This is a genomic window from Rhodococcus sp. 27YEA15, from assembly GCF_049739425.1.
Taxonomy (GTDB): domain Bacteria; phylum Actinomycetota; class Actinomycetes; order Mycobacteriales; family Mycobacteriaceae; genus Rhodococcus_F.
On record NZ_JBMHHW010000001.1, the window covers coordinates 3,070,004 to 3,184,147 of the forward strand.

At 63.7% G+C, this 114,144-nt stretch carries 118 protein-coding genes and 1 pseudogene (2 of these 119 only partly in view); 37 read left to right on the forward strand and 82 right to left on the reverse strand.

Translation table 11 applies throughout. The annotated features are described in order from the left end of the window. Positions 1–772, reverse strand: the 5' portion of a protein-coding gene (locus ABH922_RS14395) for a WS/DGAT/MGAT family O-acyltransferase (RefSeq protein ID WP_424807555.1). Its footprint begins 638 nt before the window's first position; the window shows 772 of its 1,410 coding nt (coding positions 1–772); the start codon lies at positions 770–772; its stop codon lies beyond the left edge, outside the window. Then, the gene (locus ABH922_RS14400; protein WP_424807556.1) at positions 766–1,218 is read right to left on the reverse strand and encodes an HAD-IA family hydrolase; all 453 of its coding nucleotides are present in this window, start codon (positions 1,216–1,218) and stop codon (positions 766–768) included. The genes ABH922_RS14395 and ABH922_RS14400 overlap by 7 nt, the downstream gene beginning before the upstream one ends. Positions 1,219–1,328: 110 nt before the next feature. Here ABH922_RS14400 and ABH922_RS14405 point away from each other — a divergent pair, with 110 nt between their 5' ends. Continuing rightward, a complete protein-coding gene (locus ABH922_RS14405) occupies positions 1,329–1,883 on the forward strand; it encodes an Rv3235 family protein (protein ID WP_424807557.1) in 555 nt (184 codons plus the stop codon). A gap of 49 nt (positions 1,884–1,932) precedes the next feature. Here ABH922_RS14405 and secA read toward each other — a convergent pair whose 3' ends face one another. From secA to ABH922_RS14465, 12 genes are all read right to left on the reverse strand, one after another. Further along, positions 1,933–4,773, reverse strand: coding sequence for a preprotein translocase subunit SecA (gene secA, locus ABH922_RS14410; RefSeq protein WP_424807558.1), 2,841 nt, complete (start codon positions 4,771–4,773; stop codon positions 1,933–1,935). Positions 4,774–4,917: 144 nt separating this feature from the next. Continuing rightward, the gene (hpf, locus tag ABH922_RS14415) at positions 4,918–5,598 is read right to left on the reverse strand and encodes a ribosome hibernation-promoting factor, HPF/YfiA family (RefSeq protein WP_424807559.1); all 681 of its coding nucleotides are present in this window, start codon (positions 5,596–5,598) and stop codon (positions 4,918–4,920) included. Positions 5,599–5,773: 175 nt separating this feature from the next. Then, positions 5,774–6,487 (reverse strand): ComF family protein, encoded by a 714-nt coding sequence (locus tag ABH922_RS14420; RefSeq protein WP_424807560.1) that lies wholly within the window; start codon positions 6,485–6,487, stop codon positions 5,774–5,776. Positions 6,488–6,509: 22 nt separating this feature from the next. After that, a complete protein-coding gene (gene lpqB, locus ABH922_RS14425; protein ID WP_424807561.1) occupies positions 6,510–8,285 on the reverse strand; it encodes an MtrAB system accessory lipoprotein LpqB in 1,776 nt (591 codons plus the stop codon). After that, the gene (mtrB, locus tag ABH922_RS14430) at positions 8,282–10,021 is read right to left on the reverse strand and encodes an MtrAB system histidine kinase MtrB (RefSeq protein WP_424807562.1); all 1,740 of its coding nucleotides are present in this window, start codon (positions 10,019–10,021) and stop codon (positions 8,282–8,284) included. The genes lpqB and mtrB overlap by 4 nt, the downstream gene beginning before the upstream one ends. Beyond that, entirely contained in the window at positions 10,018–10,695 is a 678-nt protein-coding gene (mtrA, locus tag ABH922_RS14435; RefSeq protein WP_424807563.1) for an MtrAB system response regulator MtrA, read from the reverse strand. Before mtrA ends, mtrB begins: the two co-directional genes overlap by 4 nt. A gap of 127 nt (positions 10,696–10,822) precedes the next feature. Then, positions 10,823–11,464 carry a dTMP kinase gene (locus ABH922_RS14440; protein ID WP_424807564.1) on the reverse strand — a complete coding sequence of 214 codons (642 nt, stop codon included), beginning with the start codon at positions 11,462–11,464 and terminating at the stop codon, positions 10,823–10,825. Between the two features lie 100 nt (positions 11,465–11,564). Beyond that, positions 11,565–13,043, reverse strand: coding sequence for an adenosylhomocysteinase (ahcY, locus tag ABH922_RS14445; protein ID WP_424807565.1), 1,479 nt, complete (start codon positions 13,041–13,043; stop codon positions 11,565–11,567). Between the two features lie 106 nt (positions 13,044–13,149). Beyond that, on the reverse strand, positions 13,150–13,770 hold the full coding sequence (locus ABH922_RS14450) for a TetR family transcriptional regulator (RefSeq protein WP_424807566.1): 621 nt from the start codon (positions 13,768–13,770) through the stop codon (positions 13,150–13,152). A 104-nt stretch (positions 13,771–13,874) separates the two neighbouring features. Further along, positions 13,875–14,057, reverse strand: a complete 183-nt coding sequence (locus ABH922_RS14455; RefSeq protein WP_424807567.1) for a rubredoxin — start codon at positions 14,055–14,057, stop codon at positions 13,875–13,877. Beyond that, positions 14,054–14,239, reverse strand: coding sequence for a rubredoxin (locus tag ABH922_RS14460; protein ID WP_424807568.1), 186 nt, complete (start codon positions 14,237–14,239; stop codon positions 14,054–14,056). Before ABH922_RS14460 ends, ABH922_RS14455 begins: the two co-directional genes overlap by 4 nt. Beyond that, positions 14,239–15,465 (reverse strand): alkane 1-monooxygenase, encoded by a 1,227-nt coding sequence (locus ABH922_RS14465; RefSeq protein ID WP_424807569.1) that lies wholly within the window; start codon positions 15,463–15,465, stop codon positions 14,239–14,241. Before ABH922_RS14465 ends, ABH922_RS14460 begins: the two co-directional genes overlap by 1 nt. Before the next feature lie 90 nt (positions 15,466–15,555). Here ABH922_RS14465 and ABH922_RS14470 point away from each other — a divergent pair, with 90 nt between their 5' ends. Then, positions 15,556–15,795, forward strand: coding sequence for a hypothetical protein (locus tag ABH922_RS14470; RefSeq protein ID WP_424807570.1), 240 nt, complete (start codon positions 15,556–15,558; stop codon positions 15,793–15,795). On the opposite strand, the gene ABH922_RS14475 is transcribed toward ABH922_RS14470, so the two are convergent. The 5 genes from ABH922_RS14475 to ABH922_RS14495 form a co-directional block, all read right to left on the reverse strand. Beyond that, the gene (locus ABH922_RS14475; protein WP_424807571.1) at positions 15,789–16,715 is read right to left on the reverse strand and encodes a cation diffusion facilitator family transporter; all 927 of its coding nucleotides are present in this window, start codon (positions 16,713–16,715) and stop codon (positions 15,789–15,791) included. The two genes, ABH922_RS14470 and ABH922_RS14475, sit on opposite strands and share 7 nt — an antisense overlap. Positions 16,716–16,805: 90 nt before the next feature. After that, positions 16,806–18,023 carry a mannose-6-phosphate isomerase, class I gene (gene manA, locus ABH922_RS14480; protein WP_424807572.1) on the reverse strand — a complete coding sequence of 406 codons (1,218 nt, stop codon included), beginning with the start codon at positions 18,021–18,023 and terminating at the stop codon, positions 16,806–16,808. Positions 18,024–18,026: 3 nt separating this feature from the next. After that, positions 18,027–19,118, reverse strand: coding sequence for a tobH protein (locus ABH922_RS14485; protein ID WP_424807573.1), 1,092 nt, complete (start codon positions 19,116–19,118; stop codon positions 18,027–18,029). A gap of 180 nt (positions 19,119–19,298) precedes the next feature. Further along, a complete protein-coding gene (locus tag ABH922_RS14490; RefSeq protein ID WP_424807574.1) occupies positions 19,299–20,672 on the reverse strand; it encodes a phosphomannomutase/phosphoglucomutase in 1,374 nt (457 codons plus the stop codon). 157 nt (positions 20,673–20,829) lie between these two features. Continuing rightward, positions 20,830–21,216, reverse strand: coding sequence for a DUF3499 domain-containing protein (locus tag ABH922_RS14495; protein WP_424807575.1), 387 nt, complete (start codon positions 21,214–21,216; stop codon positions 20,830–20,832). Positions 21,217–21,296: 80 nt separating this feature from the next. On the opposite strand from ABH922_RS14495, the gene ABH922_RS14500 reads away from it, so the two are divergent. Continuing rightward, entirely contained in the window at positions 21,297–21,785 is a 489-nt protein-coding gene (locus tag ABH922_RS14500; RefSeq protein ID WP_424807577.1) for a metallopeptidase family protein, read from the forward strand. A 262-nt stretch (positions 21,786–22,047) separates the two neighbouring features. Here the strand turns inward: ABH922_RS14500 and ABH922_RS14505 are convergent, their stop codons facing one another. Further along, the gene (locus ABH922_RS14505; RefSeq protein WP_202025972.1) at positions 22,048–22,308 is read right to left on the reverse strand and encodes a WhiB family transcriptional regulator; all 261 of its coding nucleotides are present in this window, start codon (positions 22,306–22,308) and stop codon (positions 22,048–22,050) included. 397 nt (positions 22,309–22,705) lie between these two features. Here ABH922_RS14505 and cofD point away from each other — a divergent pair, with 397 nt between their 5' ends. Genes cofD through ABH922_RS14520 form a run of 3 tightly spaced genes read left to right on the forward strand, consistent with a single transcriptional unit; the run spans position 22,706 to position 25,654 of the window. Next, positions 22,706–23,698 carry a 2-phospho-L-lactate transferase gene (cofD, locus tag ABH922_RS14510; RefSeq protein WP_424807578.1) on the forward strand — a complete coding sequence of 331 codons (993 nt, stop codon included), beginning with the start codon at positions 22,706–22,708 and terminating at the stop codon, positions 23,696–23,698. Beyond that, positions 23,695–25,086, forward strand: coding sequence for a coenzyme F420-0:L-glutamate ligase (locus tag ABH922_RS14515; RefSeq protein WP_424807579.1), 1,392 nt, complete (start codon positions 23,695–23,697; stop codon positions 25,084–25,086). Before cofD ends, ABH922_RS14515 begins: the two co-directional genes overlap by 4 nt. 4 nt (positions 25,087–25,090) lie before the next feature. Then, entirely contained in the window at positions 25,091–25,654 is a 564-nt protein-coding gene (locus ABH922_RS14520) for an NUDIX hydrolase (protein WP_424807580.1), read from the forward strand. A gap of 29 nt (positions 25,655–25,683) precedes the next feature. On the opposite strand, the gene ABH922_RS14525 is transcribed toward ABH922_RS14520, so the two are convergent. The 4 genes from ABH922_RS14525 to rfbD all read right to left on the reverse strand — a co-directional run bounded on the left by ABH922_RS14525 (position 25,684) and on the right by rfbD (position 29,412). Beyond that, positions 25,684–26,457: an SGNH/GDSL hydrolase family protein gene (locus ABH922_RS14525; protein ID WP_424807581.1), complete on the reverse strand. Its 774-nt coding sequence runs from the start codon at positions 26,455–26,457 to the stop codon at positions 25,684–25,686. Positions 26,458–26,488: 31 nt separating this feature from the next. Beyond that, positions 26,489–27,568 (reverse strand): sugar phosphate nucleotidyltransferase, encoded by a 1,080-nt coding sequence (locus ABH922_RS14530; RefSeq protein ID WP_424807582.1) that lies wholly within the window; start codon positions 27,566–27,568, stop codon positions 26,489–26,491. Next, positions 27,565–28,497: a glycosyltransferase family 2 protein gene (locus ABH922_RS14535; protein ID WP_424807583.1), complete on the reverse strand. Its 933-nt coding sequence runs from the start codon at positions 28,495–28,497 to the stop codon at positions 27,565–27,567. Before ABH922_RS14535 ends, ABH922_RS14530 begins: the two co-directional genes overlap by 4 nt. A 69-nt stretch (positions 28,498–28,566) precedes the next feature. Beyond that, complete coding sequence (gene rfbD, locus ABH922_RS14540) at positions 28,567–29,412, reverse strand: dTDP-4-dehydrorhamnose reductase (RefSeq protein ID WP_424807584.1); 846 nt, start codon at positions 29,410–29,412, stop codon at positions 28,567–28,569. 126 nt (positions 29,413–29,538) lie between these two features. Between rfbD and ABH922_RS14545 the strand changes: the two genes are divergently transcribed. Both ABH922_RS14545 and ABH922_RS14550 read left to right on the forward strand, forming a co-directional pair. Then, a complete protein-coding gene (locus ABH922_RS14545) occupies positions 29,539–30,999 on the forward strand; it encodes an LCP family protein (RefSeq protein WP_424809680.1) in 1,461 nt (486 codons plus the stop codon). Positions 31,000–31,117: 118 nt separating this feature from the next. Beyond that, entirely contained in the window at positions 31,118–31,831 is a 714-nt protein-coding gene (locus ABH922_RS14550; RefSeq protein WP_424807585.1) for a TIGR03089 family protein, read from the forward strand. On the opposite strand, the gene ABH922_RS14555 is transcribed toward ABH922_RS14550, so the two are convergent. From ABH922_RS14555 to ABH922_RS14585, 7 genes are all read right to left on the reverse strand, one after another. Next, positions 31,828–34,278, reverse strand: coding sequence for an FtsX-like permease family protein (locus ABH922_RS14555; protein WP_424807586.1), 2,451 nt, complete (start codon positions 34,276–34,278; stop codon positions 31,828–31,830). The genes ABH922_RS14550 and ABH922_RS14555 overlap by 4 nt on opposite strands. Beyond that, positions 34,275–35,069 carry an ABC transporter ATP-binding protein gene (locus tag ABH922_RS14560; protein ID WP_424807587.1) on the reverse strand — a complete coding sequence of 265 codons (795 nt, stop codon included), beginning with the start codon at positions 35,067–35,069 and terminating at the stop codon, positions 34,275–34,277. The genes ABH922_RS14555 and ABH922_RS14560 overlap by 4 nt, the downstream gene beginning before the upstream one ends. A 124-nt stretch (positions 35,070–35,193) precedes the next feature. Continuing rightward, positions 35,194–35,886, reverse strand: a complete 693-nt coding sequence (locus ABH922_RS14565) for a response regulator (RefSeq protein WP_424807588.1) — start codon at positions 35,884–35,886, stop codon at positions 35,194–35,196. Between the two features lie 20 nt (positions 35,887–35,906). Continuing rightward, positions 35,907–37,097 carry a sensor histidine kinase gene (locus ABH922_RS14570; protein WP_424807589.1) on the reverse strand — a complete coding sequence of 397 codons (1,191 nt, stop codon included), beginning with the start codon at positions 37,095–37,097 and terminating at the stop codon, positions 35,907–35,909. A gap of 22 nt (positions 37,098–37,119) precedes the next feature. Then, positions 37,120–37,497, reverse strand: coding sequence for a hypothetical protein (locus ABH922_RS14575; RefSeq protein WP_424807590.1), 378 nt, complete (start codon positions 37,495–37,497; stop codon positions 37,120–37,122). Between the two features lie 7 nt (positions 37,498–37,504). Continuing rightward, the gene (gene purE, locus ABH922_RS14580) at positions 37,505–38,023 is read right to left on the reverse strand and encodes a 5-(carboxyamino)imidazole ribonucleotide mutase (RefSeq protein WP_424807591.1); all 519 of its coding nucleotides are present in this window, start codon (positions 38,021–38,023) and stop codon (positions 37,505–37,507) included. After that, positions 38,007–39,275, reverse strand: coding sequence for a 5-(carboxyamino)imidazole ribonucleotide synthase (locus tag ABH922_RS14585; protein WP_424807592.1), 1,269 nt, complete (start codon positions 39,273–39,275; stop codon positions 38,007–38,009). Before ABH922_RS14585 ends, purE begins: the two co-directional genes overlap by 17 nt. A 67-nt stretch (positions 39,276–39,342) precedes the next feature. Here ABH922_RS14585 and ABH922_RS14590 point away from each other — a divergent pair, with 67 nt between their 5' ends. Continuing rightward, positions 39,343–39,945 carry a GtrA family protein gene (locus tag ABH922_RS14590; RefSeq protein WP_424809681.1) on the forward strand — a complete coding sequence of 201 codons (603 nt, stop codon included), beginning with the start codon at positions 39,343–39,345 and terminating at the stop codon, positions 39,943–39,945. A 67-nt stretch (positions 39,946–40,012) separates the two neighbouring features. On the opposite strand, the gene ABH922_RS14595 is transcribed toward ABH922_RS14590, so the two are convergent. From ABH922_RS14595 to ABH922_RS14615, 5 genes are all read right to left on the reverse strand, one after another. Continuing rightward, positions 40,013–41,323 (reverse strand): ATP-binding protein, encoded by a 1,311-nt coding sequence (locus ABH922_RS14595; RefSeq protein WP_424807593.1) that lies wholly within the window; start codon positions 41,321–41,323, stop codon positions 40,013–40,015. 8 nt (positions 41,324–41,331) lie between these two features. Next, on the reverse strand, positions 41,332–42,012 hold the full coding sequence (locus ABH922_RS14600) for a response regulator transcription factor (RefSeq protein WP_424807594.1): 681 nt from the start codon (positions 42,010–42,012) through the stop codon (positions 41,332–41,334). A gap of 37 nt (positions 42,013–42,049) precedes the next feature. Beyond that, positions 42,050–42,616, reverse strand: coding sequence for a PH domain-containing protein (locus ABH922_RS14605; RefSeq protein WP_424807595.1), 567 nt, complete (start codon positions 42,614–42,616; stop codon positions 42,050–42,052). 133 nt (positions 42,617–42,749) lie between these two features. Beyond that, positions 42,750–43,325 (reverse strand): HdeD family acid-resistance protein, encoded by a 576-nt coding sequence (locus ABH922_RS14610; RefSeq protein ID WP_424807596.1) that lies wholly within the window; start codon positions 43,323–43,325, stop codon positions 42,750–42,752. Between the two features lie 139 nt (positions 43,326–43,464). Further along, positions 43,465–44,319: a biotin--[acetyl-CoA-carboxylase] ligase gene (locus ABH922_RS14615; RefSeq protein ID WP_424807597.1), complete on the reverse strand. Its 855-nt coding sequence runs from the start codon at positions 44,317–44,319 to the stop codon at positions 43,465–43,467. Positions 44,320–44,436: 117 nt separating this feature from the next. Between ABH922_RS14615 and ABH922_RS14620 the strand changes: the two genes are divergently transcribed. Genes ABH922_RS14620 through ABH922_RS14630 form a run of 3 tightly spaced genes read left to right on the forward strand, consistent with a single transcriptional unit; the run spans position 44,437 to position 47,058 of the window. Further along, positions 44,437–46,077, forward strand: coding sequence for an acyl-CoA carboxylase subunit beta (locus ABH922_RS14620; RefSeq protein WP_424807598.1), 1,641 nt, complete (start codon positions 44,437–44,439; stop codon positions 46,075–46,077). Further along, positions 46,074–46,397, forward strand: coding sequence for an acyl-CoA carboxylase subunit epsilon (locus tag ABH922_RS14625; protein WP_424807599.1), 324 nt, complete (start codon positions 46,074–46,076; stop codon positions 46,395–46,397). Before ABH922_RS14620 ends, ABH922_RS14625 begins: the two co-directional genes overlap by 4 nt. 19 nt (positions 46,398–46,416) lie before the next feature. Then, positions 46,417–47,058 (forward strand): Maf family protein, encoded by a 642-nt coding sequence (locus tag ABH922_RS14630; RefSeq protein ID WP_424807600.1) that lies wholly within the window; start codon positions 46,417–46,419, stop codon positions 47,056–47,058. A gap of 9 nt (positions 47,059–47,067) precedes the next feature. On the opposite strand, the gene ABH922_RS14635 is transcribed toward ABH922_RS14630, so the two are convergent. Then, a complete protein-coding gene (locus tag ABH922_RS14635) occupies positions 47,068–48,768 on the reverse strand; it encodes a DHA2 family efflux MFS transporter permease subunit (protein ID WP_424807601.1) in 1,701 nt (566 codons plus the stop codon). Between the two features lie 152 nt (positions 48,769–48,920). Here ABH922_RS14635 and ABH922_RS14640 point away from each other — a divergent pair, with 152 nt between their 5' ends. The 9 genes from ABH922_RS14640 (at position 48,921) to ABH922_RS14680 (ending at position 57,882) form a co-directional block, all read left to right on the forward strand. Then, positions 48,921–50,411 (forward strand): condensation domain-containing protein, encoded by a 1,491-nt coding sequence (locus ABH922_RS14640; protein WP_424807602.1) that lies wholly within the window; start codon positions 48,921–48,923, stop codon positions 50,409–50,411. After that, positions 50,411–51,862, forward strand: coding sequence for a condensation domain-containing protein (locus tag ABH922_RS14645; protein ID WP_424807603.1), 1,452 nt, complete (start codon positions 50,411–50,413; stop codon positions 51,860–51,862). The genes ABH922_RS14640 and ABH922_RS14645 overlap by 1 nt, the downstream gene beginning before the upstream one ends. 117 nt (positions 51,863–51,979) lie before the next feature. After that, positions 51,980–52,921, forward strand: a complete 942-nt coding sequence (locus ABH922_RS14650) for a sulfurtransferase (RefSeq protein WP_424807604.1) — start codon at positions 51,980–51,982, stop codon at positions 52,919–52,921. Further along, positions 52,918–53,334: a SufE family protein gene (locus tag ABH922_RS14655; RefSeq protein WP_424807605.1), complete on the forward strand. Its 417-nt coding sequence runs from the start codon at positions 52,918–52,920 to the stop codon at positions 53,332–53,334. Before ABH922_RS14650 ends, ABH922_RS14655 begins: the two co-directional genes overlap by 4 nt. Positions 53,335–53,337: 3 nt before the next feature. Continuing rightward, positions 53,338–54,747 carry a condensation domain-containing protein gene (locus ABH922_RS14660; protein ID WP_424807606.1) on the forward strand — a complete coding sequence of 470 codons (1,410 nt, stop codon included), beginning with the start codon at positions 53,338–53,340 and terminating at the stop codon, positions 54,745–54,747. Positions 54,748–54,887: 140 nt separating this feature from the next. Continuing rightward, entirely contained in the window at positions 54,888–56,684 is a 1,797-nt protein-coding gene (locus ABH922_RS14665; protein ID WP_424807607.1) for an acetyl/propionyl/methylcrotonyl-CoA carboxylase subunit alpha, read from the forward strand. An 84-nt stretch (positions 56,685–56,768) separates the two neighbouring features. Continuing rightward, entirely contained in the window at positions 56,769–57,179 is a 411-nt protein-coding gene (locus tag ABH922_RS14670) for a DUF1707 SHOCT-like domain-containing protein (protein WP_424807608.1), read from the forward strand. Beyond that, the gene (locus ABH922_RS14675) at positions 57,179–57,529 is read left to right on the forward strand and encodes a hypothetical protein (protein WP_424807609.1); all 351 of its coding nucleotides are present in this window, start codon (positions 57,179–57,181) and stop codon (positions 57,527–57,529) included. Before ABH922_RS14670 ends, ABH922_RS14675 begins: the two co-directional genes overlap by 1 nt. Then, positions 57,526–57,882 (forward strand): VanZ family protein, encoded by a 357-nt coding sequence (locus ABH922_RS14680; RefSeq protein WP_424807610.1) that lies wholly within the window; start codon positions 57,526–57,528, stop codon positions 57,880–57,882. Before ABH922_RS14675 ends, ABH922_RS14680 begins: the two co-directional genes overlap by 4 nt. Here ABH922_RS14680 and ABH922_RS14685 read toward each other — a convergent pair. The 4 genes from ABH922_RS14685 to ABH922_RS14700 all read right to left on the reverse strand — a co-directional run bounded on the left by ABH922_RS14685 (position 57,871) and on the right by ABH922_RS14700 (position 60,970). Continuing rightward, the gene (locus tag ABH922_RS14685) at positions 57,871–58,671 is read right to left on the reverse strand and encodes a tyrosine-protein phosphatase (RefSeq protein WP_424807611.1); all 801 of its coding nucleotides are present in this window, start codon (positions 58,669–58,671) and stop codon (positions 57,871–57,873) included. The genes ABH922_RS14680 and ABH922_RS14685 overlap by 12 nt on opposite strands. Positions 58,672–58,838: 167 nt before the next feature. Next, entirely contained in the window at positions 58,839–59,009 is a 171-nt protein-coding gene (locus ABH922_RS14690) for a hypothetical protein (protein WP_424807612.1), read from the reverse strand. A gap of 97 nt (positions 59,010–59,106) precedes the next feature. Then, a complete protein-coding gene (gene lat, locus ABH922_RS14695) occupies positions 59,107–60,441 on the reverse strand; it encodes an L-lysine 6-transaminase (RefSeq protein WP_424807613.1) in 1,335 nt (444 codons plus the stop codon). Positions 60,442–60,505: 64 nt separating this feature from the next. Beyond that, a complete protein-coding gene (locus ABH922_RS14700; RefSeq protein WP_424807614.1) occupies positions 60,506–60,970 on the reverse strand; it encodes an Lrp/AsnC family transcriptional regulator in 465 nt (154 codons plus the stop codon). A gap of 30 nt (positions 60,971–61,000) precedes the next feature. On the opposite strand from ABH922_RS14700, the gene ABH922_RS14705 reads away from it, so the two are divergent. The 4 genes and pseudogenes from ABH922_RS14705 (at position 61,001) to ABH922_RS14720 (ending at position 69,273) form a co-directional block, all read left to right on the forward strand. Then, entirely contained in the window at positions 61,001–62,287 is a 1,287-nt protein-coding gene (locus tag ABH922_RS14705; RefSeq protein WP_424807615.1) for a 2-oxoadipate dioxygenase/decarboxylase family protein, read from the forward strand. Continuing rightward, positions 62,284–63,790: pseudogene (locus ABH922_RS14710) on the forward strand (aldehyde dehydrogenase family protein). The gene ABH922_RS14705 and the pseudogene ABH922_RS14710 overlap by 4 nt, the downstream one beginning before the upstream one ends. A gap of 50 nt (positions 63,791–63,840) precedes the next feature. Continuing rightward, positions 63,841–68,427, forward strand: a complete 4,587-nt coding sequence (locus ABH922_RS14715; RefSeq protein ID WP_424807616.1) for an ATP-dependent helicase — start codon at positions 63,841–63,843, stop codon at positions 68,425–68,427. A 48-nt stretch (positions 68,428–68,475) separates the two neighbouring features. Next, complete coding sequence (locus ABH922_RS14720; protein WP_424807617.1) at positions 68,476–69,273, forward strand: DNA-formamidopyrimidine glycosylase family protein; 798 nt, start codon at positions 68,476–68,478, stop codon at positions 69,271–69,273. Positions 69,274–69,286: 13 nt separating this feature from the next. Here the strand turns inward: ABH922_RS14720 and ABH922_RS14725 are convergent, their stop codons facing one another. Then, entirely contained in the window at positions 69,287–69,436 is a 150-nt protein-coding gene (locus ABH922_RS14725) for a PLDc N-terminal domain-containing protein (RefSeq protein ID WP_424807618.1), read from the reverse strand. Between the two features lie 211 nt (positions 69,437–69,647). Here ABH922_RS14725 and ABH922_RS14730 point away from each other — a divergent pair, with 211 nt between their 5' ends. Beyond that, positions 69,648–70,043 (forward strand): hypothetical protein, encoded by a 396-nt coding sequence (locus ABH922_RS14730; protein ID WP_424807619.1) that lies wholly within the window; start codon positions 69,648–69,650, stop codon positions 70,041–70,043. On the opposite strand, the gene ABH922_RS14735 is transcribed toward ABH922_RS14730, so the two are convergent. Continuing rightward, positions 70,034–70,603 (reverse strand): TetR/AcrR family transcriptional regulator, encoded by a 570-nt coding sequence (locus ABH922_RS14735; protein ID WP_424807620.1) that lies wholly within the window; start codon positions 70,601–70,603, stop codon positions 70,034–70,036. The two genes, ABH922_RS14730 and ABH922_RS14735, sit on opposite strands and share 10 nt — an antisense overlap. Positions 70,604–70,690: 87 nt before the next feature. On the opposite strand from ABH922_RS14735, the gene ABH922_RS14740 reads away from it, so the two are divergent. Next, a complete protein-coding gene (locus tag ABH922_RS14740) occupies positions 70,691–71,632 on the forward strand; it encodes an oxygenase MpaB family protein (protein WP_424807621.1) in 942 nt (313 codons plus the stop codon). Positions 71,633–71,635: 3 nt separating this feature from the next. On the opposite strand, the gene ABH922_RS14745 is transcribed toward ABH922_RS14740, so the two are convergent. Both ABH922_RS14745 and ABH922_RS14750 read right to left on the reverse strand, forming a co-directional pair. Next, on the reverse strand, positions 71,636–72,154 hold the full coding sequence (locus tag ABH922_RS14745) for a hypothetical protein (RefSeq protein WP_424807622.1): 519 nt from the start codon (positions 72,152–72,154) through the stop codon (positions 71,636–71,638). Continuing rightward, entirely contained in the window at positions 72,151–73,893 is a 1,743-nt protein-coding gene (locus tag ABH922_RS14750) for a glycerol-3-phosphate dehydrogenase/oxidase (protein WP_424807623.1), read from the reverse strand. Before ABH922_RS14750 ends, ABH922_RS14745 begins: the two co-directional genes overlap by 4 nt. 103 nt (positions 73,894–73,996) lie before the next feature. Between ABH922_RS14750 and glpK the strand changes: the two genes are divergently transcribed. Continuing rightward, positions 73,997–75,487 carry a glycerol kinase GlpK gene (gene glpK / locus ABH922_RS14755; protein ID WP_424807624.1) on the forward strand — a complete coding sequence of 497 codons (1,491 nt, stop codon included), beginning with the start codon at positions 73,997–73,999 and terminating at the stop codon, positions 75,485–75,487. Here the strand turns inward: glpK and ABH922_RS14760 are convergent. Together ABH922_RS14760 and ABH922_RS14765 are read right to left on the reverse strand one after the other, a co-directional pair. After that, positions 75,469–76,656, reverse strand: coding sequence for a PLP-dependent aminotransferase family protein (locus tag ABH922_RS14760; RefSeq protein ID WP_424807625.1), 1,188 nt, complete (start codon positions 76,654–76,656; stop codon positions 75,469–75,471). The genes glpK and ABH922_RS14760 overlap by 19 nt on opposite strands. A gap of 425 nt (positions 76,657–77,081) precedes the next feature. Beyond that, entirely contained in the window at positions 77,082–78,485 is a 1,404-nt protein-coding gene (locus ABH922_RS14765; protein ID WP_424807626.1) for an NAD(P)H-quinone dehydrogenase, read from the reverse strand. 154 nt (positions 78,486–78,639) lie between these two features. Between ABH922_RS14765 and ABH922_RS14770 the strand changes: the two genes are divergently transcribed. After that, positions 78,640–79,110: a gamma-glutamylcyclotransferase gene (locus ABH922_RS14770; protein WP_424807627.1), complete on the forward strand. Its 471-nt coding sequence runs from the start codon at positions 78,640–78,642 to the stop codon at positions 79,108–79,110. 14 nt (positions 79,111–79,124) lie between these two features. Here ABH922_RS14770 and ABH922_RS14775 read toward each other — a convergent pair whose 3' ends face one another. From ABH922_RS14775 to ABH922_RS14790, 4 genes are read right to left on the reverse strand one after another with little or no spacing between them, the layout of a single operon-like run. Next, positions 79,125–80,192, reverse strand: a complete 1,068-nt coding sequence (locus tag ABH922_RS14775; protein WP_424807628.1) for a hypothetical protein — start codon at positions 80,190–80,192, stop codon at positions 79,125–79,127. A gap of 55 nt (positions 80,193–80,247) precedes the next feature. Continuing rightward, a complete protein-coding gene (locus ABH922_RS14780) occupies positions 80,248–81,396 on the reverse strand; it encodes a M20 family metallopeptidase (RefSeq protein WP_424807629.1) in 1,149 nt (382 codons plus the stop codon). Beyond that, a complete protein-coding gene (locus ABH922_RS14785; protein ID WP_424807630.1) occupies positions 81,393–82,553 on the reverse strand; it encodes a M20 family metallopeptidase in 1,161 nt (386 codons plus the stop codon). Before ABH922_RS14785 ends, ABH922_RS14780 begins: the two co-directional genes overlap by 4 nt. Positions 82,554–82,566: 13 nt before the next feature. Then, positions 82,567–83,265, reverse strand: coding sequence for an enoyl-CoA hydratase/isomerase family protein (locus ABH922_RS14790; protein WP_424807631.1), 699 nt, complete (start codon positions 83,263–83,265; stop codon positions 82,567–82,569). A 67-nt stretch (positions 83,266–83,332) separates the two neighbouring features. On the opposite strand from ABH922_RS14790, the gene ABH922_RS14795 reads away from it, so the two are divergent. Together ABH922_RS14795 and ABH922_RS14800 are read left to right on the forward strand one after the other, a co-directional pair. Then, on the forward strand, positions 83,333–84,118 hold the full coding sequence (locus ABH922_RS14795) for a purine-nucleoside phosphorylase (protein WP_424807632.1): 786 nt from the start codon (positions 83,333–83,335) through the stop codon (positions 84,116–84,118). Further along, positions 84,115–85,713 (forward strand): phospho-sugar mutase, encoded by a 1,599-nt coding sequence (locus tag ABH922_RS14800; RefSeq protein WP_424807633.1) that lies wholly within the window; start codon positions 84,115–84,117, stop codon positions 85,711–85,713. Before ABH922_RS14795 ends, ABH922_RS14800 begins: the two co-directional genes overlap by 4 nt. Here ABH922_RS14800 and upp read toward each other — a convergent pair. Then, complete coding sequence (gene upp / locus ABH922_RS14805; RefSeq protein WP_424807634.1) at positions 85,710–86,333, reverse strand: uracil phosphoribosyltransferase; 624 nt, start codon at positions 86,331–86,333, stop codon at positions 85,710–85,712. The genes ABH922_RS14800 and upp overlap by 4 nt on opposite strands. An 82-nt stretch (positions 86,334–86,415) precedes the next feature. On the opposite strand from upp, the gene ABH922_RS14810 reads away from it, so the two are divergent. The 3 genes from ABH922_RS14810 (at position 86,416) to ABH922_RS14820 (ending at position 88,823) form a co-directional block, all read left to right on the forward strand. Then, positions 86,416–86,754: a hypothetical protein gene (locus tag ABH922_RS14810; RefSeq protein WP_424807635.1), complete on the forward strand. Its 339-nt coding sequence runs from the start codon at positions 86,416–86,418 to the stop codon at positions 86,752–86,754. Continuing rightward, on the forward strand, positions 86,751–87,710 hold the full coding sequence (locus ABH922_RS14815; RefSeq protein ID WP_424807636.1) for a C40 family peptidase: 960 nt from the start codon (positions 86,751–86,753) through the stop codon (positions 87,708–87,710). Before ABH922_RS14810 ends, ABH922_RS14815 begins: the two co-directional genes overlap by 4 nt. A gap of 465 nt (positions 87,711–88,175) precedes the next feature. After that, positions 88,176–88,823, forward strand: a complete 648-nt coding sequence (locus ABH922_RS14820) for a DUF732 domain-containing protein (protein WP_424807637.1) — start codon at positions 88,176–88,178, stop codon at positions 88,821–88,823. 311 nt (positions 88,824–89,134) lie between these two features. Here ABH922_RS14820 and ABH922_RS14825 read toward each other — a convergent pair whose 3' ends face one another. Beyond that, positions 89,135–89,272, reverse strand: coding sequence for a hypothetical protein (locus ABH922_RS14825; protein ID WP_424807638.1), 138 nt, complete (start codon positions 89,270–89,272; stop codon positions 89,135–89,137). A gap of 19 nt (positions 89,273–89,291) precedes the next feature. On the opposite strand from ABH922_RS14825, the gene ABH922_RS14830 reads away from it, so the two are divergent. Next, entirely contained in the window at positions 89,292–89,447 is a 156-nt protein-coding gene (locus ABH922_RS14830; protein WP_424807639.1) for a hypothetical protein, read from the forward strand. A gap of 280 nt (positions 89,448–89,727) precedes the next feature. Beyond that, positions 89,728–89,955: a hypothetical protein gene (locus ABH922_RS14835; protein ID WP_424807640.1), complete on the forward strand. Its 228-nt coding sequence runs from the start codon at positions 89,728–89,730 to the stop codon at positions 89,953–89,955. A gap of 317 nt (positions 89,956–90,272) precedes the next feature. Here ABH922_RS14835 and ABH922_RS14840 read toward each other — a convergent pair whose 3' ends face one another. Genes ABH922_RS14840 through ABH922_RS14860 form a run of 5 tightly spaced genes read right to left on the reverse strand, consistent with a single transcriptional unit; the run spans position 90,273 to position 92,753 of the window. Continuing rightward, on the reverse strand, positions 90,273–91,244 hold the full coding sequence (locus ABH922_RS14840) for a hypothetical protein (protein WP_424807641.1): 972 nt from the start codon (positions 91,242–91,244) through the stop codon (positions 90,273–90,275). 2 nt (positions 91,245–91,246) lie between these two features. After that, positions 91,247–91,600 carry a phage tail fiber protein gene (locus tag ABH922_RS14845; RefSeq protein ID WP_424807642.1) on the reverse strand — a complete coding sequence of 118 codons (354 nt, stop codon included), beginning with the start codon at positions 91,598–91,600 and terminating at the stop codon, positions 91,247–91,249. Positions 91,601–91,609: 9 nt separating this feature from the next. Continuing rightward, positions 91,610–91,924 carry a DUF7264 domain-containing protein gene (locus tag ABH922_RS14850; RefSeq protein ID WP_424807643.1) on the reverse strand — a complete coding sequence of 105 codons (315 nt, stop codon included), beginning with the start codon at positions 91,922–91,924 and terminating at the stop codon, positions 91,610–91,612. Beyond that, a complete protein-coding gene (locus ABH922_RS14855) occupies positions 91,924–92,451 on the reverse strand; it encodes a translation initiation factor IF-2 N-terminal domain-containing protein (protein ID WP_424807644.1) in 528 nt (175 codons plus the stop codon). The genes ABH922_RS14850 and ABH922_RS14855 overlap by 1 nt, the downstream gene beginning before the upstream one ends. Positions 92,452–92,483: 32 nt before the next feature. Next, positions 92,484–92,753, reverse strand: a complete 270-nt coding sequence (locus ABH922_RS14860; protein ID WP_424807645.1) for a hypothetical protein — start codon at positions 92,751–92,753, stop codon at positions 92,484–92,486. Between ABH922_RS14860 and ABH922_RS14865 the strand changes: the two genes are divergently transcribed. Then, complete coding sequence (locus ABH922_RS14865) at positions 92,752–92,931, forward strand: hypothetical protein (protein ID WP_424807646.1); 180 nt, start codon at positions 92,752–92,754, stop codon at positions 92,929–92,931. The genes ABH922_RS14860 and ABH922_RS14865 overlap by 2 nt on opposite strands. Positions 92,932–93,119: 188 nt before the next feature. Here ABH922_RS14865 and ABH922_RS14870 read toward each other — a convergent pair whose 3' ends face one another. The 24 genes from ABH922_RS14870 to ABH922_RS14985 form a co-directional block, all read right to left on the reverse strand. Next, positions 93,120–94,127 (reverse strand): hypothetical protein, encoded by a 1,008-nt coding sequence (locus ABH922_RS14870; protein ID WP_424807647.1) that lies wholly within the window; start codon positions 94,125–94,127, stop codon positions 93,120–93,122. 62 nt (positions 94,128–94,189) lie between these two features. Then, on the reverse strand, positions 94,190–94,564 hold the full coding sequence (locus tag ABH922_RS14875) for a hypothetical protein (RefSeq protein WP_424807648.1): 375 nt from the start codon (positions 94,562–94,564) through the stop codon (positions 94,190–94,192). Between the two features lie 4 nt (positions 94,565–94,568). Next, on the reverse strand, positions 94,569–94,796 hold the full coding sequence (locus ABH922_RS14880; protein ID WP_424807649.1) for a holin: 228 nt from the start codon (positions 94,794–94,796) through the stop codon (positions 94,569–94,571). Between the two features lie 130 nt (positions 94,797–94,926). Further along, positions 94,927–95,640 (reverse strand): peptidoglycan-binding protein, encoded by a 714-nt coding sequence (locus tag ABH922_RS14885; protein ID WP_424807650.1) that lies wholly within the window; start codon positions 95,638–95,640, stop codon positions 94,927–94,929. Positions 95,641–95,664: 24 nt separating this feature from the next. After that, positions 95,665–96,258, reverse strand: a complete 594-nt coding sequence (locus tag ABH922_RS14890) for a phage gene 29 protein family protein (RefSeq protein WP_424807651.1) — start codon at positions 96,256–96,258, stop codon at positions 95,665–95,667. A 2-nt stretch (positions 96,259–96,260) separates the two neighbouring features. Next, the gene (locus tag ABH922_RS14895; RefSeq protein WP_424807652.1) at positions 96,261–97,934 is read right to left on the reverse strand and encodes a phage tail protein; all 1,674 of its coding nucleotides are present in this window, start codon (positions 97,932–97,934) and stop codon (positions 96,261–96,263) included. A gap of 16 nt (positions 97,935–97,950) precedes the next feature. Beyond that, complete coding sequence (locus tag ABH922_RS14900; RefSeq protein WP_424807653.1) at positions 97,951–98,892, reverse strand: hypothetical protein; 942 nt, start codon at positions 98,890–98,892, stop codon at positions 97,951–97,953. Between the two features lie 25 nt (positions 98,893–98,917). Next, positions 98,918–104,023, reverse strand: a complete 5,106-nt coding sequence (locus ABH922_RS14905; RefSeq protein ID WP_424807654.1) for a tape measure protein — start codon at positions 104,021–104,023, stop codon at positions 98,918–98,920. A 16-nt stretch (positions 104,024–104,039) separates the two neighbouring features. Next, the gene (locus tag ABH922_RS14910) at positions 104,040–104,585 is read right to left on the reverse strand and encodes a hypothetical protein (RefSeq protein ID WP_424807655.1); all 546 of its coding nucleotides are present in this window, start codon (positions 104,583–104,585) and stop codon (positions 104,040–104,042) included. 44 nt (positions 104,586–104,629) lie between these two features. Beyond that, the gene (locus ABH922_RS14915; protein WP_424807656.1) at positions 104,630–105,001 is read right to left on the reverse strand and encodes a hypothetical protein; all 372 of its coding nucleotides are present in this window, start codon (positions 104,999–105,001) and stop codon (positions 104,630–104,632) included. 123 nt (positions 105,002–105,124) lie between these two features. After that, positions 105,125–105,946, reverse strand: a complete 822-nt coding sequence (locus ABH922_RS14920) for a hypothetical protein (RefSeq protein WP_424807657.1) — start codon at positions 105,944–105,946, stop codon at positions 105,125–105,127. Positions 105,947–106,000: 54 nt separating this feature from the next. Beyond that, positions 106,001–106,396 (reverse strand): hypothetical protein, encoded by a 396-nt coding sequence (locus tag ABH922_RS14925; protein ID WP_424807658.1) that lies wholly within the window; start codon positions 106,394–106,396, stop codon positions 106,001–106,003. Beyond that, positions 106,389–106,658, reverse strand: coding sequence for a hypothetical protein (locus tag ABH922_RS14930; protein ID WP_424807659.1), 270 nt, complete (start codon positions 106,656–106,658; stop codon positions 106,389–106,391). The genes ABH922_RS14925 and ABH922_RS14930 overlap by 8 nt, the downstream gene beginning before the upstream one ends. Next, positions 106,658–107,017: a hypothetical protein gene (locus tag ABH922_RS14935; protein ID WP_424807660.1), complete on the reverse strand. Its 360-nt coding sequence runs from the start codon at positions 107,015–107,017 to the stop codon at positions 106,658–106,660. Before ABH922_RS14935 ends, ABH922_RS14930 begins: the two co-directional genes overlap by 1 nt. Then, positions 107,014–107,436 (reverse strand): Gp19/Gp15/Gp42 family protein, encoded by a 423-nt coding sequence (locus tag ABH922_RS14940; RefSeq protein ID WP_424807661.1) that lies wholly within the window; start codon positions 107,434–107,436, stop codon positions 107,014–107,016. The genes ABH922_RS14935 and ABH922_RS14940 overlap by 4 nt, the downstream gene beginning before the upstream one ends. Positions 107,437–107,457: 21 nt before the next feature. Beyond that, positions 107,458–107,661, reverse strand: coding sequence for a hypothetical protein (locus ABH922_RS14945; protein ID WP_424807662.1), 204 nt, complete (start codon positions 107,659–107,661; stop codon positions 107,458–107,460). Continuing rightward, the gene (locus ABH922_RS14950) at positions 107,661–108,698 is read right to left on the reverse strand and encodes a major capsid protein (RefSeq protein ID WP_424807663.1); all 1,038 of its coding nucleotides are present in this window, start codon (positions 108,696–108,698) and stop codon (positions 107,661–107,663) included. Before ABH922_RS14950 ends, ABH922_RS14945 begins: the two co-directional genes overlap by 1 nt. A gap of 14 nt (positions 108,699–108,712) precedes the next feature. Continuing rightward, entirely contained in the window at positions 108,713–109,111 is a 399-nt protein-coding gene (locus ABH922_RS14955; protein WP_424807664.1) for a head decoration protein, read from the reverse strand. Between the two features lie 13 nt (positions 109,112–109,124). Beyond that, entirely contained in the window at positions 109,125–109,841 is a 717-nt protein-coding gene (locus ABH922_RS14960; RefSeq protein ID WP_424807665.1) for a hypothetical protein, read from the reverse strand. Further along, entirely contained in the window at positions 109,834–110,052 is a 219-nt protein-coding gene (locus tag ABH922_RS14965) for a hypothetical protein (RefSeq protein WP_424807666.1), read from the reverse strand. Before ABH922_RS14965 ends, ABH922_RS14960 begins: the two co-directional genes overlap by 8 nt. A gap of 49 nt (positions 110,053–110,101) precedes the next feature. Beyond that, complete coding sequence (locus tag ABH922_RS14970) at positions 110,102–110,761, reverse strand: hypothetical protein (RefSeq protein WP_424807667.1); 660 nt, start codon at positions 110,759–110,761, stop codon at positions 110,102–110,104. Then, complete coding sequence (locus tag ABH922_RS14975; protein ID WP_424807668.1) at positions 110,742–112,193, reverse strand: phage portal protein; 1,452 nt, start codon at positions 112,191–112,193, stop codon at positions 110,742–110,744. The genes ABH922_RS14970 and ABH922_RS14975 overlap by 20 nt, the downstream gene beginning before the upstream one ends. 35 nt (positions 112,194–112,228) lie before the next feature. Continuing rightward, the gene (locus ABH922_RS14980) at positions 112,229–113,929 is read right to left on the reverse strand and encodes a hypothetical protein (RefSeq protein WP_424807669.1); all 1,701 of its coding nucleotides are present in this window, start codon (positions 113,927–113,929) and stop codon (positions 112,229–112,231) included. Further along, on the reverse strand, positions 113,929–114,144 hold the final stretch of the coding sequence (locus tag ABH922_RS14985) for a hypothetical protein (RefSeq protein ID WP_424807670.1). It continues 249 nt past the right edge of the window; 216 of the gene's 465 nt are visible here — the last part of the coding sequence; its start codon lies off the right edge, out of view — the gene reads right to left on this strand; the stop codon is at positions 113,929–113,931. Before ABH922_RS14985 ends, ABH922_RS14980 begins: the two co-directional genes overlap by 1 nt.

Genomic DNA, 114,144 nt, shown 5'->3' on the forward strand with positions numbered 1-114,144 from the left:
TCGCCCGGTAATCCTCGAGCGAGGTCTCTACGACGGCCAACCGTCGATTTCGGGAGATCGGCGCGTTCAACGGGCTCGACGGCGCCACCTGAGCTGCGGTACGGACCACAGCTGCCACTTTTCCGACCGCTCGGATCGCCCCGGATGCGGCAGCGGCCAGATCGTCGAACGTGGACTTGACCCCGGAAACGATGTCACCAGGTCTGGTCACCAGATCTGCCAACGCACCGAGTAACAGCCCGACGTCGCCGGGCGAGCGGGCGGGCATCCACAATTCCTCCGCACCCGGCGGGCGGTCTCGATCCGGATCGAAGAGAACCTGGCTGATCTCGAGGGCTGATTCACCGTCCACGAGCGAGGAATGGGACTTGGTGAAAATCGCGAATCGATTGTCGGACAAACCTTCGACCAGGTACATCTCCCACAGCGGCCGGGTGCGATCGAGAGGTCTCGACGTCAATCGGCCGATCAGATCGTTCAACTGCTCGTCCGTGCCGGGCTTGGGCAACGCCGAGCGTCGAACGTGATAGGTGATATCGAAGTCGGTGTCGTCCACCCACACCGGACGAGCAACACCGAACACCACCTCGCGCACCTTTTGCCGGTAACGCGGAACCGCGCTCAGACGTTCCTCGACGAGCCGGAACAGATCCGCGACGTCGACGCCGTCCTCGGTCTGCTGAAAGATCCCCAACGATCCGACATGCATCGGGGTGGTGCTGTCCTCGAGGAAGTAAAACGCAGCGTCCTGCGTGGTCAGACGATTCACCATGACGGTCCGCCGCTGTTCCCGGCGGTCCCGGCTGTCGACGGGCCTTCGTCGAGATCCAACAGGATCGACACCTCGTCGATCGTCGTCTCGGTGTCCTCGTGAAGAACACCGATCATTCCGACTGCAACCGCGCCCGCGACATTGCCGATCAGATCGTCGACGAACACGCAGTCTTGGGGACGTACACCCAGTCGAGTGGCCGCCAGCAAGTAGATGTCGGGATCAGGTTTTGCCATGCCGACGTCACCCGAGAGCACGACGTCGTCGACCAGGACCCCGTCGCCGAGATCTCGCACGAGGCCGGCATCCCGGCCGCCGGGATCGTTGCTGACGATTCCCGTGGCGACGCCTGCGCACCGCGCTCGGCGAACGAGAGAACTCATCGCCTCGAAGTCCGTTCCCGGACCGAGCAACACTCCACCGACATCCAACAGCAGTCCACGCACGCACCAACCCTAAAGCGCAGTCGTGATCCAGGCGACATCTCGCCGGTTTCATGACATGCTTCTCACCATCGCTCGGGGGAGCGATGGCCCTCGATCCGCAGAATCGCACTGTGCGAGAGCCGATAAACATCCGGGGGGATGCCATGATCAGCCAGCACGCACCGACCCAGCACGCACCGACAGGCGTGCCACAGTTCCTCGAGCCCGCCCCACGCTGCGAGCCGCAGGCGCACAGCGTGGCAGTCCACCGACCTCGAACGAGCAGAACCACGCTCCGAAGTCCACGCACCTCACCCCACAACGGTACGTCCGGACGTACTGCGGTCACCGCTGCAGCACCGACCGCCGACGGCGCAGATCAGTTCTGGACCCGGTCACTGCGACTGATGCTCGAAGCCCTCGATCGCCGACGTCCACCTCGGCAACTCGCCGGCGTACTCGCACCGACCGTGCTGGACCTGATCACCCGACTCGCCGTGGCAGAAAATCCCGGACGCCGACTCGGTGGCGCACGCCTGTACCGATCACACACACAAGCCTCGTCCCACGACGCGGCAGAGGTGTGCGCAACCTATCGGCGCGGTGACCGCACGTTCGCGATCGCCGGGAAGGTCGAGCGAAACGCCGCCGGAAACTGGGCGATCACCGCGCTTCATCTCGCCTGAGACCACCGCCGTACGCGAGTCTCACTTCACGTACGGCGGCGATCGACGATCAGCGTCGGCGCTTGGACTTGGGCGCTCGATTCGACTTGCCCTGAGACCGTGCCGCCTCCCGGCGCTCACGCCGCGTGCCGGTATCGGCCGGCTCGCCCGCGGTGTCGCGCGTCGCCTTGGCCTTGCCGTCTTCGTCCGGGCCGGTATAAGTCAGGCGCGACGGCCCTTCGTCGTCAAGCCCCTTGGCGCGCAACGCACTCGGAGCGGCGGTACCACTCGCGCGGAGCGGGGCCTCTTGAGTCGGCAGCGGCCTGGGCGCAGTGGCCGACGCCGCGGCAGCCGAACCTGCCGTCACCTGGATCCCCGGCGCCGGCTGCGGCGTCGCGGCCTCGACCTGCAGGTTGAACAGGAACCCGACCGACTCTTCCTTCAGGCCGTCCAGCATGCCGATGAACATGTCGTATCCCTCGCGCTGGTACTCGACCAACGGGTCACGCTGAGCCATCGCGCGCAGACCGATTCCCTCCTTGAGGTAGTCCATCTCGTAGAGGTGCTCACGCCACTTCCGGTCGAGCACCGACAGGAATACCCGGCGCTCGAGCTCGCGCATTCCGTTCTCACCGGCGATCTCGTCGATCTCCGCCTCACGCTTCTTGTAGGCGGCATGTGCGTCGTCGAGGAGCGCGGTGAGCAGTTCGTCGCGGCTCAGATCACTGGTGATCCCGGCGCCGTCCTCCCCCGCCAATGCCTTGTGATCGATACCGACCGGGTACAGCGTCTTGAGCGCCGTCCACAACTGTTCGAGATCCCAGTCCTCGACGTAGCCCTCGGCGGTCGCGCCGTCGACATAGGCGGTGACGACGTCGGTGATCATCTGTTCGACCTGACCCTCCATGTCCTCGCCTTCGAGGATCTGGCGGCGTTCCTTGTAGATGACCGTTCGCTGCTGGTTCATGACCTCGTCGTACTTGAGGACGTTCTTACGGATTTCGAAGTTCTGCTGCTCGACCTGGGTCTGTGCACTCTTGATGGCCTTGGAGACCATCTTCGCCTCGATCGGGACGTCGTCCGGCAGGTTCAATCGGGTCATGATCGACTCGAGCGCCGAACCGTTGAAGCGTCGCATCAACTCGTCACCGAGCGAGAGGTAGAAGCGAGACTCACCGGGGTCGCCCTGACGACCGGAACGACCACGCAACTGGTTGTCGATACGACGAGACTCGTGACGCTCGGTACCGAGCACGTAGAGACCACCCGCGTCGCGGACTCGCTCCGCGTCTTCTTTCGATTCGGCTTTCACCTGTTCGAGAACACCGGCCCAGGCAGCCTCGTACTCGTCCGGCGTGGTGACCGGGTCCAGTCCCTGGTTGCGCAGAACGAGGTCCGCGATGATGTCCGGGTTGCCGCCGAGCACGACGTCGGTACCACGACCGGCCATGTTGGTGGCGACAGTGACTGCGCCGGTGCGCCCGGCCTGCGCGATGATCGTCGCTTCCTTCTCGTGGAACTTCGCGTTGAGAACGTTGTGCGCCACACCACGCTTGGTGAACTGCTTGGACAAGTACTCCGAGCGTTCGACGCTGGTGGTACCGATCAGCACGGGTTGGCCGTTCTCGTGGCGCTCGACGACATCGTCGACCACGGCGTCGAACTTCGCTTCCTCGGTCTTGTAGATGAGGTCGCCACTGTCGACGCGCACCATGGGCCGGTTGGTCGGGATCGGGATGACACCCAACGTGTACGTCTGATGCAGCTCGGCGGCTTCGGTCTCGGCCGTACCCGTCATGCCGGACAGCTTGTCGTAGAGGCGGAAGTAGTTCTGCAGGGTGATCGTGGCGAGAGTCTGGTTCTCGGCCTTGATCTCCACCTTCTCCTTGGCCTCGATGGCCTGGTGCATGCCCTCGTTGTATCGACGCCCTACCAGGACGCGACCGGTGAACTCGTCGACGATGATGACCTCGCCGTCGCGAACGATGTAGTCCTTGTCCTTGGTGTAGAGCTCTTTGGCCTTGATCGCGTTGTTCAGATAGCTCACCAGAGGTGAGTTGGCCGCCTCGTAGAGGTTGTCGATACCGAGCTGATCCTCGACCAGTTCCACGCCGGCCTCGTGCACGCCGATGGTGCGCTTGCGGATGTCGACCTCGTAATGGACTTCCTTCTTGAGCAGCGGCGCAATGCGGGCGAACTCGCTGTACCACTTACTGGAGCCGTCGGCCGGCCCGGAGATGATCAGCGGCGTGCGAGCCTCGTCGATCAGGATCGAGTCGACCTCGTCGACGATGGCGAACGCGTGACCACGCTGGACCAGATCGTCGAGCGAGTGGGTCATGTTGTCGCGGAGGTAGTCGAACCCGAACTCGTTGTTGGTTCCGTACGTGATGTCGGCGGCGTAGGCGACACGTCGCTCGGCCGGCGTCATACCGGACAGGATCACGCTGGTTTCGAGGCCGAGGGCGCGGTGGACGCGGCCCATCCACTCGGAGTCACGCTTGGCCAGGTAGTCGTTGACTGTCACGACGTGGACGCCGTCGCCGGCGATGGCGTTGAGGTAGGCAGGCAGTACACAGGTGAGGGTCTTGCCCTCGCCGGTCTTCATCTCGGCGACATTGCCGAAGTGCAGGGCCGCTCCACCCATGAGTTGAACATGGAAATGCTTCTGGCCGATCACTCGCCAGGAGGTTTCACGGGCCACCGCGAAGGCCTCCGGCAGCAACCCGTCGAGGGTTTCACCGGCGGCGTACCGCTCCCGGAACTCGACGGTCTTGGCTTTGAGCTGATCGTCGGTCAGGGCCTCTACGTCCGGCGACAGTGATTCGACATGCTCGGCGATGTGCTTGAGCCGCTTGACCATGCGACCTTCACCAACACGGAGCAGCTTCGATAGCGACAACGACGGCACAGTCTTGTTCGTCCTCAATCTTCGGCGACATATGGGATGACAACGGGGTGACACAGTGAAAATCCGGCCGGGGTCCGAAAACCCCGGCCGGATTCCATGGTAGGCGTTAACGGCGGCGGACGAGTAAACCCACCACCTGTTCGGTCACGTCAGACGGATCAACCCGTAGTCGAACGCGTGCCGACGGTAGACCACCGACGGTTTGTCGGACTCCTTGTCGTAGAACAAGAAGAAATCGTGCCCTACGAGTTCCATCTCGTAGAGAGCGTCGTCGATGGTCATCGGTTCGGCCTTGTGGTCCTTGGTCCGGACGACGCGACCGGGGCCGTCGTAGTCCTCCAACTCGTGCGAGTTGTGAGCGGTGTCGGGTTCGACCCCGAGACTGTCCGCGTCCACCAGCGACGCGGTGGCTTCGGCGACCGACACCGGTCGTTTGTCGCCGTAGTGGACCTTCTTGCGGTCCTTGATTCTGCGCAGTCGGCTTTCCAGTTTGTCGATGACCGACTCGAAAGCCGCATAGAAACTGTCGGCGGAGGCTTCCGCCCGAGCAACAGGGCCCTTGCCCCTGGCTGTGATCTCTACTCGCTGGCAACTCTTTGCCTGGCGTCGATTGCGTTCGTGTTGCAACTCCACGTCGAAGTGGAATATGGAGGGATCGAAGTGTTCGAGTTTCGCCAACTTGTCCGAGACGTACACCCGGAAGTGGTCCGGTATCTCGACATTGCGTCCCTTGACGACGACGTCGGATCTCGGAGCGGCAGAATTCTCGGAACGCGTCGTGGTGGCGTCCTCGATGAAAAACGAGGCTTGCGAAGGGGTCGTCACTCGTACCTCCCGTATACGGCCCCGCCCCAGAGTGGGCGGCGGCTAGTCATTCGAGTACCGAGGGGGTTCCGCCCGGTACCAGGTTCGCGGTATCACCTCCCACCGAGTGCTTTCTTCTGTGCCGCCGACGCTAGTACGTAACGTGCGCGCGTGCCACCGTTCCGACGAAATTCATTTACGCCCCGGCGATCACGAGCGCAAGCGCGGCGTGGACCCCGACACCGGAGAGCGCCCGAACAGACTCTGCGACAGTCGATCCCGTCGTCATGACGTCATCGAGAACAACCACGTCGGCACGTCGAGGAATCGTCCGAACCACCGTGGGGTCGCATCCGACCCTCCCGGCGACGTTGGTCATCCGCTCGGCGGCCGACAATCCCACCGAGTCGCGTACACCACGCGAGAGGGACAACGGTTGCCGCACCCCGGCGACGCCCGGACCGAGAGCGTGCGCTGCCGCCCGCGCGATCTTGACGACCGGATCCCCGCCCCGCGCCCGAGCGGCGCGAGACCTCGACGGTGCCGGGACCAGAATCAACGGACCGATCCCATCGCGTGGCAGTTCTCCCCACCGGTACAGCGACGCCACCGCACCCGCTACCGCGTCCCCCAGCGGCTCCACCAGATCCGTCCGACCACGTTCCTTGAGCGCGATCACGCTTCGACGCCTCGGACCCTGGTAGCGTCCGAGGGACCATACCGGCACGCCGGGATCAACCCGAGGCGCCAACCGAATCGGAGTGTCGCTCAACTCCGCCTTGCAGTCCTCGCACCAGAGCCGGCCCGGGCGAGTGCACCCGCCGCATTCGCGTGGCAACACGAGATCGAGCAGTCCGCTGCCGAGATTCCGGATCGACGACCGATCCCACACACCCATACCCCTGAGCATGCGTCAGGGCTCCGACACGAAGTCAGCCGGGAAGGACCGGAATCGCCTTCTGCCCCGTCAGACCCGGCACTTCCCGCCACAGTCGATCACCGGCGGGATCGTTGTTGTTGAGTTGGAACACCGCCCGCGCGTCGGCGACGTACTCGGTGGTCGGTGACGCGTCCACCGACACCACGGGCGCGGTCAGGTTTCGGCTGGGCAGAGAGTCCATCCGCGAGCCGTCGATCGCTACCTGAACGAGTGGGATGTCCGCCGCACTCCGGGCGATCACCACGGTGTCGCTGTTACTCCAATCCAGCGAGATCGCCGTCGAACCCAGTGACGCGGCGACCGCGCGTGGACTCGTCAACGAGTAGACGCCGCTGGGTGTGCGCACCACGATCGCCAGATACACCTTGCCGTCCACGATCATCGCCGCGCGGACGCCGTCCCTCGACAGCCTCAACTCGGTGATGGTCGAACCCAACGGCGCCAGCGCACCGACGTCGACGTTGGTCACCGACACCTTCCCGGTGCCCGGCTCGCGGACGGCGCGGACGACGGTGTTCCCGTTGACGGCCACCCATACCGTGTTGTTGTCCAACTCCCACGTCGGACGGGTGATGGCACTGCCTTCGAGTGCCCGGACCGACCCGTCCCCGTACCCGCCGAGTGCGAGATCGAAGCGAGTCGCCGGATCGGGCCCACGGGTGTCGGCCACGGCCGCCACCGACTTGCCGTCCCGAGACAGAGCCGCCGCCACCAGATTGTCGGAGGTACCGGCGAAACCCGGAACCGGTGCCACGTTCTGCTCGGTCACACTGACCAGGGATCCGGCGCGCAACGCATGCAGCCCCACCGTGGCGCTGGTGGTGGCAAGAGGATTGGTCGACGCCACGTCGGCGCTCGTCCAGCCGTCGGCGTGTGCCGGATCGAGAGGTTCGCCGTTCACCAACAGCACGTAAGGTCCGGCGATGTCGGCGTTGACGAGTGTCCAGATGATCTGAGCCGCGAACAGCCCGCGTGCCACCGGACTCATGTCCGTGTCGACGCGGAAGTTGATCCGTACCCCACCCAGGCCGATACCAACCTGGCCGGGATTTCCGTCGGCTTTGGTGATCGGTCCGATGACGGCGACTCCGTCACCCAGCTGATTGCGCACCGCGGTCGCCAGAGCCTCTTTCGGCCCGTCGACGAGCAGACCGATCAGTTGCGCCGCCATCTGGTCCTGGGTCCCCGATATCCATCGCAGGTCCGGAACTACCGTGGTGCCGCTCGGATCGAGGAAGAACAACGACTTACGCTGATACGCACCGAGGAACTGCGCCCGATCCATGATGACGCCGGACGGCAGATCACTGATGCGCCATTCACCGTCCGTGAGAGTGAGCGTCATCTTGGCCTCGTAGTTGCCCTCCTCGGCCACATAGATGCCTCCGGGTTCGAGGCGGCCGACCTTGTTGACGCGAATCGTGTAGACGGCTTCGGTACTGGTCCGAGATTCGGACAACGTGTCGATCTTGTCCACGATGATCGCACTGGACGCGTCGTCCCATCTCGCGGACATGTCCGCCGTCAGGTACTGGCGCGCGGCAAGATGGCGGCTCGACGGGTCGGTACTCGCCTTGACGAAATCTCGGACCAACAGATCGGGTTCGCGGCCGGGTGCAGGCGGCGCGGCCGACGTACCGGGGGCCACTGTCTCGAGCGTGCCGATCGCCTGCGGCGACGAGGATGCGGGCAGGCTCGCGCACGCTCCGGTGAACAGCACCGTCACCAACGCGAGCGCACACGCGCAGCGCCTTCCGATACGCGTCACTGACGATCACCTCCGGGGACGGAACTACCGCGCGGTTCGGTGTCACGGGGCACCGGTATCGACGACGTGTCCTCCCCCACCGGCTCCGCGACGACGTCGGCGGCACTGGGCGTTCGGACGAATTTGGCGGTTGCCGGCTTGAGCGGCAACGGACTCGACACGACCTTCTTGCCCCGAGCCCGCGGCAAGGTGAGTCGAAAGCACGCGCCGACGCCCGGCTCACCCCACGCCTCGAGCTTGCCGTCGTGCAGATTGGCGTCTTCGACGCTGATGGCAAGGCCGAGGCCGGTGCCGCCGCTACGTCGCACTCGGGACGGGTCGGATCGCCAGAATCGGTTGAACACCAGTTTTTCCTCGCCCGGCCGCAACCCCACTCCGTTGTCGCGGACGATGAACGCCAAGGCGTTGTCGTCGGCCCGCAGCCGAAGCAGGATCGGTTGCCCGTCACCGTGATCGATGGCGTTGGCGAGAAGATTGCGGAGCACACGCTCCACTCGGCGCGGATCGACATCGGCGGTGACCGGCTCGTCCGGCATGTCGACGATCAGCTCGGTACCGGATTCGCGGGCGAGATGGCGAACGGTTGTCACAGCGGCCCGCGCACACATTCGTACGTCCAACTGCTCGGACGCGAGTTCGGCGACACCGGCGTCGTGCCGGGAGATCTCGAGCAGGTCCGCCAGAAGTCCTTCGAACCGATCCAGTTCCGCAACGAGCAGCTCCGACGATCGCCGCAGCATGGGATCGAGATTCTCACTGCCGTCGTAGATGAGATCTGCTGCCATCCGCACCGTCGTCAACGGCGTCCGCAGTTCGTGGCTGACGTCAGAGGTGAAGCGTTTCTGAAGATTCCCGAACTCTTCGAGTTGAGTGATCTGTTTCGACAGGCTCTCGGCCATCTCGTTGAACGACATGGCCAGTCGCGCCATGTCGTCCTCGCCGCGAACGGGCATCCGCTCCTTGAGCCTCCCGTCGGCGAACCGCACCGCGATCCGGGACGCCGATCGGATGGGGAGTACCACTTGCCTGGCCACGAGAAGTGAGATGGCGGCGAGGAGAACGAGGAGAACCGCACCGCCGATCAGAAGCGTGCTGCGCACCAACGACAGGCTTCGGTCCTCGCTGCCCAAGGGGAACACGAGATAGAGCTCGAGGCTGGAGATCGACGACGCGGTGGGGCTGCCGATGATCAAGGCCGGGCCGGAATAGCCGTCCGGGTTGTCGACTGTGGAGAACTGATAACTGATCAGGCCGCGCTGGACGAACTCGCGCAGGTTCTGCGGGATCTGATCGGTCTCGCCGAATGTGGTGGGCTCGCGTGGTCCGTCTCCCGGCACGATCAGCACCGGGTCGAATGTTCCCGCGGATCCCGACGCCTGCCCGGATGTCTGGTTCCGGCTGGTGAGCATCGATGCGAACGACGCGAGTTGAGCAGCCAAGGCCGTGGAATCGTCGGCCCCGGCGGACTGCGTTTCCACGACCGAGCGAGCCCGATCCATCTCTTCTCGCGCCGCCGTGATCTTCGCCTCGACGAGGCGATCGGTGATCTGGCTGGTGAGCACGACACCGAGGATGCCGATGACGATCAACGACAGCGTCAACGTCGAGACCACCACCCGCAACTGCAACGATCGACGCCACGTGTGCGCGAGGGTGTTACTCGTCGTACGACACCATCGCAGAAGCGGCGTCAGCCATCTGCTCAGACGGCGACGCCACCGGGACACTCTGGTCACGGCGGGCCGGCCTTGTAGCCGACCCCCCTGACCGTCAGAACCACTTCGGGATTCTCCGGATCAGTTTCGACTTTCGCACGCAGGCGCTGGACATGGACGTTGACCAGTCGCGTGTCAGCCGCGTGCCGGTATCCCCAGACCTGTTCGAGCAGTACCTCGCGGGTGAAGACCTGACGCGGCTTACGGGCGAGGGCAACCAGGAGGTCGAATTCGAGTGGGGTGAGAGAGATGTGCTCGCTGCCGCGGCTGACCTTGTGTGCGGGAACGTCGATGACGACGTCGGCGATACTGAGCAGCTCCGCCGGCTCCTCTTCGGTGCGGCGCAGGCGCGCCCGGACTCGCGCGACCAGTTCCTTGGGTTTGAAGGGCTTCATGATGTAGTCGTCCGCACCGGACTCCAACCCGAGGACGACATCGACCGTGTCCGTCTTCGCGGTCAGCATGACGATGGGGACTCCGGAGTCGGCCCGCAGGACGCGGCACACGTCGATTCCGTTCATACCCGGCAGCATCAGATCGAGCAGAACCAGATCGGGACGCGTCTCCCGGACCGCCGCGAGTGCCAGAGTTCCGTCGCCTACGACGTAGGGATCGAATCCCTCACCACGCAGCACGATCGTGAGCATCTCGGCGAGAGCCGTGTCGTCGTCGACAACCAGAATCCTTGGTTTCATGTCCCTATCGTTGCATCTTCGAGAGTCGATTCCGACCGAACGTCACTGTGCGGCGTGCCGTGCACCCGTCGGCCCGACGCCATCCACTGTGCCGCAATTCCCCGGTTTTCGCCGTTCCGAGCCGGCGTCATCCGAACTCGGTGAGCCGTTGCGCGAGTTCCACGGCTCCGGTTTCCGGACCGATCAGCCACCACGGTGACACCCAGTCGGTTGCGGCAAGTTCCGCGTAGAGCGCGCCGGTGCGACTTTGCAGGTCCCCGTCCCGCTCGTAGGCGTCCAGGTCACGACTCGCGTCCTGCGCCTCCCGGCCACGGGCACGCTGCTCCGCCAACTCCACGGGAACCTGCAGGTATATCTGCAGGTCCGGTGCGGGCATTGCGAGGCGTACCAATTCGAGTTCACGAACCCACGCCACCATCTCACCGTCGACGCCTTGCCGCATCCGGGCCGCGTTGTACGCGGCGTTGGAGGCGACGTAGCGGTCGAGCAGGACGATGTCGTGGCTCGCGGACAACTCCGTGATCTGTTCGCAGGCACCCGCCCGGTCGAGCGCGAACAGGACCGCCATCGCGTTGACGGAGTGGGCGAGGTCACCGTGCGCACCTCTGAGCGCTTCGGCCGCGAGGTCGGCGGGAACGGAGCGTCCGTACCGCGGGAAGTCGAGAGTGGCCACCGATCGACCCGATCGCCCGAGTTCGTCGACCACTTTGCCGATCAGCGTCCGCTTGCCGGCGCCGTCGAGACCTTCCACTGCCACGAGTATTCCCACGAGTCGTCACCTTATGCGGCCGGCCACCGGCACCTCGCCCCGGCCCGCAACTGCGAACCGGGGCGAGATCGTCGTATCCGACGGGGCGGGCCGAGTCCGCTCAGTAGCGGTAGTGCTCGGGCTTGTACGGGCCTTCGACGTCGACGCCGATGTACTCCGCCTGCTCCTTGCTGAGCTTGGTCAGCGTGCCGCCGAGCGCCTCGACGTGAATCTTGGCGACCTTCTCGTCCAGGTGCTTCGGCAGACGGTAGACCTCGTTGTCGTACTCCTCCGGCTTGGTCCACAGCTCGATTTGAGCGATGACCTGGTTGGAGAAGCTGTTGCTCATCACGAACGAGGGGTGGCCGGTTGCGTTGCCGAGGTTGAGCAGACGCCCCTCCGACAGCACGATGATCGACTTTCCGTCCTCGAAGATCCACTGGTCGACCTGCGGCTTGATGTTGAGCCGCGTGACACCCTCGGCGCGCTCGAGACCGGCCATGTCGATCTCGTTGTCGAAGTGACCGATGTTGCCCAGGATCGCCTGGTTCTTCATCGCCTTCATGTGCTCGAAGGTGATGATGTCCTTGTTACCGGTGGACGTGATGACGATGTCCGCGTTGGAGATGGCCTGCTCGACAGTGACGACGTCGTAACCGTCCATCAGGGCCTGCAGCGCGTTGATGGGGTCGACTTCGGTGACCTGGACGCGGGCGCCCTGGCCGGCGAGCGACTCCGCACAACCCTTGCCGACGTCACCGTAGCCACAGATCAGCACCTTCTTGCCGCCGATGAGGACGTCGGTGCCACGGTTGATGCCGTCGATCAGCGAGTGGCGGGTGCCGTACTTGTTGTCGAACTTGCTCTTGGTGACCGAGTCGTTGACGTTGATGGCCGGGAAGACGAGCTCGCCGGCTGCGGCCACCTGGTACAGGCGCAGAACGCCCGTGGTGGTCTCTTCGGTGACACCCTGGACGGACTCGGCGACAGCGGTCCACTTGCCCTTGTCGGCTTCGAGCGACTGACGCAGGAGAGCAAGGAAGACCTTGTACTCGTCGGAGTCCTGATCGTCGTCCGTCGGCGGCACGACGCCGGCCTTCTCGAATTGCGCACCCTTGAGCACGAGCATGGTGGCGTCGCCGCCGTCGTCGAGAATCATGTTTGCCGGCTCACCGGGCCAGGTCAGCATCTGCTCGGCGGCCCACCAGTACTCTTCGAGCGTTTCGCCCTTCCACGCGAAGACGGGAACACCCTTGGGCTCTTCCTCGGTGCCGTGCGGGCCGACGACGATGGCCGCAGCCGCATGATCCTGGGTGGAGAAGATGTTGCACGAGGCCCAACGCACCTCGGCGCCGAGCGCCGTCAGGGTCTCGATCAGAACTGCGGTTTGGATGGTCATGTGGAGCGATCCGGAAACGCGAGCGCCCTTGAGCGGCAATACCTCTGCGTATTCGCGGCGCAGCGCCATGAGGCCGGGCATCTCGTGCTCGGCCAGACGGATTTCCTTGCGACCGAACTCCGCGAGCGAGAGATCGGCAACTTTGAAGTCGATGCCGTTACGGCTCTCGGCCACGGGCGTAGTTGAAACTGAGGTCGTCATCTGCCTCTCCTGGTTGACGTGCATACTCCGCTCAAGGCTATCCGCTCGCGGCCCCGATGAGCACACCACCGGCACGGTCAATGGTCACACGTTCGACGACGACAGGTCAGAGCGCGTCCAGTTCGACGCGTACCGCGTCGACATAGGGTCCCAGAAGAGCGCCGAGATCTTCCGACACCGATGCCACCGACTGCGGCGGCATCGAGATGTAACTGAGCCCCAGTCTCGCGATTGCCCGACCGAGAATACCGGCATCGGCCGCCGACGCCTGTATCCAGCCTCGCTGAAAACTTTCCGCCAACCGAGTCGATGCGCGGTCGATGATGACTGCGCTGTCGGTGGTGATCAGTCGCAAGAGGTCCGGTTTCGCCTCACCGGTCAGGAGCGAGCGCACCAGGGGATCGGTAGCGCTGGCCGCGAAGAACGCCCCGAACCCCGAGGTAAGTGCGGCAACACTGCGCCCGACGTTCGCGATCATCGCGGCGTCCACAGCGTCGACGAAGGCGTCGGCCAGCCTCAGGGCGTATGCCTCGGCGAGCCCCTGCCGGGAGCCGAATTCGTTGTACAGAGTTTGCCGACTCACGCCCGCCCGACGGGCCAGGGCCGTCAGTGTCACCTCCGACCAGCCCTTCTCCTGCAACAGATCACGCATCGAGTCGAGGACGGACGCTCGAAGCAGCAGGCGGGACGCCTCTTTCGGGGCGGGCCTGGTGCGAGTCGAAGTCATGATGCGACTTTACCGCTGCCGGGCCGGCACCCGTGTGAGAGCCGGGCCGGCACCCGCGTGAGAGCCGGGGCGGCACCCGTGTGAGAGCCGGGCCGGCAAGCGCGCTACTGCCGTTCGACCTCGACCATGAAAAAGTCGGATTTCGCCGCGCCGCAGTCGGGACAACTCCAGTCGTCCGGAATGTCGTCCCAGCGGGTTCCGGGTTCGATGCCGTCGTCCGGCCAGCCCACTTCTTCGTCGTATTCGAATCCGCACTGCGCGCATTGATACAGCTTGTACACGTTCACGATCCGCTCCTGATTTCGGTCGAGACGGCCTCGAAGTCCAACTTCTCGCGCACACCGCAGTCGGGGCAGCACCAGTCGTCGGGGACGTTCGCCCACGGTGTTCCGGCCGGAAACCCTTCCCGCGGAGCGCCTGCCGTCTCGTCGTAGACGTATTGACATACCGGGCACCGGTAGGCATTCATCACTGGGCTCCGTATCTGGCGAGGATGCGCTCACGCTTGGACGGTTGCACGTTCACTCGTGTGATGTCGCCGTCGTAGTGGGCAAGGACTTTGGGGTCCATCACTTTTCGCCACAACGGCGGGAAGTAGGCCAGCATGATCATGCTGGCGTATCCGCTGGGCAGATTGGGCGCTCCGTCCATGCTCCGCAGCGTCTGGTATCTACGGGTGGGGTTGGCGTGATGATCGCTGTGGCGCTGCAGGTGGTACAGGAAGATGTTGGTGCAGATGTGGTCGCTGTTCCAGCTGTGCACCGGAGCGGCACGCTCGTAGCGTCCACTGTCGAGTTTGCGACGGAGCAAGCCGTAGTGCTCGAGGTAGTTGACGGTTTCGAGTAAGCAGAACCCGAATACGGCCTGCAGCAGAAGGAACGGAAGAACCGAAAGCCCGAACACCGCCGTGAGCACTGCGAAGAGAACCACGGACATCAGCCAGGAGTGCAGCACGTCGTTGCGAATCGTCCACGGCTTCTTTCCGAGTCGATCGAGACGCGTCTTCTCCAGCGACCAGGACGAGCGCAGACTCCCCCATACGCTTCGCGGCAGGAACGTCCAGAAACTCTCCCCGAACCGGGACGAAGCCGGGTCCTCCGGTGTCGCGACACGGACGTGATGTCCTCGATTGTGCTCGATGTAGAAATGACCGTAGAAAGATTGCGCCAGAGTAATCTTGGACAACCAGCGTTCGAGGTCGTCCTTCTTGTGCCCCAGTTCGTGAGCGGTGTTGATGCCGATTCCGGCGACGCAGCCGATGCTGATCGCCAGACCGATCTTCGATACCAGCCCGAGCCCACCGTCGATTCCGAGCCACGACAGGTTCGTCGCCGACCAGAGGTAGCAGGCCCACACCAGGCCGGCGAGCTGGAACGGAATATAGACGTAGGTGCAGTAGCGGTAGTACTTGTCGTTCTCGAGTCGTTCCATCACCTCGTCCGGGGGATTCTGCCCGTCCGGACCGAAGAAGACGTCCAGAATGGGAAGCAGTACGTAGACGAGCAGCGGGCCGATCCACCACCAGATCGGTGACACCGCGTTCCAGCCGAGTTGATTGAACAGCGCCACCAATCCGGTGGCCAGGAACACCGCGGTCGGCGGAACGAGTCCGAGCAACCACAGATATCGCTTCTTGTCGCGCCACTGATCCGGCGAATCCACCTGATCGGTATGCGCGCTGACGGATGTCGACATGTCGCCTCCATTCGGATCGACCCACTCGATGTGTGAGTCAATTCACCATGGTTTGGACAATACAACTACTTTTGTAAAATCGATAGACAAATGAGCAATTTTGTCCAGACTCCGGGTTCGATCCGCTCTCGACGGCCGCGAAAGTTCGATCGCGGTAAGCCGACGACCACGCCGGGAATCGTTCACAGCGCGAAGCCGGAGTCCTTCCGACGGGACAACATCGCCACGCAAGCGAACACCACAGCACTCGGCCCCGAACCGCAGGACGCGCGAGACCGGCCCAGCCTGATCTCGCGGGGTCTCGCTGTGGCGGGCGGCGGCGGTCAGTGAGTCTCGGAAGCTGTCCGATCCAGGTCAGGTTCGAGGTAGATGACCCGAGCCGCGGGCACCGCTGCACGCACCCGAGCTTCAGCCTCGTCGATGGCAGTTGCCACGTCACTGATCGTCGATCCCGAACGCACAGCGATCTTGGCCGCCACCAGAATCTCCTCCGGGCCCAAGTACTGGGTCTTGCAATGGATGACTCGCTCGATACGTGTTCCGTCGACGAGCGCGGCGAGTATCGCGTCCGTTTCGGCGGTAGTGGCGCCCTCACCGATCAGGAGGCTCTGCATCTCGATGATGAGAATGATCGCAATGACACCGAGCAGGACTCCGATGCAGAGTGTTCCGATCCCGTCGAAGACGGGATTGCCGGTGATCATGGTCAGACCCACTCCCCCGAGTGCGAGAACCAAACCGATCAGCGCGCCGGTATCCTCGAGCAGCACCACCGGAAGTTCGGGGCTACGGGAGGTACGGATGAAGCCCCACCACGACGAACTCCCCTTCAACGGCCGTGACTCCTTGACCGCGGTTCGGAAACTGTAGCCCTCGAGCGCGATCGCGATGACGAGGATCGCGACGGCCACGTATGCCGAGTTGAGTTCCTCGGGGTGCTGGATCTTGTGGATGCCCTCGTAGATCGCGAAGAGCGAGCCGAGCGTGAAGAGCACCAGTGCCACCACGAACGAATAGAAGTACCTGCTGCGCCCGTATCCGAACGGATGAAGCTGATCGGCTTCCTGCTCCGCCTTCTTCTGGCCGAGGAGGAGCAGCCCTTGGTTGGAGGTGTCGGCCACCGAGTGCACCGACTCCGCGAGCATGGACGACGAGCCGGTGATCAAGAATCCCGCGAACTTCGCGACGGCGATTCCGGCGTTGGCACCCAACGCCGCGAGAATCGCTTTTTTCCCACCCTGAGCAGACACTCCGAACTCCTCAACTCACGAACAGTCCACACTCCGAGACTGTTGTTGCGGCTGCAAGGCTACGGCACATCTACCGAAAATATCGGGCGGTCAGCCACTTACGGCGGCGAGGAAAACCTGCGCACGCACCGTCTGCGCCGTGAATCGGACGCTCGGCTCGGCCGCGGAAATCCATGCCGCCGTGCCACACCCGAGTTCGAGTACGTCGTCGCCGCAGGTGGCCGTCACCGTCCCCGCCGTGCACATCACGATTCGCGGACCCTGATCCGCCACGACCGCCTCGCCGCACCCCACGTCGAACTCGATTCTGGTGAGCCTGAACTCCGGTGCGGGCGTGCGGTACTCGTAGATCTGCGATCCCGGGCGCGGCGCCGGATCCAGGACGGTGATATCGGCACCGTCGAAGTCCAATACCCGTAACAGCTCCGGCACGTCGACATGTTTGGGGGTCAGCCCGCCGCGCAACACGTTGTCGGAGTTGGCCATGATCTCCACTGCCAATCCGTTGAGATAGGCATGTAGATTTCCGGCATCCAGGAACAATCCCTGTCCGGGTTCGAGTGTGACCCGGTTGAGCAACAGCGCTGCAAGTACCCCGGCATCCCCCGGATACGACTCACTCAACTCGAGCACCGTACGGACCTCTGGGACGAACTCGGTGTGACCACCGGACAGGTAGTCGATGCATCCGGCGAGAACTGCGGGTAGCAAAGTGGCAAGCACCGAGGACGGCAACGTGATCCAGGTGGTGAACAGGGCGCGCAATCCACCGGAATCCGGTTGGCCGTCGAGCAGCCCGACGTACGGTTCCAATTCCGCTGTCGACAGCGCGCGGAGAAGACCGACAGTTCTGGTCGGCTCCCGAAAGCCCGCGAGTGCTTCGAATCTGCTCAGCGCGACGACGAGTTCCGGCTTGTGGCTGCCGTCCTTGTAGTTTCGGATCGGCGAGTCCATCGGCACACCACGTTCGTTCTCGCGGCGAAACCCTTCCGCTGCCTGGTACGCACTCGGGTGCGCCTGCAGTGAGAGCGGCTCTTCCGCTGCCAGCAGCTTGAGCAGGAACGGCAGCCGCTCACCGAAGACGCCGACGTTGTTCTGCCCCAACTGCCTGGCCGAGTCCCGCCCCAGTACGTCGAGAAGCGATTCCGGTACCCCGGCTGAGATCACGCGGGCCGGATCGGCTGGATGCGCACCCAACCACAGTTCCGCTTCCGGATGATTCGACGGGACGGGGCGGCCCTGCAGCTCGGCGATAGCGGTCCGCGATCCCCAGGCGTAGGACCTGAGTGCACCTTCGAGTTCGAGCAATTTCTAAGCACCGCCCGTCAACTGCGCGTAGGCCGCCGCCATGTCCACCCGCGAGGCCAACACGAATACCTGCTCCATTTCCGAGATTCCCGGGTCGCTCTGATCGTCGTCTGCAGACACCACCAGGTCTGCGTCGGCCAACGCGTCCATACGTCGCCGGGTATCCGCCTGATCCGCTTCGGTGGTGAAGACGAACGCCCGCACCGATTCTCCGGGCAATGCTCCGTCCAGCTGCGGATCGTGGAAGAAGGGATCGTGGAAAACCGAATCACCGCCGACAGCACGCGGCGCATACAACATCCGGGCCCCTCGAATGACGTCCGAGAGGTCGGCGGCGGCGGCACTGATTCCGGACGCCAGCAGAGCGGCGCTCGCATACTCGGACAGTACTGTTGCCACGGAACCATTTCCGCACACGACAACCCGGTGGCCCAGCATTCGGGTGGCCAGTGATTTGGCGGGATTGCCGAATACTTCACGTCCGGGACCGCTTCGCACCGCCTCTGCGTCGACCGCGTCGGCGACGCGGTCGAGCGCCTCCCAGGGCCGACCGTGCGGTGACCTGTCCTCGATCACGGCCCCGACGGCGAGGAACACCGCCAGAAACCGTGTCATCGTATGTCGCGGCGGCACGTACAGTCGTGGCGCCAGCACCGCAGTTCGACCCGCTGCGGCGGCGCGCATCGGACCTTCGTCCGGTACGGCAACCACCACTTCCGCACCCCGCCGCACCGCGCTGTCGACGGACTCGACCAGACGCGGGTCGCCGGCATCGTCACCGGCTACGACCACGACGTCCAACGGACCGGCCCACGACGGCGTGTGTTCGAGCACGAGCAACGGTGCGCCGATCGAGTTTCCGGCAAGCGCGATCGCCAGTCTCGCGGCGTGTCTGGCACCGCCGCTGCCCGCTATCAGGATGACACTTCGCGGGCGGAAGCCGATCAGCCGTCCCAGAACTCCGTCGGCGACCGCCGCGGCGGTCGAGCGGATCTGCGCCCCGCCCATCGCGACCGCCCGCAGCAACCCTTCGGCGTCGGCCGCCGTGACTGCCTCGCCGTCGTCGAGATCGAGAAGCGGCATCGACGCCGTCATCTCGCCACCCCCTTACCCTCGTACCGAATTGGAGACACGGCGTACCGGTGTCTGCTCGACTTGTTCCAGCATTTCACTTCGGCGGCCGTCGTGGTGAACAACCACCAGTAGACGCGCCTACCGTCTCGAACTATTCCAGGCGGTAAGTACACCGACAAACCCGTCCACGACCGACAGCGATCAAGATCGGACGATTGCCAGGATCTCGCTGACCAGCCCCGCGACGTCCTCCGACGTGGGCGCTTCCACGTTCAGTCGCAGCAGTGGCTCGGTGTTGGACGCCCGCAGATTGAACCAGCTGCCGTCGGCCAGGCCGACCGTCACACCGTCGAGACGGTCGACGGATTCGGTCCTGTCAGCGAACGCCGCCAGGACGGCATCGGTGCGGTCGGCGGCGTTTGCCACGGTGGAATTGATTTCGCCCGATGCGGCGTAGCGGGTGTATTCGGCCATCAATTCCGACAACGGCCGATCCTGCTCACCGAGGGCGGCCAGCACGTGCAGCGCAGCCAGCATTCCGGAATCCGCACCCCAGAAATCACGGAAGTAGTAGTGCGCCGAATGCTCCCCGCCGAAGATCGCTCCGGTTTCTGCCATCTGTTGCTTGATGAACGAATGTCCCACCCGGGTACGGACCGCCACACCGCCGAGTTCGGCGACGAGTTCGGGAACCGCCCGCGAGGTGATCAGGTTGTGGATGATCGACGCGCCGGGTTCCTTGGCCAGTTCCCGCGCGGCGACCAGCGCAGTCACGGCCGACGGCGAGACAGGGTCGCCCTTCTCGTCCACGACGAAGCAACGGTCCGCGTCACCGTCGAAGGCAAGTCCGAGATCTGCACCGGTCTCGCGGACGTAGGCCTGCAGGTCGACGAGGTTTGCCGGGTCGAGCGGGTTGGCTTCATGGTTCGGGAACGAACCGTCCAATTCGAAGTACAGGGGCAGTACCTCGAGCGGCATCGGTCCGAACACGGCAGGCGCGGTATGTCCACCCATACCGTTACCGGCGTCGACGGCGACCTTCAGCGGCCGCAACGACGAGAGGTTCACCAGGCCGCGGAGGTAGCTCGCATAGTCGGCGAGTACGTCGGCGCTGCTGACGGTCCCTGCCGGGCCGTCGAACTCCGGAACTCCGCCGACCATTTCGGCGGAGATCACAGCGAGTCCGGTGTCCTGACCGACCGGTTTGGCGCCGGCACGACACATCTTGATCCCGTTGTACTTCGCCGGATTGTGGCTGGCGGTGAACATCGCTCCGGGACAATCCAACAGGCCGGAGGCAAAGTACAACTGATCGGTGGAGGCGAGTCCGATCTGCACCACGTCGAGACCCTGTGACGTCACGCCGTCGGCGAAGGCTTCCGAGAGGGACGGGGAGGACGCGCGCATGTCGTGACCGATGACGACCTTCGTGGCGGCGCCGGCCTCGTCACGAACCAGCCTGGCGAACGATGCGCCGACATCGCGGACGAAATCGTCGTCGATCTGCTCTCCGACCACTCCACGCACGTCGTACGCCTTGATGATTGCAGCAACCGATTCGGCTGTTCGCCCCACTGAAATACTCTCCTTGTGCGCGCACCCCTGTTTCACACGGGACATGCCCCGACACACTGGTGCCTGGGCATGTAGTACTCGGGTGCTGGAAGTACTCCAGCGAGCCTAGCGCCTCGGAGCGCCGGACATCGTGTCTGACGACGGGGTCCCGGTCGCGTCAGTTGGCCGGATCGGGCAGAACTCGCAGATGACCGCGACGACCGGTGCGGGCCGCATTCTGAGACGCAGGACGAACGTCCTCATCCGAACTCTCGCGTGACCGCCCCCGATCACCCAAGCCGGCTTCCCGAACAGCCTCGGCCAATGCGGTCAGATCGTCCTCGTCGGGCGAGCTGGTGGAAAAACCGCCCTCGTGCCGGACCAGTTCCCACCCCTTGGGAGCGGTGATTCGCGAGCCGTGGGTGTCGCACAGATCCCAGGAATGCGGCTCGGCAACCGTGGCCAGTGGACCCACGACGGCGGTGGAGTCGGAGTAGACGTACGTCAGCGTCGCGACGGCGGGGTTCTTACACCCGGGGCGGCAGCAACGACGCAGAGATCTCACAGGCACGAAGCCTAGTCCCCCCTGCCCGCGGAACCTACTCGGACACACCGAGCGGATTGCGCTGTCGTAATCTCGACGCCATGCCTCACCCCCGTCGTCGACGCCCGGTCACCACTCGCTCGCTCGAGCGTCGTGGTCGAGGTCTGCGTGGCCCGCTCCTGCCGCCGAACGTGCCTGCCCGTAAGACGCGTGCCGAGAAATTCGACCTGCTGGTGCTCGATGCGTTCGCTCCCGTCGACGGCACGTGGCACGAACGGTTGAAGAAACTCGATATCGCCGTCGACGAGGTCCCGAAGATCCACGCGCGCGATCCGGAGTCCGTGACCTGGCCGCCGGAAGTTGTCGCCGACGGGCCGGTTCCGCTCTCGCGGCTCGTTCCGGCCGGGATCGATCGTTACGGGAATACCACTCGCGCACGAATCGTGCTCTTCCGACGACCACTCGAACAGCGCGCCAAGGGCGCCGACGAACTCACCGACTTGGTTCACGACGTTCTGGTCCATCAAGTCGGGACCTATCTGGGTGTGGACCCGCAGATCATCGATCCGACCCTCCCCGACGAGGACTGACCGGCTTTCGTCGGCTTCGAGGCTCCGACTTCGAGACTCCGTCCTCCGGACGTGTGTCAGAGGCCGGCCGGGTACTCGGCCGATGCCCGGCCGTTCTGCACATCTCGGCGCCCGGCGAGCTACCGGAGCCCGGATTACCTGTGAAGGAGCAGCTTGTGAAGGAGCAGCCTGTGATCGACCTGCAATTCCCCGTTGCAGGTCGGGCTGTTGCTCGCTTCCGCTCCGTCGGCGACAACGCCGACACAACCGATTCAGCCGGAAATCAGATGATCCCCCGCTTGAGTCGCCGTCGCTCTCGCTCGGACAACCCACCCCAGATTCCGAACCGCTCGTCGTTGGCGAGCGCATAATCCAAGCACTCGTCACGAACTTCACAACCGAGGCAGATTCGCTTGGCTTCCCTCGTCGATCCGCCCTTTTCGGGGAAGAACGCCTCGGGATCGGTTTGCGCACACAGTGCGCGCTCCTGCCACTGATCCTCGATCGTGTCGAACAATTCTTCGAAGCCCGTCACGAGACTCAAAACCGGCCGAGTGCTCGCTCCGTCGAAATCACTGCTGCAGGCACTTTCTGCTGCGCCTGCTCGGGAATCGGTCCGCGGCTCGTCGCTTACTGTCATTGCCAGAGAGCTCATCTCGACATTTTCATTGGGCATCGTTCCGCCTCCTCACCTGTAATAGCGCAGAATTGTGACTCCATTTCCACCCCACCCCGTCGACCCGTTTCGAATGCCTGTTCGAAGCAGGTCCCGCTGCAAGCTAACTCGCCAGTAGCGGTTGGAATGACACATTTGAGATTACACACGCCCAGCGTGTCGCGGTCAAGCGAAGCGAGCACAATCAACTACTATTCCACCCCCGAACTGTCGAGGTGCCGCCCAGCGCATCGGCGCAGCCGGAGACCGCCTAGGCTCTTCAGGTGTGAAGGTGACTGTGTTGGTCGGCGGTGTGGGCGGTGCCCGATTCCTGCAAGGCGTGCAACATGCACTCGGTGTCGTCGGAGGTGAATCCGTCGAGAAATATCAAGGCCCACATGAGATCACGGCCGTGGTCAATGTCGGCGACGACGCCTGGATGCACGGTGTGCGGATTTGCCCGGACCTCGATACGTGCATGTACACCCTCGGGGGTGGTATCGACACCGAGCGCGGGTGGGGTCACGCCGGTGAAACCTGGAACGCCAAATCCGAACTCGCGGCGTACGGCGCGAAGCCGGACTGGTTCGGCCTCGGCGACCGCGACATCGCGACTCACCTGATCCGCAGCCAGATGCTGCGCACCGGCTACCCGCTCTCGGCGATCACGGAAGCATTGTGCAATCGCTGGAATCCCGGGGTGACGCTGCTCCCGGTGAGCGACGATCGCAGCGAGACGCACGTCGTGATCACCGACCCGGAAAACGGTGAGCAGAAAGCGATTCACTTTCAGGAGTGGTGGGTGCGATATCGCGCCAAGGTGCCGACGCACAGCTTCGCCCACGTCGGCGCCGAACAGGCCAAGCCCGCACCCGGGGTGCTCGACGCGATCGAGAACGCGGACATCGTATTGATCGCGCCGTCCAACCCCGTGGTCAGCGTCGGCGCTCTGCTCGCTGTGCCCGGCATCCGCGGTGCACTACGAACCACCCCGGCCACAGTCGTCGGACTCTCACCGGTGATCGGCGGGAAACCGTTGCGTGGCATGGCGGACGAGTGCCTCACGGTCATCGGAGTCGAAACGTCCTCGGAAGCGATCGGTCGCCACTTCGGCGCACGTTCGGTCAACGGCATCCTCGACGGCTGGCTGATCGACGAGGGTGACGAAGCCGACGTCGAGGGTGTGGATGTGCGCAGCATCCCCCTGGTGATGACAAATCCCGCGGCAACCGCGGACATGGTGCGCACCGCGTTCGACATCGCGGGAGTGACACCGTGAATGCATCCGAGAAACCCACTACGGCCGAAAAGAGTTCGGTGAACCTCGAACTGGACCACTCCCCCGGCGGCGCTGTCGAGATCGTCCCGGTTCCCGGACTACCGGAGTTCCGCCCCGGAGACGATCTGGCCGTCGCACTCGTCGGCGCGGCGCCGTGGCTCGCCGACGGCGACGTGGTGGTCGTGACGAGCAAGGTCTTCTCGAAAGTCGAGGGCCGCATCGTCGCCGCTCCCACCGATCCAGACGAGCGCGACACCGCACGCCGCGTACTCGTCGATCAAGAGGCCGTCCGGGTGGTCGCGCGCAAGGGTCGCACGCTCATCACCGAGAACAAGCTGGGCATCGTTCAGGCCGCGTCCGGTATCGACGGATCCAACGTCGACGGCGCCGAATTGGCGCTGCTTCCCGAGGATCCCGATTCGAGCGCATCGGACCTGCGCATCCGCATCCGCGAGCTCACCGGTGCATCTGTCGCAGTCGTCGTCACCGACACGATGGGGCGCGCCTGGCGTAACGGCCAGACCGACGCCGCGATCGGCTCCTCCGGAATCGCAGTCCTGCACGGCTACCTCGGCACGCAGGACAGCCAGGGCAACGAACTGGTGGTCACGGAGATCGCGGTGGCCGACGAGATCGCCGCCGCCGCAGATCTGGTCAAGGGCAAGCTCGGGGGTGTCCCCGTAGCCGTGGTCCGCGGCCTGCGAGTCGAAGACGACGGTTCCACCGGTCAAGACCTGATCCGCCGAGGGCCGGAGGACTTGTTCTGGCTCGGCACTGCGGAGGCCACGGACATGGGCCGACGTCAGGCGCTGTTGCTGCGCCGCTCGATCCGCCGGTTCGCCGACGAGCCCGTCGACGCCGTCGCCATTCGGCAGTCGATCGCCGAGGCGCTGACCGCTCCGGCACCACACCACACCCGACCGGTGCGCTTCGTCTGGTTGCGTACCAGGGAGATTCGCGAAAAGCTCCTCGGCGCGCTCCGCCTCCGATGGGAAGCGGATCTACGTTCCGACGGGCGTAGCGAGGCCGCGATCGAGGCCCGCGTCGCCCGCGGCGACATCCTCTTCGACGCTCCCGAGGTGGTGATTCCGTTCTGCGTCCCGGACGGAGCACACAGTTACCCCGACGCGCGGCGCACCGCTGCGGAGTCGACGATGTTCACCGTGGCGGCCGGGGCTGCGGTGCAGGGCCTGCTGGTGGCGCTGGCGACCCGCGAGATCGGGAGCTGTTGGATCGGTTCGACCATCTTCGCCGCCGACGTGGTGCGCGAGCATCTCGATCTACCTGCCGACTGGGAGCCGCTCGGCGCCGTCGCGATCGGACATCCTCTCGAACCGTTGACCCCGCGTGCGGCGGGCGATCCGGCCGACTCGCTCGTCGAGTTGTGACGCGATGAGCGCGCAATCTCTACACGCGTCGGCGCGGACGATGCTGACCGAGTGGTCGACTCCGAACGCTGCCGACGAGTCGCTACGGCACACGATGCTCGCGTTCCTCGACTCGGCACCGGACGGGTGTCTACGTCGACATGCGCCCGGACATGTCACGGCGTCGTCGTTGGTCCTCGACGAGAGTGGCCGGAACGTGCTTCTGACGCTGCACCCGAAGGTAGGCCGGTGGATCCAGTTGGGTGGGCACTGCGAGCCCGACGACGACACCGTGATCGACGCGGCTCTGCGTGAGGCCCGCGAGGAGTCCGGGATCGCGAACATCACCATCGACGCTGCGCTGCTCTCGGCACACACCCACCCCATCACGTGTTCGCTCGGCGTTCCGACCAGGCACCTCGATTTACGTTTCCTCGTCATCGCGCCAGACGGTTCACCGATCGTCCGAAGCGAGGAGTCCACCGATCTGCGTTGGTGGCCGGTCGATGCACTCCCGCCCGATGCCGAACGCGAATCGATCGACCACCTGGTCGAATTGGCTCACGCCCGGATGCGGCTGTCCGCCTGATCGGTAGTCGGCCCTGACCGGAAGACCTGTCAGTGCCTGGTCGGCTGGATCAGTTCCGGATACTTGGCGACGATCCCGTCACCGGACGACGTTCCGCGTACTCGGCGAGCAAACCACGGCACCAGGAAATCCCGGGTCCACTGCCGGTCCTCGCGACGGTTCTCCGCCTTGGTCAGTACCGGCGCCGGGCCGAGGTCCTGCGGTACCAGTTCGTGATCGACACCCAGGGCGTCGAGTACGCGAACGGCCATGTTCTGATGGCCGGCAGGCGACATGTGCAGCCGATCCCAATCCCACATACGCAGATCTTGATACTCCCGGAACCGCCAGAAGTCGACGACGGTGACCGCGTGTCGATCGGCGACTTCCCGGACCAATTCGTTGTAGACGGCCAGACGGCCGCGCAGCTTGCCGAAGAACGCCGACCAACCGGTGTCGTAGGCGGTGAACATCACGACCCGCGCACCCGATCGAGTGAGCTGCGCGATGGCGGTGTCGTATCGGTCGACAACGGCATCGACGTCGAACTTGGGGCGCATGATGTCGTTGCCGCCCGCGTAGATACTGACCAGGTCGGGCCGCAGCGCCAACGCCGGTGCGAGTTGCTCGTCGAGGATGGGACCGAGGAGCCGTCCTCGGATCGCCAGATTGGCATACCGGAACTCGGGGTTTCCTACCGCCAACTGCTCGGCGACACGATCGGCCCAACCACGAAGTCCGTTGGGGTACCGCTCATCTGTGTCACCGACGCCCTCGGTGAACGAGTCACCGAGGGCGACGTAACGCTTCGGGAGATCAGTCATCGGACCAGTATCCCAGTAGCGTTGCTAACCATCACACGTCAGTGCTGAAACGCACACCACCGTCGGGCAGTGTGACGCCCGGCCAGACCCGCGCACCGCGAAGGAGTTCGCAGCGGGCGCCGATGTCCGCGCCGTCGCCGATGACGGCGTCGCGCACCAGTGCCCGAGGGCCGATCCGGACCCCGAAGCCCAGGATGGATCGCTCGACCACCGCGCCCGCTTCGACCACCGCGCCGTCGAAGAGGATGGCACCGTCCAGTCGTGCTCCTGCACCTACTTCGGCACCTCGCCCGACGACGGTTCCGCCCACCAGAACGGCTCCGGGTGCCACTCCGGCCCCGGGATGCACCAGCGACTCCCCCCGAGGACCACTCAGAGCCGGCGACGGTGCGATACCCCGCACCAGATCGGCCGATCCACGGACGAAATCCTCCGGGGTGCCCATGTCGCGCCAGTACGACGAATCGACGTGACCGAACACACGCTTACCGGCGGAGAGCAGACTCGGGAACACCTCGCGCTCGACGGACACAGCTCGCCCTTCGGGGATCTGCTCGATGATCTCGCGCTTGAACACGTAACAGCCGGCGTTGATCTGGTCGGTCGGCGGGTCCTGGGTCTTCTCCAGGAAGGCCGACACCCGACCGTCGTCGTCGGTCGGAACGCAACCGAACGCGCGCGGATCGCCTACCCGCACCAGGTGCAGAGTCACGTCCGCCTCGGTATCGCGGTGCGTGCTCAAAATGGCGTTCAGATCCGTACCACCGAGAACATCGCCGTTGAACACCATGACGTTGTCGCCGCGCAACTTCGGGAGCACGTTGCGGATACCGCCACCTGTGCCCAGCGGTTCCGTTTCCACGACGTACTCGATTTCGAGCCCCATCTTCGAGCCGTCGCCGAAGTATTCTTCGAAGACCTCGGCCTTGAACGACGTACCGAGAACTACGTGTTTGATTCCTGCTGCTTCGATGCGAGCGAGGAGGTGCGTCAGAAAGGGCACTCCGGCAGTGGGCAGCATCGGCTTGGGAGCTGAGAGCGTCAAGGGACGCAACCGAGTCCCCTTGCCGCCCACCAGAATTACAGCGTCGGTCGATGCAGATTGGGTCATTGTGTTCCCTCGCGGTCCGGGCCCGATACGATCTCGGACGGTGATTCGTCATGTACAAGGTCGGTGCGTGATCGTTCCCGGGTGGCGGCGGCGACGGCGATTCTCGATCGCACCTCCAGTCCGGCGCGGAGCGCGAGCCGCAACGGCGCCTGCCACAGCTTCGGGTGCCGGTCGGCCTGGAATCGGTAGGCACTTCGATGATGCGCAGGCAACATCAGTTCCGGATTGCGGCCGGCTGCATGACCTTTCGTGTGCGTGACCACAGCCTCGGGCACGAACACGTTGAGCCACCCCGCTTTTCCGAGGCGATCACCGAAATCGACGTCCTCCATGTACATGAAATACCGGGAGTCGAATCCGGAAATGGCATCGAATGCGGGCCGACGAACGAGAAGACAGGATCCGGACAACCATCCGGCCACCCGCTCCGACGCCGCTTCGTCGTCCTGACGGTAGCGCGCCGTCCACGGGTTCTTCGGCCACACGGTGCCGAAGAGTGCGTGCCCGATCCCCGATGTGATGTCCGGCACAGCGCGGGCGGACGGATAGGGACTGCCGTCCGGCTCGAGCACCATCGGCCCCAACGCTCCGGCGCGGGGCCATCTCTCGGCGGCGGCAAGCAACTCGTCCAGCGAGCCGGGCGACCACCGAATGTCGGGGTTGGAGATCACGACGTACTCGATGTCCGGATCCAATTCGGTTACCGCACGGTTGATCGCCCCGCCGTATCCGATGTTTCCCCCGGTGCGCAACAACCTGACGTGCTCGTATCCCGCCTCGGCCGCCTCGGGCGCCCCGTCGGTGGATCCGTTGTCGGCCAAGATGACCTGGGGACTTTCCGTTGTCGCCTCGGCGAGACTGCTCAAGAAGTTCTCGAGATGCTCGCCTGGCGAATAGGTTACCGTTACCACGGCCAGCTTCGGACTCACGCCGGTCAGCCTAGCTGCCCGCGCGGTCGTGTCGGCGCACTGCTCAGTTCGACGCGGTGGTGCAACACGTCACGCCAAGGTCAGTGCGGCATGCAACGCCTCACGCCAAGGACGCAGCGGAGTCAACCCGGCCGCCGCCCATGCCTGTGCAGACAACACCGAATATGCCGGTCGCGGTGCAGGGCGAACGAACGCCGCACTACTGCACGGACGCACCCGCTCCGGATCTGCACCGATCTCCTCGAATACCGCCCGCGCCAGCTCGAACCAGCTGACCTGACCGGCATTGGTTGCGTGCAGCGTCGACGACCCGGTGAAGGACCGACCTGCCAGTTCCACCAAACCGGCTGCCAGATCGACGCTGTAGGTAGGTGATCCGATCTGGTCGTCGACGACGTCGACAGTGTCCCGCTCGCCCTCGAGTCGGCGCATGGTCGCCACGAAATCACCGGATCCACCTGTGTAGACCCATGCTGTCCGCACGATCGCCGCGTCTGCGCCGGACTCGAGAATCGCGCGCTCACCGGCAAGTTTGGTTCGTCCGTAGACGCTCGCCGGACCGGTTGGCGCGTCCACCTCGTACGGCTCGGCGGCGTCACCGGGAAATACGTAGTCGGTGGACACGTGAACGAGCCTGGCGCCCACCCGTGCGCATGCCTGCGCGAGATTGCGAACCCCTGTCTCGTTGACCGAGCGAGCCGTCTCCTCGTCGGACTCCGCGGCGTCGACGGCGGTGTACGCGGCGCAGTTGATCACAGTCCAGTCACGCCGGACCGCGTCGTCGACAGCGCTTCTGTCGGTGATGTCGAGATCCGCCGAACCCACTGCGTGCAGGCCGAAACCTGCTGCTCGGGCCGCCACGACTACCTGGGCTCCAACTTGTCCGTGTGCCCCGGTGAGCAGAATGTCAGTCACAGGCGACAGTGTGGCACGCCGCGTCGAAGTACACGCCCCCGAGCGTCGGACCAGTAACCTTGCTGTGTGTCCCACCAGCAAACTCCGCGCCGCGAACGCCCACAACCTGGGACGACACGTCGTACGGTGCATCCGGTTCGGATCGGCGTTGCTGTCGTCTCGGTGATAGTTCTGCTGGTCACCGGGTTCGCCTGGCGCGGTGTGGACAGCTTGCGGAACAGTCTGACCACAGTCAGCGGACTCGGTCTCGGCGGCGCCAAGGACGGCGCCATCGACATCCTGTTGGTGGGTACCGACAGCCGGACGGACGCGCACGGGAATTCACTGAGTCAGAGCGAGCTCGACTCACTGCGGGCAGGCGACGAGGTGGCCTCCAACACCGACACCATCATCTTGATTCGAGTTCCCAACGACGGATCCTCCGCGACCGCCATCTCGATCCCCCGCGATTCGTATGTCAACATTCCGGGGATCGGCATGGCGAAGATCAACAGCGCGTTCGGCTCCACCAAGGAAGCCGAGCGGCTACGCCTCGTCGACGAGGGAGCGAGCGACGCCGACGCGGACACGAAGTCCACCAAGGCCGGCCGAACCGCGCTGATCGACTCGGTGGCCGGTCTCACCGGAATCACCGTCGACCACTACGCCGAGATCGGACTACTGGGATTCGTCCTTCTCACCGATGCCGTCGGCGGAGTCGGTGTCTGCCTCAACGGACCCGTCGACGAGCCGCTGTCCGGCGCCAACTTTCCGGCTGGGGAACAGACGTTGAACGGCGCCGACGCGCTGAGCTTCGTACGTCAACGGCACGACCTTCCTCGCGGTGACCTCGACCGAATCGTGCGCCAACAGGTGTTCATGGCATCACTGGTCAGCAAGGTACTGAGCGCGAAGACCCTCAGCGATCCCGGCAAACTCAGCCAACTCGCCACCGCCGTGGAGCGGTCGGTGGTCATCGACGACAACTGGGACATCATCGACTTCGCCAAGCAGTTGCAGAATCTTGCAGGCGGCAACGTGAAGTTCGAGACCATCCCGGTCCTGGACATCAACGGGATGACCGATTACGGCGAGTCCATCGTCAAGGTCGATCCGAAGGCCGTCAAGAAGTACGTGGCCGGCTTGGTCGGCGCCGACGTCGAGGAGACCACCACCGCCCCGGCCGTGACGATCGACCCGTCGACAGTGACCGTCGAGGTCGTCAACGACACGAATGTCGCCGGGATGGCAAGTGGTGTAGCCGAGGCGCTCACCTCACTCGGGTACCGAGAGGGCGAGATCGGCAACAACACCGGCAGTTCCGTCACGGAGTCGACGGTGTTCGCCGCCTCGGACGACGACGGCGCTCGTGCCGTTGCGCAGGCCCTCGGCGGGCTGAGCGTGAAAACCGACTCGAGCCTGTCCGCCGGCACAGTCCGGGTCGTGCTCGCCGACGACTACACGGGCCCACTGTCCGCCGAGACGTTGTCGACGGACGAAGCGGGTACCGGCGAGGAATTACCCTCGACCGCCGAAACCAGCCCGACCCCGGTTCCCGCCGCCCCACCGATCGACGCCGCGGCCGGCGGACCGCACTGTGTGAACTGACGCGGACCGCGCTGTGCGAACTGACGCGGACCGCGCTGTGCGAACTGACGCGGACCGCGCTGTGCGAACTGACGCGGACCGCGTGATGTCCCCGCATCTACCGACGTAAGGTGATCGGGTGCCTACTTCAGTCGACAACCTGACCGACGCCCTCCTCGGCCCCGTGCTGGCCGCAGATCCGGCCGGACCCCGCGTCACCTACTACGACGACGCCACCGGCGAACGAATCGAGTTGTCGGCGAGCACCCTCGCGAACTGGGCAGCCAAGACGGCGAACATGGTGCGTGACGAGTTCGCCCTCGAACCGGGGGGCAAGGTCGTGGTGCTACTGCCGGCGCACTGGCAGAGCGTCGCGGTTCTGCTCGGGGTGTGGTGGGCAGGCGGTGAAGTGGTGCTCTCCCCCGACGCGGATGCCGAACTGGCTTTCGTCACCGCCGACCGTCTCGACGACGTCGCGGACATCCCGGAAGTGGCGGCACTCTCACTGGACGCGTTCGGCAAAGGACTGTCCGACCTTCCGCTCGGTGTCACCGACTACGCGACATCCATCCGCGTGCACGGCGACCAATTTCGCAGCAACGGAGCCGGTTACGCGCTGGAAGGCCGTGATGTCGCGGCGACGGTCGCGGCCGCGACAGCGGCGGCGACCGCTCGCGGCGTGACGTCGTCGGATCGGGTGCTGTCGAGTCTGCCGTGGGATTCGGCCGAGGAACTGATCGACGGCCTCCTCGCGGTACTGGCAGGCGGGGCCTCGCTCGTGCAGGTAGCCCACCCGGACGCGGAGGCGATCGCACGCCGAGTGGGCACCGAGAAGATCACCACACAGTTCTAGTCGGCGAGGGCCGTCACAGGTGAGACCGATCCCGCTTGCCGGGCGGGAAGCAGTGAGGCGATCACTCCACAGCCTCCACCTGCCACGACGATGATCGCCAACTGCAACCACGGGACGGCGACGAGACTGACGTCGCCGATTCCGAACACCGACGCGGTTCCGGCGGCGCCGAATACCGTTCCGAAGAGAACTCCGATCACGGAGGACACTCCGGCGACGAGCAGTGCTTCCCAGATCAACATCGCTCGAACCCCCTTCTTCGTCACCCCGAGTGCCCGAAGCAGTCCCGTTTCGCGACGCCGTTCCAGAACGGACAGCGCCAAGGTGTTACCGACTCCGATCAACGCGATGAGAACTGCCACCGACAACAACCCGACCACCACCATCAGCATCGTGGTCAATATCGAATCGAGTGCCGTTCGCATGGCCGTCATTGCCTGGACGTCGCTGCCCGGAGCGTCCCGGCGAGCCAGATCCGTAATTCGATCGGTCGCGGCGATCGCCTGGGCATCGGAGTCCGTCGCCAGCCGGACCCACAACGAATCCGTTTGCGGCGCTGCCGAAATCGTGTACAGATCAGTGCGATCGAGAAGCGCGGGCTGCCCGTTCGTGCCTTCGGCGATCACGAGCGTCACATTGCCGCGATCGCCACGCACCGTTACAGTGTCTCCCGCCGCGAAACCGTGCTCACTCAGATCAGCCGGCGAGAGTACGAGCTGACCCGGCGCGGGAAGTGATATCGCGACCCGTAACACGTCCTTGGCCTGGCCGGCGTCGACGCTGTAACCCGCCACCACGCCGTGTCCGTCGATCGTCACCTCCGCCTTCTCCCGCGCACCGACCGCATCCACTCCGTCCACTGACGCGATGGCCGACGTCAATTCGCTCGGCAGCGACGCCGAACCGGCCGCACTCACCATGACGTCGACCGGAAACTGGTTGTCGATGGCTGCCGGTGCCGCTTGCCTGACGGTGGCGATACCCACCACCAGAGTGCTGGTCAGGGCCACGCCGATCAGCAGGGCCGTAGCGGTGGCCGCCGTCCGTCGAGGATTTCGGCCGGCGTTCCCGGCCGCCAACGCGCCCACCGGACCCACCGCTCGCATGAGGATTCCGCCCGCGGCCTTGATGAGGGCCGGGACGATTCGTCCTGACAGCGCAACGATTCCGACGAACGAGAGAAGACCTCCCACCGTTGCCGCCTGTACCAGTTGGCCGAACACTCCCACTGCCGTCGCTGCCAAGCCGATGAGAAGTGCAGCCGCACCGAACAATCGACGAACAACGGAATCCTGAATCCTCTCCGGCTTGGATTCCATCGGCTGCAGAGCCGCCAAAGGAGAGAGTCGCGTCGCCGTCCGGCCAGGAGAAGATGCCGCGGCCATGGTCATCACGATTCCCACCGCGAGTCCTACACCGAGTCCGATCGGGGGGACCTTCAGCGTCGACAGCGGTATCGGCGCGCGCGCCGCCGTGGCCACCAGGCCGATCGACCAGGCAAGTCCGACGCCGAGGGCAACCCCGATCACCGACGCGACGACGCCCACCGCAGCGGCCTCGGCGCGAAGGCTCCGGCGAACCTGCTTGGCGGTGGCGCCGACACAGCGCAGCAGGGCCAGTTCCTGCGTTCGAGCGGCGAGGAGTACCGCGAAGGTGTTCGCAATGACAAGCGCCGCCACCACCACGGCAATCGCCCCGAAGGCCAGGAGCAGATTCTCGATGAGCTTGGAGCCGCCGGTGAAGTGCGCGGCAGCGTTGTGCGCGGCGGCCGCGCCGGTGATCACCGTCGAATCCGCCGGTAGCGCGGCGCGGAGTCGATCGGCCAACTGATCCTGGGACATCGAACCGTCCCCGGCCACCCGGAACTGACGTTTCGCGCTCTCCCCGGTCCAGGCGATCACCTGATCTGCGGTCGCGAAGACTTTCACGCCGCCGAGCCGCTGCGCCGAACCCGTGAGGTCCACCAGTCCGACCACCCGAGCTGTGGGTGTGACATTGTCGGCCGTCGAGTTCGGCACCACCACCGAGATTCGAGCACCCAACGCAATCCCGGACTCTGCGCTGACCAGAACCTCCCCACGGCCACTGGGCAGTACACCCTCGGACAGTTTCTCCCAACGTAATTGCTCGTGCGCGGCGACCGTGAGTAGATCACCGTACGACGACCCCTTCGCCTCGGAATCGACACGGACGGCTGCCGAGACGTCATCGGCGGCTGCCGCCACGCCGTCGATCGCCGTCAAGCTCGCCTCGCTGATGCCGTCTCCGGATACGACGGCATCCGTCGATTCATACTGCGAGGCAAGAGATTTACCGATACTGGCATCGACGGTCGAGCTCAAGGTCAACGTCGCGACGATATAGCCGACCGCGATCACCACCGCCAGTATCGACGCGACGTAGCGTCCCGCGTGTGCGCGAATCTGGGCGAGCGCCACACCTCTCATCGGCCGACACTCGCGGGCACCGGACGCTCGATCACATCGTTCGCTCCGAGCGAGCGCATCGAAGTGATCACCGAATCGACTGTGGGTCTGTCGATTTCACCGGCGATCTGGCCATCCGCGATGAACACCACCCGATCCGCGAAGGACGCCGCTACCGGATCATGGGTGACCATGACGACGCTCTGGCCGGTTTCACGCGCGCTCGCACGCAGCAACCCGAGCACTTCGGACCCCGAACGTGAGTCCAGGTTGCCGGTCGGCTCGTCGGCGAAAATCACGTCCGGCCGAGGCAGTAGTGCTCGTGCCACCGCAACCCGCTGCTGCTGGCCGCCGGACAACTCGTGTGGAAGGTGATCGAGACGAGAGGCGAGTCCGAGCGTGGCAACTACTTCCTGCACCCATGACGACGACGGGACCAGCCCGGCCAACTTCATCGGCAGCAACATGTTCTCGCGAGCGGTGAGCACCGGCAGAAGATTGAACGCCTGAAACACGAAACCTATTCGTTCACGGCGCAACTCGGTGAGCTCGGTGTCATCGAGAGCCGTAATTTCGGTGTCCCCGAGATACACCCGCCCACTCGATACGCTGTCGAGTCCGGCCAGGGTGTGCATGAGTGTCGATTTTCCGGAACCGGACGGACCCATGATCGCGGTGAATTTTCCGCGCCCGAATGCCACGTCGACTCCGGCGAGCGCATGAACCGCCGTCGGACCCGTGCCGTACACCTTGGTCAGGCCGGCGGCCGTGATCGCGGGTTGCCCTGTCCCCGTGGTGGTGTTCAGATTCATCTCGCGCCTTCCGTTGCAGCTGTCCGCTTGTCGACATCGACGCTATGGCAGCGGGTGGGGTCGGCACATCGGAGCGCGGGGCCATCTCGACCGCAGGAGAGTCATTCTGCGGGAGGACGCAGGGTCAGCCCTCGGTACCCAGGAGGTCGGTTCGGCGGACCAGTCCGACTTGGAAGGCGAAGACGACAGCCTGCACCCGATCTCGCGACCCGGTCTTCGAGAGAACCCTTCCCACATGTGTTTTCACGGTCGTCTCGGAGACGTGGAACTTCTCGGCGATCTCGGAATTCGACAGACCGTACGCCATCGCCTCGAGTACCTCGACTTCACGCGGGGTCAGTCCGTCGGGCAGTCGAGTTTCCGGCGCCGAACCCTCGAGTAGTGGCCCGACGTGCTCGAGTAGCCGCCTGGTCGCTCTCGCCTCGATGACGGCGTCGCCTCGATACACGGTACGAATGGCGTCGAGAAGCTGCTCCGGCGGAACGTCCTTGAGGAGAAACCCGCTGGCCCCCGCCCGAATTGCCGACATCACGTACTCGTCGTTGTCGAAGGTGGTCAGCACCACCACCTTGGGTGCCTCCGGGTTGGTGAGCAGTCGACGGGTCGTCTCGATACCGTCCATCGTCGGCATCTGGACGTCCATGAGCACCACGTCGACGCGATGCGCGGCCAACTCGACCAACGCCTGCCGACCGTCCGACGCTTCCACCACGACCGTCAGATCCGGCTGCGAGTCGATCACCATCTTGAACCCGGCTCGCACCAACTGCTGATCGTCGATCAACGCAACCCTGATCGGATCCACCTGAACATCCATGCACATCAGCCTAAGCGTGCTCACCTCGGCGTGGCGTCGTAGGGCAGGACGCAGCTAACGCTGTACCCGCCACCGGTCTTCGGTCCGGCGGTGACCCTTCCACCGTGCAGCCGCGCCCGCTCGGCCATCCCGATCAACCCTTGTCCGCCCGGCGAAGGATCGATCAGTGCCGCGCTGCCGCCACGTCCGTCGTCGGTTATCCCGAAGACGAGTGCGGAGTCCGTCCATTCCATCTCGATGCGTGCGTGGGCGCCCGGGCCGGCATGTTTGAGAACGTTCGTGAGTGATTCCTGCACTATTCGGTACGCCGTCAAGCCGGCTCCCGCCGACAGTTCACGCGCCTGACCTGACGAGAGGACTTCGATACTCATGGCGTTGCCACGCATCTCGTGGACGAGGTTGTCGATGTCTCCTGCTCCCGGTATCACCGAGAAGTCCCGCCTGGTGTCCTCCCGGAGCACCGAGAGCAGCGCCCGCATGTCCGTCAACGCCTGCCGCCCGGTCGATGCGATGGTGTCGAGTGCCCGGACTGCTGCCTGCGGATCCTGCGCTGCGCTGTATCGACCACCGTCGGCTTGGGCGATCACCACCGTCAGGGAATGCGCGACGATGTCGTGCATCTCGCGCGCGATCCGCGAACGTTCGCTGATGGTGGCGATTTCCGCTTCCTGTGCGCGCTCGAGTTCGAGTAGCCGCGCCCGTTCGGTCAGTCCCTCGAGCTGTTTAGTCCGAACCCGGCGTAGATCCCCGAAGGCCCAGACTGCCAACACGAAGACCATGAGCGACACCGCTCCCACGAACTGCGCGGTACCGGACATTCCGACGTGGCTGAAGTAGCGGACGTTGGCGGCGACCGCGCCGGCCAACGCCAGCGCCAGACCGGTGGCGCTACTCCAGCGTGCGCCGTAGGCCGCGAGTGCGTACAGGGCGACGGGTACCGCGATCGCCGACCCGGAGAGGGTACCGGGGACGAGGGCCACGTGCAGGAGCGAGAATCCCGCAACGACCATTGCGGACCATTCCGGCCGGGTCCGACGCCAGAACAGCGGTACCGTCATACCCAGCGTGAGGACGAGCAGTAACGGACTCATCTCGGTGACACCGACGACGAAGCTGATCGCCATCACCAACAGGGTGATCGCCACGTCGATGCCGCGAGCATGCTGCGCGCTCCAACGCACCCATCGTTCACTGGTGGGGAAACGGGCCATGGCGCCTACAGTAGCGTTCGGTTCAGGTGCGGTATCCGCCGTCGGCGAGACCGGCCTCGATCTCGAACCTGTTGCGAGTCCCCGGGTTGCGGAGTTCCTCGAACAGGTACACGAGCGCGAAGCACACTCCGTACCGTGCCCACTGATCCGCGTGAATCGTCTCGTGCCGGAGCACGGAACGGCCGACGTTGCCTCTGGTCAGATACACCCCGCCCACCGTCGTGCCGCCGCGGGCGAAGCCGCCCCACATCCCCGACGCCACGTAGATACCGAATTCGACGTCGAAAGAGACGTCGGCACCGAACACACGGGCGTACAGCAAGGCGATACGTGTGACGAGAGCGGACTGAACGCTTCCCCGACTCGCTCGGATCAGCGGCAGCCCGCAACTCGCATACACGAGTGGATCAGCCCAGCAGTTTCTCGCGCAGTGCCCTGTCCTTGTCGAGCACCATCGACTCGAGGCTCTGCTGGAACGCCACCATCTGCTGCTGCAGTGCGGGGTCCGAAGCACCGAGAATCCGGGCCGCCAGCAGACCCGCGTTCCGGGCGCCACCGATCGACACCGTCGCCACCGGGACACCGGCAGGCATCTGGACGATCGACAGCAGCGAATCCATGCCGTCGAGGTACTTGAGCGGGACCGGGACACCGATGACGGGCAGCGGCGTCGCGGACGCGACCATGCCCGGCAGATGAGCGGCTCCGCCGGCCCCCGCGATGATCACCTTCACACCGCGGCCGGCGGCCTCCTTCGCGTAGTCGAGCATGCGCTGCGGCGTGCGGTGCGCGGAGACGACACCGACCTCGAAGCGGATACCGAACTCGGCGAGCGCCTCGGCGGCCGCTTCCATCGTGGGCCAATCAGAATCACTGCCCATGATCAGGCCGACCTGTGCGCCGTTGCTCTCACTCACCGTGTACATCCCATCCGTCGGTCCACACTGCCCGCGAGAGCCACTGCGCTGCGCGCTCGGCCCGTTCTCGCACTGCGGCAACATAATTCGGATCGTCGATGGAACCGTCACCACCGACGATGTTGACATGCCCGATCTTGCGGTCCTTGCGCTCACCCTTGCCGTACAGGTGAATCTTGGCGTCGGGCATCCGCGCGAACAGGTGATGAACCCGCTCGTCCATACTCATCTCGGGTGCCTCGTCAGCTCCGAGTACGTTCGCCATGACGGTGACCGGTGCAATGGGCGAGGTATCGCCGAGCGGATAATCCAGCACTGCACGCAGATGCTGTTCGAACTGCGAGGTGCGCGCACCGTCCATGCTCCAGTGACCGGAGTTGTGCGGACGCATCGCCAGCTCGTTGACCACCAACGCGCCGTCCGTCGTCTCGAAGAGCTCGACCGCCATCGACCCGACCACGCCGAGCTCGGACGCGATCCGCAGCGCCAGCTGCTCGGCTTCCGCCGCGAGAGCGGAGGACAGATTCGGCGCGGGCGCGATCACCACGGCGCACTGGCCGTTGCGTTGCACCGTCTCCACGACCGGCCAGCTGGCACCCTGACCGAACGGCGAGCGTGCCACCATCGCGGACAGTTCACGTCGCATCGAGACCATTTCCTCGACGATCAACGGCACACCCTTGTCCAGCTGTGCGGCGACGATCCTCTCTGCCTCGTCCTGATCGTCGGTGATCCACACGCCGCGACCGTCGTAACCGCCGCGCGTGGCCTTGATCACGACCGGCCAGCCGTGCTCGGCTCCGAAACGCACGACGTCCTCGGCCCACGTCACCTCGGCGTACGCCGGCACCGGTGCACCCAGTTCGGCCAACTTGCGCCGCATCAGCAGTTTGTCCTGGGCGAAGATCAGCGCCTGCGGCGGCGGCTGGACGTTGACGCCCTCGGCGACAAGCACCTCGAGATGTTCGGTCGGGACGTGCTCGTGATCGAAGGTGAGCGCGTTGGAACCCACCGCGACCCGGCGAAGCGCGTCGAGATCGTCGTGGCCGCCGAGCACGACGTCCGGACTGACCTGGGCAGCGGGCTCCGAATCGGTGCCGGAGAGCACACGCAGCGTCTGGCCGAGGGCCACCGCCGCCTGATGCGTCATCCGGGCCAATTGTCCGCCACCGATCATGGCGACGACAGGCATGGACGCATTCGCTGTTCGCGGAATCGTCGGGCGGGGAGGTTGCTGAGTGGGATCGTTATTGCCGGTCACAGGTGTCCATGTTGTCACGACCGGCACCCCGGCGATCAATCAGCAGCCCTTCTCTGTGATTCTGCTGATGATTCGGCGGGAAAGTGGTGGTGTCGGAGAATCGTTCGTACACTCGATTTTTGTGCCGTTCGTCGACGGGGTCATCGCCCGTGTACCCCAGCCGTTCCGCGACATCGCTCTGCGTCACAGCGAGCTGATCAAGTTCGCGATCGTCGGCGGAACCACCTTCCTGATCGACTCCGCCATCTTCTACACACTCAAGCTCACCATTCTCGAGTCCAAGCCGGTGACCGCCAAGATCATCGCCGGCGTGATCGCCGTCATCGCGTCGTACATCCTCAACCGTGAGTGGTCGTTCAAGAATCGCGGCGGTCGCGAACCCGCCCACGAGGCGGCGCTGTTCTTCGTGATCAGCGCGATCGGTGTGGTGATCAGTTTCATCCCGCTCTACATCTCGAGTTACGTCTTCGACCTACGAGTACCCGACGTCAGTTTGGCCACCGAGAACGTGGCCGATTTCGTCAGCGCGTACATCATCGGCAACCTCTTGCAGATGGCCTTCAGATTCTGGACATTCCGCCGCTTTGTCTTCCCCGAGGAAAATGGCTCGACAGTCGTGCCCTCCGTCGAGCCTGCGGTGATCGAGCCGGTCCCCGACGCACCCGAGTAGCTTTCGTCGAACACATCCGGCCCTGTCGAGCCGACTTGGGTACAGGAACACTCGATCTCAGCGAGGTTCACGTCGTACGGGGCCCCGGCGGCACCTGTACGACCGCCACCGGAAGAAACACCGCGAACAGTGCCGGTATACGCCGTTGAAGTTCCAATCTGCCGCCATCAGCTTCGATGAGTGCCCGCGCAAGCGCCAATCCGACTCCGGTGGAACCGGCTCCTGAGAAACCGCGGTCGAAGATGTGCGGGGCCAGATCGTTGTCCACCCCCTTGCCCTCGTCGGTCACCTCGATACACACCATGGGCTCACGCCGAGACGGACCCCTCCCGATACCGTCGATGAGCCGCACCGAGACCGTACAGGCACCCTCCCCGTGTGCGAACGAGTTGTCCACCAACACCGATATCGCTTCGCGGAGCCTCGATCCCGTGGTGGACGCCATCACCGTTCGGTCCCCGCGCAGTGACAGCGGTCGATCTTCACCGTCGAAAATCGCTTGCCAGTCACGGGTCACCTGCTCGATTTCACCGATCACGGATACTCGCGTCGCCGCGGAGCCACTGTTGCGCGAGGACCGCACCAGGTCGTCGATGCCTACGGTCAGGCGATCGACCTGCGCCATCGCCTCCTCCGCTTCGGTGACGACGTCCGGATCCTCGTGTACGGACAACTCGTCCAGTCGCAATCGAACCGCGGTCAGGCGGCTACGCAGCTGATGGGAGACGTCGGCAACCAGGGCGCGCTCACGCTGCAAGCGGCCGGATATCTCGACGGTCGCGGCATCGAGGACGTCCGAGACCCGGTCGAGCTCGGGAATGTCGTGGCGCCGCGGTACCGGGCGGAAGTCGCCCTCTGCCAGCCTCGCGGCCCGATCGGCCACCTCGAGCAACGGGTCGGCGAGCCGCCTGGCAGTGACCACCGCGACAACGGTTCCAGCGCTGATCGCCACCAGGACCAGCAGTCCGACGGCCAGTACCGCCTGCTTCTGCCGCGTACGCAGGCTGTCCGACGGGACCTCCAGACGCAGCGATCCGGACGTGCCCATGGCCAACGACTCGATCAGTGCACCGGGAACGGACGTCACCCCGACGTCGATGCGCGCTGCGCCGTCCTCGCGCGTCGGATACACCACGACCAGCCTGCCGCCCTCGGGCGTGAGGACTCGCAGTGAATCGGTGTTCAGAGTTCCCTCGACGAGACCGTTGGTTCCCTCTTGCGAGATCACCTCCGCTGCCATGCGGTCGAGCCGCACCCGCAGATCACTGCGCGTGACGTCCTCGACCCACAGCCACGCCGTGTAGATCAGTGGCACGCCGAGTAGTAACGCGGTCATGATGACGACGGCGAGGATTGACTGCAGTAGGCGACGCCGCATGCGCTGCCCTAGTCGGTGTTGATGCGGAAACCGACACCGCGCACGGTTGCGATTCGGCGCTCCGCCGCCGGTCCCTCGTCACCGATCTTGCGCCGCAGCCACGACATGTGCATGTCGAGGGTCTTCGATCCGCGCAGTTCGACGTCGCCCCACACCTCGCGCAGGATCGTATCCCGGGAGACCACCTCGCCTGCGTGCTCGAGCAGCACGCGTAGTAGTTCGTACTCCTTGTTCGCCAGGGCGATCTCGGAGCCGTTCACAAGGACTCGCCGGGCAGCCGGGTCGAGCCGGATGCCACCGACCTCGACGACGGTGTCCTCGCGCCCGCCGTGGCGTCGCAGCAATGCCCGAACCCGCGCCATCAACTCCGCCAAGCGGAAAGGCTTACCGACGTAGTCGTCGGCACCGGCATCGAGGCCCACGACGAAGTCGACCTCGTCGGTGCGGGCCGTGAGCATGAGTACCGCCAACGACGTCCGATGAGCACGAACTTGTCGACAGACCTCGAGTCCGTCCATCCCTGGCAACCCCAGGTCCAGGATCAGTAGGTCGAAATCACCTTCGAGGGCTTGCTGGAGCGCAGCAGGTCCGGTCTGCTCGACAGTTACCGAGTAGCCCTCACGGCCCAACGCGCGCGACAAGGGCGTCGCGATGGCCTCGTCGTCTTCGGCTAGCAATACGGAAGTCACATGACAAGCGTACGGACTGATTCCTGTGAAACCGGGATTACCAGCCGTTTTCCCGGCCTGTTTCGGATTCGTCGTCGTAATTGTCGGGTTGTGGACGATCAAGTGGGCGCTGCGTGGAATCGAAGACCTGGTGATAGAGGAGTGCGTGGACGTGCTCGACGTCCGGGATGTCGTCGAACTCGAGCGGGTCGTCACTCGCCGATGCGATGACCAACGTGCCGGTCTTGAGCATGCGGTCGATCAGTCCGTGCCGGAATTGGACGTTACTGATTCGGCCGACCGGAATGTCGATGCCGGTATGGGTGAGGACACCGTGCCGGATGAGGACTCGACGGTCGGTGACGATGAAGTGCGTGAACTTCCAGACCGTGAACGGTGCCACGGAGCGCCAGATCACCAGGACGAGCCACAACACCCCGACCGCCACGAGAGCGACGGTCTGGATAGTCCCCTCGAGCTTCGCCTCCACGAGTCCGAGGAGGAAGCCCGCGACAGCGGTCGCCGAGACGAACACCAGGGCTGGGATGACGAGCATCTTCCAGTGGGGATGACGATGCAGGATCAGGTCCTCGTCGTAGGCGAGTGCATCTTCCGGGTATCCCATGCCGAAAAGTGTGCCACCGCGCGCCGACGGCCGGTCGCCGAGATACCGCGCGCCGACGGCCGGTCCCGGGAAGGAACCGGCCGCACGCGAGGTGGTGGTCGACGCAGCAGAATATCCGCCGACCTGTCTGGCGTCAGGACTTGGTGAGCCTGGCCAGCAGCAGCGGTGTGACGACGATGATGATCCCGTAGAGCACCATCCACACTCCGACGACGATACGGAAGACGTCGAGGGAGAGTTCGGGCTGGAGCAGGACGACGGCGCCGGCGATGATGCTGACGATCCCGAGCACGATCGACAGGCCGCGGTCCACGGTGTGCGAGGATGCGGCGTCGACGAGGTCGAGCACTCCGCGGAAGACCCACCATGCGCCGATGACGAGGGCGATCAGCACGACGGTCTGCAGTGGGCTACGTAGCACCAGGAATCCGAGCAGAACGGCGAGCGCACCCGATATCGCGACGAGTGTTCGTGCTTTGCCCGTCGCCGTGATGTCGGCGAACGACCGGATGATCTGTACGATCCCGAAACCGAAGAGTTGGATCGCGATCACCACTGCGACCACGACCAATGTGGCTTGTGGCCAGACGAGTACGGCGATGCCGAGCGCCAAGGTGAGAACGCCGAGCGCCACGGTGACGCCTGACAACAGCCGACGGGCACTCTCGGCTATTTCGGTATCACTCGGTAGGACAATCGGTGTGGTCATGCCAGCCCCTCGAAACTATGGTGATCGCTCGCCGGACTGACGAGCGAATTCGGTGTGGTGGCGGCGGGAAAAGTCCAACCGTCCCGGCCGAAAAGTAGCACCTTCAGACCAAAAATTCAGACAACCCTCCCTTTTCGAACTAGTCTTCGGGGGGCGCCGCCCGCAGGTGGGTGATGTCACCGGCTGCGACGGCAAATGTTTCGCCTCCGGAACCCTCGATCTCGATGACCACCCGACCCGACCTGTCGACGTCGGTGGCGATTCCGTATATCTCGTTGTCACCGGGCAGTACCGCTCGTACGCGCTTGCCCAGGGTTCCGCATCGTTCGCGGTACGCCGCTGCGGGGACCGACGTATCCCATCCGGCGCTCTCCCAGGCGCGGAACCGGGTGGCGAGCTCGCGAGCCATCGCCCTGACCAGAGTGTCCCGGTCGGTAGTGGCCGCATTTTCGAGAAGCAGCGATGTCGCCGTGGGGACGGGTAATTCCGACTCTCCCAGGCTGACATTGAGTCCGATACCGATCACGACGGCCGGGTCGGGCGTGGTTCTACCTACTTCGGCCAGAATCCCGGCAACCTTCTTGTCGCCGATCAGAACGTCGTTGGGCCATTTCAACTCTGCGGGCACTTCGGCCACTGCGCGGAGCGCATCCACGACGGCGATACCCGCGAGCAGCGGTAACCAGCCCATGTCGGACGGATTCATACCAGGCATCGTCAGCAGCACCGACATCGAGATCTGGGCCTGGGCCGGGCTGACCCAGGTTCGAGAGTGTCGTCCTCGGGCGCTCTCCTGAAACTCGGCGATCAAGATGTGACGGTCGGCGTCGTGGTCGGCCGACCGGGCCAGCAGGTCCGCATTGGTGGATCCGGTCGAGTCCACGACATCGAGTCGATTCCAGAATGCGCGGGCGTCGGCCTCGTCGTCGCTGCGCACCAGCGCTCGCCGAAGGGCAGCACTGTCGAGGGGGGGTCTGTTCAGGTCGGTCCACATAGTCCCAGCCTAGGACGTACGCAGAAATGTACTGGTCAGTAGCTTAGACGGGGGGTCACCCGCCAACCAGACCTGCCGTCGAAGCGTTCGCTAAGCACTAGATTATGCTGCGAACTCATGACCACTGTCCAAGAGCCGAACGCGCCGGAGGCGGCGACCGCACCCGACATCCACACGACTGCGGGGAAGCTCGCGGACTTGAGGATTCGCCAGGCGCAGGCACAGGCCCCGACCGGCCAGACTGCAATCGACAAAGTCCATGCCAAGGGCAAACTGACCGCCCGCGAGCGGATCACCGCACTCCTCGACGAGGGCTCGTTCGTCGAACTCGACGCCCTCGCTCGTCACCGCAGCACCAACTTCGGCCTCGCCGACAATCGCCCCGTCGGTGACGGTGTCGTCACCGGTTACGGCACCATCGACGGCCGCGACGTCTGTGTCTTCTCCCAGGACGCCACCGTCTTCGGCGGCAGCCTCGGTGAGATCTACGGCGAGAAGATCGTCAAGGTCATGGACCTCGCGATCCGCACCGGCCGCCCCCTCGTCGGCATCAACGAAGGCGCAGGCGCCCGCATCCAGGAAGGCGTCGTCTCCCTCGGGCTATACGGCGAGATCTTCCATCGCAACGTCCAAGCCTCGGGCGTCATCCCCCAGATCTCCCTCATCATGGGACCGGCCGCAGGCGGCCACGTCTACTCCCCCGCCCTGACCGACTTCGTCGTGATGGTCGACGAAACCTCCCAGATGTTCGTCACCGGCCCCGACGTCATCAAGACCGTCACCGGCGAAGACGTCACCATGGAAGACCTCGGCGGTGCCCGCACCCACATGGTCAAGTCCGGTGTCGCCCACTACGTCGCTTCCGGCGAGCAGGACGCCCTCGACTACGTCAAGGACCTGCTCAGCTACCTGCCGTCCAACAACCAGGCGGCCGCTCCGCGCGGCGAGATCACCGATCCGATCGTCGGAGCACTCGAGGACAACCTCACTCCCGAGGACCTCGAACTCGACACCCTGATCCCGGACTCGGCGAACCAGCCGTACGACATGCACGAGGTCATCCGCCGCATCCTCGACGACGACGAGTTCCTCGAGGTCCAGGCCGAGCGCGCGATGAACATCATCGTCGGATTCGGCCGCGTCGACGGACGCAGCGTCGGCATCGTCGCGAATCAGCCCACCCAGTTCGCGGGCTGCCTCGACATCGACGCCTCGGAGAAGGCCGCACGCTTCGTGCGCACCTGCGACGCGTTCAACGTCCCGATCATCACCCTCGTCGACGTTCCCGGCTTCCTTCCCGGAACCGAGCAGGAATACAACGGCATCATCCGTCGCGGCGCGAAGCTCCTCTACGCGTACGGCGAAGCCACGGTCGGCAAGATCACGGTCATCACCCGCAAGGCTTACGGCGGAGCGTACGACGTCATGGGCTCCAAGCACATGGGCGCCGACCTCAACCTGGCGTGGCCCACCGCGCAGATCGCCGTGATGGGCGCATCCGGAGCAGTCGGGTTCGTCTACCGCAAGCAGCTCCTCGAAGCAGCAAAGAACGGTGAAGACGTCGACGCATTGCGCCTGAAGCTGCAGAACGAGTACGAGGACACCCTCGTGAACCCGTACGTCGCGGCCGAGCGCGGATACGTCGACGCGGTCATCCCGCCGTCGCACACCCGCGGCCAGATCGTGGCAGCATTGCGACTGCTCGAACGTAAAGCCGTTTCACTTCCGCCCAAGAAGCATGGGAACATTCCACTGTGACCGCAACTACCGAAGACGTACGCGTCGACGACGTACCGCCGGCGGAGAGTGCACTCGGAGACAGCGCTGCCGTAGCCGACGAATCCGTCACGGAAGCCGCGCCCGCCGAGACTTCGGATGCGCCGATCATCAGGATCGTCAAGGGTTCGCCGACGGACGTGGAGATCGCTGCGCTGGTCAGTGTCCTCGCGGCGGCAACCGGTGGCGAGGCCGCTCCCGAGTCGGGCCTGCCGGCGGAGACGTGGGGCGATCCGACGCAGTTCCATCGGACCCGTGCGCCGTTCTCGCCGTACGCGTACCCACTTCTCGGTCGCCGATGATCTCGGATCACCAAACCCGATGAGTCAGCTGGTTCTGGCATCGGCATCCCCGGCACGCCTGGCAGTTCTGCGGGCGGCCGGGGTGTCGCCGTTGGTACGGGTGTCGGGTGTCGACGAGGATGCCGTCACCGAGAAGTTGGGGCCGGACGCCGATCCGGCTCACGTGGTCACCGTCCTGGCGGAGGCGAAGGCCGCGGAGATCGTTCCCGGCCTACGCGCGGACGGTCTGGACGACGTCGTCGTGGTCGGCTGCGATTCGATGCTTCTGATCGACGGCACGTTGCAGGGCAAGCCGAACAGTGTCGATGTCGCACGGAAACGCTGGGCGAAGATGGCGGGGCGCAGTGCCACGCTCTTGACCGGTCACAGTGTTCTCAGAGTGCTGGACGGCCAGATCGTGCGGGCGGTGTCCGAGCACAGTGCGACGGTCGTTCATTTCGCGAATCCGTCCACCGAGGACCTCGAGGCGTACCTCGCCACCGGCGAGCCGTTGCAGGTGGCAGGCGCGTTCACTTTGGACAGTCTGGGCGGCTGGTTCGTCGAACGCATCGAAGGCGATCCGTCCAGTGTCATCGGAATCGGATTGCCCTTGCTGCGAACACTTCTCGAACGGGTCGGAGTGTCGGTCTCGCAGCTGTGGCGGTCCCAGAGCGTCCTCTGATCTCGCTGGTCACCTGATCGTGGTGGTGCGCGGTAGCGCAGTCGACGCCAGCGCCACAGCCAAGGCGACAACCGCGATGATCACCAGAACCCGGCGCTGCGCCGCCGAGAACGCCGCACCCGCGGCGGCCCTGGTGGAGTTGTATGCAATCTCGACAGTATCGCCGATCGGGCCGGCTGCCGAGGTCGAGGCACCGGCCGGACGGCACTGCGGTGCGGTTGCCATCGGCGTACTCGATTCCAATTGACTTCTCGCGCAGTCGACGAAGGTATCGGCAGCGATACCACGCAGGTTTTCGGGAAGACCGATTCGTTCGAGTTGGGCAACGACGTTCGCGCGTTCGGCCTGCACGGCAGCCGGGGCCTGTCCCGCCACCAGGCCGAAGAACACGATGCCGACCACTGCCAGACCAATCGAGCTGCCTACCTGCTGGACCGTGGGCAGCAGACCGGATGCCGATCCCGCGCGCGCCGGATCCACTCCGGCCAGAATCACGGTCTGCAAGGGCGCGACGAACAGCCCGAGCCCGATTCCGCCGACGAACAGCGGACCGGCAAGAACCGCCCAGCGCGGATCGCTGCCCTCGGCGCCGAGGATCGCCGACAACGCCAGGAGCGATCCGGCGAAGACGACCATACCGAGAATCAGCACACGGTTGCCGATGCGCTCGTACACCGTCGACGAGGACAGTGCCGCGATGCCCATTCCCACCGCCCACGGGACTGTCACGACACCGGCGCGCAGGGCGCTGAATCCGAATCCGAACTGCAGGGTGAGGCTGATCGTGAAGATCAACGAGGTCAGGGTCCCGAAGAACACGAACGCGAGTGCCGCGCCGACCGAGAAGGCGCGGTCGCGGAACAGAGCGAGGGTCACGACGGGTTCGCCACCTCGCCTTTGCAGTCGTAGTTCGTAGGCGACGAAAGCCGCGGCAACCGGAACCGACAGAACCATCATCGTGATCAATTCGCCCGGCCACCCTCGCGCTCGACCCTCCGCCAACGGAAAGATCAGGAGAAACAGCGCAATCGCGGACAGCCCGGCGCCGACGAGATCGAGCGACCGGATGTGCTCGGCGCGTGCATCGACGAGGTAGCGGTAACCGAGCACGAGCGCGAGAATTCCGATGGGGACGTTGACGAAGAAGATCAGCCGCCATCCCCACTCGAACACATCCCACTCGATCAGCAACCCGCCGGCCAACGGACCGCTGATCGTGGCGAGACCGATTGTGGCCCCGTAAATTCCGAAGACCTTCGGATGCTTGGACTTGGGAAACAGCCCGGAGATCATCGCGAACGTCTGTGCCGACATCGAGCCGGCAGCCAGGCCTTGCAGCGCCCGGAACAAGACCAGCATGCCGGCGTCCTGGGCCAGGCCGCACAGCAGCGAGGCGAGAACGAACCCGCTCAGCGCGATCAGGAATACGCGCCGACGGCCGAATCGGTCGCCCACCCGCGCGGCTGTGATGAGCGAGCATGCGAACGCAAGGATGTAGACGCTAACCATGAGCAACTGCGCGGACACGCCTGCGTCGAGGTCGACGGCGATACTCGGCAGGGCGACGTTGACGATGGTCGCGTCGAGCAGTTGCATGAATGCGGCGACGAGGCTGGTGGCCAAGCCGAGCCATACCTTCAACGGCGTTGCCGACGTTCGCTCTTTCGACTCGTCGGCGTCGACCACGACACCGCTGACGTTTTCGGGCATTTGTCGACCTTAGTTGATCAACCCGTTGCGTAGAATGCGCTCCACTCCCGACTAGGGTATACCGGACAACTCCCCCACTGGGATGGGATAGTTCATCGACTGTTGGTTTCACAACAGTCTTCTCGACCACCAATACGCAGGAGTTCTTCTCGATGGATCTTGATCTGATCACCCACTGGCAACCGAAATCCGGTCGGGTAGTCGAATGGAGAGTCACTCGCGAGGGTGAGAGCGTCGCCGCATCCGCCGAGACGAACAGAGATCTACCGCCCACCACGATGCAGGATCGGCATCTTCGCCGCGCCCGTGTCACCGCCGAGCGGGGTGATCCTCAATCCCCCTGGATCGGAATAGCCTTCGACTTCGACGGCCCGCTCGATCGTGATGCCATGACACGCAGCCTGGCGACGTACGTTCGCCGTCACGACACTCTGCACTCCTGGTTTTCCTTCGACGAGGCAACCACCGACGCCGCAGACACGTCCTTCGAGGTTCGCCGCCACATTGTTCCCGCAGCGTCGATCGATCTCGAGTACCGGGCAAGCGAGGACGTCCTCGACCCGGTAGCGATCCGCGACCTCGTTGCCGCGAGGTTCGCCTCGGAAACCAGCGCATTGAGTTGGCCTGCCTTCGTGTTCGGCGCGGTCGAGCACGAGGCGATCGAGGGCGCTGAATCCTCGGCTGGATTCACACTGTTCCATGCGATCGATCATGCCCACACGGACATGAACTCGATGGTGCTGACCTATTCCGAATTACGTCGACTCTATACGGCCGAGATCACCGGATCCGACGCAGAACTCGGTCCTGCGGGTAGTTTCGCCCAGTTCGGTCGCATCGAGAGCGAACGGGCCGCCGAACTGACCTTGCAGTCACCCGAGGTGCACAAGTGGTTGTCGTACGTCATGCGCAGCGGTGGGTCGTTCCCCGGCTTCCCACTTCCACTCGGCGCCGACGACGCACCGAAACCGGCCATCGGTTCTCGGTTCGTCGTGGCGGACGAGGTGTACTGCGAGAAATTCGGTGCGGTATGCAAAGCCAACGGCGCCAACTTCATCGGGGGGATCTTCACAGCGTTGGCGATCGCTCAATTCGAACTGACCGGCCGCGCCGATTACACCGCGCTGTCCCCGGTGAGCACTCGATCGGCTGACGATGCGTTCTCCCAAGGGTGGTACATCAATTTGATCCCCGTCGGCATCGACATCGACGACAAGCGGTCGTTCACACAATTGTGCGAGGTCGGGCAAAAGGCGTACCACTCCGGCAAGGAGCTGTTGCACGTCTCCGTGCAGCAGGTGATCGATCTTGTTCTGGCCGAACCCGGAACCGGCGGTGCGGTCGGACTTTCCAGGACTCTCACACCGCCACCGGTCGTGTCCTACATCGACGCCCGCCGCTTGCAGGACTCACACAGCTACGACGTCAGTCGCGTGCGAGGAATTGTCGGCGGCAAGGACACACAGATTGCTTCCATGTGGATCAATCGCATGCACGACGGAGTGTGGATGGCGATCTCGCATCCGGACACGCCGATTGCGCACGATTCCGTCAAGCGATTCGCCGACCTTGTGTCGTCCATCGTCGAAACCGTTGCCGAACAGGGCGATTACGAATTCACCCGAGCGGTAGGCGCCCGCTGATGCATGTGACATCGATCGACAGGTATGCGCTCGAGCCGGGCGTCGTCACGGAGTGGACGCTGCAACCGGCAGCCGATGCGATCAGCCAATCCCAGGTTCCGCCGTCCTACAACCAGTACTTCCACCTCGAAACGGCCCGCATCCACGGCGTGGGTCGTAGCGTCTGGATGGCCGCCGCATTCGATCTGCCCGGCACCTTGAACCGGCCGGCGTTGGAGCTGGCATTGCGGCTGTTCGTGCGCAGGCACGACACTCTGCACACCGGATTCGAGGTCGGTGAAACCACCGTGCGTATCACTCTCGACGAGAACGAGGCCGGCTTCGCCGCCTCGGAACCGGTGGCATTTTCCACCACCGGGGAGTTGCGCAGTCACCTCAAGAAACGCTTCACCGCGGTGTGTGATCCACTCACTTTTCCGGCGTACACGTTCGCCACGGTCGAACGGGGCGATCACTACACGGTGTTGAGCGCGTTCGATCACACGCTGGTCGACGGCTACTCGCTGGTCATCGCGCTCGGTGAGCTACGCCAGATCTACCAGGGTGTGTCAGCTCTCGACGACCTCGGCGACTGCGACGCGGTCGCCGAGGTGACGAGTCGACTGGGCGATCCGGGCAGCTTCGTCCGATACTGCGAACTCGAAGCGGACGGTGAGATTCCCGAGCCCGACGATCCCCGCATCACGGAGTGGGCGAGGTTCTACGAGACATGTGACGGCACCTCGCCCAGCTTCCCCTTGGATCTGGGTGTCGAGGCCGGTAAACCGGCACCACAAGGTGCCGACGTACGGGTTCTTCTCGACATGGAACAGACCGCCAGGTTCGACGACATCTGCCTTGCCGCGGGTGGCAGTGTGTTTACCGGAATACTCACCGCGATGGGCCTTTCCGTCCAGAAACTGACCGGACAATCCGTCATGCCACTGCAGTTCCCGCTCCATATCCGCAACGATCCACGATGGGCCGACGCGATCGGATGGCTGACCACCAGCGCCCCGATCACGGTCACACTCGCGCCGGATTCGGATTTCGTCGCCTCGCTCGAACATACGCATGCATCGTTCCGGGTCGCCCTCACCCTCGAAGGCGTAACCATGGCGCAGGTTCGAGATGCTTTGGGCGAGAACGTTCGAAGAACGAGAACTGATGTCTTCATGGTCTCGTACATCGATTACCGAAAGCTGCCGGGTACCGACGATCACGAGGAACTCAACGCCCACCACGTCAGCAACGTGACGGTGGCCGACGATGTTCAGTTCTGGATTTCGCGCACCAACAAAGGGTTGTCGCTTCGATCACGGTTCCCCGACACCGCCACCGCGAATGCGGCCATGCAGCGTTTCCTCACCGAACTCGACCGCGTCGTGCGCGGTATCTGCGCCGACTCGGTGACCGTGCCAGACGATGTCACCGGACGATTGTTCGCCTCACGGGTGTCCACGTACGCCTAGATGCGGTGCTGTCGGCGTGTGCCCGGCGCACGCGGACGACTCCAGTCGGTGTGAGCGCCTAGAATCGTACGCGTCAGTAGTTCGATTCCGATCGCCTCGTCTTTCAGGAGACCGCCCGTGCCCGTTTCCCCCGATCCTTCCCCCGCGTTTGCTGCATACGCGCATCCCGACCGGTTGGTCTCCACGGAGTGGCTTTCGGCGAATCTGGGTACGCCTGGACTCAAGGTCGTCGAATCGGACGAGGATATCCTCCTGTACGACGTCGGCCACATCCCCGGCGCGGTGAAGATCGACTGGCACCTCGATCTCAACGATCCGGTCAGCCGCGACTACATCGACGGCGAGCAGTTCGCGGAACTGATGAACCGCAAAGGCATCAGCCGTACCGACACCGTCGTGATCTACGGCGACAAGAGCAATTGGTGGGCGGCGTACGCACTGTGGGTCTTCACCCTCTTCGGACACGAGGACGTCCGGTTGCTCGACGGCGGCCGTGACGCGTGGATCGCCGAGAATCGGGACACCGCATTCGACGTTCCGGCGGTCGCGTCCACCGACTATCCGGTGATCGAGCGCAACGACGCACCGATCCGCGCATTCAAGGACGACGTCCTCGGCCACTTGGGCGAGAATCCGCTCATCGATGTGCGCTCCCCCCAGGAGTACACCGGCGAGCGCACTCACATGCCCGACTATCCGGAAGAAGGCGCATTGCGCGGCGGCCACATCCCCGGCGCACGGAGCATCCCGTGGGCGAAGGCCGCGGCACCGGACAGCCGCTTCCGGCACCGGACCGAACTCGACGAGATCTACGGTGATCTGTCCGACGAAGACAAGATCGTCGCCTACTGCCGTATCGGTGAGCGATCCTCGCACACCTGGTTCGTGTTGACCCACCTGCTCGGATACCCGGACGTGCGCAATTACGACGGTTCGTGGACCGAGTGGGGTAACGCCGTCCGCGTCCCGATCGTCCAGGGTGACGAACCCGGAACGGCACCGTCCACCACCGCTGCACCGTCCGTCACCGCTGCACCGTCCACCGCATCGGCGTCATGAGCGTTCTTCCTGAAGCTCTGGCCGAGATCGTCGACGACTTCGCTGCCGTCGGCGCCTCGGACAAGCTCACTCTGCTGCTCGAGTTCAGCCGTGAACTGCCGTCGTTGCCGCCGGAGCTCGAGGAGAGCGCGATGGAGCCGGTCCCCGAGTGCCAGTCGCCGCTCTTCCTGGCCGTGGACAGCTCGGATCGGGGGCACGTGCGGCTGTACTTCAGTGCGCCGGCCGAGGCACCCACCACGCGTGGTTTCGCGTCCATCCTCGCGCAGGGCCTCGACGGTCACACCGCCGACGAGATCCTCGCCGTACCCGACGACTTCTACTCCGCTCTCGGCCTGGCAGAGGCCGTCAGCCCGCTTCGCCTACGCGGGATGTCGGCGATGCTCGCACGAATCAAACGGCGCCTGCGGGCCTGATCGATGGAATTCACCGAACTGGCCGACTACGCGATTCCCGCCGGCGCGCTGGTCGAATGGCTGCCGTGTGCAACCGGCCCGTGGGAACCCGATCCGCGGCCGGTGTCCTACATTCACGAACGGCACCTGCTGCGGTCGGCCGCCGGTTCCGGAGACACCTCGTGGCTCGGGACGGCCTTCGAGATCGACGGCCCGCTCGACGCCGACGCGTTCAAGGCGGCACTGCGCCGCTGGACTGACCGACACGAGGTACTGCGCTCCCACACCGCCCTGGACTCCGGCACCGGGAATGTGAGTCGCCACACGATTCCGGCCGGCGGAATAGACATCGGAGTTGTCGATCACGGCTACGACGCGACCGGTCAGGATAATTTCGAACACCTGCACCAATTGTTCGACGACTACGCGTCCCCGCACAGTTGGCCGTCGTACGTGTTCGCGACCTTGACCCGGCGCGGCGGCGACGGCCCGTTCACCGTGTTCTTCGCCGCAGATCACTCGATCATCGACGGTTTTTCGATAGTGCTGATCGCCCACGAGATCACCGCGCTGTACCGGGAAGCACTGTGCGGATCTGCCTCCCACCTGTTTCCGGTGGGCAGTTACGTCGACTTCGGTGCACGCGAACGTGAACTGATGACGGATTCGGAGTCCGAAGATGCGGCGGTCGACCTCTGGCGCCGTGCGCTCGGTGACGGCGGTTTGGCGAGGTTCCCCTTACCGATCGGCGAGCGCAGTGCCGAACCACAGAACGGACTGTCCACCTGGCTGCTCGATGCCGAGGGTTCACAGGCGTTCAGTTCCGTGTGCGGCTCGGTGGGCGTCGGCTATTTCGCGGGATTGTTGAGTTGCCTTGCGGTCGTCGGGCACGACCTTGCCGGTAAAGACCATTTTCAAGTGATCACACCCGTCCACACGCGCAGCTCGCAGGAGTGGGCCGGGGCGCTGGGCTGGTTCGTCGGGTTGTGCCCGGTCGAGTTTGCCGCCGATGACGCGTCGTTCGACGTGCTCGCCCGCCGAGCTGCCGAAGCCACGGCCGCAGTGAAGCCCGCGGCGGCGATACCGTTCGACCGCGTCGGCGAACGTCTCGGGAGGCCCATATCGCCTCGATTCGTGGTGTCCTACATGGACGTTCGATTCGTTCCGGAGGCCGCCCAGTGGCCAGAACGTAACGCGCGGGCCTTACGTAGTCGGGCGTACACCCACGACGTGTACCTCTGGCTCAATCGCACTCCTCGTGGATTGAATTTGGCGATCCGTTATCCCAACAACGGGGTCGCGAATGCTGCGGTGCATTCTTATGTCGCGGCGTTGCGACAAGCGATCGGTGCGGCGTCCGACGGAGCGTTCGCTAGTACCGACACAACCGCTGGTGACAGCTACCCGCCAGTAGCTTTTCAGGCGGCCACGTGAACCCGATCGATGTATACCGATCCGGTTACAGACCGGGCAGAAGCGGTGCATACACTCCGAAGTGATGCCAGCAATCCCCCGATGGTGAATCCCAGAGGAATACACCGCGGAGACAGACCATGCGAACCACAGGAGGCTCAGTGCCCAGTCATGCCAGCGCGCACATTACGAAGGTGCTTGTCGCGAACCGCGGTGAGATCGCAGTGCGGGTTATCCGGGCGGCCAAGGACGCCGGTTACGGCAGTGTCGCCGTGTACGCCGAACCCGATGCCGATGCACAGTTCGTGAAGCTTGCAGACGAGGCATTCGCACTCGGCGGTCAAACCTCGGCCGAGTCGTATCTGGTGTTCGACAAGATTCTCGACGCCGCTCGCAAGTCCGGTGCCGACGCCATCCACCCCGGCTACGGGTTCCTGTCCGAGAACGCCGACTTCGCCCAGGCCGTCATCGATGCGAACCTGATCTGGATCGGGCCGTCCCCGCAGTCCATCCGCGACCTCGGCGACAAGGTCACCGCCCGTCACATCGCCGAACGCGCGAAGGCGCCGATGGCGGCCGGCACCAAGGATCCCGTCAAGGGCGCCGACGAGGTCGTCGCGTTCGCGAAGGAACACGGCGTACCGGTCGCGATCAAGGCAGCGTTCGGCGGTGGTGGACGCGGCATGAAGGTCGCCCAGACCATCGAGGAAATCCCGGAACTGTTCGAGTCCGCCACCCGCGAGGCCATCGCCGCGTTCGGTCGCGGCGAATGTTTCGTCGAGCAGTACCTCGACAAGGCCCGCCACGTCGAGGCCCAGGTCATCGCCGATCAGCACGGCAACGTCGTCGTCGCCGGTACCCGCGACTGCTCGCTGCAGCGCCGCTTCCAGAAACTCGTCGAGGAAGCTCCCGCACCGTTCCTGACCGACGATCAGCGCGCCCGCATCCATGCCTCGGCGAAAGCGATCTGCAAGGAAGCCGGCTACTACGGCGCCGGCACGGTCGAGTACCTCGTGCAGGGCGACACCATCTCGTTCCTCGAGGTCAACACCCGTCTGCAGGTCGAGCATCCTGTCACCGAGGAGACCGCGGGCATCGACCTGGTGCGTCAGCAGTTCCTCATCGCCAACGGTGAAGAGCTCTCCATCAAGGAAGATCCCACCCCGCGTGGGCACTCCTTCGAGTTCCGCATCAACGGTGAGGACGCCGGCCGCGGCTTCATGCCCGCTCCCGGGCCGGTCTCGGTCTACCGTGAGCCCACGGGCCCCGGTGTGCGCGTCGATTCCGGTGTCGTCGCCGGTGACGTGATCGGCGGCCAGTTCGATTCGATGCTCGCCAAGCTCATCGTGACCGGTGAAACTCGTGAGCAGGCTTTGCAGCGCGCCGCTCGCGCGTTGGCGGAGTTCGAGATCGAGGGCCTCGCCACCGTCCTGCCGTTCCACCGCCACATCGTGGAAAACCCGGCATTCGTCGGTGACGGCGAGAAGTTCGACGTCTACACCAAGTGGATCGAAACGGACTGGGACAACACCATCGAGCCGTACGTCGGTGCCGGTACCGTCGCCGACGACGAGGACGAGGCACTGCCTCGCCAGAACGTCGTCGTCGAGGTCGGTGGACGTCGCGTCGAGGTATCGCTGCCGGGGCAGTTCTCCCTGGGCAACGGCGGCGGCGCGGCATCGGGTGCCATCCGCAAGAAGCCGAAGGCACGCAAGCGCGCGGGCGCAGGCGCCGGCGCGGCGTCCGGTGACGCCGTCACCGCACCCATGCAGGGCACTGTCGTCAAGGTGGCCGTCACCGAAGGCCAGGAAGTCGCCGAGGGCGACCTCATCGCCGTCCTCGAGGCCATGAAGATGGAAAACCCCGTCAACGCCCACAAGGCCGGAGTGGTCACCGGCCTGTCCGTCGAACCCGGTGCCGCCATCACCCAGGGCACCGTCCTCGCGGAACTGAAGTAGAGCCTCCGGCCCCTGTGCGTCTTTCTGGTAGTGCTCCACTGCCGAAAAGGCGCACAGGGGCCGTGCCCCGCTAGGGTGTAGTTCATGGCTGACGTCCCCGACATCCGCATCGGCACCGCCGAACGCGAACAGGCACTCGACCTTCTCGGTCGCCACTTCGCCGCCGGCCGACTCACCGTGGACGAGTTCGATACGCGCAGTGCCGTCGTCACTTCGGCCGTTACCCGCAACGAGCTGGCGCCGGTGTTCGCCGATCTACCTGCAGCGACCCCTTCGGCCGCGTCGGCCGACAATGCGGACGCAAAGGTGGGGCGAGGTTTCGATCCGGACTGGGGCGGCCGGATCATGGCAGTCATACCGATTCTGGCGGTCATCCTCTTCTTCGTCACCGGTACGTGGCTGTGGTTCCTCGCAATTCCGTTGGCAGGTGCCCTGCTGTTCGGAGCTGATCGTGAACGTAAGCGAGACCGCAAGCGCGACAGGGATTCCGACTGATGGAGCCCATGGAAATCAATGCAGGTGGCTGGTACCTGCGAGCGCTGCGTGACGACGAGCGCGTCGACGACCGTCCGGCGCTTGCCGACGGCGGCATCACCGATCCCGCGTACGTGCGCATGCGTAGATCGCAGTGGCTGAGCGACAGCGCCTACTCCTGGGCGGTATGTCAGCCCAACACCGGTGAGATGCTGGCCGAAGTTATCGTGACACCACTCGACACCACTGCGAGTCTCACCGGTTGGGCGCGCGAAGGACACATGGATGCTCTCGATACCGCATCGGCGGCAGTGACCCGGTTCACCGAAGGGGCGCTGGGACTCGCCGTCATCGAAGGTCGGGGCGCGTGAGTGGAGTCCGCTACTGGCCGCTCGCCGTAGCAATTGCAGTCTCTTTGGTGATGCTGTTCTCGCCGGGCTCCGCTGTGCCGTCCAGCCCGGAGAACACCGACAAGATCACCCACATTCTGATGTTCGCGGTTCTCGCGATCACCTCGGTCCATGCCCGGATTCCGCGGTGGATCACTGCGCTGTGGCTTGCCGGCTACGCGCTCGTATCGGAAGTTCTGCAAGCCGCGCTACCGATCTCCCGATCCGGCGACTTGGCCGATGCCGCCGCCGACATCGTCGGAGTGGGAATCGGAATCTCAATCACGGTGCTGGTGTCGCGCCGACGATCATCGAGCCCCCGATCAACTGATTAGCTTGGCGCGCAACTTGTTTTGTGCATCATCACCGATTTTCAGCGCGTCGGCCACATAGGATTCGATCGAACCGTGCCGAGCGTTCATCTCCTCCAGTGACGCCTCGAGGTACTCGCGGCGGACTCCGAGTACGCCTTCGAGTAGTGCGGGGTCGCCGCCGGCGGTGGCGAACCGGTCGAGTACCGGCGCGAACTTCGGCAACAGTGACACGTTGGTGACCAGGTAGTCCTCGAAAACCGCATCTTCCGATGCTCCGAGGAAAAGCAGGAGCGCCGCCGACGCCCATCCGGTGCGATCCTTACCGGTCGTGCAGTGGACGAGCGAGGGCGCCGGCGACCGGTAGGCCAGATCCAAGAACAGTCCCCGGTACGCCGACACCGCGCTGGGGAGCGAGACGAAATCGCGATAGCTTCCACGAAAGTAGTCGAGCGCCTGCCCACTTCCGAGTGCTTCACTGGCGAATGCCGGATCGGCGATCATCTTCTGCATCTGGGCAGGTATCGATCGATACCCCTTGTCCGCCAACACGTCCAGCCCCAATTCGCGAACCCCCGGCGGGGTGCGATCGGGGGCGGCCGTACGCTCGGAATCGGTGCGCAGATCGTAGACGGTGACAATTCCCAGTTCCGAGACCGTCCGCATACCGTCGTCGTCGAGGGAGGCCAGGTCCGTGGACCGAAAAACGGCTCCGGTGCGGACGAATCCGCCATACCTCGATTCGGGGCCGCCGACGTCGCGCAGATTTGCCAGCGAGGGCACTACCGAGTGCGGGCCTGAGTTGTCCGTCATGGTGCAAACCATACGGCCCGGTCGGTCGACGGTTCGGATGGTCAGTGAAGTCGTGCCCGTATCGGACGAGTAGGACTGACGGGCTACGCCGGCCGCTGCAGCGTCACGGTCATGAACACACTGTTGGGATCGTCGACACACGAACCGAAAGGGGCGCAGTCGACAGATCACACTTTGCGGTAGCTGGCCGGCGCAGGCGCGAACAAGTCGGTACCGGCGGTCTCGCGGAGCACTGGGCGAGCACCCCGGCCACGCGCATCGTCGAGCAGGTGGCCAGGATCGTCGCGGCAACGCTCGATCCGCGAAGCGGCGCGGCGGTGCGCCTGCAGGAATGACACCAGGGCAGGGTCGTCGAAGCCGGCGCGGCAGAGGTCTACGCCGACCCCGACATGATGGCGGGGACACCTTCCGAGGTGTAGCTGTGGACAGCGAGTATCAGAGGGTCGATTGCGCGAGGAGTGTGCGTTCCAGCGCATCCACTGCTTCGTCGAGTTCTCCGGTCGTGACGGTCAACGCGGGTCGGAATCGGATTCCTCGCGCACCGGTAGGCAGGATCAGCACATGCTCGTCCGCGAGGAGTCGGCAAAGTATTCGATCCCGAAATTCGCTGTTCGGCAAGGTGATCGCACACATCAATCCTCGCCCGCGAGGCTCGGTCACCAACTCGGACCGCCGGGCCAGATCGACAAGTCGACCGAGCAGGTGTGCACCGGTGAATCGTGCCCGGTCGACGAGGCGATCACTTTCCATCACCTCGAAAATTCTTCTCGCTCTGACCATGTCGGTGAGGTTGCCACCCCAGGTAGAGTTGATGCGTGAGCTGACGTGGAACACGTTGTCCGGAACTTCGTCGACGCGCCCACCCGCCATGATTCCGCACACCTGAGTCTTCTTTCCGAAAGCCACCACGTCCGGTTGCACACCCAGTTGCTGATACGCCCACGTGGTGCCGGTCGATCCACATCCGGTTTGCACTTCGTCGAGAACGAACAGCGCGTCGTTCTCCCGGCACAGTGATTGCATCGCCTGGAGAAATTCGGGGCGGAGGTGGTGATCACCACCCTCCCCCTGGATGGGTTCGGCGATGAAACATGCTATCTCTCCGACATTTTCGTCGAACGCCTGTCGGGCCTGGGCCAGGGCGTCCCGCTCTGCGGCCATCACGTCGCGGCCGTCCGCCTCGTAGGGTGAGTCGATGCGTGGCCAGTCGAATTTAGGGAATCTCGCAACTTTGCCCGGGTCGGTATTGGTGAGCGACATCGTGTAGCCGCTGCGGCCGTGGAAGGCCTCGGTCAGGTGAAGGACCTTCGTACCGCGGTCTGCCGACAGACCGTGCGCTTCGTTGAAACGGCTCTTCCAGTCGAACGCAACTTTGAGTGCGTTCTCCACCGCCAGGGCTCCGCCGTCGACGAAGAACAGATGTGGAAGCGCTCGATCACCAAGCACGCGTGCGAAAGTCGCGACGAATCTGGCGAACGGCTCACTGTAGATGTCCGAGTTGCTCGGCTTGTTCGACGCCACCATCGCAAGTTCTCGCTGAAACTCGTCGTCGTCGACGATCGCCGGATGATTCATGCCCAGCGCCGACGATCCGAAGAACCCGAACATGTCCAGATACTGCGTTCCGTCCCGTAGGTCGCGGAGACGACTACCTGTCGAACCGGTCAGATCGAGAACCAGATCGAAGCCGTCCGCGAGGATATTCGCTTGCAACACCTCGCGGACGGAGATCCCTGCACGATCACCGAAGTCTCGCATCGCAGTACTCATGACCGAAGGCTATGTCAATTTTCCGGTCATGTCGATGATCATTCGTAAAATTATCTTTTCAAGTTCACTCGTCATAGAAAGTTTGTAGGATGATGGTGCTCCGCGTGTTCACGCTCGCCGTCGTACGAATCTCCTGGAGAAGTCGCTCCAACGCCCGAGGCGACGCGACACGCACGAGCAGTACATAACTCTCGACGCCGGCCACCGAGTGGCAGGACACCACGCCGGGAAGATGCCGAAGCCGGGTCGGAGCGTCGTCCGGTTGCGACGGATCGAGAGGAGTGATGGCAACAAATGCCGATAAACCCAGGCCGAGGGCTTCGGGATCTATCCTCGCCGAGTAGCCTTGGATCACCTTGCGAGATTCCAGCCGGCGCACCCGGGACTGCACGGCGGAGATCGACAAGCCCGCCTTCTCGGCAAGACTCGACAGCGTCGCGCGCCCGTCTGCGACCAACTCGCGCATCAGTAGTCGATCGGTGTCGTCCACCGATACCGCCGCGATGTCGCTCTGTTCTGTTTCTCGCACCTGGGCAGGCTAACGTAACCGGACATTCCAATGGTTGAAACCTGCGAGCTTCGTTCCAGATTCGCCGCGACTCTCGCGTTCATGTACGGCCGCGAGGTTCCTGCTTACACCACACTCACCGAGGTGACGCAGGACGTGAACCGTCGTCACGCCGACCGGTATCCCGACATCGCAGAGCGCCTTGGCAGCCTCGAACGGGTCGGCGCCGAGCGGCACTGCGCTGTCAGGCTCGGTTCACTCGACGAACTTCGCGAGGTTGCGGTGGTCTTCGCGGGATTGGGCATGAGCGCAGTCGGATACTACGACCTTCGGCAGACCGATTCGCCGATACCCGTGGTGTCCACGGCTTTTCGACCCGTGGACCCGGAGGAACTCGAGCGGAATCCGTTTCGAGTGTTCACCTCCGTTCTGACGGTGGGCGATTCACGATTCTTCGACAATGATCTTCGACGACGCGTAGCCACCTACGTGGCCAGACGACGGTTGTTCTCGCCCGACCTACTTCGGTGGGCGCGCCGCGCGAGCGCCGACGGCGGCCTGCCGGAATCGGAGGCCGGCTTGTTCGTCGACGCAGCTACCGACGTGTTCCGTCTCGGCACCGAACCGATCGACGCCGCGTGGTATCGCGAACTCGCTGCCGTCTCGCCGGTGGCGGCCGACATCGCCGGGCAGGCATCGACGCACGTCAATCACCTCACTCCACGCGTTCTCGACATCGACGAGTTGTATCGCCGTATGACCGACCGTGGTGTCACCATGATCGACCGCATCCAAGGTCCGCCGAAGCGAACTGGGACGCCGCTCCTCTTGCGTCAGACGTCATTTCGGGCCCTGAACGAGGCGCGGCGCTTTCGCCACGCGGACGGCACGATCACGCGAGAGCATGTCCGCGTCCGGTTCGGCGAGGTCGAGTCACGCGGAATCGCCCTGACCCGGGCCGGTCGGGACATCTACGACCGATTGATCGGGGAGCCCGACTCCGCACGATGGGAGGAGGCATTTCCGCACACCGAGCAGGGTCTCGACGAAGCCGGGCTGGCGTACTTCACCTACCGTCGCGACGGTGAGCGGACCGTCCGAATGCCGATCGTCTACGAAGACTTCCTTCCGGCTTCCGCTGCTGGAATCTTCGCGTCGAATCTTGATGCCGTCCCCGGATTCGTCCCCGCTGCGCCGGGCGCACAATACGGGCAGGATCAACTCGAGGGTGCGATCGAACGTCCGGTTCACGATCCGTTCGAATTGTACCGAGCACAACAGGACTCCTCGCTCGCCCGACTGAACCGCGCTTGTCATGACGAAAGGCCACTACCGTGAAGCTGCCCGAACCCTCGAGCCTCACCGATCGCGCACAGGCAGCGCTCGACGCCTGCGGAGTGGTCTGGCCGTCCGGAGATCTGAGCGCCCGAAGCCCGATCACCGGCACCGAACTACGCACCGTCCTCCAGCACTCCGGCGACGGAGTCGACGACGCCGTCGCCGCCGCACATGCGGCTCATCTGCGCTGGCGCACCGTTCCGGCACCGCAACGAGGCGCCGTGGTGCGTCGTTTGGGAGCGCTGCTCACCGAGCGTAAAGAGGATCTCGCCGAGTTGGTGACGCTCGAGGCGGGCAAGATCACGTCGGAGGCACTCGGCGAGGTACAGGAGATGATCGACATCTGCGAGTTCGCCGTCGGACTCTCGCGTCAGTTGTACGGACGTACCATGCCGTCCGAGCGGCCGGGGCATCGATTGATGGAAACCTGGCATCCGCTGGGCGTCGTCGGGGTCATCTCGGCGTTCAACTTCCCCGTCGCCGTGTGGTCCTGGAACACCGCACTCGCCCTCGTCTGCGGTGACGCAGTGGTGTGGAAACCGTCCGAGACGACGCCGCTCACCGCGTTGGCCTGCGATGCGCTGCTTCGACGCGCCCTCGCCGAATGTGATGCCCCCTCCGGAGTTCACCAGTTGGTGGTCGGTGGCCGCGACGTCGGTCAGCGGCTCGCGGACAATCCGTCGGTCCCGCTGGTCAGTGCGACCGGCTCGGTCCGCATGGGACGGGCGCTCGCACCGCGAGTCGCCGCACGTTTCGGTCGTAGCCTGCTCGAACTGGGTGGAAACAACGGTGCCGTCGTCACGCCGTCCGCTGATCTGGGTCTGGCTGTTCGGGCAATCGTGTTCTCCGCCGCGGGCACTGCCGGGCAGCGTTGTACCTCACTGCGCCGCCTGATCGTGCACGAGTCGATCGCCGACACGCTCGTCGAGCGGATCGTCTCGGCGTACGCGCAACTGCAGATCGGCAGCCCCTTCGAGAGCGACGTTCTGGTGGGGCCGTTGATCGACGAAGCCGCTTACCGCGCGATGCAGGACGCACTGACTCGCGCACGCGCCGACGGTGGGACCGTGTTGTGCGGCGGCGACCGCGTCGGCGATCACGGCTACTACGTCAACCCGGCAGTGGTCCGAATGCCCGCTCAAACCGCCGTGGTCCGCGACGAGACCTTCGCACCGATTCTCTACGTCGTGACGTATCGGGATTTCGACGAGGCGATGGCCCTGCACAATGCGGTTCCGCCAGGGACTTTCGTCGTCGATCTTCACGCTCGATCAACGTGAGGCCGAACGTTTCCTCGCAGCCGACGGCTCGGATTGCGGAATCGCGAACGTCAACATCGGTACCTCGGGCGCCGAGATCGGCGGCGCGTTCGGCGGTGAGAAGGAGACGGGCGGTGGTCGCGAATCGGGTTCGGATTCCTGGAAGGCCTACATGCGACGCGCCACCAACACCGTCAATTACTCGAACCAGCTGCCGTTGGCGCAGGGTGTCGAGTTTGGCTGAGTCGCCCGACTCGACCCGCAATGTCGGTGGGAGCGGGCACTATGGAGCCCATGCGTACCGTCCTCGGCAAGTTCTCCGCCGCCACTCGGGAATGGTTCGACGGCGCATTCACCGCGCCGACGCCGGCTCAGCTCGGTGCGTGGGATTCCATCGCCAGCGGATCGCACACGCTGGTGGTGGCCCCGACCGGATCCGGGAAGACGCTCTCGGCGTTCCTCTGGGCGCTCGATCAACTCGCCTCCCGCGATGCTCCCTCGGCCGCGACCACCCTCTCCCCTGCTTCTGCCTCGACAGAGACAGACCCGCGGGGCACAGCCGAGCGAACCACCAAGGTCCTCTACATCTCACCTCTCAAAGCACTCGGGGTGGACGTCGAACGCAACCTTCGTGCCCCACTCGTCGGCATCACCCAGACCGCCAAACGGCTGGGGCTCACGCCACCGGAGATCACGGTCGGGGTTCGTTCGGGAGACACCACTCAGGCCGATCGTCGAGCCATGATCAAACGTCCACCGGACATTCTGATCACCACCCCAGAATCGTTGTTCTTGATGCTCACCTCGGCGGCTCGTGAAACCCTCACCGGGGTGGACACCGTCATCGTCGACGAGGTTCACGCCGTCGCCGGAACCAAACGCGGTTCACATCTGGCGCTGTCGTTGGAGCGTCTGGACGGCATCCTCGAACGTCCGGCACAGCGGATCGGGCTGTCGGCCACCGTCCGTCCACACGAGGAAGTCGGGCGGTTCCTGGCCGGCTCGGCTCCCTTCCGGACTGTCGCGCCCCCGGCCGCGAAGACGTTCGACCTCAGTGTTCGGGTCCCCGTGGAGGACATGACCGAACTGGGCGTCGCAACACCCGCCGACGGCTCCGAATCACCCACGCCCCAAGCCGGATCCATCTGGCCGCATGTCGAAGAACAGATAGTCGATCTGGTACTCGAGCATCGTTCCTCGATCGTGTTCGCCAATTCACGCCGCCTTGCCGAACGACTGACGGCCCGGCTCAACGAGATACACGCCGAACGCGCCGGCGCGGTAGTGGACAGGATGCCGAAACCACCGGCTCAGATCGGCTCACCCTCCGAGATCGGTTTCGGCGCCGAGCCGCTCCTCGCTCGTGCACATCACGGCTCGGTGAGCAAGGATCAGCGCGCGATCATCGAGGACGATCTGAAATCGGGGCGACTCCGCTGCGTCGTCGCCACCAGCAGCCTGGAACTCGGGATCGACATGGGGGCCGTAGATCTGGTAATCCAAGTGGAAGCGCCGCCGTCGGTGGCCAGCGGGCTCCAGCGCGTCGGCCGGGCCGGACACCAGGTCGGTGAAATCTCCCGTGGCGTGGTGTTCCCGAAACATCGCACCGATCTCATCCATTGCGCCGTCACCGTCGAGCGCATGGTGGAGGGCAAGATCGAAGCGCTCGCCGTCCCGGCCAACCCGCTCGACATTCTGGCCCAGCAGACTGTTGCCGCGTGCGCGCTCGAACCGATCGATGTCGACGACTGGTTCGACGCAGTCCGCCGCAGCGGTTCTTTCGCGACGCTTCCGCGCTCGGCATACGAGTCGACACTCGATCTGCTTGCCGGCCGCTACCCGTCCGACGAATTCGCCGAACTTCGCCCGCGGCTGGTGTGGGATCGCGAATCCAACACCCTGACCGGCCGTCCCGGCGCGCAACGGTTGGCCGTCACTTCCGGTGGAGCCATACCGGACCGCGGCCTCTTCACGGTCTACATGGTGGGAGAGAAAGCGTCCAGAGTGGGCGAACTCGACGAGGAAATGGTGTACGAGTCTCGCGTCGGTGACGTTTTCGCCCTCGGTGCCACCAGTTGGCGGATCGAGGAGATCACCTTCGACCGGGTGCTCGTCAGCCCCGCGTACGGGTTACCCGGCCGGCTGCCGTTCTGGCACGGCGACGGATTGGGCCGCCCGGCCGAACTGGGGCAGGCACTCGGACAGTTCATCCGGGAGACCGCACTCGGCGACGAGGCCGACGTCGTGGAACGCTGCCGCGTCGGCGGACTCGACCACAATGCCACCACCAACTTGATCCAGTTGGTAGGTGAACAGAAGAACGCCACCGGCCAGGTGCCGTCGGACCGGACGCTGGTGGTCGAACGATTCCGTGACGAGCTGGGAGACTGGCGTCTGATTCTGCATTCCCCGTACGGGCAACGCGTACACGCGCCGTGGGCACTGGCGATCGGCGCACGTCTGCAAGAACGATACGGTGTCGATTCCAGTCCCACCGCCTCCGACGACGGCATCATCGTCCGGCTACCGGACACGGAGAACGAACCACCGGGCGCCGAACTGTTCGCGTTCGACGTCGACGACATCGCAGATCTGGTCACCCAGGAGGTGGGCGGCTCCGCGCTGTTCGCCTCACGTTTTCGTGAATGTGCCGCGCGCGCACTACTGCTCCCGCGCCGCAATCCAGGCAAGCGAGCTCCACTGTGGCAGCAGCGTCAGCGTTCGGCACAGTTACTCGACGTCGCCCGCAAGTTCCCGACGTTCCCGATCCTCCTCGAGACGGTGCGTGAATGTCTGCAGGACGTCTACGATCTCCCCGCGCTCGAAGAGCTGTTGCGCAAGATCGCCAAACGCCAGATCCGGATCGTCGAGGTGGAGACGGCATCTCCGTCACCGTTCGCCAGTGCGTTGCTGTTCAACTATGTCGGCGCCTTCATGTACGAGGGCGACAGCCCCCTCGCCGAACGACGTGCTGCCGCACTGTCTCTCGATTCGACTCTGCTCGCCGAACTACTCGGGCGCATCGAGCTTCGCGAACTTCTCGACGCCGGCGTCATCGAACTGGCCGAGCAGGAACTTCAACGCCTGGTGCCCGAACGGAAAGCGAAAGACCTCGAAGGTGTTGCCGATCTCCTACGCATGCTCGGTCCGCTCACCACCGAGGAAGTTGCCGCCAGGAGCCTCGACGATCCGTTGTCCTGGCTCGACAAGCTGGTAGCCGACACCCGCGCGCTGCACGTCTCGTTCGCGGGCCGCCACTGGTGGACGGTGGTGGAGGATGCCGCGCGCTTGCGCGACGGCCTCGGTGTTCCACTGCCCATCGGGGTTCCGGCCGCATTCATCGAACCCGTCGATCAGCCGCTCGAAGATCTGCTGAGTCGATACGCGCGCACCCACGGGCCGTTCACACTCACCGATGCGGCGGCCCGCTTCGGTATCGGAGTCTCGGTTGCCCGCGACGTTCTCGGTCGCCTCGCGCTGGAAAAACGGGTACTCGAAGGCGAGTTCCGGCCTGCCGCCGCCGGCAGCGAATGGTGTGACGCCGAAGTTCTCCGACGGCTGCGTCGGCGATCGTTGGCTGCCGCTCGCCAGGAAGTCGAGCCGGTCAGCACTGCCACGCTCGGCCGCTTTCTGCCCAGCTGGCAGAATGTCGGATCCGCGCTGCGAGGCATCGACGGTGTCGCAGCCGTCGTCGATCAGCTTGCCGGAGTTCCGGTTCCGGCGTCGGCGCTCGAATCCTTGATACTCCCCAGTCGGGTTCGCGACTACACGCCCGCCATGCTCGACGAACTCACTTCCACCGGCGAGGTGCTGTGGTCCGGTTCCGGGGCGATCTCGGGCAAGGACGGATGGGTGGCACTGCATCCCGCCGATCTGGCGCCGATCACCCTCGGCGCCCCCTCCGACACGGATCTCTCGGAGTTGCAGAAGCGAATTCTCGATCAGCTGTCCGGCGGTGGAGCGTACTTCTTCCGGCAACTCGCCGACGCTCTCGACGTCGGTGACGACGCCGCTGTCACCACAACCTTGTGGGAGTTGGTGTGGTCGGGGCATGTCGGCAACGACACCGTCGCTCCGCTGCGAGCATTGCTGTCCGACACCACTCGCACCACGACCAGTCATCGGATACCCCGGCGCACTCCACGCGCTCGCCCGTATCGCGCGATGACACGTCCGTCGACGCCCAGCCGTACCGGTCCGGCCACAGCGTCAGGTCGCTGGTCGCTGTTGCCTGCCGTCGACACCGATCCGACGATTCGCGCGCACGCCACTGCCGACGTCCTCCTCGAACGATACGGCGTGGTGACGCGTGGCAGCGTGATGAGTGAAAACGTGACCGGCGGGTTCGCATTGATCTACAAGGTATTGAGCACGTTCGAGGACAACGGCCGGGCGCGACGCGGTTACTTCGTGGATTCGCTCGGCGGTGCCCAGTTCTCCACACCTGCGGTAGTAGACCGTCTGCGATCGTTCGGTGATTCGATCGAGGGGCGTCACCCGTCCTCGGCTGCACTCACGCTCGCGGCATGCGATCCTGCCAACCCGTACGGTGCGGCACTGCCCTGGCCGGCCGCCGGCACCGACGAGTCGCCTGGTCATCGGCCGGGCCGCAAAGCCGGCGCCTTGGTGGTTCTGGTGGAAGGCGAGTTGGTCATGTTCGTCGAACGTGGCGGTCGAACCGTTCTGACGTTCACCGACGACAGCGGGGTGCTGCGGATGGCCGCACTCTCCCTGGCACAGGTGGTCACGTCCCGGGCTGTCGAGAAGTTGGTGGTGGAGAAGGTGAACGGGGAAACGATCCACGGCCACGAATTCGCTCCGGTACTGATCGAGGCCGGATTTGCCGCCACTCCTCGCGGCTTCCGCCTCCGGTCACAGTAATGTCGACCCCTGTAGAGGTCGAGCCCCTGGAGAGGTCGAGGTACGGGCATGCCTGAAGGTGATACCGTCTGGCGCGCGGCGAACACGCTCCGTGATGCGTTGGCCGGACAGGCTTTGATCACGTGCGATGTCCGGGTGCCCCGTTACGCCACTGTCGATTTATCCGGCAGCATAGTCGATTCCGTCGTCAGCCGTGGTAAACATCTATTGATTCGGGTCGCCGATGTCACTGTTCACACCCATCTGAAGATGGAAGGTGCATGGCAGATCTACCGTCCCGGCGAACGGTGGCGTCGACCCGCGCATCAGGCTCGTATCGTACTTGCCACCGAAGACTCGGTAGCCGTGGGATTTTCGCTCGGAATCACCGAAATTCTGAACCGGTCCGACGAAGATTCCGCTGCCGGGCACCTCGGCCCCGACCTACTCGGCCCCGATTGGGACAACACTCTCGCCGTACGAAATCTGCAAGCGGCAGGAGAGCAGCCGATCGGAATTGCGCTCCTCGACCAGCGAGTGATGGCCGGACTGGGCAACGTATATCGCAACGAAATCTGTTTCCTACGTGGCATTCATCCTCGGACCCCCACTCGATCGGCCGGCGATCTGGAAGCAATCGTCGACCTTTCCCACCGCACCATCGACGTCAACAAGAATCGCAGTACAAGAGTGACCACCGGCGACACCCGTCCAGGTCGCCGCACCTGGGTGTACGGTCGCCGACGTAAACCATGCCTGCGGTGCGGTACTCCGATCCGTGAAGACCTCCTCGGACCGGACCAACTCACCGAGCGGCAGATCTTCTTCTGCCCGTCGTGCCAACCCCTGAAGATCGGCCGACACTGAGACCGACGATGAACTACATCGCACGTCGACGGCGCCGATGTGCGAAGAACCATACAGCGGGTCCGACAACAGGCACGAGCACCGAGATGGCGGACCAACCGACTTTCGCCGCGCCGTCCATGTCGGCCCGCGGGATCGACACCACGGCGGCAGTAGTGAGCACGATCCACCCGATCACGAACAGCGATCACCCGGTGTCGTAACCGACCGGCATTGCCGGACTGCGCGTGTCATTCATGTCGCATCCTCACCTGCCCGGCCCCACGGCATCGAGCGTGGGACAGCGTGAAAGTGCATATGGTGCACCGATACCCGACCGGCAGTTCGTACCGACACACTGTGGCCGGCCTGACACACTGTGGTTGGCTGGGGCCATGGAACGAGTGAACTGGCAACGTGCGCGGTCGAGGCTGGACCGGTGGTCCCCGTGGGTGATGTCGATCGCGTTGATCGTCATCGGTATCTCGATCGTCGGTGACGCCTTCACGGAACCGTCTGTTTGGCGCTGGTTCCTGTTGGGATTGTGGACGGTATGCGTGCCGGGCACGCTCCTCGCATGCACGAAAGGACTGCGCTCGGGCGACGGTGAACGAACTCTGCGCGGTCTTGGACCGGCAGACGTTCCGAAGGCGGACGTACACGCCGCGATCGACTCCACGACAGACCTGGTGGCGGCGACAAAAGCTCTGCGGCAACGGCATCGAGGACTTGGCCTGAAGGAAGCTCGAGATCTTGTCACCGCGACCGCCGAGGAATCAGATCAGGGGTGATTGGCCCTGGTGAGCAGCTTGACACAGTGGTCGACAAACCGCGAGCGGTCGACGTCCACACTTCCGTCGAGGTACCCGATGAACAAGGTGAACAATGCACCGACCAGTCCGACGGCAACCAGTTGTTTGTCCACCGGGTCGACGATCTCGGTCAGCTGCCCGTAGATGAGCTGAACGAACGCCGGCATCGATCCGATCCCGCGCCCACCGAGCACCGGCTCGGACAACGGCGCAATGAGTAGAACCCGGCCCATGGCCGGGTCGTCGACCATGAGCTTGACAAATGCGTCGACGGCCGCTTCGGCTACTGCAACGGGGGTGGATTCCCGTTCCACCGCGGACGCGATAGCAGACTGAGCCTGTTCCGCGACAAAGGAATGCACCGCGATGACGTACTGATCACGATCGGTGAAGCTCTCGTAGAAGTATCGCTCGGTCAGTCCGGCTGCTTTGCAGACCGCCCGGACGTTGACCGCCGGGCCGTCGACGGCGCCGAGCAGGGTGACACCGACGTCGAACAACGCCGCTCGTCGTGCTGCGCGGCGTTCCTCGATACTCACCCGTTTGCCTCTGCTCTCCGACTGTCATTCGCCGACCGAGTCATTCTCTTCCTTGACTCCGTTCCCCGACGATCCTAGTCTGACAACATGCGTAGTCAATCTGACGACAGCACAGCCCCGGTCCCACTCGGTCCGGATTCACTGACGTGGAAGTACTTCGGCGACTGGCGAGGAATGCTGCAAGGCGTGTGGGCCGGCTCCATGCAGAACATGCATCCCGGGCTCGGCGCCGGCGTGGAGGAGCATTCGATGTTCTTCGACGAACGGTGGGAACGCCTCTACCGTTCGCTGTATCCGATAGCGGGGGTGGTGTTCGACGGTGACCGCGCCCAGCAGACTGCTGAGGAGATTCGCGGCTACCACACCCGCATCAAAGGAATCGACAAGAAGGGGCGTAGATACCACGCTCTCGATCCCGACACTTTTTACTGGGCTCATGCCACGTTCTTCATGGGCACCATCTTGACCGCCGACAATTTCGCCGGTGGCCTCACCGAAGCTCAGAAAGAACAACTGTTCGTCGAGCACGTCCAGTGGTACCGCCTGTACGGAATGAGCATGCGACCTGTGCCCGAGACCTGGGCGGACTTCAAGATCTATTGGGACGACATGTGCCGCAACGTCCTCGAAGACAACAAGGCAACCCGGGACGTCCTCGATCTGTCCGGCCTCGGTAAACCCCCGTACCTGACGTGGTTGCCGGACCAGATCTGGAACCTCACGCGAAAGCCGGTGGGACGCGGATTCGTCTGGTTGACGGTAGGACTGTACGACCAACCCGTCCGTGATCTGCTCGGCTATTCATGGACTGCCCGCGACGAAATACTGCACACTGCCGTGGGAAGGGGCGTCAACGTGGCCTTCAAGATCGTACCGCGGCGCTACCGCTACCAGCCTCGCGCCCGCGCGGGGTGGGATCGCGCGAGCGGCCGCACACCCGCGGACGCACCGTTGGTCCACACCCCCGCTCGCAACCTGCCGCCGGTGGAGCGCCGGAACAATCCGATGCACTACAGCCCTTCGGTGTAGGGCTCAGCGCCGAAAGGCTTCGACCGCCGCCCGGTGATGCAGAGCCGTCACGGTTTCGATCTGCTTTGTCACCAGCGCGTTGAGTTCTCGGTATTGCTCCTCGGTTTCACCGGCCGGAATGTCTCGAAGCACTTCCCACATCGAGCTTTTCCCACACAGTGCCGTTCGCATCACTTCCAGGGCAGCGAGCCGCACCAAACGGTTCTGCCACAAAGCGTCGACGTGTACTCGGCGTCTGATTCCGTTCACTGCCGCATCGAACTGAGGGAAACGTGGCAACGAAATCGACTGCGTGTCTTCGATCAACATCAGAAGCCGTCCGATTTCGTACTCCAGTTCCGCGGGCAACGAGTCCAGCTCGCCGTCGGCCCACGACCCGTACGAATCAGCCAACGTCCGCGAAAGCTGAAGTCCCACAGCGGCACCACACAGGTGTGTGCCCAGATAGACGGTTGCAATGTGCTCGGCTACCGATTTCGACCCGAATCCGAACAAGAGCCCTCCCCCAGGTGCAGACGTCATACTCGATCAGGAACAACCACTACCGGTTCGAGGATCTGCGTCCGCGATTCCGGTGCTGCCGCGCGTAGGGCGTCAGCGGACTCGTCGTCGGTCTGCGACTGCGACTGCACCTCGGCCTCGACGCGCGCCCGATAGGTCTCGACCTCACGTTCGATGCACTCGCCGTCCCAACCCAGAATCGGGGCGACCAATCCGGCAACCTGCTCTGCACAGTTGACTCCGCGATGCGGATACTCGATCGCGATGCGAGTGCGACGGGCCAGAATGTCGTCGAGGTGGAGCGCACCCTCGGCGACCACCGCATACACGGCCTCGACCTGTAGGTAATCCGGGGCGTCGGTGATCGGGTGCAACAGCTCCGGCGTCAATCGTCCCAGTTCCAGAACTTCGGTGATCAGCGAACCGTACCGATCGAGCAGATGCTTGACCCGGTAAGGATGCAGGCCGTACTGCTCACCCAGCTGCACCGTCTGGTTGACCAGCGCGAAGTATCCGTCGGCCCCCACCAGCGGCACCTTCTCGGTGATCGACGGCGCGACCCGAGCTGGGATGTCCTCCGACGCCACGTCGACAGCGTCTTCGGCCATCACCCGGTACGTCGTGTACTTGCCGCCGGCTATCGCCACCAGACCGGGAGCAACGCGGGCGACCGCATGCTCACGGGAGAGCTTCGAGGTTTCGTCACTCTCGCCGGCCAGCAGCGGCCGCAACCCGGCGTACACCCCGTCGATGTCGTCGTGGGTCAGCGGAGTCACCAACACCGAGTTGACGTGTCCGAGGATGTAGTCGATGTCGGCCTTCGTCGCGGCCGGATGCGCCAGGTCGAGGTTCCAATCGGTGTCCGTGGTTCCGATGATCCAGTGGCTCCCCCACGGGATCACGAAGAGCACCGACTTCTCGGTCCGTAGAATGATCGCCGCCTCACTGACGATTCGATCACGCGGCACCACGATGTGCACCCCCTTCGAGGCGCGCACCCGGAATCGACCGCGCTGACGAGAGAGAGCTTGGATCTCGTCCGTCCACACCCCGGTGGCGTTGATGACGACATGGCCCTTCACCTCGGCGGTACGGCCGTCCTCGCTGTCGCGGACCCGCACCCCGGAGACTCGATCCGCCTCCCGGAGGAAACCCACTACCTGTGTCGACGTCCGGACCACGGCACCGTAGTGTGCGGCGGTGCGGGCGACGGTCATCGTGTGACGAGCGTCGTCGACCACGGTGTCGTAGTACTGGATTCCGCCGGTCAACGAACTGCGCTTGAGGCTCGGTGACATCCGCAACGCCCCGGCCCGCGTGAGATGTTTTTGGGAAGGCACGGACTTGGCACCGCCCATCCGGTCGTACAAGAAGATTCCAGCGGCCATGTACGGCCGCTCCCACACACGGTGAGCCAGGGGGAAGAGGAACTTGAGCGGCTTGACCAGGTGTGGCGCCAATGTGGTCAGAGACAGTTCTCGCTCGCGAAGGGCCTCTCTGACCAGTCCGAACTCGAACTGTTCCAGGTAGCGAAGTCCACCGTGAAACATCTTCGACGATCTACTGGACGTGCCGGACGCGTAGTCGCGGGCCTCGACCAATGCCACCTTCAGTCCGCGAGTTGCTGCGTCCAACGCAGTGCCGACGCCGACGACACCCCCGCCGACCACCACGACGTCGAACTGCTCGGTCTGGAGTTGCTCCCACGCAGCTTCACGCTGCTGAGGTCCGAGGAATTGCGCACCCTGCTGCTTACTCAACCCGGTCTCCTGTGAGTCGACGACGAATCCGATTACAGGCTAGTAGTTTCGTTCCCATACTGCGACAGGCCCCGGAACAGACATCACCGAAGCGAGGAGTCACGTGACTCAGTACATTGCCGCCATCGATCAGGGAACGACGTCGAGTCGGTGCATGATCTTCGACCACGACGGCGCTGTCGTAGCCGTCGCGCAAAAAGAGCACGAACAGATCTTCCCTCGCGCCGGGTGGGTGGAGCACGACCCGATCGCGTTGTGGATGAACACACGCGAAGTGGTGGCAGGTGCCCTCGCGAAAGCCGATCTCACTCGCGCCGACATCGACGCCGTCGGAATCACCAATCAGCGTGAGACCACCGTCGTCTGGGACCGTCAGTCCGGTGAACCCGTCTACAACGCCATAGTCTGGCAGGACACCCGCACCGACAAACTGTGCGTCGAACTCGGCGGCGACGAGGGACCGGACCGGTATCGTGACAAAACCGGTCTGCCACTCTCGACGTACTTCGCCGGACCCAAGATTCGATGGATCCTGGACAACGTCGACGGCGCGCGCCAACGAGCAGAGGCAGGTGAACTCTGTTTCGGCACGGTGGACTCGTGGATTCTGTGGAATCTCACCGAGGGCCTTCACGTGACTGATGTCACCAACGCCTCGCGCACCATGCTGATGAACCTGAGGACCCTGCAGTGGGACGAGTCGATCTGCGCCGATTTCGGAATTCCGGTCTCCATGCTCCCGGAGATCCGCAGCTCGTCCGAGGTGTACGGAACGGTGCGGGCCCGCGGCACACTCGCCGGTGTACCGGTAGCCGGCATTCTGGGCGATCAGCAGGCCGCAACGTTCGGCCAGGCCTGCCTGAGCGAGGGTGAAGCGAAGAATACGTACGGCACCGGCAACTTCATGCTGCTCAACACCGGCACCCAACCGGTGCCGAGCACGAAGGGTCTGCTGACCACTCTCTGCTACCAACTGGGCGACGCACCGGCCGTCTACGCCCTGGAGGGTTCCATCGCCGTCACCGGTTCACTCGTCCAGTGGCTACGAGACAACCTGGGAATCATTCAGAGTGCCAAGGACATCGAGCCTCTGGCTGCGAGCGTCGACGACAACGCCGGAGCCTACTTCGTGCCGGCCTTCTCCGGCCTGTTCGCCCCGCGGTGGCGTCCCGACGCACGCGGTGTGATCGTCGGCCTGACGCGGTTCGTCACCAAAGGACACCTGGCGCGCGCCGCCCTGGAAGCCACCGCGTATCAGACCCGAGAAGTGATCGACGCCATGCGCGCCGACTCCGGCGTAGAGCTCTCCACCCTCAAAGTCGACGGCGGTATGGTCGTCAACGACACGTTGATGCAGTTCCAGGCCGATATTCTCGGTGTCCCCGTCATCCGCCCGGTTGTCAACGAGACCACCGCTCTCGGTGCGGCGTACGCGGCCGGCCTTGCCGTTGGTTACTGGTCCGACACCGAGGACATCCGCAAGAACTGGGCTGTCGGCAAGACGTGGCAACCGAACATGGACGAAACCGAACGCGCACGGCTGTACGCGGAGTGGAACAAGGCCGTCGAACGCACTTACAACTGGTCGGAGTAGGCGCAGAAGGCGGCGTGCAGAGTGCCCGCCGCCTCGACCAATACCGGTTCGGGGTAGGTCGCGAAGCACAGCCGCGCCGACCGTCTCAGATCGGCCTCGACCGCGAACGCACTGCCGGGAACGAACGCAACTCCATGTGCCAGCGCGACGTCGAGCACTGCCGCAGTATCGACGTCCTCGACGCTGTCCATCCAGCAGAACATGCCACCGGCGACGGGTGAGAACTGTGCGTGCGTCTCGAACGAATCAGACAGCGCACCCACCAGGGCACGTGCCCGACCGCCGTACCCGGCGCGCAAGGTCGACAAGTGACCCTCGAACCAGTCGTGATCGCCGAAGAGATCGGCAGCGATCTGTTGGGTCAAGGTAGAACCGCACAGATCGGCGCCTTGTTTGATCAATTCCACGGCTTCGCACACGCGGCGGTCGCCGTGCAGCCAGCCGACCCGCAGTGCGGGTGCCAGCACCTTCGACGCACTCGACAGCCGAATCACCCTCTCCGACAACGCTGCAACGGGCAGGGGCGGCGGCGCATCGAAGTAGAGCTCGCCGTAAGGGTCGTCCTCGAGCACCCAGAATCCGTATCGGTCGGCCAGCGCGGCGAGGTGGGTGCGGCGTTCGTCCGACAGTACGGAGCCTCGGGGGTTGTGGAAGTTGGGAACCGTGTGCACCACTCGCGGCCGCAGACCGTTCACCAGCAGGCCCTCGAGCACGTTCGTGTCCATGCCCTGAGAGTCCAGCGGCACCGGCACCAACTCGACCTGCGCAGTCCGGAAGACCTGCAGCGCACCGGTATACGCCGGATCTTCGACGACAACCTGATCACCCGGATCGAGCAGGACCTGCGCCAGTAGGCTCAAACCCTGCTGGCTGCCGTGTGTGACGACGACGCCTGACGCGTCGAGCGTGCGGCCGATCTTTGCCGACTCGCGGTGCGCGATCACCTCACGAAGACGTCGCACCCCGGACGTCTCGCCGTACTGCACACAGGCAGAATCGGTGAGCGCACTTTGGGCCGCCGCCGAAATGCGTTCGCGAGGAATGAATTCCGGATCAGGTAGACCACCGGCAAGGCTGATGACGTCAGCTCTGGCGGTGAGGGTGAGCAGGTCCCGGATAGCAGAACTGCGGAGCCCGCTCATACGGTCGGACAATGCGGCGTGTGTCATGCGAAACTCCCAGGCACGCGGAAGGGAAGCGAAGGACGGGACGCTCGTGGCCACCGGAGGGTCTACCGGGCGCAAAAGCACCGAATGGCCGACCCCTGGTTCGGTCGGTACCTCGATCATGCCCGAAGACGGCCAATATATGAAACGCTCATCTCATATTCTAGGAATTAGACTGATGTCTGACGACAGCACCCGTTTCGAACAGCATTGCGCGCAAGGCATGGCGGTGTCCCGAACATGGCCGTGAGCCGGCAAATGGCGACATCTCCCGCCAGGCCCCGGAACCGCACGATTCGAACACAACAGATAGGAGTCCGGAAATATCTGCACCACAATCGCTTTCAACACCGGACTCACACCAGAGAGGCCGTGCCGCACACCATGGGGATCGGTGTGCGGCACGGCTCGGACGACAAATCCGGCGGTCAGTCCAGGTCGTCGTGACGCATGAGCTGGCGAGCCGCCTCGGTGATCGACCCGGTCAGTGACGGGTACACCGAGAACGTCTGTGCCAGATCGTTCACCGTGAGGTTGTTCTGCACTGCGATCGCGATCGGAAGAATCAGCTCCGACGCGGTCGGCGCCACGACGACGCCGCCGATGACCACACCGGTGGCGGGGCGGCAGAAGATCTTGACGAAACCGCGACGCAGACCCGACATCTTGGCGCGCGGGTTCGTGTTGAGCGGCAGCATCACAGTGCGAGCGGGAACCTCACCGTTGTCGATCACCGACTGCGAGACGCCGACGGTGGCGATCTCGGGGCGTGTGAACACCGCCGACGCAACCGTCTTCAACTTGATCGGACTCACCCCTTCACCCAGGGCGTGGTACATCGCGATGCGGCCCTGCATCGCCGCAACCGAGGCCAGCGGCAGCAGTCCGGTGCAGTCACCCGCCGCGTAGATCCCCGAGACGGTGGTCCGTGAAACGCGGTCCACCCGAAGGTAGCCGCCCTTGTCCAGTTCGATGCCGACGCGCTCGAGGCCGAGCCCCTGAGTGTTGGGCACCGAGCCCACCGTCATGAGCGCGTGGCTACCCTCGACGACCCGACCGTCGGACAGTTTGACGACGATGCCGTTCTCGGTACGTTCGACCGCATCGGCTCTGGCATGTTTGACCAGCGTGACACCGCGCTCGGCGAGAGCGTCCTCGAGCACGAGGGCTGCGTCGGCGTCCTCACCGGGCAGCACGCGATCACGACTGGACACCAAGGTGACCTTGACGCCCATCTCCGTGTACGCGGAGACGAACTCGGCGCCGGTGACACCCGAGCCGACGACGACGAGGTGCTCGGGTAGCTCGTCCAGGTCGTAGAGCTGGCGCCAGGTCATGATGCGCTCGCCGTCCGGCTCGGCTCCGGGAATGATGCGCGGGCTGGCACCGGTGGCAATGAGAACGACGTCCGCGTCGACGGTCGTGCGCTCACCGTTGTCGAGCGTGGCACACACCTGGTGCGCAGCCATACCGGGCTGCGAGTCGGTGATCTCGGCGGTACCGGAGAGAACCTGCACGCCAACGGTCTGTAGTCGGGCGCGGATGTCCGAGGACTGGGACAGCGCGAGGCTCTTGACCCGGGAATGGATCTTGGGCAACGAGACCGTTGCCTGTTCGGGATCGAGCGTGATGCCCAGATCCGACGCCCGCCGCATATCGGTTCGGATGCCCGTCGAGGCGATGAAGGTCTTGGACGGAACACAGTCGAAGAGCACGCACGCGCCGCCGATCCCGTCCGAATCGACCAGGGTGACCGCTGCTCCGTGCTGCGCGGCGACCAGTGCCGCCTCGTATCCGGCGGGTCCGCCACCGATGATCACGATCCGGGTCATGTGTCCTCCAAGTCGTCGCGCGGCCGGCAGGGGTCTCCCGTCGACCGATGTCACGCTGTTCACGCACCGCGGCGTGCGCAGCGCTTCTACCAGATTACTTGCGGCCTGTGGTCCGCTTCGTCACACCCTCGGTCCACGGTTTAGGCTTGCGGCCGTGTCGATCTATGCCGCATACGGCTCCAACATGCACCCCGAGCAAATGGTGCAGCGCTGTCCGCATTCCCCCATGTCCGGGACCGGGTGGTTGCGCGGTTGGCGACTCACCTTCAGCGGCGAGGACATCGGCTGGGAGGGCGCACTCGCCACCGTCGTGGAGGACCCCGATTCCAGCGTGTTCGTCGTCCTGTACGACGTTCCGGAGGACGACGAGGCCCGCCTCGATCGCTGGGAGGGCACCGAACTCGACATCAACCGCAAGATCAGGGTTCGCGTCGAGACCCAGGAGGGTGCCGTACTCGCCTGGCTCTACGTGATGGACGCCTACGAGGGTGGTCTGCCGTCCGCGCGCTACATCGGGGTGATGGCCGACGCCGCGGAGATCGCCGGGGCCCCGGCCGACTACGTGCGCGATCTACGCACCCGTAACAGCCGCAACGTGGGCCCCGGGAACGGCATCACCGACTGACGGGGAGGCTGTTCTCACACCCACAGGAGGTAGACCAGCACCGCCACTGTCACCACCAGTGCAGCCGCGGCGACAGCGATCAGAGCCCGCTTGCCGCGGCGTTGCGGTTCGTCGTTCTCGACGATCGGCGACTCGGGTTCTTCGGTCGCCGGCGTCTCGGGTTGCACCAATTGGCGGCCGGGCGTGTCGAACACCTCGGTGACGTCGTGGGAGGGCGGCAGACCGATCGGAACTATCTCGTGTGACGACGAAGTGAACCCCGCGGCCAAGATGGCCGCCCCCAACGCCGCCGACTGCTCCGGACCTGGACCGAGTTCGCAACGAACACCCAGCTTTTCGGCGATTCCGGCTGCAATCGACATCATCGCCGCTTTGTCGGTGGCAGGCTCGCCGTCTCCGGTGACGATCACCGCGTCCAGATTCTCCGGTATCCAGCCGAATGCACCGAGAGCCGTCGCCAGTCGCGCACTCGGCGCGCTGGAGTCCCCGGCGAAACCGAACGCTCGACCGGCTGCCACTCCGGAACGAACGAGTGTGACCGCGGCCCCGGTGTCGTCGACGTGGTAGATCCCGATCAACGTTCCGGCCAACGCCGCGATCTCGGATTCGAACCAGGCCGACACCGCTTCGGCATCCGATACCAGGGTGACACGTTCGAGGCCGGCGTAGACCAATGAATCACGCAGAATTGCTGCGGTCGACGAATCCCAGCGCGACGGATAGGTGGCGACGATGTCGGGCGCTCCCCCGCTTCGGCCTCCTCGATCGGGCAACGGTTCGCATTCCTGCAGCAGACATCGAATGGATGTCGCCACCAAGTCCTCTGCGCGGTATCGGGTCTCCGCGGTGCCGGGTACACCGGCCGGATCTCCCACCCGCCCCACGAAACCGGACCAACTCTCGGTGAACTCTCGACCGGCTCCCAGCTCTTCGGTGCCACCGAGAACCGTGGTTCCGTCCTTGCGTTGATGAAGAATCGTGTCCTTGACCAACACCACGGGGTCTGCCGAACCCGGATCGTTCGACGCAACCACCGCTGTCGACACCAGAGTGCCGATCCGCACTCCCACACCTATGGACATGCCTGTACCTTCGCTGAATCCAACACGAAAAACCGTATCCCCGAAGGGGCTAGAGCTAGCCGAGTACCAGACTCGTGAGTACCTTCACTCCCACGCCCAGAGCTCGCTCGTCGAGATCGAAGGTAGGTTGGTGAATGTCGAGCTGCGGACCTTCGCCGGACCATACGCCCAGCCTCGCCATCGCACCCGGAACCGTCTCCAGATACCACGAAAAGTCCTCGCCGCCACCAGATTGCGGCGTGTCAGCCAACGCGTCCTGACCGACGGTACCGATCGCGTCCACGAACATCCGGGTGGAAATTTCGTCGTTGACCACCGGCGGTACCCCGCGTCGGTAGTTGAGTTCGTATCGCACACCGGTGGGGGCGAGCAGGCCGTGCACTATCTCTTTGACCAGGGGCTCGAGAAGTTCCCACGTGCTGTGGTCGCCGGTCCGCACGGTCCCGGTCATCATCCCCGTCCGCGGAATGGCATTGGGAGCCTGACCCGCACCGACCGCGCCCCACACCATCACGGTTCCGGTACGGGGGTCGATTCTCCGGCTCAGCATTCCCGGCAGACCCGTGATGACGGTGCCCAGGGCGTAGATCAGGTCGGTGGTCAGATGCGGACGAGACGTGTGTCCACCCGGCGAATCGAGAATCACCTCGACCGTATCGGCGGCCGACGTGATCGCACCCTCACGCACACCCACCTGGCCGGCCTCGAGGCGCGGATCGCAGTGCAGAGCAAAGATTCTGGACACCCCGTCCAACGCGCCCGCGGCAATCGCATCGAGGGCGCCACCGGGCATGACCTCTTCGGCGGGCTGGAACAGCAACCGTACGCCCACCGGCAAGTCCGGTAACGACGCCAACGCCAGGCCGGCCCCCAGAAGGATGGTGGTGTGCGCGTCGTGCCCGCACGAGTGCGAGACACCGGGAACGGTGGACGCGTAGGTCGCCCCGGTGGCTTCCTGCATCGGCAGAGCGTCCATGTCCGCACGCAGCGCGATCCGCGCACCGTCCGGGCCGATGTCACAGGTCAGGCCGGTGCCACCGGGAAGGATCTTCGGCGACAGCCCGGCCGCCGTCAATCTGCTCGCGACGAACTCCGTCGTGGCGTACTCACGGCGGGCCAACTCGGGGTTGGCGTGGATATGCCGTCGCCAGGCGACGAGATCCTCGGTGTGCGCGTGAATCCACGTATCGATTGCCGCGTTCACCGGCGATCTACTCCTTCCAACAGGCGGGCGCGTTCTTCTGGATCGGACGCTACCCGGACAGCAGTGCGGGCCAACGCTATTGCACCGTCGACTACCGCACGATCGGCAGAGGCAGTGACGCACGCAGCCGCGAACTCCGGCTGATGCGTCACTGCCCCCGACGAATCCAAACCTATGATCGGGTGAATTCCCGGAATCACGTTTGTCACATTACCCATGTCGGTACTTCCCAGTGGACGCGAGCGCTCCCATTCCGGCGCCAGCGGCACTCGTCCCAGGTCGAGGATCTGCTCGCGGTATGCCGCCGTGAGCCACGGATCGGGCGTCAACTCGGTGTAGGTGGGCGATACCGTGCGGATGTCGTGGGTGCAGCCGGTACCGATCGCTCCGGACGCGAAGCAGGCGCTCGCCCGTTCGGTCAGATCGGCCAGCGACGCCGCCGTCTCTGCCCGCAGGTAGTACAGCAGCTCCGAGTGAGCGGGAACGATGTTCGGGGCAGTTCCCCCGTTGCTGACGATGCCGTGAATCTGCTGGCCCGGCAGCAGATGCTGACGCAGGAGCCCCACCGCGACCTGCGCGAGCGTGGCTGCGTCGGCGGCGTTGCGACCGAATTCGGGCGCGGCCGACGCGTGTGCTTCGCGCCCCGAGTACGCGACCGCGATATCGGCCAGCGCCAGCGACGTCGCGCCGACGATGTCGATCGGGCCGGGATGAACCATCATCGCGGCGCCGACACCGTCGAACGCGCCGCGCTCGAGCATGAGGACTTTACCGCCACCGGTTTCCTCGGCCGGGGTTCCGATCACTCGAATCGTGATGCCCAACCGATCGGCCACCGAACTCAGTGCAATCCCGGCGCCCACCGCCGCCGCCGCGATGATGTTGTGTCCGCAGGCGTGCCCGATCTCCGGCAATGCGTCGTACTCGGCGCACACCGCAATGACCAGATCACCACTTCCGTACGTGGCGTCGAACGCAGTCGGCAGGTCGGCAAACCCGGATGTCACGGCAAACCCGTGCTGCGAGAGCAGTTCCGCCACCTTCGCAGCACTTCGGAACTCTTCGAAGGCAAGTTCGGGGTCGGCGTGAATCGAATGCGAGAGCGCGATCAGATCGGTCGCCACGGACCGGACTGCGTTCTCGACGTTCTGATTCACGTCGACCATTGTCTCACCCGAACGAGAAGTTGCTCTTGTCAGTCGGCGTAGCCAGGTCCGCGAGCGCGGCGCGGTGAATTCCGGCCTTGATTCCGGCCAGATTCGCACCGTGTGTGGCCGTCGCGGCTGCTGCTCGTGCTACCGCCGCGGCCAGGACGGAATCACCGTCGGCGATCTCCTGGACGATTCCGGCGGCGAGCGCGTCGGCACCGCCGAACCGACGCGCCGTCGTCATGGCCTCGATGGCCGTCTGCTTCGGCAACCGACTGGTGAGCAAGGACGACATACCGACGGTGAACGGCATGTTCAGGCTCACCTCCGGCAGGCAGTAGTAGCCACGATCGGCGCGCATGACCTGGAAGTCGTGTGCCGACGCGAGCATCGCCCCGGCACCGAACGCGTGCCCCTGCACGGCAGCGACCGTCGCCATGGGGAACGTCAGTAGACGGGTGTAGATCGAGTGCACTTTGTCCAGGTAGCCGGGAAGGCCGTCGAGGTTGGCGAAGATCCAGTTCGTGTCCAGGCCGTTCGTGTAGAACTTGCCCGTGGCGGTGGTGACCAGCGCGGCCGCACCCTCGTGAGCTTCCACCTCGTCGAGCTTGCCGTGGAGTTCGTCGATCCAATCCGGGCCGAAGCGGTTTTCGTTGTCCGCTTCACCCTCGTTGCCGAGGTACAGGATGAATACGTCGCCGTCGCGTTCGAGATAAGGCATGAATGGGAGCGTAACGGTCCACACCTGCGCGTGTGAACCGACCCGACTCGCCAGTAAGGTCGAGCACATGGGAACGATCGCCGAGGCTGCTGCCGCTGCTCTGTCCGCCAAGACCGGGTGTTCGTCACCGTCGGTCGCCGTCGTACTCGGGTCGGGATGGACCGATGCGGCCGACAAGTTCGGTGAGCCCAACGCCGAGATCTCGATGTCCGATCTACCGGGCTTCGCGCCACCGTCGGCTGCCGGACATGCCGGCACCATACGGTCGGTACGAGTGGGTCAGACGAACGTCCTGCTACTTCTGGGCCGTACGCACGCCTACGAGGGCCACGACCTCGCCACTGTGGTTCACCCCGTCCGCACCGCGATCGCAGCGGGCGCGAGCACCGTCATCCTCACCAATGCGGCAGGCGGAATCCGCGAGGGTTACGAGGTGGGCCGGCCGGTCTTGATCAGTGACCATCTGAACCTCACCGCCCGCTCCCCGCTGTCCGGCGCCCAATTCGTCGATCTGGTCGACGCCTACTCACCGACGTTGCGCGAGTTGGCGCGTTCCATCGATCCCGATCTCGCCGAGGGGGTCTACGCCGGACTGCCCGGTCCACACTACGAGACGCCCGCCGAAATTCGGATGCTCCGCACCCTCGGTGCCGATCTGGTCGGAATGTCCACAGTTCACGAGACGATCGCGGCCCGAGCGCTGGGCGCCCGCGTCCTGGGAGTGTCTCTCGTGACCAATCTGGCCGCGGGCATCACCGGTGAGCCACTCGACCATCGCGAGGTACTCGCCGCAGGCAGGGCGTCTGCCACCAGGATGGGATCGCTGCTGCGCGAGTTGGTCCACCGACTGTGAGCTCGCTGCCGTCCGACGTTGCCGCGTGGATCGGCGCGGACCCAGACTCCACGACGCGGGCCGAACTCGAAAGTCTATCCGAAGACGAACTCGCCGAACGCTTTTCATCCGCATTGACATTCGGAACCGCCGGGCTCCGAGGAGTCGTCCGCGCCGGACCCAACGGGATGAACCTCGCCGTGGTCATCCGAACTACGGCCGGCCTGGCCTCCTGGTTGTCCACTCGCACCCCACCCGGATCACTCGTCGTGGTGGGCCGAGACGCCCGACGCGGTTCCGAACAGTTCGCCGTTGCCACCGCGCAAGTCCTGGCGGCCGCCGGCTTCACGGTGACGGTCCTCCCGGAGCCCCTCCCGACGCCGGTCCTCGCATTCGCGGTTCGCGCGCGAAACGCGGTTGCAGGGGTGCAGATCACCGCTTCGCACAATCCGGCTACGGACAACGGCTACAAGGTCTATCTCGCCGGAGGGGCACAACTCGTCTCACCAGCGGATCGGGAGATCGAGAACGAGATCACGAAGATCGGCGGCGCGTCAACGGTTCCCCGTACCGCGGTGAGCTCCGTCGACGGCACGGCTCTCGGCGAGTACATCACGCGCGTGGCGTCACTCCCGCGCGGCACGGCCCGCGCCATCCGGATCGCCCTGACGCCGATGCACGGCGTCGGCGGCGACACGGTCCTGGCTGGGCTACGGTCTGCCGGCTTCACCGATCTGCACGTCGTGGCAGATCAGTTCGAACCAGACCCGAGCTTCGCCACCGTCGAGTTCCCCAATCCGGAAGAACCCGGTGCGACCGACCGTCTCCTGGCCTTGGCCCGCGACGTCGACGCAGATCTGGCGATCGCGCTCGACCCCGACGCCGACCGATGCGCCGTCGGCGTCCGTGACGGGCCGACATGGCGGATGCTTCGTGGCGACGAGACCGGGGCGCTGCTCGGCGATTACGTTCTGGCTGCCGCGCCGAACGAGGCGTTGGTCGCCACGACTGTCGTCTCGTCCACTCTGCTGGGCAAGATCGCGCACGCACGTAACGCCAGAAGTGCCGTCACCCTGACCGGCTTCAAATGGCTGATGCGAGCGGGTGAGGGGTTGGTGTACGCCTACGAGGAAGCCATCGGACACTGTGTGGATCCCGACGCCGTGCAGGACAAGGACGGAATCTCGGCCGCCGTCGTGTTCGCGGACCTCGCTGCTACGCTCGCCGAGCAGGGTCGAACCGTACTCGATGTGCTCGACGACTACGCGCTCGAATTCGGCCTGCACGTCACCGACCAGGTGTCGCGCCGGGTCACGAACCTCGACGACATCAGCGCGATGACCACTCGACTCCGTCGCGAACCGCCTCGCGAACTTGCCGGCGAAACCGTCACCGCCGACGACCTGGCCGAATCCAGCGGGCCGTTACGCACCGACGCCCTCGTCTTCACCGGCGAACACACCCGCGTGGTGGTGCGCCCGTCCGGTACCGAACCGAAACTCAAGTGCTATCTCGAAGTGACCGTTCCGGTAGCCGATCGTGCGGACCTGGAAGCGGCCCGTGTGCGGGCGAAGACTCGCATCGACGAATTACGAGCCTTCGCCCTCGCTCTCTAACGTGGTCCGAATTGACGATCCCCGGCGTCACCGAGTCCGGGGACGATGAAGGCATTCTCGTCGAGGCCGTCGTCGATGCTCGCGATGACAAGTCGCACGGGATGCCCGGACTCCGCCAACGCATCGACACCGGCAGGGGCCGCGACCACGCAGACGGCCGTGACATCGGTAGCTCCACGGGCGACCAGCAGGTCGATGGTATGCACCATCGAGCCGCCGGTGGCGAGCATCGGGTCGAGTACGAACACGGGGATTCCGGACAGATCCGCGGGCAGCGATTCCAGGTACGGAACCGGTTGGTGCGTCTCTTCGTCCCGGGCCATACCGACGAAGCCCACCCCCGCCGACGGGATCAGGGCGCTGGCCTGCTCCACCATGCCCAGGCCTGCACGCAGTACCGGAACCAACAGCGGCGGCTTGGCCAACCGAATGCCCACCGTGGCGGCAACAGGCGTCTGAACTGGGAACTCTTCCACCTCGGCGTCGCGCATGGCCTCGTAGACCAGCATATGCGTCAACCGCCTCAGGGCCGATCGGAACGTTGCGTTGTCACTGCGTGCATCACGCATTGTGGTCAGAAGAGCGGCTGCGAGGGGATGGTCGACTACGTGCGTATGCATGAAGAAAAGGATAGTTCGTCGGGAACCGATCGAAACTCGGCGGCGTCCAACTGGCAGTAAGGGCAACGGGGGGGAAGAGAAGTTGACAGAACTTTCACTGAACATGGGGGCCGTCGCGGAGTTCGGTGCGGGGGTGCACGCGATGGCCGACGCGGTCCGACAAGCGGGCCTGGCAGTCTCGTCCGGAGACCACGGCGTTCTCGCGGTCGTCCTGGGACTCGTCGGCGAAGAATTCGTCGACGTCGCCGATGCAGCCAGACAATCTCACCTCACCGATATAGACCGCCTGACCGCGGTCATCGCGAGTGTCGGCGACGCAACCCGCGATGCACACCGGATCTACGTCGATGCCGAGAGTGCGGTACGCGCAGGCCTCGAGGCGGCAGCCACGGCAGGCCTCCCCCGCGGAGTCGACCGATGATTCCCGTCGACGCATTGGCCAGGCCGATCATCGACCTGGTCCAGACGCTCGGAACCGGACCGAGCGGTAACGCCGGACCGGATGTCGGGATACGGGTTGCCTCGGATGCACTGGAAATCGCGTATCAACTCGGCAAGGCTGCGCTGAACGAGTTGGCGGCATCGGGCAGCACGTCCACCGCAATCACTGCGGCAACGATCACGACCGAGCAAACCCAGGCCGCCACCAGCGCGCTCGCGGTCCGCGGAACCGATATCGCGGACGTCGTCGACGAAGCCTCGGGAATCGTCTCGTCGGGAATTTCCGAACTCGGTGCAATCCTGCAGTCGTTCCTCTCCCTCGCCACCTCGGCCGGGCCGACACTTGCCACTCCTGCCGGTCAACTGATGCTTCTCGCTGCGGCGATCGAACATCTCGGACGGGCTGTGGCAGTCGTCGAACGGCTGCGTAGCGAACTGAGTTCGGCCACGTCCAAGATGGCTGCGCTCGTTCCACCGATCTCGATACCCGAACCGGCCCTCGGCGGATCCACCTCCGCCGGAAGTTCGAGTTCCTCGATCGACCACGCCGTCGGGTCGGCCTCCTCCGGTGGCTGCGGCGGCGGTTCTCCGGAGTCCGGTTCGGTTGGGGCTGAAGGTGTGGAGATCGAGTTGCCCGACGGCTCGATCGCCACGGCACCCAATGCCGAGGCGGCCGCAGCCGTCCGCAATGCACTCACGCAACAGGGTGTCCCGTACTCGTGGGGTGGCACCACCCCTGGAGTGGGTTTGGACTGCAGCGGACTGACGCAGTGGGCGTACGGCCAGGCCGGCGTCGACATTCCGCGACTGGCCCAAGAACAGGATGTCGGGTCCGCGGTGAACCAGAACGATCTGCGGCCCGGCGACCTCGCCGTCTGGGACGGACACGTCGCGATGGTGATCGGAAACGGCCAGATGGTGGAGGCCGGGTGTTAATACAGTTTTCGATTGCAGTTCAGCGGCCTGGCGGTGGTTCGCCTTGTGTGATTGTCGCTGACCCATCCTTGTACCTACCGTCCGGTTCGTCTGGTTCAATGCAGGCATGTACATGCCTCCTACTCCGTCGCAGGCGACGTCGCTGCGCACGTTCAAGAGGGTGACGGTAGTTCTCGCGGTCGCCTCGCTGCTCGCCATAGTCGTCGCCTTGGGGTCTGACGCTAGGAGTGAATCGAACGTCTTTACGCGGTCGGTGAACTGCGGTTCATTCGCAAGCCCTAGCTCCTACGCCGACGTTGGTTCCGGCTATTTCTGGGAGTGCAAGGAGGCCCATTCAGCGCGCGAGGGTTACGCGGGCATTGCTCTTGGTGCGACCGCAATTTTCGGAGTCGTCGCCTTGGTTCTTGGGCGTTCGGAGCGAAACGCCGAGAGGGAGTATCAGCAACAACTCGACAGGTGGCAGCAGTGGCAGGCTCAGCAGTCAATGCAACCTCAAAATCCCCAGCAGCCGCCGATGCAAGGTCTGCAATGAAGAGGATTCTCGCCGCGGTTGCGGCCATTAGTGCCGCGTTACTGATAAGCGGTTGCTCAAGCAATGGCGAGCCGGAGATTGACCTTGCGGCCGAACGTGAGAAGTATTGCGAAGCGTTCGCGCGGGTTACGCCCGGCATATTGGAAATCGCGGAATCAATCAAAGTGTTGAGCGACGAAACCGCGTCCACCAAAGAGCGGTCGGCGGCTATGGAGAAGCAAATGGACGCGGCGGGCCGCGAAAACCCATACGACTGCAATTCGGAAGAAGACCAGGAAAGATTCGACGAATATTTCGCGGGGGCAATGGCCGAGAAGTCGATTACGGTCACGACCTCCGCGCCGAAACGGAAGTCGCCGGACGAGATATTCGAGGCTGCGCTCGATCCGTATTGGAGTCTTTCTGTGTCGATCTCCAAGAGTGTTGCAGAGTCGGTGTGTGAGCAGTTGAATCTGGGGGTTAGCCGGACGCTAGTGGTGTCGGTATTGCTGGACACTTGGGAGAATGAGCCCGAGCGTGTCGCGAACCTCTATGAGGCTGCAACGACAGCGTATTGCCCAAAATTCGCTCCGGTTCGCTGACGCGCAGATAATGCCCCCAACCTTTCGAGGTTGGGGGCATTTTCATGTCGGATGATGCTCGCACGGGGGTATGTAGATTTCGGCTCCGCAGGCGCGGCAGTAGTGGGTGCGGTGACCTCCACGGCGACGGGTGGGGCAGTCACAGAACTCCCATCCGACGAGTCCGCGGTTAGGTCCGAGTTGGTGGCCGTTGGGGCAGTGAGTGGGTGCGTGTTCGATTTCGATCATGGCCCATGTTCGCACACATGTTCGAACGCTGCTAGGGTCGCCGGGTGGGGCCGGGAGGGTAAGGGAAGACCAGCCCGGCCCCGCTATCTCTGGCTGTCGGGCGGCTGCTTCAGCTCGATCAGCTCGGCCTCGGGCGCATCTTTCCACCGGTACGCCCAGCGTCCGTCAGGGAGTTTCACGGTGCCGGGCTGCCCCTCGTCGGGGTCGGGTTCGAACGTCATGTCCTGATTGTCTCAGGTGGTGGCGTCCGTATTCGGCGAGGAGTGCGAGCGTCCGCTGATGCCGCACGATGATCGCAGGATCGTCGGGATTCTCGCCCGCTTCGAGGTAGGCGGCGCGATCGTACTGGTCCATACCGATTTGACGCTGCGGTGCGGCATGTGGTTCCCGTGGTGAGTAGAGAACCCCCAGGGGCTGCCTGGGGGTTGGTGTGTGGCCGTCTCTCGTTAATACCGTGATCCGGGTCGTTACCCTCGTGGCGATCATTCCCGCGTCTGACGCTCTGTCGGTGTTTGTCGGTGAATCCGTGGGCCACTCTCTGTTGTTATGACACAACAATAGCATCGTCACGATGCGTTTGCAAGAGTGGAATCAGTTTTTCTTCAACCTTTTTCAGTGTTGACGAAGCATCGTTACGATGCTACAGTTAGGACAACGCCAACGAGGGAGACAGAAAATGACCGCCACACTCACCGCCACCGCAACACTCCAAATCATCTACACCGCAGACCGCTACCGGGTCATCACCGAAATCTACGCAGGCGAAGCGGAAGCCCTCACCGACCTGATCGGATTCGCACAGGACGAAGGACTCCGGCTGACCTCCACCATCGAGGACGGGGAAATCCAGTGGGTGATGCTGGACAGCGCAGGTGAGACGGGCGCGATTGCTTCGATCTTCTAGCCGGGAGGCCCCTTCGGGGGCCTTCTTGTGGTTGGCGGTTATGGTTGCATCGTCACGATGCAGTAGATCGTTGCGCTAAGTAAAGATTACCCGGAAGGTTTCTGATGATCCGATTCTTGTCCCGCACACAGGTAGGCGAACGCATCGGCGTGAAACCGACCAGCCTCGGACGGTACGATCTGCCGGAGCCTGACGCGATGATTGGTGATGCTCGCGGCTGGACTGAGGAAACCATCGACCGGTGGGATGCGGAGCGTACGAAGCGCAGCTAAAACACAAAAAGCCCCCACCTCGCGATGAGGTGGGGGCTTTGTCGATCAGGTGATGCGGACGTACGTGGCCGCGCCACCCTTGATGGTGTAGTAGCCGCTGTTCACGGACGATCTGGCCGTGACCGTGATTACGTCACCCACTGCCACCGCAAAAGGCGGCGACGAGGACATTGGGGTGTTCGTGACCGCGTTCGGGGTCGACGTTGCCGAGGTGAACTGGTGAATCTGAACGCCGTTCTTCAGGATGCGGAACGTCATCGTCGTTGCGCCGTTGTAGTCGTTCTGCCACGAGAACGCAGCCTGTACCACCGCATCCGACTTGTTACCCCGAGCGACCACGCCGTTCCCGCTGACCGTCGAGCCGGGATCCGCAGTCCAGCCGGTGACGTTTTTGTTGGGCGTGTCGAAAAGTTGCAGATCGCCGTTTTTCGTCATCCCGGACGGGGTGAATGCGGTGATTGTGCCCGCAGACGTGATGTCGACAGACGTAGTCGAGTTGATGACACCCACCGGGACGGCTGTCGATGTTGAGTTCACATCCACCGTGCTCGTCCCCGTGAAGCTCGTCGTCGGCACTGAGGTGATGTCGGACTCGATCTCCACGGATGTCTGCGAGACTACAACCGCTGCCAGTCCAGCCAGGATTACTGCGGACCCGATATCGACCACAGTGCCTGCCGCGGCCGTCGGCGACGGAGTGACAGCCGATGTGGACAGGATGTCCACGACCGTCTCGGAGACCACGACGTCGAAGACCTGCTGAACGGTCGACAGGACATCCACGGACGTCTGCGCGAGAATCATTACCGACGGGACCGCGATCACCGACGATCCTAGATCGACCACCGTTTCGACCTGATGCCACGGAACCCCAATCACGACACTCGACGACAGAATGTCGACGACAGTTTCGGAGTCGATGAAAAACACGGGGATCGGCAACGGCGGGAACGCGGCCAGCCCAGCGTCCGGGCCCGGAAAACGGGCTACCCCGATATCAGGGGCCGGGAACGTCATGGCTACGGAGCTGTCGTTACGTACGGGATGCTGATCTTGTGCGTGACCTTCGCTTCGCCGGCGGGCGAGATGGTGATGTCAGGGTTGTCGATGATCTCGATGAGTGTCGTACCGCTCCACCGGCACATGTGGGTATAGGTGTTCGCGGCCACCTGGAATACCATCTGCGCGGTCTGCGTGGCACCAAGAGCGGCTGTGCCGAATGCTCCCGTCTGACGGGCGTAACCCGCGCCGGATGCTTCATTGGATGTTCCTGCAGCGCCGGGGTTTCCGGTGTGCAGCGAGAAGGTGTTTCCCTTGGCCGCGAAGTCGGACGCGATGGCGTTGGCGGATGCTACGGGGCAAATGATTGGCATGGCATGTCCTTAGGATTTGACTTGAGTTCGACGGCAGCGCCCAATCTTCCAGGCGTAGTCGTCGAATGTGGAGGTGGTCAGGTTGGGGTATCGGACGAAGATCGTGTATTCGGTGTTCTCTGGAATAAGGTCTGCGACTTCGGATTCGACCCGCCAGGCTGCTCGACTGCCCGCGATGGTGGCGGGCCAGGTCGCTCCGGATGCCCATTTGATTTCGATGACCGTATTGGTAGGGAATGGGCCGTCGTCACGGTCTCGGGAGTAGATCCAGTCCGCGCCTTTGGTGAGGTCGATGGCCTCGCGGATGGGTCGCCAGCCTGCCATCAGTTCCCCTTTCCGTAGATGTCGCGCATGATGTCGGCGGTGTCTGGGTCGACGTTGGATGATGCGCTGGTGATGTCGTGGCCGTGGTCTTGGAGTGTTTCGAGTAGTTCGGTGGATGTGGTGCCGAGTTCTTTTGCGAGGGCGTGCACCCGGATGGGTAGTCGCTCCGACTCTGGTTCGGGCTCTTCGGTTGTGGGTTCGTCGATCTCGGCGGGACTGTCGTCGACCACCGGATCGGGCACCACAATCTCGTAGCCGCCAGCCAGGACGAGCGCGAACGCCGCTGCGTCGTCGATCGTGGAATCGTCGCCATGCAACGTGAACGAACCAGGCAACGCGACGTTAATCATCGGTGTCTCATCTGTGCGTTTAGGCACGATCGTTGCAGATGGTTTCGCTGGCCCATATCCGGGTGAAATGAAAATAATGATGTCGGTATGCCCCGCGAGGGGCGGGTCGAGCCTGTAATGGTTCGCGGGACCAGCGAACGTAATGTCGTCGCGGTCAACCAAAAATGCTGTAGCCAATGTCTATCCCTCCGAAATGTATTCGATAAGCGTCAGCAGCCCGCCGCCACCCCTGCCGCCGTCAAAACTCGGGGACTGACCACCGCCACCACCCCCAGCGGGAAAACCGCCCGCATTACCAGTAGATCCGCCGCCGCCACACTGGGAGGTCTGCCACAGATCCGGATACGAACGACCAGCCGGCACATGCCCCGACATGCCTCCCGAAAATCCGCCACCACCAGCACCCCCACCGCCACCAGCAGAAAAATCCACCGGCCCCGACGATGCGGACTCGCCAGGCTGACCGGCCTGCCCACCATGAGCGCCCCGATACATGCCGAAACCACCCATGCCGCGCATCGTCGTAGTAGCACCCTGACCGCCGCCTACGCGAATAAAATTGCCGAACCAAGTGTCTCCACCGTCGCCGCCACTACGGTTCACGGCACCCCCGCCAACACCCGCAAGCCCAACCTGGTATTCCACCTCATCAGGTAGCTCCCATTCCCCGATAGGCGTTTTCGTGTACGCGGATGCTCCCCCTCCGCCCCCATAACCGGGGCCGTTCCCTGACGGCCAACTACCACCACCGCCAGCGCCACGAGCAACAACCCGGCCGATCGAAATAAGATTGGCCGGCTTCACCCATATCCCGGATGTAGTGAGTACGCGCAGATTCACAATCATCAGGTAGCCGCCCTGCGAGTTTCGATCACCCAAAGCCGGGCTTCGCCGCCCTTACCGCCTGACGAGAAACTGTTCAGCCCTCCACCGAAACCCCCGCCGCCGCCACCGCCAGGGAATCCACCAGCACCACCGGACTCGCCGGCATTCCGGGCACCACCACCACCGGAAGCACCCGCCGCGATAATCGGGTTTGGTGACACGCCAGGCTGCCCCGGACCGCCACCGGTGGTAGCCACACCAGCGCCGCCGGTACCCGCATTCGAACGGTTAGCGCATCCGCCGCCGCCACCGCCACCACCCCCGCCGAGGAAATCGTATGGGGAGATGGATGATTCACCATTCGTTCCGCCAGCACCATTCGACTGCGGAGTCTGAGAACCATAGCCTCCATCGCCGCCGGGCACCATGCCGCTGCCACCCTTACCGCTGACAGCTGGGATAGTGTCACCAACCGCAGCACCGAAACCGCCCTCGAAAACTACCAGCGGTTGCGCAAGATTCGATCCGAAAACAATGTTTCCGCCCGCAGAGCCAGCCCCACCGGAGCCCGTACCACCATTGCCTGCCGCATAGATGGTGACGTAAATCCAGTCGTAATCATCGCCAGTTTTCGGTAGAAGATCCGCATATATTCTGGTGATGCCGCTCAAGTTTCGTTGACCGCCACCCCCGCCGCCGGACCCTCCGCGCTGGCCTCCCGGCGCAAGGTTCCACGACCCCGCCGCGCCGCCAGCACCCGCAGCAACACCAATCAACTCCGCATAAATCAAATCCTGCGGAGGACGCCACCACCCCGAATGCCCATCGAACCGTACCGCTTCACCCTGCAGAATCGATTGCCTCACTGCCTCTTCTGCAGCCGTGATCCGGGCCTCGTGATTCGTAATGATCGCCAACTGCTGCTCCAGTGGCATCCGCACATTCAGCCGATGCGAGTTCTGCGCACCCTGCCACCTCCCCATCGCACCGTTGGTGATCCTGGCTTTCGCTTCCTCCTCCGTCTGCACCTGTTGCGCACGGAAAAGGCCCCGGCCGAGAGACCCCTCGGGGATCGAACCATCAGGCGCGGTCACGACTGCACCTCACTCTCGAGATCGGGTGGAATTGGCGGGGGTGGGAACCCTGGGGCGTGATGCTCGATCCACCCCAGCAATTCCCGGATGAAACGGATCGCGGAATCCAGCAGTTTCGTCTTGCGCTCGTTCTCATCCTCGAGCGTCCGCACCCGCTGCTCGAGGCTTCCGAGCCGGACGCTCAACGGCTCGACCAGCATCACCGCAGTATTCGCGATGATCTGCGCTGACTCGGCGCTGAGCTTGTCCGACTCGGATTCCGATTTCGATGTATCCGCACGGTTCCTGCGGCGATTGAGCAGCCATGACAGGAGCGCGAGAGCGATTGCGCCGACACCGAACTCGCCGAGATTATCGGTGAGCCACGTCACGGGCTCAGTCGATCAGGCTGGCAGAGTCGGAATCGCCCTTGGCACCCGACGCGAGACTGGTCAGCAGCGACACCACAGTCGCCAGGGCTGCCACCGAGCCCACGTTGGCCCAGTCGACATCCAGGACGCCGAGAGCGCCGGCGCCGAGGACACCTAGCGCTGCCTGGGCCGCGGTCTTCACGGCGCGTTCCGTCGAGTCGGCCCAGAATTTGGAGGTGATGAAATTTGACATGTTCAGGTGTTCCTTCGCTCGAGAATGTCACGGTGGGCAATGAGTGCATGTCCGGTTGCCCAGCGCCACAACGCCCATAGGAGCAGTGCGCTACCACCGAGCACGACAGCGGAGATTGACAGTGCGACAGTCATTTCACCCCCAGCGCTCGCCATGTGGCGGGTCCGACAATGCCGTCCGCGGCGAGGTTTGAGCGGCGCTGGAACTCGCGGGTGACGGCTTCAGTCGCCGGCCCGAAATCGCCGTCCACGGCAAGTTTCGAGTACAGCGGATACGCCCGATTGAAAAGCGCTTGTAGGTAGCTCACATGGACGCCGGTCGCGCCTCGCATGAGCGTCGGACGTGAGACGGACGGCGCGAGCGTTGGCGGCGTCGGAGAAGGTGCGCCGCCGACGATGCGCCGTACGCCGGCGTCGTTGCGCGGGTCACCTTCTCGGTAGCGCATCTGAAAATGCATCTCGTCGGGGTTGCCAGTCCATGCGCGTCCCCAGAAGACTTCGGGGAATAGCTCGAGTCCTCGTTTGGTGGCAGCAACCTCATTGGCGGGCATCGTGTATCTGCCCATCGGTCGGATCGGTGCCCAGAAGTCGAGGGACACGCCGCCAAGATGATTCGAGTCGGCCAATGAGTTCTCGGCCGACCACCCCCATACTGGCGAGGTGAACGGGCGCACGTTCTCGTGCAGGTACTTCGCGAGCGCACCAAGGATGATCGCGGGCGCACCCTTACGGAGTGGCGCGGTATTCATAAATGGTGCGGTGTTGACGATCTCGCACTCGTTGCGGTCACAGATCCGCCAACCGGCCTCGGTGATGGTGTTGCCTTTGTAGCTTCGGAAGCTCATGGCCTCCCCTTTCAGAAGAGTGAGTTACAGGCCCAGATGTGCGACGAGTCGATCGCCGATCTCGCGGCCGACATACGCATCGACGTCTACAGACATGCCGAAATTTTCGAGCAACGCCACCACCTCGTCTGCATCAACATCGAGACGTGATGCGAGTTCACTGACACGCATATGCCCGACAGGCGTAGACGGTTCGGGAACATCCTCGAACCCCATCTTTTCGAGCACCACCTGCTTAAGCTCGGCGCGATCAGAGTGAGGTAGTTGCGCGACAATTTCCTCCCACGAACTCCGGGGAGGATCAGGGGTGTCCATCGGTACCCAATCACCCTGCGCAGTCCACCTGTCCTCCAGTGCATTCGAGGACGGCTGATATTTCAATGTGGGTTTCGCCGAGGGCCGGGCGCCGAGTATCCACATACGCCACGACTGCATCTCCCAGTACTCGGTACCGAGCATCAGCGGAGCGCCAACCACGCCAGGCATGCCCGTGAACATCCACAGAAACGCCTGGCGCGGATTACGTAGATCGCAGTTCTCGCGAACCGGGAGCCCGCGGCCTTCCCATGCGGGCCACTCATCGAAAGCCTTACCGCGGAATACTCCCTGCTGATCCATGTTCAAACTCCCAGCTGCTGTAGTGAGGTAGCGAATGCTTCGATGCGCTCCCATGCCCGCTGCACCGGATCTGCAAGTGCGCGGCCGTCACCGATCGTGATCGTGCGAGTGACCGGCTGCTCACGCGACCAGGACAGCCCCACCTTGGAGATTCTGTCGATGTAGATGCGACCCGTTTTGTCGTTCTGCATCGTGAAGCCAGCACGATCACCGAGCCATACGTGGCCGGCCTCCCCGATCAGGAACGGTGCTGCGTCTCGGGCACCGAACTCGATGGACTCATACGATCGGGTGGCATAAACGCCGGCCCTCAGAACCATGAGCGAGGAGATCGTGTACGCCTTGCCCGCGCCATCCTGGAAGTACTCGAAATATCTTGTCCAACCCTGATTATTGGCTCGCGCCGCGGACCTCGCGACCATCCACGCGAGCACGGTGTCGACGTAGAACGGCTTCAACACGGCGTCGGCGACACCACCCATAGGCGGCACGCCCGGAATCATCGCAGTCAGATCACCCAGCATTTGCACGGTTGCCGAGATCAACTCATTGACGCCCGGCATGGACTGGCCGCCCGTGACGACCTGTATGCCCTTGGACGGAGTTTTCCGGAACCGGTACATGTCAAGCCCGGTCTCTTCACCGTCACGCCACACCGCGAACGGCAACTGTTTCTGCTGCCGCTTGTTGCCCGGCTCGTAGTACTCCACCGGAATCGTGGTGTCAGTCTTCAACTGCGAGGTGCTGTCGATGAAATCACCGATGAACTTTTCGACCGTCAGCGCTAGGCCGCCGAAGCGAGTGCCGCCCTGAGATGTGCCCGTGAACCGGCCCGAGCGATCCTCGAACGACACCACCACCGTCCCGTGGCGCAAATTTGCCCCAGGCCAAGGAGGCGGGTCGCCATGCATGTAGCGGCGCAGCACCGGAGTGATCTCGCCGTCCTGCATCATCGTTTTCGCGATGTCATGGAAATTCTTGAACCGGGATCCCGCAATCCCCCACAGGGCGCCGGAGTTCATGGAATCCATGAATTTCAGTGGCTTGACCACCAGAGACCAGGTGGACTGGTCGAGGCTGGTGCGGTTCGCCGGGTCCATCGGATCATCCGGCATCGCCCACGTCGAGTTACGCTCGCGGTGGCACTGCAGGTCGAGCATTGTGGACAGAACCCACGGGATCGGCCCCGGCAGAATAAACACGCGAGGAGCCTGAAAGTGCTCGCTAAAGAAACTGTTCGACCAGACGGTGTACCACTTGAGCCGCTCGTAGTCACTCGAGAACGTGGCTACGACAACCTGATCGCCGTTCTCGCGTTTCTCCAGTTCCGCGTACTCGAGCAGTCCTCCCCACCGTGAGCCTGTGTACTCGACCGTGATGTTGACGTTCCGTTTCTCGCCGCGCTGCATGCGGCCCCACTCATCCCAGAGCCACTGCCCCACGGGATGATCGAGTGGATGCTCCAGCTGCCCGGGCCCGGTATCGCCCTCGATCAGATCGAACGTTCCGCCGTACTCCGCCTGCACGAGATGCTGAAGACGCATCTCGCCGTCATGCAATAGTGCGACGGGCGGAATCTGCTGGAGGTTCTGCTCCCGCTGCTCCTCGGCCCGAGTAGCAGCCCAGATCGCTTCGCACTGCTCCTGTAGCGACAGTCCGTGATCAATCACAGTCACCGACATCCACCTCCTGTCACTGCATGCCGATAGGCCGCGACCAACGACGCGGCTGCACCAGCTGGATCATCGCGCCACCGGCCGGCGCGTTTGTCACCGAAACCCGCAGCATTTGCTTCTGCGTCTTCGGTGGTATGACGTACTCGAAGAACCGTCCAGGCACCGGCATGCGGCCCAGGATGTTGGTGTTCGCAGCATCGCGGACCATCAGCTTCATCGGATCCAGATCGACCGTGAAACCGCCTTCGAGAGCTCCAATCGGAGGCATCACGATAGACCGGTTCGCGTCATTGCGCCCCGATAGTTTCGATACGCCCGGACGACGATTGTTCGGCGGACCCTCCCACGACACATCAGGGAGAATCCAGTTCCCGCGAGTCCCAATCCACTTGTGACGCATCGGCTGATCCGTCGGATTCCATACCTCAATCAGGCCGGTACCCGAAGAACTGCCGGTCGACCACTTCGTGATGTAGTCGTCCTCGTAGTAGTGCGGCTGCCCCGCTCGCAGCGGAATAATCGGATTCGAGTACTCCACAACGAGCGGGTCGATCCCGGGGTCGAAATCCGGCTGCTCATACAGCTGCACATCGAGGAACCGTGTCGAGTTCTCCGAAATGACCTCGATACACGCTAGTTTCGCGTCGTGATCCCACTGATCCACCCGATAGTCGAACGCCTGCCGAAAGCGGGAATCGATATCCTCCTGATCCCCGCCGGCAACCCGATCGGCAGAGACGTGAAACCCTAGCGCGAGATCGCGCCAGTCGTTCCACATCCCCTTCATCGTGCCGCCGGACTGTGCGTTCGCAGCCACCCACGAGGTGCGGACCGGGGAGTCGAACAGGCCCTTCACCTGATCGGCCCCCAAGTCCACACCCTCGGACCCCGCACCATCGCCGTGGACAGGCCAGAAACTCCCATCCGTGCCATGGATATTGATCGTCATCGACGCCATAACGACCTCCTGCCGACACTGATCATCAGTAGGGCCTCCCTGCATGCCGCATCATCTGCCGCCCCTGGGCTCGCTGCGCACTGTTCACAGCGGCCATGCCGTCAGAGAATGTCGGATTATTGATGTTGATCGAGTAGTCGTTTCCGCCACCGGCATTCGGGCCTACGGCCACAGTGTCCAGATTCGCGATCCGAGCGATGTTCGCGAACTCGGCATTCGTGAACACCGGCTCCGGGGCGCCTGACTTGTTCAACGCCAGGCCACCATGCGGGATCATTCCGCCTTGGTCGTACAACTTGATCGGTAGCGATTTGAGCCAATCCTCAGCCCAATTCTTCGCACCGATCGTGACCGGTAGCTGATTGTCGAGCTCGCTCTGCGGGAACGAGCGCGTCGGGAAATCTCCCAGCGGATTACGCAACGACTCCGCTGCCGAAGTATCCGGCAACGTCGACCCCGGCTTCGGCGTCTTGAACTCCGGAATCGGAATATCCAGCCAACGAGAGTTGATGCCGAATATTTCCAGTGCCGAATCCACCGCGATCCCCACCAGATCGGACCCGTACTTCTTGAGCCGATCCTTCAGAGAAAACTCGCCGCCGCCGTTGTCTGCCTCTTCCTCCTCTGCTTTCTTCCGCGCCTGAGCAAGGGAGTTCTGCGCCGAATACACGGAGATATCGGCCTTTTCCTTGTCCAGTGACGTCGACTCGGGATCGTTGTAGACCTTGTCCCGAGACAGTTGCGCATCGATCACGGAGATTTCAGCGTTCCGCAGCGAGATCGCCGCCTCACCCATCTCGCCGGAAAGTGGCGGGGCAGGCTCCCCCGACATTGCCGACGCAGACCCCTTGCCGTCACGCTTGGCTTCGAGATCGCGAACCTTCAGCTCTGCACGCTGAACCTTCAGGTTCGCCTGGTCGCGATCAGCCTGGGACTTTTTGTCATTCCCATGAATCTTGTCCCGAGCCTCCTTCGCCTGGATGACCGCAACCCGGGCAGACTCGAGCGCCAGAGCGTCCTTCTCCGTCCAGGGATCGACGTCGGGGCCGTAACTCCGAGTGACGCCATCCCACCCGTCAATGAGAGCGTTGGGTAGGTGAAAATGCCGACTGAACTGCGGATGCGTGGCACTAGCCCACTGCGGGCCGATACCGCTCGAGCCCATCGACCCGCCAGACTCGGCAGGTTGACCGTCGATAGTCGCCGCCATGTGCTCCTTGCTGACACCAACCTGGAAGGCTGTCCCCGAAGGCCCGAGGCCAGGCTGAAGCCCCGCGACACCGCCACCACCGTTGAAGAAATCATAGGTGGTGTACAGCCGCTTCACAGAGCCTGTAATGCCCATGACGATCTGCTGCAGCCAGCCCACGAAACCCGAGCAGTCGAACTGCGTCGGACCGGTACCGCCCCACAGATATTTATTGCCCGAGACCGAACGCCCCGCATCGAGCGCCTTGTCGATCCCATTGCGGCCACCCTCATAGAAGCGCGGCAGGTTCTCCAACCGGGAGTCATCCCGGTTGATCATCCCCAACAGCCAATTCCACTTCTCAGACGAGCGGCCGTTAACGATCCACTCCCCCTTGTCGACCCATGACGTAGGTATCCCGTCCGAGCCGATCCCGAGGATCCCGTCGCGAGTTCCCGTGCCAGGTCCAGTAGTTGGGAGTCTCGATCCGGTGGAATTGCGTGGGAGCCGAGAGCCAAGCCAGTTTCCCGACACGCCCAATCCTGCCGTGATTCCTGCATTCACGGCAGTCATGGTCACCCTGACTGTGCGGTCTTTCAGCTCAGCCAGTGCGGCTTTCGCCTGCGCCGCATCGGTGATGAACTTCGGTATCCCTTCGAGGAGCGCCTTCGGGTTGGCGACCTTTTTGGACAGTTCCTCGATATCCTGGATCGTGATGGTTTTGTTTTTCTTCAGCTCATCCAGATTCAGAGTGACGCCCGGTGCCGGCTTCTGCTCAGCGATGAAGTCGATAAGCCCCTTGGCTTCACCGGTTTTTATCTTGAGCTGGCCGGTGTCGGCGTCGATCTTAACGACTGCCTTAAGGTCTCGAAGCGCTTCCGCCTCCCCGACCACTGCCGCCATTTTCTCGGACGCCTGATCGTCCATCGTCAGCTTGTAGTTCAGCCCGTCCGGCGTCTCTTTGATAGCGACGCCGAGGCTTTCGAGTTTCGCCCTCACCTTCTCGTCGTTGAGGAGTTCGATCGGGATTTCTTTCGGCTCACCAGGCTTCAGCTCATCGAGCACCGCCTTGACCATGCCGATACCTTGGGCGACATCATCAAGGCCTTGCAGTGCGGCGCCAGCGTAGAGTATCCGCTCTAGGTAACCTTCCTTCTCAAGGAGGCCTGACATCTGAACGTCGGTGAGGTTGACCGATTCCGCGAGCTCCTTAAACCGCTCGGCATTCGATCCGACTACCTCATTTACATTCCCGCCAGCGGAAACGAGCTGTATTGACTCTCTGGTGATCCCCTGGATTATCCCGCGAACCTGCTCACCATTTTCGGTAGCGGTGTTTACCATTCCTGTCGTCTTGTCAATCAGCGCCCCACCAAGAGCGCCCTTCGACAGATCCCACGGCTCCTCGATCAGCTTCTTGGCTTCGCGAATCACCTGGTTGTAGGACGACATCGCGTTTCCGAGATCCGGCGGCACGCCAGCGATCGCATCCATCACAGACTTGAACGCGGACGCCTTCTGTGACGTAGTGGACGCCGCATCACCCAAAACCTTGAAACCCTCAGCTATTTCATAGATTCCAGGCGTAACGCGCTTGGCCGCATCTCTGACCGACTCCAGGCGGGCGCGCGCGAAATGCCACTCGCCCGCAGTTTCCGAGGTGACCTTCCCGGACGCCAGTGCAGAATCGTAGAAATTGCGCCATTCAACAGTAGTGCCAGAGAGTGCCTGACCGAATTCCTCGGCCCCAATCCCCAACTCCTTCAGCGCCGCCCGAGCAGCGCCCGCACGTGCGGCGGCCTCCCGGGACGCATCAGCCTCCTTCGTCCCAGATTGATACTCGCCGCTGAAGGTTCCCGTAAGGTTCTTCCACGCCTCGACTGGCCGCGAAAAGAAGCCAGGCTTCGCATCCTCGGCCTGCTCTAGTTTGCCAATAAGAGCGTCGGCCTGCTTCGTGGCCTCAGACAAAATGGTGTCATCGACAGCGCCCTTCGACTGAGTGAAGGCACGCGCCATCTTCCGCTGAGATTCCGTCAGCTTGTCAGTGGTCTTCGCCGAGATATCAGCCTGGGCATCCCAGTTCTTGGCAGCCGAAATTACCTGCGGAACAATCAATGCCGCGGCGAGAATGCTTGCGCCGACTGGTCCACCGAGGGCGCCGACGATGGAGCCGAAGCCCTTCGCTAGCCCACCAACTGCACTGCCCATGGCGGACATGCCCGCCGCACCGATGCCTCCAGCGACACTGCCTAGTCGCCCAATGGCTGCGGCCGTTCCATGAACGCCCTGACGGACAATTGCATCCGTCGAGGTAAAACCCCTGGATTGGAGCGCGAGAGCTTTCATCTCAGCCGCCGCGGTCCGATGTGATGATGCAAATGCAGTCAGTCCAGGTGTCGCACTCCGGTACGCATCGCCCATCCGGCCAATAGCTGGCGCCTGCGCCTGCATGGACGCCATGGCCGCGCCGAGACGGCCAACGGTAGTGCCCGACGCTGCAGCCAGCGACTGCTGCACCCGCATCTGATCACCGAATCCACGCAGCCCGGTAACCGTGCCGCTGATGGCAGTCCGGGTTGAGAGCAACGCGCTCTGGTAGCGAGTCAAACCACCCGCGCCCGCAGCGACCCCGGCAGCGGTCTTCACCGATGCCGCCTGAAGCGTTGCCATCGACGGAGCGATCCTCGCCATGAGCGCCGGAATGGTCTTGAACAGCATGAACGCACCCGCGAGCGCTACAACCGCGCCCTGGTTATTTCCCATCACTGAAGCGAGACCGTTGAGCACTGGCACCAAAGTTGCATCGAGAATCGACGACGCCGACTCCAGCAGACTGAGGAACACCGACCACACGCCGACGCCCAGAGCGGCCTGAGCGGCTGCGAGGGAAGACGCAATCGCCATCAGCGGTGCGCCCAGATTCTTCGCCGTTTCCCAAATGTCCGACAGGGCGGCCTTGAAGCGATCCCAGTTGTTGCCGATCGCACCACCGTTGTCATCCATGAAGGCCGAAAACGCTTCCTTGCCGGCCTCTCCGAATTCCTTCAACTTCGGCAGCGCCATGTTGAAGATTCGATGATCAAGCATCTCCGCGAAGGCCTGAACCTTCGGGGTGATCGTGTCGATGCCGCCGGTAACACCCTTCAGCCAATCCGCAGACCGGCTGAACGTAGGCTTCAGCGCCGCAGCACCAACGCGGCCCATCGCAGCCATGGTGTTCGACCAGGCCGCGGAGACAGTGTTGCCGGCGCGGGCGGCACCGCCGAGATTCTTCTCGATCGCGCGCAGATAGGTTGCCGAGTCCACCTGGCCCGCTGCAACCATGTCTGTCAGCGCCTCTTGCGATACGCCCATCTCTTTCGCGAGCATCTGATAGATCGGGATACCGCGAATAGCAAGCTGATTCAGGTCCAGGGTGTAGGCCTTGCCCTTGGTCTGAACCTTGTTCATGACCGCGCCCATCTCCTCGATGGACGTACCTGCGATCGTCGCCGCATCCGCCGTAATGGAGAGATAGCGTGTCAAATCGTTGCCCGGCTTGATACCGGCCGCCACAGCGGACGCCGAGATCGTGGCAGCCTCACCGAGACCGAACGCCGTACCCTTCACGGATGCGAGAGCGGAGTCCATGATCTTCGCCGTGGACAGGCTCGTATGCCCGAGACCTTCGAGCTTGCCCTCAGCGTCGTCGATAGCCGTGAGACGCTGGAAGCCCTTCGTCAGAGCTGTTCCCACAGCAACAGATCCGGCCGCCGCAGCAGTGGCAGCGCCGACCGCGAACGTCTTCCCGAGGCCTGCCGCCATGCGAGAGCCGAGGCTTTCGCCAGCCTTGTCGCCCTGCTGGACGACCTTGCCCAGCGACTTCGACACTGCCGCAGGAATACCGTCGGTGCGGGCAGCGATCGGGACGTACATGGTTGCGAGTTCAATACCGCCCGCCATGGTCACCTCCAAGTATTCAGTTGTCGTCGAGGTGTTTCCACGTTTTTCGGGTCACGATCCGGCCTATCGTGGAGCGTGAGACGTGGAAGAGTTTCGCGAGGTCCGCGTATGTGCAGCCACCTGCCGCGAGTGCCCGGATCGACAGGACTTCACGTTCGGTGAGCTTCGGCGTGCCAGGCTTGTCGAACACTTCTGTCGATTCGACGTCGAGGATTTCGGGTTGCCCCGCCAACTCCTGCGGTGGTGGCCGGTTGTCGACCTTGAGCCGTTTCCGAAGCTCCGATGCTGGTAGCGAAGTCTTCGGCTTCGTGGACTCCGGTGGAGTAACACCGGGTCGAGGTAGCTGCTCTGGGCGTTTCGCTTTTTTGTCGCCGCCACGCTGCCAGTTCCCGGCCTGGATGCCATCAGATATTGCGGCCAGCAGGTGCGCGTGAAGATCCCAGTGATGATCAGGGTCAGCAGTACGAGAAATCGCGCCGCCCGGTGGGGGGTACTTGAGGATGCACCGCAGATCCCACCATGAGATGTTCGCGGTGCCCAGGAAGTCCAGCGACCGCCCCATAGGGAGCAGATCAGCCTGGACCGCCTGGGCTACCTCCTCGTCCTCTAGGTATCCGAGGAGGCTGAGGATTCCCCCAGAGTCACCTTGGAATGCTCTTCCCAGTTCCGATCAATCTCAAGCAGTTCACCGTCAGTGAGCTTCTCGAGGATCGCGTAATCCTTCGTGGACACGTTGAGTTCGAGCATCTTCAGAATGATTTCGCGCCCAGATCGATGAGACGGCACCGGCAGCAGTTCGCCATTGTCGTCAACAGTCCTAGGCTTCACCCATTCGTTGAACTCCCGAGATTTCGGCAGCGGAAAATACTGCATCTTCGGGACTGTGAAAAACAGTGGGTTCTGACGACCCTTTATCGGAATCTCGAACTCCAGCATGACCGACGGGTCATGCGCGGGGGTGATGCTGATAATTGCCATGAGGGACCAGGCCTTTCAATCGCGGAATGGGAAAAAGTGGGAGGACGGGCCCGTGGTATCCCGCCCCGTGAAGGGCAGGCCCGGTCCAATGGTGTAAACACCTCACGGGGCGGGAGATTCAGGTCAGGCGACCGTGACGGTGCCCGACGGAGTGAGACCGGAGCCGGATGCAGTGACAACACCGGCACCGTTCTTGAAAACGACCGTGAACGGGCCACCGGTAGAACCGGTGACATCGACATTTCCGGCACCGACAGTGGGAAGCGCTTCGAGCGCCGACTTCACCGCAGCCGCAGTCGGGTTGAACGCGATACCGGCCGTGGTCTCGCCATCGACGTACACATTCCAGGTGCCCGCAGTCGAACCAGCCGGGAGGGTGAGAACTTTCGTTACAGAGCCGTCGGCGGAGCTGATGGTCATGACAGCGTTGTTGCCGGCCAGCTCGAACGAGGTGATCTCGACCTCGTAGGAGATCGTGTCGGTGTGCACGTACACGCGGTCACCGACGAGTTTGGGCTGGCCGTCCGGGATGTAGTTCCGGACGTTGGTGTCCTCGTCGACAGTGTCAATCACCCAGCTCGAGTGCGGGAGGGTCTTCTTGTTCTTGTTGACCGTGATCACGTTGCCCGCGATGTTCACATTGCTCTCACCGAAAACAGTCTTGAGAACGGTCGCGTTCTTCGACTCCATCAGCTTGAACTTGAACACCAGGCCGTACTTGGTCTGCAGGATCTTGACCACTGCGCCACCGAAAGCATTCTTTTCGGTCGTGTCGCGAGTCTCAGATTCAGTGATGCCGTCCTCTCCGACGTAGCCGTGGTCGCCCCAGTCGGCGGTCAGTGCAGAACCTGCAGGACCGGGGGCGGGGGCGCCGAGACGGTTACGGAACACAACTCCGCTGACGAGCGGTTCTGCGGTGAGGACGTTGGAGGCAGTGGATGCCATGAGATGCCCCTTTCAGGCGGTGTGGACCGGGCCTGCGAAAGGGTGTAGCGAGGGTTAGCGAGTAACGCGTCCCCGGATGTCGAACTGGAGTGTGAATTGATGGCGGGGCATTGACGTGTCGGGGTCCGGGAACGACTGCGGCGCACCGATCGTCGTTACCTGCCTGATGGCCGGTTCCTCGCGGTCACGCTGAGCCGCTTTCAGAATCGAGAACGCCCGCTCCGACAATCGTCGAGCACCGTCATCGTCGTCATCCCAGCATTGGAAGATGACCATGCGTGAGGATAGGACCAGGTTACGGTCACCGCCACCTGCGGCGCGAGCGGTCACGAACCTGCTCGGCCGCGGCACCGGAACTCGAGTAGATACCGGCGTGCCGTCACCGAGTCGGTCGAAAAGATAAGCGGCAACCAGCTCCTCGACAGGATCGAAAGAAATGATCTCAACCACGGGCACTACCCGCCGCCCGAATCAGGTTGTTATATTTCGCCTCGGACCGTTTCGCTTCCACGGTCACCGCGGCGACAGACACGAATCCACGACCCTGCGGTTTCTTCGCGCCCTGCACGGAACTGAGCTCGTATCCTGCCGCCGAACCTCCGACAGCATTGTGGACACCCACCATGATGCGGTGCAACTGCGCCATCGTGGTCGCATCCCGGCGCAACTGCTCGAGTGCATGGGGATTCCAGACGATGTCAGGTCCACTCATCAGTTCTCCGCCTTCTTCAGTGCGATCGAGCGCCCAGGCATGAATCCGAACGGCCCTTTCGACCAATCCGAATCCTCGCCATCGACCTCGAAATCATGGTCATAGCCAGGAATTACCACTCGATCCATGCCGCTGATCGACACCTCCGGCGGTGCCAGAACCACCAGACCTTCGACGATCAGGTCTCGATTCGGCTGACTGGGCTCGGACATCCCGTAGTCTGACCTCGACCCGTATCCGTAAACCTTGGTCGGCTCGGGATCAGACCAGAAGCGTTTCCGGTTACGGCCGGCATCGAGTTCCTCGGACTGCCGGAAGCGGCGGATCCCGATCGTGTGCGCTCGGGGAAACTCCTTCACCTGTACCACCCGCCGTCGGTCACGCGATGCTGGTACGCGGAATCCGGCGTCATACCGACAGAAAACGCCCGCGTTCTGCGCTTCGGGATGCCCAACTCTTCACGATCGTCGTCCGTGAGCGTCAACGCCCCGGGCTCGTCCCCGCCGTACGTCGTGGACGTCTGAAACGGACCCGCACCCTGCTGAACGCTACGCACACCCTCAGGGTTCTGCAGGTGGCGAATAATCATTCGGGCGACAACCTTCTTCACCCGAATCAGCGGCAGCACGCCAGAGGTGATGCGGTCATCTATCTGCGGGTCCGCGCGAAGGATGTCATCCTCCGCATCCGCGATCTTCACCGCCAGAACCTCGTCCGACACTTCGGGCGGGGTGCCGATCCAGCGGTCCTGAACATCTTTCGGAATCGTCCATGCCATCAGATCGGCACCTCCCCTATGTCATTCGGAATCAGCAGCAGGCTTGGGCGGACGACCACGACGCTTCGGCTCGGGCGCCACATCCGGTACCGCGGGCACTGAATCCCACACATCCGGATTCGTGATCTTCTTCGCCGCCCACTCAGGAACCGCGTCGTCAGGCCCGAACGCATGACCGACGCCCGACTCGTCCGCAACATGCACGAACGTGATCAGGCGAGCCATCAGAGAACCTTGGCGGTCAGCAGCTTCTTCGCATCCTGCAGCACCGGCTGACCGACAGCATCGACGAACGTGAACTGCCGGAACGGAGGGCCATCCTTGATGACCACGCCGACGATGCCGGGAGCATCACTGAACGAATAGTCCGTCTTGCCGGCGTCGAGCAGTTCCAGTGCCGTCGCCGACAGGCCGTAGGCCATGAAACCAAGGTCGGCGGGATTCTCCGGCAGGAACGTCACGCGATCATCGGCGAGGACGCGAGTGTTGACGTCATCGACACTGAGCTGCGTGTCGTACGCCTCGCGGAAGGTCGGCAGGCCCTCTGCGGCGAGCAGGTCGTTCAGCTCGGTGATGGTCACCCGAGTGCGCCCCTGCGTCGAGCCGTACACCGCGTCGATGATCTCCTTGTTGCGCTGCAGCTGTCGCAGCACGCGCCGCGACGTCAGCGAACTACCGGGCGCGGCACCATTGGTGTCGACCCAGGCGTCAGTCCACGACGAGATGTCGGTGAGCGGGGTCGATCCGGCAAGGTTGCTCCATACCGTCCCTGCGGTCACCGAGTGATTCGCCGGCAGCCCGTAGTCCGCTTCACTCTCGAAACCGTCATCCTTGATCGACAGCTTGCCGTCGGTTAGGACGTCACCCCATGCGAGCTCCACGCGGTTGAGGATCTCGCGAGTGAGGTTCTCGCCGTCGTTGTAGATCGCGTTCGCCAGAGCGGCCTTGTTCGTGCCCTGCGTTCGCGCGAACTCGATCTGCAGGCGCTCGTACTCGCCTACGCCGATCGAGGAAGACAGCGGGGCCAGTGGAACGCGCTTCTCCGACCCGATGTCACGCTGAGAAACGTGGATCCGGCCGTCGAATGCACGGTACTTCGCCGTGCGGTTCTTCTGTACGATCTCGGCGAAGTCGATGGTGTTCGACTCCCTGTAGACGGTCGGGAAGATCGTCGACAACGTGTTACCCGCCGGAGTGGGAACACGACGAACGAGAGTGGTCAAAGCGTCCGGTGCGACCGGAGCATCGAAGAAAATAGCCATCAGTTCAGCTCCTATCAGGCCGTGTAGTGGACGAGGGGCAGAAGCTCTTTCGCTTCCGCAACGAGGCCGTGACCAGCGGGTAGGCGAGATTCCTTCACGAAACCGTGAACGACTGCGGCGCCGCCGACCTTGGTCAGGCCGACCACGTTCAGCGACCCGAACAGGTGCGCAGCGTTGGTCTGGCGGCCATCGGTGGCAGCCTTGTCGAACGGCCCATACAGGCCGGTCGCGGTGATCTTTGCGATCACAACGCCCGACGGGATGTAGCCCTTCGGGAAGTGGGTAGCCGCCGTGAACTTCGAGACATCTAGCGTGATACTCGGATTGGTTCCCGGATCGGTACCGTGCGCGGACAGAAGCCACGAACGATTCTCCGACTGGTAGTCGGTCGTACGAACAGCAACGCTCGTCATCGTGCATCCCCTTTCAGGGGTGAGTAGTTATGTCTTGGGGCCCAAATCTGCGGTCAGCCTCGTCATCACCCGCGGCTTTTCCGGCGGCGGGTCGCTGATTGCCAGGGTTCCCCTGTTGCGGATTCGGTAGTGGGCCACGGGATGTAGCCAGGGCCGCATTTGCGGCTACAGCCGTCACGATCGCCGCATTCACCTGGTCGGCGAAGTCGGTGGCAGACGGGTCGAGCTGATCGAGCTGAGCCATGAACGATCGGGAGTCGATTAACGCGCCAGGGTTGGCGGAATGGCCTGGAGCGAGACGGAACACGGCGTTTTCGATCTTCGTGTCGCGAATCTCTCGCTGTGCGGCAGTCAACTCGGTTGCGAGCTGCGCCGGGTCAGGCGGGGTGTCTCCGCCTTCGCCAGTGAATGCCTTCTCGATCTGGCTCCACTTCTCGGCAGCATCGCGGTTGTCTTTCGCCCGCGTCTCCCACTTCCTGGAGTGATCGAGCTTCTCCTTCACCTCGGCCGGCGTCATGCCCCCGAAGAGCGAGGCCCAGTCGTCACCCTCGGGTGCCGGTTTGGGCCCAGGCTTCGGGGCCGGATCTGGCGTCGGAGCAGGCTCGGGTGAAGGTGCCGGCTTCGGGTGACCTTCAGGGTCGCGTCGGGGGTGGCGCCGTGCGGCGCGATTCCCGGACATGCCGAAGGGATCAAGAACAGCAGGGGCGATCGTTCGAATGGTGTTACGCATTGCTCGACAACTCCTTGCCGTCGACGAGAACCGTGAGCACGCCCTGCGAAGATCCATCCTCGCCACGACGCCCATGTCCGAGAACGAAGTGCTGCGACGCATGGATGATCAACTGGTCGATTACCGGTTGATTGAATCCAGCCGCCTGCAATCCCTTCTCGTACGCCGACAAAGCTTCCGCCGTCGTCAAACTCGATCGTTCATTGCTCATTTTTTCTACTCCCGTGCGGGATAAGTCAGCACCGTGCGGCGCTGGAGGATTAGGAAGAGCCGAGAATGATTCGCATCTCGGCCAGGATCGCGTCCGTGCCAGTGGCATTCCTGGACGCTTGTGCATACGCCTCGTCGAACCGCTCGTAGTGGGCAGGGCGATCGAAGGACTTTCCGGGGCGCACTTCTTGGGCGCCACACCGGCAGTTTCCATGCGCCCGAAAGCCTGCCGTGGACTCCAGGTACACGGCGCCGCGGGTGCACAGCATTGCGCAGAACGCACAACACTTATCCCCCGCTACGCGCTCATATCGGGCTCCGCGTTCCGACTTTGCGTTGTCGAAAATAGTCTGGCGGTTGCCGCCCCAGATTGCTTTCTGTGCGACCTCCGCCAGCCTTGCGAGCGCATCCGTGCCACGAGCTCCCATCGCCCAATCAGCCGACGACAGAAGGCGCTCGGTAGCAGGCAGCGGAGATGGCGTTGCGCGATAGGGGAGATTCGGCGCCGACTCGTCATACCAAGCTGCACCAAGATTCGATGCAGCCGACGTATACGGGTCGGTCACCACCGGAATCGAGTTCACCATCACCGACCGAAACTCCGCAGACGGAAGGCCCTGGGCTGTATTCCAGACATTGACAATCTCATTGATCGCCAACCTGTCCAGATGGCCCAGGATCTCCTTGCGCTCAAGCAGGCTCGTTGGCATTGCGCCTACTCGACAACTTGATCGCCACCGGATCCGTCACCTGGCCCGCAGCAGCACGTAAGAGCGAAGGGAGTTCGGCAGCCTGCGCCAATCGACTTTCCTCGATCAGGCGCATCTGATCCTGCTCCGAGAAACCCATGTAGTCATACGTGACCGGCGAATCGGGGCGAAGGATCTCCGCCGCAACAAGCTTCTGGCCCGCGTCCGCAGTGGCTGCACGCGTCGGAGTCGACGGATCACGCCACTTCACATCGATCTTGCGGAACAGGTCAGCATCAACCTTCCCATCACGAGCAAGCAGCGACAGATACGCAACCTCACGCCAGCACTGCCCGAACGTCCCCTGACGCCGCTCCGCACGCTTCACCAGCCGATACTCGGCCTGCCGAATCGCATCAGCCGATGCAGGATTGTCAGTGAAGAACCCGAGGTACGTTGACGGAATACCGCCCTCGGCGGCGATTAGCTGCGAATACAGCTTGATCTGATCGATATAAGGCGTCGGCGGAGCGGGGTGGAACTCGCCCACCTTCGGCATCTGCCCATCCTCTGTACGCGGGATGACATTAAAACGACCCATCGCAGCCGTCCAGCCCGCAAGCCGCTTCTCCGCCGCCGAAGAATCCTCGCTAACACCGAACTGCTCAGGCTCCGCACCGAGCGCGTACCGTGAAGGCGCAGTGTAGAACTCGCGGTTGATCTCCATTCCCTGCATCGTCCGAACCGCAGCATCGGTGTAGTACATAACCGGGCGTGTAATCTCCGACCGACCCTCGAGATCCGAAGCGCGATCGCGATTCACCATCCGCGACATGAAAACCCGACCCAGATTATGGTCATCACGCGAGACGACATCAAGCTTCTTCGTTCGCTCATTCCGCTCGAACCGGATCGTCGAATCCGGCAGATACAGCGTCTCCATCTCCACAGCGCCCGACTCGCCGCGCGTTTGAGACAGCGCAGCACCCAGGCGCCGAGTCCGAACATTCCGGATCGCAGTAGCCGACGATGCAGACTCGACCGTGACCAGCACCTCAGGCTCACCCATGCTCGGATCGCCACGACCCACGGTCACGAAATCAGTGCCCGCGATCAGCGCATCCAGATGCGCCCGACCAGACTCCACGCCGAGGTGATTCTCACGAAACACATCATCGAGACCCATAAGGTCCAACACCGATGTCCAAGAAATCAGATCAATGCGCTCCTCGAGAACGTCAACGACCGTGCCCGGCCAGCCCAACGCCAGCGCCAAATCCTTCAGTCCAGGCGGAACCGCAATATCGAGATGCTGCGTCTTCTGCTTCGCCTCATAGAAATCATTCTTGATCCGATTCTTCGCCGCAAACTTGCGGATCTGACCACGAAGCAGCCCGACTAGCCGCTCCTCGTCATCCGAGAGCGTCAAAGACCGCAGAGACAGCGCGGCCACCCCGCGACCTCCGAAAAACTGAGAGAAGGATTTCACTACAGGGTCACCGCCTTCCGTGATTTACGTCGAGCGCCGATGCCTTGAGCCACCGCATCTAGACGCGCTTTCCATGCCATGACCGCCGCATACGCGGCGTCGATCTTGTCCGGGGAATCCGGGTAGGCCTTGTAGATCAAGTAGCCCGAACGCACCGAGCGGCGTCGGGCATTCAGCACGTGACGTTCGAGCACTGGGCTGCCGTCGTGGCTGATCTCGTCATTGACTACCGACAGCCGGAAACGCTCGACATACTCGACAACCCGCGAATCCTTACCTCGCGGCCACGCCGAAATCGGCGCACCCTGGGCTGCTTTCGCCTTCAACCTTCGCCCGAAAGCCGCCTCCCACTTCGCAATGTGCTCCGACCAACCAGACGGGTCGGCATAGAAGCCGACAACCTGAAAATCTGAGAATGCCCGCCGTACCGCAGCATCGACCGCGTACGAATCAGGAACCCAGTTCTTCCCATCTGGCCCATCTGGCTGCTCCCACACCCACGCCGAAGGGCAGAACAGATGCCCGTCCGAAACCCTGCAGCCGACAAGCGCAGTCGCATCAGCCTTGCCACGATTGCGGCCTTTCGACCCGTCGAATCCGAGAACAATGACGTCTCCCAACTCGACGGAGTTATCGAGATCCTCACGACGTCGCCAGTCGGGCTGCGAAATCCACGAGTCCGAAGCATGCGTGATCTGATTCAGAAAATCCGAACGCGCAATCTGCACATCAGTTGCCTTGTCCCAGATCCTCGCCACAATCGGCTCAAGCTCTGAATGGCCAGGAGGGCAGGGTGGGTCATGAATCACGCAGCCGTCAGGATGCGCGGACGAATCGCCGTAGACGTATCGCAGTCCGTCGATCAGCCCGGTATACGGCTCCTCGTCGTCGGCAAATTCCTCTGGAGCTTCTCGCTCCGTGAGACTCGTGTTGGCTGGCGCTTCCCGATGGTCATACAAAAGCCCATTGTTCCTAGCTCGACCCTCGCGAATATCTGCCCAAGTCGACGCCGACGTCTCCGCCACCGAATTCTCGCCCGGAATGAAAGCATTCGGCGACTCCACCGTGCGCCCACCATTTTTCGACGTATTCGTCCGCAACGTCTGAGCAAGCTTCGGGCCGCCATTCGACGGCACCCACTCCTCCGTTTGATCAAGCACAACAAACGTCGACGGCGCACCCTTGACAGTCCTCGCGGACGAAGTGACCTGCTTGATATGTCCGCGCGGCAGGTTGACCATCGTATCCAACGGCTCAAGGCCCGGATACTCATCGATCACCGGCCCCTCACGCAACATCTCAAGCATCGGCTGCCACGTGTTGTTCGTCTGCTCCTCCGACACCGCAGCGATCTGCACCAGTGGGGTTCGAACCGTCGACCAGGGCCGCGCAACCGGCTGCCCGTTCGCATCCCACCCATCCGGCAAGACCGGAGCCAGCGCCTCGAGAATTGCCAAGGATGCGAGCAGTGGACTCTTACCCCAGCCGCGGGGGCGACCGATCAGGCCGCGATCAATCTTGAAGCGGCCCGTCTCCGGATCAATCTCATAGAACCGCAGGATGAAATCTTCCTGCTCCCGATACGGCACAAACGGCTCGTACTCTTCCTTCGCGGGGGCTGCCAAATACGTTGAGATCCAGTCCAGGGCCTCATATCCGAGAGTAGGCACCTCACCCGGGACTGACGGTTTCCACGGCATCAGACCGCCTTGAGCGGGCCACGACGACTTCGCGCCTGGGCGCCAGGGCGGATTCGCTTCTCATCAGCCTCGTCAGCCTGAGCGAACGTGATCCGCAGCCGCGCGCGATCCTCCGGGGTCGCACCGAACTTCGCGACACGCAACCGCAACTCGCCGGCCATCTTCACATCGCCATTCCAGAACCGCGCATGCAACACCGCGGTATCGAGAAGCTC

Bases quoted from the DNA above. Each gene is read 5' to 3' on its own strand.
- ABH922_RS14920 (WP_424807657.1), bottom strand. From the start codon at position 105,946: ATGGCATCCACTGCCTCCAACGTCCTCACCGCAGAACCGCTCGTCAGC.
- ABH922_RS14655 (WP_424807605.1), top strand. From the start codon at position 52,918: ATGAGCGTTCTTCCTGAAGCTCTGGCCGAGATCGTCGACGACTTCGCT.
- ABH922_RS14500 (WP_424807577.1), top strand. From the start codon at position 21,297: ATGCCTCACCCCCGTCGTCGACGCCCGGTCACCACTCGCTCGCTCGAG.
- ABH922_RS14775 (WP_424807628.1), bottom strand. From the start codon at position 80,192: ATGTCCATAGGTGTGGGAGTGCGGATCGGCACTCTGGTGTCGACAGCG.
- ABH922_RS14890 (WP_424807651.1), bottom strand. From the start codon at position 96,258: ATGGATCAGCAGGGAGTATTCCGCGGTAAGGCTTTCGATGAGTGGCCC.
- ABH922_RS14635 (WP_424807601.1), bottom strand. From the start codon at position 48,768: ATGCCCGAAAACGTCAGCGGTGTCGTGGTCGACGCCGACGAGTCGAAA.
- ABH922_RS14605 (WP_424807595.1), bottom strand. From the start codon at position 42,616: ATGGGATACCCGGAAGATGCACTCGCCTACGACGAGGACCTGATCCTG.
- ABH922_RS14955 (WP_424807664.1), bottom strand. From the start codon at position 109,111: ATGACGAGCGTTGCTGTTCGTACGACCGACTACCAGTCGGAGAATCGT.
- purE (WP_424807591.1), bottom strand. From the start codon at position 38,023: ATGTACACGGTGAGTGAGAGCAACGGCGCACAGGTCGGCCTGATCATG.
- ABH922_RS14660 (WP_424807606.1), top strand. From the start codon at position 53,338: ATGGAATTCACCGAACTGGCCGACTACGCGATTCCCGCCGGCGCGCTG.
- ABH922_RS14715 (WP_424807616.1), top strand. From the start codon at position 63,841: ATGCGTACCGTCCTCGGCAAGTTCTCCGCCGCCACTCGGGAATGGTTC.
- ABH922_RS14790 (WP_424807631.1), bottom strand. From the start codon at position 83,265: ATGCCTTATCTCGAACGCGACGGCGACGTATTCATCCTGTACCTCGGC.
- ABH922_RS14850 (WP_424807643.1), bottom strand. From the start codon at position 91,924: ATGGCAGGCTGGCGACCCATCCGCGAGGCCATCGACCTCACCAAAGGC.
- ABH922_RS14835 (WP_424807640.1), top strand. From the start codon at position 89,728: ATGACCGCCACACTCACCGCCACCGCAACACTCCAAATCATCTACACC.
- ABH922_RS14740 (WP_424807621.1), top strand. From the start codon at position 70,691: ATGCGTAGTCAATCTGACGACAGCACAGCCCCGGTCCCACTCGGTCCG.
- ABH922_RS14465 (WP_424807569.1), bottom strand. From the start codon at position 15,465: ATGTCGACATCCGTCAGCGCGCATACCGATCAGGTGGATTCGCCGGAT.
- ABH922_RS14670 (WP_424807608.1), top strand. From the start codon at position 56,769: ATGGCTGACGTCCCCGACATCCGCATCGGCACCGCCGAACGCGAACAG.
- ABH922_RS14450 (WP_424807566.1), bottom strand. From the start codon at position 13,770: ATGACTTCGACTCGCACCAGGCCCGCCCCGAAAGAGGCGTCCCGCCTG.
- ABH922_RS14840 (WP_424807641.1), bottom strand. From the start codon at position 91,244: ATGACGTTCCCGGCCCCTGATATCGGGGTAGCCCGTTTTCCGGGCCCG.
- lat (WP_424807613.1), bottom strand. From the start codon at position 60,441: ATGAGTACTGCGATGCGAGACTTCGGTGATCGTGCAGGGATCTCCGTC.
- ABH922_RS14520 (WP_424807580.1), top strand. From the start codon at position 25,091: ATGAGCGCGCAATCTCTACACGCGTCGGCGCGGACGATGCTGACCGAG.
- ABH922_RS14945 (WP_424807662.1), bottom strand. From the start codon at position 107,661: ATGGCTCGCCTGATCACGTTCGTGCATGTTGCGGACGAGTCGGGCGTC.
- ABH922_RS14610 (WP_424807596.1), bottom strand. From the start codon at position 43,325: ATGACCACACCGATTGTCCTACCGAGTGATACCGAAATAGCCGAGAGT.
- ABH922_RS14825 (WP_424807638.1), bottom strand. From the start codon at position 89,272: ATGACGTTCGAACCCGACCCCGACGAGGGGCAGCCCGGCACCGTGAAA.
- mtrA (WP_424807563.1), bottom strand. From the start codon at position 10,695: ATGAAACCAAGGATTCTGGTTGTCGACGACGACACGGCTCTCGCCGAG.
- ABH922_RS14530 (WP_424807582.1), bottom strand. From the start codon at position 27,568: ATGACCCAATCTGCATCGACCGACGCTGTAATTCTGGTGGGCGGCAAG.
- ABH922_RS14615 (WP_424807597.1), bottom strand. From the start codon at position 44,319: ATGTGGACCGACCTGAACAGACCCCCCCTCGACAGTGCTGCCCTTCGG.
- ABH922_RS14950 (WP_424807663.1), bottom strand. From the start codon at position 108,698: ATGGCTATTTTCTTCGATGCTCCGGTCGCACCGGACGCTTTGACCACT.
- ABH922_RS14565 (WP_424807588.1), bottom strand. From the start codon at position 35,886: ATGGATGTTCAGGTGGATCCGATCAGGGTTGCGTTGATCGACGATCAG.
- ABH922_RS14880 (WP_424807649.1), bottom strand. From the start codon at position 94,796: ATGTCAAATTTCATCACCTCCAAATTCTGGGCCGACTCGACGGAACGC.
- ABH922_RS14595 (WP_424807593.1), bottom strand. From the start codon at position 41,323: ATGCGGCGTCGCCTACTGCAGTCAATCCTCGCCGTCGTCATCATGACC.
- ABH922_RS14620 (WP_424807598.1), top strand. From the start codon at position 44,437: ATGACCACTGTCCAAGAGCCGAACGCGCCGGAGGCGGCGACCGCACCC.
- ABH922_RS14765 (WP_424807626.1), bottom strand. From the start codon at position 78,485: ATGACCCGGATCGTGATCATCGGTGGCGGACCCGCCGGATACGAGGCG.
- ahcY (WP_424807565.1), bottom strand. From the start codon at position 13,043: ATGACGACCTCAGTTTCAACTACGCCCGTGGCCGAGAGCCGTAACGGC.
- ABH922_RS14885 (WP_424807650.1), bottom strand. From the start codon at position 95,640: ATGAGCTTCCGAAGCTACAAAGGCAACACCATCACCGAGGCCGGTTGG.
- ABH922_RS14590 (WP_424809681.1), top strand. From the start codon at position 39,343: ATGATTCGGCGGGAAAGTGGTGGTGTCGGAGAATCGTTCGTACACTCG.
- ABH922_RS14965 (WP_424807666.1), bottom strand. From the start codon at position 110,052: ATGAGCAATGAACGATCGAGTTTGACGACGGCGGAAGCTTTGTCGGCG.
- ABH922_RS14915 (WP_424807656.1), bottom strand. From the start codon at position 105,001: ATGGCAATTATCAGCATCACCCCCGCGCATGACCCGTCGGTCATGCTG.
- ABH922_RS14420 (WP_424807560.1), bottom strand. From the start codon at position 6,487: ATGCTCAGGGGTATGGGTGTGTGGGATCGGTCGTCGATCCGGAATCTC.
- ABH922_RS14760 (WP_424807625.1), bottom strand. From the start codon at position 76,656: ATGACACACGCCGCATTGTCCGACCGTATGAGCGGGCTCCGCAGTTCT.
- ABH922_RS14485 (WP_424807573.1), bottom strand. From the start codon at position 19,118: ATGACGGCGTCGATGCCGCTTCTCGATCTCGACGACGGCGAGGCAGTC.
- ABH922_RS14560 (WP_424807587.1), bottom strand. From the start codon at position 35,069: ATGAATCTGAACACCACCACGGGGACAGGGCAACCCGCGATCACGGCC.
- ABH922_RS14900 (WP_424807653.1), bottom strand. From the start codon at position 98,892: ATGGCGTCGATGACGATCAATATCCATGGCACGGATGGGAGTTTCTGG.
- ABH922_RS14960 (WP_424807665.1), bottom strand. From the start codon at position 109,841: ATGCGTAACACCATTCGAACGATCGCCCCTGCTGTTCTTGATCCCTTC.
- ABH922_RS14865 (WP_424807646.1), top strand. From the start codon at position 92,752: ATGAGCGCCCCGATACATGCCGAAACCACCCATGCCGCGCATCGTCGT.
- ABH922_RS14685 (WP_424807611.1), bottom strand. From the start codon at position 58,671: ATGACGGACAACTCAGGCCCGCACTCGGTAGTGCCCTCGCTGGCAAAT.
- ABH922_RS14460 (WP_424807568.1), bottom strand. From the start codon at position 14,239: ATGAATGCCTACCGGTGCCCGGTATGTCAATACGTCTACGACGAGACG.
- ABH922_RS14815 (WP_424807636.1), top strand. From the start codon at position 86,751: ATGATTCCCGTCGACGCATTGGCCAGGCCGATCATCGACCTGGTCCAG.
- ABH922_RS14470 (WP_424807570.1), top strand. From the start codon at position 15,556: ATGAGCAATTTTGTCCAGACTCCGGGTTCGATCCGCTCTCGACGGCCG.
- ABH922_RS14845 (WP_424807642.1), bottom strand. From the start codon at position 91,600: ATGCCAATCATTTGCCCCGTAGCATCCGCCAACGCCATCGCGTCCGAC.
- ABH922_RS14570 (WP_424807589.1), bottom strand. From the start codon at position 37,097: ATGGCCCGTTTCCCCACCAGTGAACGATGGGTGCGTTGGAGCGCGCAG.
- ABH922_RS14860 (WP_424807645.1), bottom strand. From the start codon at position 92,753: ATGGTGGGCAGGCCGGTCAGCCTGGCGAGTCCGCATCGTCGGGGCCGG.
- ABH922_RS14745 (WP_424807622.1), bottom strand. From the start codon at position 72,154: ATGACGTCTGCACCTGGGGGAGGGCTCTTGTTCGGATTCGGGTCGAAA.
- ABH922_RS14705 (WP_424807615.1), top strand. From the start codon at position 61,001: ATGGTTGAAACCTGCGAGCTTCGTTCCAGATTCGCCGCGACTCTCGCG.
- ABH922_RS14905 (WP_424807654.1), bottom strand. From the start codon at position 104,023: ATGGCGGGCGGTATTGAACTCGCAACCATGTACGTCCCGATCGCTGCC.
- ABH922_RS14630 (WP_424807600.1), top strand. From the start codon at position 46,417: ATGAGTCAGCTGGTTCTGGCATCGGCATCCCCGGCACGCCTGGCAGTT.
- ABH922_RS14930 (WP_424807659.1), bottom strand. From the start codon at position 106,658: ATGAGTGGACCTGACATCGTCTGGAATCCCCATGCACTCGAGCAGTTG.
- ABH922_RS14720 (WP_424807617.1), top strand. From the start codon at position 68,476: ATGCCTGAAGGTGATACCGTCTGGCGCGCGGCGAACACGCTCCGTGAT.
- ABH922_RS14940 (WP_424807661.1), bottom strand. From the start codon at position 107,436: ATGGCATGGACGATTCCGAAAGATGTTCAGGACCGCTGGATCGGCACC.
- upp (WP_424807634.1), bottom strand. From the start codon at position 86,333: ATGCATACGCACGTAGTCGACCATCCCCTCGCAGCCGCTCTTCTGACC.
- ABH922_RS14555 (WP_424807586.1), bottom strand. From the start codon at position 34,278: ATGAGAGGTGTGGCGCTCGCCCAGATTCGCGCACACGCGGGACGCTAC.
- ABH922_RS14645 (WP_424807603.1), top strand. From the start codon at position 50,411: ATGCATGTGACATCGATCGACAGGTATGCGCTCGAGCCGGGCGTCGTC.
- ABH922_RS14910 (WP_424807655.1), bottom strand. From the start codon at position 104,585: ATGGGGCGGTCGCTGGACTTCCTGGGCACCGCGAACATCTCATGGTGG.
- ABH922_RS14640 (WP_424807602.1), top strand. From the start codon at position 48,921: ATGGATCTTGATCTGATCACCCACTGGCAACCGAAATCCGGTCGGGTA.
- ABH922_RS14525 (WP_424807581.1), bottom strand. From the start codon at position 26,457: ATGACTGATCTCCCGAAGCGTTACGTCGCCCTCGGTGACTCGTTCACC.
- ABH922_RS14675 (WP_424807609.1), top strand. From the start codon at position 57,179: ATGGAGCCCATGGAAATCAATGCAGGTGGCTGGTACCTGCGAGCGCTG.
- ABH922_RS14730 (WP_424807619.1), top strand. From the start codon at position 69,648: ATGGAACGAGTGAACTGGCAACGTGCGCGGTCGAGGCTGGACCGGTGG.
- ABH922_RS14980 (WP_424807669.1), bottom strand. From the start codon at position 113,929: ATGCCGTGGAAACCGTCAGTCCCGGGTGAGGTGCCTACTCTCGGATAT.
- ABH922_RS14970 (WP_424807667.1), bottom strand. From the start codon at position 110,761: ATGCCAACGAGCCTGCTTGAGCGCAAGGAGATCCTGGGCCATCTGGAC.
- ABH922_RS14795 (WP_424807632.1), top strand. From the start codon at position 83,333: ATGGGAACGATCGCCGAGGCTGCTGCCGCTGCTCTGTCCGCCAAGACC.